The organism is Halomonas sp. AOP27-A1-41 (assembly GCF_052378605.1).
Lineage (GTDB): Bacteria > Pseudomonadota > Gammaproteobacteria > Pseudomonadales > Halomonadaceae > Vreelandella > Vreelandella citrativorans.
Genome location: NZ_JBQSXT010000009.1, coordinates 1 through 115343, shown reverse-complemented (window position 1 = coordinate 115343; position 115343 = coordinate 1). Strand labels below are relative to the sequence as shown.

The 115343-nt window shown below is 54.0% G+C and carries 96 protein-coding genes, 3 tRNA genes, 1 other RNA gene and 1 pseudogene (1 of these 101 running past the window's edge); 58 read left to right on the top strand and 43 right to left on the bottom strand.

Annotated features, from left to right (window positions below):
• The 9 genes from ACT3TC_RS08240 to ACT3TC_RS08200 all read right to left on the bottom strand — a co-directional run.
• A protein-coding gene (locus ACT3TC_RS08240; RefSeq protein ID WP_444621998.1) for a hypothetical protein crosses the window boundary here: on the bottom strand, positions 1 to 234 show its 5' portion. 105 nt of this gene lie to the left of the window's left edge; 234 of the gene's 339 nt are visible here — the first part of the coding sequence; its start codon is at positions 232 to 234; the stop codon falls past the left edge of the window.
• A gap of 1176 nt (positions 235 to 1410) precedes the next feature.
• A complete protein-coding gene (locus ACT3TC_RS08235) occupies positions 1411 to 1788 on the bottom strand; it encodes a histone-like nucleoid-structuring protein, MvaT/MvaU family (protein ID WP_444639702.1) in 378 nt (125 codons plus the stop codon).
• Between the two features lie 293 nt (positions 1789 to 2081).
• Positions 2082 to 3758, bottom strand: a complete 1677-nt coding sequence (gene rpsA / locus ACT3TC_RS08230; RefSeq protein WP_172116551.1) for a 30S ribosomal protein S1 — start codon at positions 3756 to 3758, stop codon at positions 2082 to 2084.
• Between the two features lie 195 nt (positions 3759 to 3953).
• Positions 3954 to 4643 (bottom strand): (d)CMP kinase, encoded by a 690-nt coding sequence (cmk, locus tag ACT3TC_RS08225; RefSeq protein ID WP_444639701.1) that lies wholly within the window; start codon positions 4641 to 4643, stop codon positions 3954 to 3956.
• Positions 4636 to 6915 (bottom strand): bifunctional prephenate dehydrogenase/3-phosphoshikimate 1-carboxyvinyltransferase, encoded by a 2280-nt coding sequence (locus ACT3TC_RS08220; RefSeq protein WP_444639700.1) that lies wholly within the window; start codon positions 6913 to 6915, stop codon positions 4636 to 4638. Before ACT3TC_RS08220 ends, cmk begins: the two co-directional genes overlap by 8 nt.
• A gap of 5 nt (positions 6916 to 6920) precedes the next feature.
• Positions 6921 to 8012: a prephenate dehydratase gene (gene pheA, locus ACT3TC_RS08215; RefSeq protein WP_172116548.1), complete on the bottom strand. Its 1092-nt coding sequence runs from the start codon at positions 8010 to 8012 to the stop codon at positions 6921 to 6923.
• Between the two features lie 5 nt (positions 8013 to 8017).
• On the bottom strand, positions 8018 to 9121 hold the full coding sequence (gene serC, locus ACT3TC_RS08210; protein WP_444639699.1) for a 3-phosphoserine/phosphohydroxythreonine transaminase: 1104 nt from the start codon (positions 9119 to 9121) through the stop codon (positions 8018 to 8020).
• Positions 9105 to 11810, bottom strand: coding sequence for a DNA gyrase subunit A (gene gyrA, locus ACT3TC_RS08205; RefSeq protein WP_172116546.1), 2706 nt, complete (start codon positions 11808 to 11810; stop codon positions 9105 to 9107). The genes serC and gyrA overlap by 17 nt, the downstream gene beginning before the upstream one ends.
• A gap of 145 nt (positions 11811 to 11955) precedes the next feature.
• On the bottom strand, positions 11956 to 12390 hold the full coding sequence (locus tag ACT3TC_RS08200; protein ID WP_444639698.1) for an acyl-CoA thioesterase: 435 nt from the start codon (positions 12388 to 12390) through the stop codon (positions 11956 to 11958).
• 166 nt (positions 12391 to 12556) lie between these two features.
• Between ACT3TC_RS08200 and ACT3TC_RS08195 the strand changes: the two genes are divergently transcribed.
• The 13 genes from ACT3TC_RS08195 (at position 12557) to ACT3TC_RS08135 (ending at position 24583) form a co-directional block, all read left to right on the top strand.
• Positions 12557 to 13495 (top strand): recombination-associated protein RdgC, encoded by a 939-nt coding sequence (locus tag ACT3TC_RS08195; RefSeq protein ID WP_193053490.1) that lies wholly within the window; start codon positions 12557 to 12559, stop codon positions 13493 to 13495.
• Between the two features lie 56 nt (positions 13496 to 13551).
• The gene (locus ACT3TC_RS08190; RefSeq protein ID WP_193053489.1) at positions 13552 to 14736 is read left to right on the top strand and encodes a 1-acyl-sn-glycerol-3-phosphate acyltransferase; all 1185 of its coding nucleotides are present in this window, start codon (positions 13552 to 13554) and stop codon (positions 14734 to 14736) included.
• Between the two features lie 121 nt (positions 14737 to 14857).
• Positions 14858 to 15139, top strand: a complete 282-nt coding sequence (locus tag ACT3TC_RS08185) for a hypothetical protein (RefSeq protein ID WP_087105533.1) — start codon at positions 14858 to 14860, stop codon at positions 15137 to 15139.
• Between the two features lie 128 nt (positions 15140 to 15267).
• Positions 15268 to 17304, top strand: a complete 2037-nt coding sequence (metG, locus tag ACT3TC_RS08180; protein ID WP_444639697.1) for a methionine--tRNA ligase — start codon at positions 15268 to 15270, stop codon at positions 17302 to 17304.
• Between the two features lie 105 nt (positions 17305 to 17409).
• On the top strand, positions 17410 to 17616 hold the full coding sequence (locus ACT3TC_RS08175; protein ID WP_444639696.1) for a hypothetical protein: 207 nt from the start codon (positions 17410 to 17412) through the stop codon (positions 17614 to 17616).
• On the top strand, positions 17613 to 18194 hold the full coding sequence (rsxA, locus tag ACT3TC_RS08170) for an electron transport complex subunit RsxA (RefSeq protein WP_444639695.1): 582 nt from the start codon (positions 17613 to 17615) through the stop codon (positions 18192 to 18194). Before ACT3TC_RS08175 ends, rsxA begins: the two co-directional genes overlap by 4 nt.
• 9 nt (positions 18195 to 18203) lie before the next feature.
• Positions 18204 to 18812, top strand: a complete 609-nt coding sequence (gene rsxB / locus ACT3TC_RS08165; protein WP_444639694.1) for an electron transport complex subunit RsxB — start codon at positions 18204 to 18206, stop codon at positions 18810 to 18812.
• Positions 18796 to 20469 carry an electron transport complex subunit RsxC gene (gene rsxC, locus ACT3TC_RS08160; protein WP_444639693.1) on the top strand — a complete coding sequence of 558 codons (1674 nt, stop codon included), beginning with the start codon at positions 18796 to 18798 and terminating at the stop codon, positions 20467 to 20469. The genes rsxB and rsxC overlap by 17 nt, the downstream gene beginning before the upstream one ends.
• Entirely contained in the window at positions 20466 to 21506 is a 1041-nt protein-coding gene (locus ACT3TC_RS08155) for an RnfABCDGE type electron transport complex subunit D (RefSeq protein ID WP_444639692.1), read from the top strand. The genes rsxC and ACT3TC_RS08155 overlap by 4 nt, the downstream gene beginning before the upstream one ends.
• Positions 21503 to 22138, top strand: a complete 636-nt coding sequence (gene rsxG / locus ACT3TC_RS08150) for an electron transport complex subunit RsxG (protein WP_444630583.1) — start codon at positions 21503 to 21505, stop codon at positions 22136 to 22138. Before ACT3TC_RS08155 ends, rsxG begins: the two co-directional genes overlap by 4 nt.
• Positions 22135 to 22836: an electron transport complex subunit E gene (locus ACT3TC_RS08145; RefSeq protein WP_444630584.1), complete on the top strand. Its 702-nt coding sequence runs from the start codon at positions 22135 to 22137 to the stop codon at positions 22834 to 22836. Before rsxG ends, ACT3TC_RS08145 begins: the two co-directional genes overlap by 4 nt.
• Before the next feature lie 15 nt (positions 22837 to 22851).
• The gene (gene nth / locus ACT3TC_RS08140; protein WP_192526505.1) at positions 22852 to 23490 is read left to right on the top strand and encodes an endonuclease III; all 639 of its coding nucleotides are present in this window, start codon (positions 22852 to 22854) and stop codon (positions 23488 to 23490) included.
• A gap of 22 nt (positions 23491 to 23512) precedes the next feature.
• Complete coding sequence (locus ACT3TC_RS08135) at positions 23513 to 24583, top strand: hypothetical protein (RefSeq protein WP_444639691.1); 1071 nt, start codon at positions 23513 to 23515, stop codon at positions 24581 to 24583.
• On the opposite strand, the gene ACT3TC_RS08130 is transcribed toward ACT3TC_RS08135, so the two are convergent.
• Genes ACT3TC_RS08130 through ACT3TC_RS08115 form a run of 4 tightly spaced genes read right to left on the bottom strand, consistent with a single transcriptional unit; the run spans position 24580 to position 28706 of the window.
• The gene (locus ACT3TC_RS08130; RefSeq protein ID WP_444639690.1) at positions 24580 to 25653 is read right to left on the bottom strand and encodes a tRNA-queuosine alpha-mannosyltransferase domain-containing protein; all 1074 of its coding nucleotides are present in this window, start codon (positions 25651 to 25653) and stop codon (positions 24580 to 24582) included. The genes ACT3TC_RS08135 and ACT3TC_RS08130 overlap by 4 nt on opposite strands.
• A gap of 41 nt (positions 25654 to 25694) precedes the next feature.
• Positions 25695 to 26702, bottom strand: a complete 1008-nt coding sequence (locus tag ACT3TC_RS08125; RefSeq protein ID WP_444639689.1) for an ArsA family ATPase — start codon at positions 26700 to 26702, stop codon at positions 25695 to 25697.
• Between the two features lie 31 nt (positions 26703 to 26733).
• Positions 26734 to 27012: a cory-CC-star protein gene (locus tag ACT3TC_RS08120; protein ID WP_172116530.1), complete on the bottom strand. Its 279-nt coding sequence runs from the start codon at positions 27010 to 27012 to the stop codon at positions 26734 to 26736.
• A 17-nt stretch (positions 27013 to 27029) separates the two neighbouring features.
• Entirely contained in the window at positions 27030 to 28706 is a 1677-nt protein-coding gene (locus ACT3TC_RS08115; protein ID WP_441679192.1) for a carbon starvation CstA family protein, read from the bottom strand.
• 267 nt (positions 28707 to 28973) lie between these two features.
• On the opposite strand from ACT3TC_RS08115, the gene ACT3TC_RS08110 reads away from it, so the two are divergent.
• From ACT3TC_RS08110 to ACT3TC_RS08095, 4 genes are read left to right on the top strand one after another with little or no spacing between them, the layout of a single operon-like run.
• A complete protein-coding gene (locus ACT3TC_RS08110) occupies positions 28974 to 29348 on the top strand; it encodes a response regulator transcription factor (protein WP_172116528.1) in 375 nt (124 codons plus the stop codon).
• Positions 29345 to 31402 carry an exonuclease domain-containing protein gene (locus tag ACT3TC_RS08105; RefSeq protein ID WP_444639688.1) on the top strand — a complete coding sequence of 686 codons (2058 nt, stop codon included), beginning with the start codon at positions 29345 to 29347 and terminating at the stop codon, positions 31400 to 31402. The genes ACT3TC_RS08110 and ACT3TC_RS08105 overlap by 4 nt, the downstream gene beginning before the upstream one ends.
• Positions 31399 to 31602 (top strand): hypothetical protein, encoded by a 204-nt coding sequence (locus ACT3TC_RS08100; protein ID WP_172116526.1) that lies wholly within the window; start codon positions 31399 to 31401, stop codon positions 31600 to 31602. Before ACT3TC_RS08105 ends, ACT3TC_RS08100 begins: the two co-directional genes overlap by 4 nt.
• A 2-nt stretch (positions 31603 to 31604) precedes the next feature.
• Positions 31605 to 34352 carry an ATP-binding protein gene (locus tag ACT3TC_RS08095; RefSeq protein WP_444639687.1) on the top strand — a complete coding sequence of 916 codons (2748 nt, stop codon included), beginning with the start codon at positions 31605 to 31607 and terminating at the stop codon, positions 34350 to 34352.
• Here the strand turns inward: ACT3TC_RS08095 and ACT3TC_RS08090 are convergent.
• The gene (locus tag ACT3TC_RS08090; RefSeq protein ID WP_444639686.1) at positions 34349 to 34711 is read right to left on the bottom strand and encodes an HlyU family transcriptional regulator; all 363 of its coding nucleotides are present in this window, start codon (positions 34709 to 34711) and stop codon (positions 34349 to 34351) included. The two genes, ACT3TC_RS08095 and ACT3TC_RS08090, sit on opposite strands and share 4 nt — an antisense overlap.
• Positions 34712 to 34769: 58 nt before the next feature.
• Positions 34770 to 35990, bottom strand: a complete 1221-nt coding sequence (locus tag ACT3TC_RS08085; RefSeq protein ID WP_444639685.1) for an argininosuccinate synthase — start codon at positions 35988 to 35990, stop codon at positions 34770 to 34772.
• Between the two features lie 238 nt (positions 35991 to 36228).
• Between ACT3TC_RS08085 and rnt the strand changes: the two genes are divergently transcribed.
• Together rnt and ACT3TC_RS08075 are read left to right on the top strand one after the other, a co-directional pair.
• Entirely contained in the window at positions 36229 to 36897 is a 669-nt protein-coding gene (rnt, locus tag ACT3TC_RS08080; protein ID WP_193054355.1) for a ribonuclease T, read from the top strand.
• A 128-nt stretch (positions 36898 to 37025) separates the two neighbouring features.
• On the top strand, positions 37026 to 38285 hold the full coding sequence (locus tag ACT3TC_RS08075) for a 6-phosphofructokinase (RefSeq protein ID WP_087105555.1): 1260 nt from the start codon (positions 37026 to 37028) through the stop codon (positions 38283 to 38285).
• A 102-nt stretch (positions 38286 to 38387) separates the two neighbouring features.
• On the opposite strand, the gene ACT3TC_RS08070 is transcribed toward ACT3TC_RS08075, so the two are convergent.
• The gene (locus ACT3TC_RS08070) at positions 38388 to 40106 is read right to left on the bottom strand and encodes a protein kinase domain-containing protein (protein WP_444639684.1); all 1719 of its coding nucleotides are present in this window, start codon (positions 40104 to 40106) and stop codon (positions 38388 to 38390) included.
• A gap of 294 nt (positions 40107 to 40400) precedes the next feature.
• Here ACT3TC_RS08070 and ppa point away from each other — a divergent pair, with 294 nt between their 5' ends.
• The 8 genes from ppa to purH all read left to right on the top strand — a co-directional run bounded on the left by ppa (position 40401) and on the right by purH (position 49268).
• Positions 40401 to 40931 carry an inorganic diphosphatase gene (gene ppa, locus ACT3TC_RS08065; RefSeq protein ID WP_087105558.1) on the top strand — a complete coding sequence of 177 codons (531 nt, stop codon included), beginning with the start codon at positions 40401 to 40403 and terminating at the stop codon, positions 40929 to 40931.
• A 187-nt stretch (positions 40932 to 41118) separates the two neighbouring features.
• Positions 41119 to 42999, top strand: coding sequence for a protein-disulfide reductase DsbD (gene dsbD / locus ACT3TC_RS08060; protein ID WP_444639683.1), 1881 nt, complete (start codon positions 41119 to 41121; stop codon positions 42997 to 42999).
• 334 nt (positions 43000 to 43333) lie between these two features.
• Entirely contained in the window at positions 43334 to 43801 is a 468-nt protein-coding gene (gene accB / locus ACT3TC_RS08055; RefSeq protein ID WP_172116519.1) for an acetyl-CoA carboxylase biotin carboxyl carrier protein, read from the top strand.
• 30 nt (positions 43802 to 43831) lie between these two features.
• A complete protein-coding gene (gene accC / locus ACT3TC_RS08050) occupies positions 43832 to 45172 on the top strand; it encodes an acetyl-CoA carboxylase biotin carboxylase subunit (protein ID WP_193054359.1) in 1341 nt (446 codons plus the stop codon).
• Between the two features lie 104 nt (positions 45173 to 45276).
• On the top strand, positions 45277 to 46188 hold the full coding sequence (gene prmA / locus ACT3TC_RS08045) for a 50S ribosomal protein L11 methyltransferase (protein ID WP_444639682.1): 912 nt from the start codon (positions 45277 to 45279) through the stop codon (positions 46186 to 46188).
• Positions 46189 to 46276: 88 nt separating this feature from the next.
• Positions 46277 to 47317: a tRNA dihydrouridine synthase DusB gene (dusB, locus tag ACT3TC_RS08040; RefSeq protein WP_444639681.1), complete on the top strand. Its 1041-nt coding sequence runs from the start codon at positions 46277 to 46279 to the stop codon at positions 47315 to 47317.
• Entirely contained in the window at positions 47314 to 47637 is a 324-nt protein-coding gene (fis, locus tag ACT3TC_RS08035; protein WP_087105564.1) for a DNA-binding transcriptional regulator Fis, read from the top strand. The genes dusB and fis overlap by 4 nt, the downstream gene beginning before the upstream one ends.
• Positions 47638 to 47687: 50 nt before the next feature.
• Entirely contained in the window at positions 47688 to 49268 is a 1581-nt protein-coding gene (gene purH, locus ACT3TC_RS08030; protein WP_444639680.1) for a bifunctional phosphoribosylaminoimidazolecarboxamide formyltransferase/IMP cyclohydrolase, read from the top strand.
• Positions 49269 to 49360: 92 nt separating this feature from the next.
• Here purH and ACT3TC_RS08025 read toward each other — a convergent pair whose 3' ends face one another.
• The 5 genes from ACT3TC_RS08025 to ACT3TC_RS08005 all read right to left on the bottom strand — a co-directional run bounded on the left by ACT3TC_RS08025 (position 49361) and on the right by ACT3TC_RS08005 (position 53783).
• Positions 49361 to 50818 (bottom strand): NAD-dependent succinate-semialdehyde dehydrogenase, encoded by a 1458-nt coding sequence (locus ACT3TC_RS08025; protein WP_444622019.1) that lies wholly within the window; start codon positions 50816 to 50818, stop codon positions 49361 to 49363.
• A gap of 122 nt (positions 50819 to 50940) precedes the next feature.
• Positions 50941 to 51492 carry a GTP cyclohydrolase I FolE gene (gene folE / locus ACT3TC_RS08020; protein ID WP_193054364.1) on the bottom strand — a complete coding sequence of 184 codons (552 nt, stop codon included), beginning with the start codon at positions 51490 to 51492 and terminating at the stop codon, positions 50941 to 50943.
• A gap of 237 nt (positions 51493 to 51729) precedes the next feature.
• Positions 51730 to 52704, bottom strand: a complete 975-nt coding sequence (locus tag ACT3TC_RS08015) for a serine/threonine protein kinase (protein ID WP_444639679.1) — start codon at positions 52702 to 52704, stop codon at positions 51730 to 51732.
• A gap of 200 nt (positions 52705 to 52904) precedes the next feature.
• Positions 52905 to 53534 carry a hypothetical protein gene (locus ACT3TC_RS08010; RefSeq protein ID WP_172116511.1) on the bottom strand — a complete coding sequence of 210 codons (630 nt, stop codon included), beginning with the start codon at positions 53532 to 53534 and terminating at the stop codon, positions 52905 to 52907.
• Between the two features lie 164 nt (positions 53535 to 53698).
• Positions 53699 to 53783, bottom strand: a tRNA-Leu gene (locus ACT3TC_RS08005).
• Between the two features lie 87 nt (positions 53784 to 53870).
• Between ACT3TC_RS08005 and ACT3TC_RS08000 the strand changes: the two genes are divergently transcribed.
• A complete protein-coding gene (locus ACT3TC_RS08000) occupies positions 53871 to 54575 on the top strand; it encodes a double zinc ribbon domain-containing protein (protein WP_444639678.1) in 705 nt (234 codons plus the stop codon).
• Between the two features lie 39 nt (positions 54576 to 54614).
• Here the strand turns inward: ACT3TC_RS08000 and ACT3TC_RS07995 are convergent, their stop codons facing one another.
• Positions 54615 to 55376, bottom strand: a complete 762-nt coding sequence (locus tag ACT3TC_RS07995) for an SDR family NAD(P)-dependent oxidoreductase (protein ID WP_444639677.1) — start codon at positions 55374 to 55376, stop codon at positions 54615 to 54617.
• A gap of 280 nt (positions 55377 to 55656) precedes the next feature.
• On the opposite strand from ACT3TC_RS07995, the gene ACT3TC_RS07990 reads away from it, so the two are divergent.
• From ACT3TC_RS07990 to ACT3TC_RS07975, 4 genes are all read left to right on the top strand, one after another.
• Positions 55657 to 56157: an FxsA family protein gene (locus ACT3TC_RS07990; protein ID WP_444639676.1), complete on the top strand. Its 501-nt coding sequence runs from the start codon at positions 55657 to 55659 to the stop codon at positions 56155 to 56157.
• A gap of 240 nt (positions 56158 to 56397) precedes the next feature.
• On the top strand, positions 56398 to 56691 hold the full coding sequence (locus ACT3TC_RS07985; protein ID WP_018916005.1) for a co-chaperone GroES: 294 nt from the start codon (positions 56398 to 56400) through the stop codon (positions 56689 to 56691).
• Positions 56692 to 56749: 58 nt separating this feature from the next.
• The gene (groL, locus tag ACT3TC_RS07980; RefSeq protein WP_172116507.1) at positions 56750 to 58393 is read left to right on the top strand and encodes a chaperonin GroEL; all 1644 of its coding nucleotides are present in this window, start codon (positions 56750 to 56752) and stop codon (positions 58391 to 58393) included.
• A gap of 159 nt (positions 58394 to 58552) precedes the next feature.
• Entirely contained in the window at positions 58553 to 59290 is a 738-nt protein-coding gene (locus tag ACT3TC_RS07975; RefSeq protein ID WP_444639675.1) for an RNA methyltransferase, read from the top strand.
• 82 nt (positions 59291 to 59372) lie between these two features.
• Here the strand turns inward: ACT3TC_RS07975 and ACT3TC_RS07970 are convergent, their stop codons facing one another.
• From ACT3TC_RS07970 to ACT3TC_RS07955, 4 genes are all read right to left on the bottom strand, one after another.
• Positions 59373 to 60719, bottom strand: coding sequence for a Na+/H+ antiporter family protein (locus ACT3TC_RS07970; RefSeq protein ID WP_192526485.1), 1347 nt, complete (start codon positions 60717 to 60719; stop codon positions 59373 to 59375).
• A 293-nt stretch (positions 60720 to 61012) separates the two neighbouring features.
• A complete protein-coding gene (locus ACT3TC_RS07965) occupies positions 61013 to 61930 on the bottom strand; it encodes a metal ABC transporter permease (protein WP_172116766.1) in 918 nt (305 codons plus the stop codon).
• A gap of 23 nt (positions 61931 to 61953) precedes the next feature.
• Positions 61954 to 62781, bottom strand: coding sequence for a metal ABC transporter ATP-binding protein (locus ACT3TC_RS07960; protein WP_444639674.1), 828 nt, complete (start codon positions 62779 to 62781; stop codon positions 61954 to 61956).
• A gap of 6 nt (positions 62782 to 62787) precedes the next feature.
• Positions 62788 to 63705 carry a metal ABC transporter substrate-binding protein gene (locus ACT3TC_RS07955; RefSeq protein ID WP_444639673.1) on the bottom strand — a complete coding sequence of 306 codons (918 nt, stop codon included), beginning with the start codon at positions 63703 to 63705 and terminating at the stop codon, positions 62788 to 62790.
• Positions 63706 to 63903: 198 nt separating this feature from the next.
• On the opposite strand from ACT3TC_RS07955, the gene mntR reads away from it, so the two are divergent.
• Entirely contained in the window at positions 63904 to 64353 is a 450-nt protein-coding gene (mntR, locus tag ACT3TC_RS07950; RefSeq protein ID WP_226911993.1) for a manganese-binding transcriptional regulator MntR, read from the top strand.
• A 34-nt stretch (positions 64354 to 64387) separates the two neighbouring features.
• Here the strand turns inward: mntR and ACT3TC_RS07945 are convergent, their stop codons facing one another.
• Entirely contained in the window at positions 64388 to 64819 is a 432-nt protein-coding gene (locus ACT3TC_RS07945) for a DUF488 domain-containing protein (protein ID WP_444639672.1), read from the bottom strand.
• Positions 64820 to 65053: 234 nt separating this feature from the next.
• Between ACT3TC_RS07945 and ACT3TC_RS07940 the strand changes: the two genes are divergently transcribed.
• The 3 genes from ACT3TC_RS07940 to betC all read left to right on the top strand — a co-directional run bounded on the left by ACT3TC_RS07940 (position 65054) and on the right by betC (position 68248).
• The gene (locus ACT3TC_RS07940; RefSeq protein WP_444630605.1) at positions 65054 to 65500 is read left to right on the top strand and encodes an Rrf2 family transcriptional regulator; all 447 of its coding nucleotides are present in this window, start codon (positions 65054 to 65056) and stop codon (positions 65498 to 65500) included.
• Between the two features lie 168 nt (positions 65501 to 65668).
• The gene (locus tag ACT3TC_RS07935; RefSeq protein WP_193054374.1) at positions 65669 to 66412 is read left to right on the top strand and encodes a Crp/Fnr family transcriptional regulator; all 744 of its coding nucleotides are present in this window, start codon (positions 65669 to 65671) and stop codon (positions 66410 to 66412) included.
• 321 nt (positions 66413 to 66733) lie between these two features.
• A complete protein-coding gene (gene betC / locus ACT3TC_RS07930) occupies positions 66734 to 68248 on the top strand; it encodes a choline-sulfatase (RefSeq protein ID WP_444639671.1) in 1515 nt (504 codons plus the stop codon).
• Between the two features lie 160 nt (positions 68249 to 68408).
• Here the strand turns inward: betC and ACT3TC_RS07925 are convergent, their stop codons facing one another.
• The 4 genes from ACT3TC_RS07925 to ACT3TC_RS07910 all read right to left on the bottom strand — a co-directional run bounded on the left by ACT3TC_RS07925 (position 68409) and on the right by ACT3TC_RS07910 (position 72110).
• Positions 68409 to 70058 carry a BCCT family transporter gene (locus tag ACT3TC_RS07925; RefSeq protein WP_444630607.1) on the bottom strand — a complete coding sequence of 550 codons (1650 nt, stop codon included), beginning with the start codon at positions 70056 to 70058 and terminating at the stop codon, positions 68409 to 68411.
• Positions 70059 to 70862: 804 nt separating this feature from the next.
• Positions 70863 to 70959: signal recognition particle sRNA small type (gene ffs, locus ACT3TC_RS07920), an RNA gene on the bottom strand.
• 50 nt (positions 70960 to 71009) lie between these two features.
• Positions 71010 to 71086, bottom strand: a tRNA-Met gene (locus tag ACT3TC_RS07915).
• A gap of 91 nt (positions 71087 to 71177) precedes the next feature.
• Positions 71178 to 72110, bottom strand: coding sequence for a choline ABC transporter substrate-binding protein (locus ACT3TC_RS07910; RefSeq protein WP_444639670.1), 933 nt, complete (start codon positions 72108 to 72110; stop codon positions 71178 to 71180).
• Between the two features lie 176 nt (positions 72111 to 72286).
• Here ACT3TC_RS07910 and betI point away from each other — a divergent pair, with 176 nt between their 5' ends.
• From betI to ACT3TC_RS07885, 5 genes are all read left to right on the top strand, one after another.
• Positions 72287 to 72901 carry a transcriptional regulator BetI gene (betI, locus tag ACT3TC_RS07905; RefSeq protein WP_193054377.1) on the top strand — a complete coding sequence of 205 codons (615 nt, stop codon included), beginning with the start codon at positions 72287 to 72289 and terminating at the stop codon, positions 72899 to 72901.
• 19 nt (positions 72902 to 72920) lie between these two features.
• Complete coding sequence (betB, locus tag ACT3TC_RS07900) at positions 72921 to 74390, top strand: betaine-aldehyde dehydrogenase (RefSeq protein ID WP_444639669.1); 1470 nt, start codon at positions 72921 to 72923, stop codon at positions 74388 to 74390.
• Between the two features lie 48 nt (positions 74391 to 74438).
• Complete coding sequence (gene betA / locus ACT3TC_RS07895) at positions 74439 to 76112, top strand: choline dehydrogenase (protein WP_444639668.1); 1674 nt, start codon at positions 74439 to 74441, stop codon at positions 76110 to 76112.
• Between the two features lie 297 nt (positions 76113 to 76409).
• Complete coding sequence (locus ACT3TC_RS07890) at positions 76410 to 78896, top strand: acyl-CoA dehydrogenase (protein ID WP_444639667.1); 2487 nt, start codon at positions 76410 to 76412, stop codon at positions 78894 to 78896.
• Between the two features lie 178 nt (positions 78897 to 79074).
• Complete coding sequence (locus ACT3TC_RS07885; RefSeq protein WP_444639666.1) at positions 79075 to 80715, top strand: glycerol-3-phosphate dehydrogenase/oxidase; 1641 nt, start codon at positions 79075 to 79077, stop codon at positions 80713 to 80715.
• 136 nt (positions 80716 to 80851) lie between these two features.
• On the opposite strand, the gene ACT3TC_RS07880 is transcribed toward ACT3TC_RS07885, so the two are convergent.
• The 5 genes from ACT3TC_RS07880 to ACT3TC_RS07860 form a co-directional block, all read right to left on the bottom strand.
• Complete coding sequence (locus ACT3TC_RS07880; protein ID WP_172116492.1) at positions 80852 to 81076, bottom strand: hypothetical protein; 225 nt, start codon at positions 81074 to 81076, stop codon at positions 80852 to 80854.
• A 422-nt stretch (positions 81077 to 81498) separates the two neighbouring features.
• Positions 81499 to 82986 carry a glycerol kinase GlpK gene (gene glpK, locus ACT3TC_RS07875; RefSeq protein WP_444639665.1) on the bottom strand — a complete coding sequence of 496 codons (1488 nt, stop codon included), beginning with the start codon at positions 82984 to 82986 and terminating at the stop codon, positions 81499 to 81501.
• A 109-nt stretch (positions 82987 to 83095) separates the two neighbouring features.
• On the bottom strand, positions 83096 to 83854 hold the full coding sequence (locus ACT3TC_RS07870) for a DeoR/GlpR family transcriptional regulator (protein ID WP_087105625.1): 759 nt from the start codon (positions 83852 to 83854) through the stop codon (positions 83096 to 83098).
• A gap of 140 nt (positions 83855 to 83994) precedes the next feature.
• Positions 83995 to 85839: an SLC13 family permease gene (locus tag ACT3TC_RS07865; protein WP_444639664.1), complete on the bottom strand. Its 1845-nt coding sequence runs from the start codon at positions 85837 to 85839 to the stop codon at positions 83995 to 83997.
• A gap of 311 nt (positions 85840 to 86150) precedes the next feature.
• The gene (locus ACT3TC_RS07860; protein ID WP_193054385.1) at positions 86151 to 87128 is read right to left on the bottom strand and encodes an NADPH:quinone reductase; all 978 of its coding nucleotides are present in this window, start codon (positions 87126 to 87128) and stop codon (positions 86151 to 86153) included.
• Between the two features lie 195 nt (positions 87129 to 87323).
• Between ACT3TC_RS07860 and ACT3TC_RS07855 the strand changes: the two genes are divergently transcribed.
• The gene (locus ACT3TC_RS07855; protein ID WP_193054386.1) at positions 87324 to 88088 is read left to right on the top strand and encodes a glycerophosphodiester phosphodiesterase family protein; all 765 of its coding nucleotides are present in this window, start codon (positions 87324 to 87326) and stop codon (positions 88086 to 88088) included.
• Positions 88089 to 88126: 38 nt separating this feature from the next.
• Positions 88127 to 88987: a deoxyribonuclease IV gene (gene nfo, locus ACT3TC_RS07850; RefSeq protein WP_172116487.1), complete on the top strand. Its 861-nt coding sequence runs from the start codon at positions 88127 to 88129 to the stop codon at positions 88985 to 88987.
• Here the strand turns inward: nfo and ACT3TC_RS07845 are convergent.
• Positions 88957 to 89544, bottom strand: a complete 588-nt coding sequence (locus ACT3TC_RS07845; RefSeq protein ID WP_172116486.1) for a helix-turn-helix domain-containing protein — start codon at positions 89542 to 89544, stop codon at positions 88957 to 88959. The genes nfo and ACT3TC_RS07845 overlap by 31 nt on opposite strands.
• 320 nt (positions 89545 to 89864) lie before the next feature.
• On the opposite strand from ACT3TC_RS07845, the gene ACT3TC_RS07840 reads away from it, so the two are divergent.
• Positions 89865 to 91076: a benzoate/H(+) symporter BenE family transporter gene (locus tag ACT3TC_RS07840; RefSeq protein ID WP_193054387.1), complete on the top strand. Its 1212-nt coding sequence runs from the start codon at positions 89865 to 89867 to the stop codon at positions 91074 to 91076.
• 114 nt (positions 91077 to 91190) lie between these two features.
• On the opposite strand, the gene ACT3TC_RS07835 is transcribed toward ACT3TC_RS07840, so the two are convergent.
• Positions 91191 to 91625: a hypothetical protein gene (locus ACT3TC_RS07835; RefSeq protein ID WP_087105633.1), complete on the bottom strand. Its 435-nt coding sequence runs from the start codon at positions 91623 to 91625 to the stop codon at positions 91191 to 91193.
• A gap of 237 nt (positions 91626 to 91862) precedes the next feature.
• On the opposite strand from ACT3TC_RS07835, the gene ACT3TC_RS07830 reads away from it, so the two are divergent.
• Positions 91863 to 93599 carry a proline--tRNA ligase gene (locus ACT3TC_RS07830; RefSeq protein ID WP_444639663.1) on the top strand — a complete coding sequence of 579 codons (1737 nt, stop codon included), beginning with the start codon at positions 91863 to 91865 and terminating at the stop codon, positions 93597 to 93599.
• A 468-nt stretch (positions 93600 to 94067) separates the two neighbouring features.
• On the opposite strand, the gene ACT3TC_RS07825 is transcribed toward ACT3TC_RS07830, so the two are convergent.
• Entirely contained in the window at positions 94068 to 94586 is a 519-nt protein-coding gene (locus tag ACT3TC_RS07825) for an FKBP-type peptidyl-prolyl cis-trans isomerase (protein WP_193054389.1), read from the bottom strand.
• 96 nt (positions 94587 to 94682) lie between these two features.
• Between ACT3TC_RS07825 and ACT3TC_RS07820 the strand changes: the two genes are divergently transcribed.
• Positions 94683 to 96044: an AmpG family muropeptide MFS transporter gene (locus tag ACT3TC_RS07820; RefSeq protein ID WP_193054390.1), complete on the top strand. Its 1362-nt coding sequence runs from the start codon at positions 94683 to 94685 to the stop codon at positions 96042 to 96044.
• A 41-nt stretch (positions 96045 to 96085) separates the two neighbouring features.
• Here ACT3TC_RS07820 and ACT3TC_RS07815 read toward each other — a convergent pair whose 3' ends face one another.
• On the bottom strand, positions 96086 to 97906 hold the full coding sequence (locus tag ACT3TC_RS07815) for an SEC-C domain-containing protein (RefSeq protein ID WP_193054391.1): 1821 nt from the start codon (positions 97904 to 97906) through the stop codon (positions 96086 to 96088).
• 89 nt (positions 97907 to 97995) lie between these two features.
• Positions 97996 to 99225 (bottom strand): ABC1 kinase family protein, encoded by a 1230-nt coding sequence (locus ACT3TC_RS07810; RefSeq protein WP_444639662.1) that lies wholly within the window; start codon positions 99223 to 99225, stop codon positions 97996 to 97998.
• An 84-nt stretch (positions 99226 to 99309) separates the two neighbouring features.
• Here ACT3TC_RS07810 and ACT3TC_RS07805 point away from each other — a divergent pair, with 84 nt between their 5' ends.
• The 11 genes and pseudogenes from ACT3TC_RS07805 (at position 99310) to ACT3TC_RS07755 (ending at position 113078) form a co-directional block, all read left to right on the top strand.
• Positions 99310 to 101223, top strand: coding sequence for a DNA topoisomerase III (locus tag ACT3TC_RS07805; RefSeq protein WP_444639661.1), 1914 nt, complete (start codon positions 99310 to 99312; stop codon positions 101221 to 101223).
• A 281-nt stretch (positions 101224 to 101504) separates the two neighbouring features.
• On the top strand, positions 101505 to 102125 hold the full coding sequence (locus tag ACT3TC_RS07800) for a type IV toxin-antitoxin system AbiEi family antitoxin domain-containing protein (RefSeq protein WP_226913521.1): 621 nt from the start codon (positions 101505 to 101507) through the stop codon (positions 102123 to 102125).
• A 46-nt stretch (positions 102126 to 102171) separates the two neighbouring features.
• On the top strand, positions 102172 to 103131 hold the full coding sequence (locus ACT3TC_RS07795) for a nucleotidyl transferase AbiEii/AbiGii toxin family protein (protein WP_193054153.1): 960 nt from the start codon (positions 102172 to 102174) through the stop codon (positions 103129 to 103131).
• A gap of 178 nt (positions 103132 to 103309) precedes the next feature.
• Positions 103310 to 103708: a hypothetical protein gene (locus tag ACT3TC_RS07790; RefSeq protein WP_444639660.1), complete on the top strand. Its 399-nt coding sequence runs from the start codon at positions 103310 to 103312 to the stop codon at positions 103706 to 103708.
• A 153-nt stretch (positions 103709 to 103861) separates the two neighbouring features.
• On the top strand, positions 103862 to 106924 hold the full coding sequence (fdnG, locus tag ACT3TC_RS07785) for a formate dehydrogenase-N subunit alpha (RefSeq protein ID WP_444639711.1): 3063 nt from the start codon (positions 103862 to 103864) through the stop codon (positions 106922 to 106924).
• 15 nt (positions 106925 to 106939) lie between these two features.
• A complete protein-coding gene (gene fdxH / locus ACT3TC_RS07780) occupies positions 106940 to 107857 on the top strand; it encodes a formate dehydrogenase subunit beta (RefSeq protein WP_172116476.1) in 918 nt (305 codons plus the stop codon).
• A complete protein-coding gene (locus tag ACT3TC_RS07775; RefSeq protein WP_172116475.1) occupies positions 107854 to 108561 on the top strand; it encodes a formate dehydrogenase subunit gamma in 708 nt (235 codons plus the stop codon). The genes fdxH and ACT3TC_RS07775 overlap by 4 nt, the downstream gene beginning before the upstream one ends.
• Positions 108558 to 109484: a formate dehydrogenase accessory protein FdhE gene (gene fdhE, locus ACT3TC_RS07770; protein ID WP_287076750.1), complete on the top strand. Its 927-nt coding sequence runs from the start codon at positions 108558 to 108560 to the stop codon at positions 109482 to 109484. Before ACT3TC_RS07775 ends, fdhE begins: the two co-directional genes overlap by 4 nt.
• An 85-nt stretch (positions 109485 to 109569) precedes the next feature.
• Complete coding sequence (gene selA, locus ACT3TC_RS07765; RefSeq protein ID WP_444639659.1) at positions 109570 to 111045, top strand: L-seryl-tRNA(Sec) selenium transferase; 1476 nt, start codon at positions 109570 to 109572, stop codon at positions 111043 to 111045.
• A pseudogene (gene selB, locus ACT3TC_RS07760) lies at positions 111042 to 112931 on the top strand (selenocysteine-specific translation elongation factor); the annotation flags it as partial. The gene selA and the pseudogene selB, both read left to right, overlap by 4 nt.
• A 51-nt stretch (positions 112932 to 112982) precedes the next feature.
• A tRNA-Sec gene (locus tag ACT3TC_RS07755) sits at positions 112983 to 113078 on the top strand.
• A 115-nt stretch (positions 113079 to 113193) separates the two neighbouring features.
• Here ACT3TC_RS07755 and ACT3TC_RS07750 read toward each other — a convergent pair.
• Positions 113194 to 114099, bottom strand: a complete 906-nt coding sequence (locus tag ACT3TC_RS07750; RefSeq protein WP_444639658.1) for a LysR substrate-binding domain-containing protein — start codon at positions 114097 to 114099, stop codon at positions 113194 to 113196.
• A 2-nt stretch (positions 114100 to 114101) separates the two neighbouring features.
• Between ACT3TC_RS07750 and ACT3TC_RS07745 the strand changes: the two genes are divergently transcribed.
• Positions 114102 to 114923, top strand: coding sequence for an FMN-dependent NADH-azoreductase (locus ACT3TC_RS07745; protein ID WP_444639657.1), 822 nt, complete (start codon positions 114102 to 114104; stop codon positions 114921 to 114923).
• 53 nt (positions 114924 to 114976) lie between these two features.
• Here the strand turns inward: ACT3TC_RS07745 and ACT3TC_RS07740 are convergent.
• Positions 114977 to 115343 (bottom strand): DUF1330 domain-containing protein (locus ACT3TC_RS07740; protein WP_444639656.1); only part of this gene is annotated, 367 nt, incomplete at its 5' end.

Sequence of the window (115343 nt, the reverse complement as noted above, 5' to 3'; positions counted from 1 at the left end):
CATTAACGCTTTCAAGCGCTCTCCAAACAAGCGCTCTCGCTCTTGTGAGCGTTTTACTGCGTCATCTTCTTCTAACGCTGCCAATGAGCGTACCGGTGGCCCGGTTGGAATATCGAAGTCACTCTTAGGATCTTCCAACTGGCGCAAAGCTTGCGCAAATGCATCATCCAACTCACGAAACTTACGCAGCTTGTCACGTTCATCCGACTGTTTTGGAGTTTTGTGATATTTCATTGATGTTTCATTCATACCTTACTTGAAATGGTCGAAGTACCGCCACAACAGATATTTCCACAAGAGATACCCAATGCCGCACAGCCAGCCTGAAAGTCTGCCGTGCATCTCGGTGCAGTGGAATTACCACCAAGCGATGACAACAAGGTTATCGGCCAATGCCAATAGCCTTACGAGAAAAGGTTCAACGTATCATTCACTAAAAACGTATAGGACGTAAACGACAAAGCCTATATGCCGGCTAACTCACATCCCCGGAAACGCTATTAAAGGCACAGCTATCCAATAGCGTTTTAAAGGCAAGACGAGCAGCCACAGAATCGTACACAAAAAAATCAAACAATAGTCAACACGATACGATGGGGCAAGCTATATGCACAAGCGACCCATATATGTCAGACAGCAACTCGATATTCCCGGACAGCGCCCGCCTTTCAATAGCGATATCAAATCAGGCCAAGCCTGTTTTTAATAAACCATAAAAGAGCGTAGTGTACAAACAGAATACTCTCCACCCCTTTGCTCTTACCAGCACAGAACAGCAGCGTGACCGGTCTACTGCCGAGCTGATAGAAGCAGTTGAATATGCCACTGAACTAGGCAAGGAACGACTACAGGCTACTTAGGCTCTGTCTGAAAAGTGTCTGCGCTCGACAATACGGCGTTAAAAATTGGCTCAAAATACTCATTTACACATGTAAACTCCGTTTTTTCGCCAATTTTTGCCTTGTCTTGTCTTCGCTCGTCGACTTTTCAGACAGACCCTAGCATGTTCATACAAAACCGTATTGCCAGAAAGGCGACGCGATGGGCTCAACGGGTAGCCAGTATTGGGCGTATACCCGGAAATAGCAATGGCACTCACCGCATTCTGCATCAGATAGCCCATGAAGGCACTTACAGCCTCGCCAAGCGCCATGCATGCTTAGGCGACTATCCTTCCAGCAAGCTATGTCACAGCAACGACACGGCCATATCAGTGACACGATTACCAAACACGCTAAATAATTTCAAGCTGGCAAAGAATGCAGCACTAACTTTTGCGGCGCTAAGCTAACGGGAGATATTTTTTTAATATTGAATAGCTATCGGGCCTACTGTGAGCCGCGCACCGGAAAGCTGCCTCTTGTTAAAGCAAAGCCGGCATTTCTTAAGAGAAGTGCCGGTAGTTGCTAATTAATCTTCCATGCTTTCCAGCCAGGACTCAACAGTTTCGTCACCGTATTCATCCTTCCAGCTACGCAAACCTTTATGGTTACCACCACGGGTTTCGATAATTTCGCCCGTATTGGGGTTTTTATACGTTTTTAGGCGACGCTTACGGCGACTAGTATTATTGCTGCCAGAAGCCTTGGCGCCACGTTGATCGTTTGTCGGATCCAGCAGGGCGATAACATCTGCAGGACGCTTACCAAATTCATTCATTAGCGCTTCAAGCTTAGCCTTGAATTCCAACTCGCTTTTTAAACGCTGGTCTCCTTCAAGACGCTGCAAGTCTTCTTGCAACTGCTTAAGTTGCTGCTCTTTTTGGATATATTCGTTTAGAAGTGACATGGGGAGTCCTTATACTTCAGATTTATCTTCTGGATATTGAATTGACACTCATCATATCCATTAGTTCAGAATGCGCGCTCATTATTACTTTAAAAGCACTAATTGACAATAGTCTAGTGTACTTTCATTCAATTACTAAGAGGTTTTTTAAGCGAATAGCGTAGATTTAAAAGTTTTTAAGCAGGTTGGTAAATCTAATTTAATACAACTAACTGGCTTAGAAAACAGCTTGTTAATAAGCAAAAAAGCGCCGCCCATAGGGCGACGCTTCTTAGAACCAGCGACTAAATAGCTTAGTCTTGGCCCATCTGCTGCTTGATCAGGTCACCGATAGTGGTCGGGCCACCAGCTTCGGGTTCCTGGTCACGCAGTTTCTTCAGGTTCTGACGAGTATCGTCCTGCTCTTTCGCTTTGATCGACAGATTAATCTGACGACTCTTGCGATCGACATTGATGATACGCGCTTCAACGCTGTCGCCTTCATTCAGCACATTGCGCGCGTCTTCAACACGGTCAGCACTGATTTCAGAGGCTTTGAGGATGGCAATAACATCGGTTGCCAGCTCAACGTGTGCTTCTTTTGCGTCTACTTCAACAATACGGCCAGTCACCATGCTGCCCTTATCGTTAACAGACAGGTATTCAGCAACAGGATCGGAATCCATTTGCTTGATACCTAAAGAGATGCGCTCACGCTCAGGATCGATAGACAGAATAACGGCTTCGGCTTCATCACCTTTCTTGAAGTTACGAACCGCTTCTTCGCCAGTTTCTGTCCAGGAAATGTCGGACAGATGAACCAGACCATCGATACCACCTTCAAGGCCGATGAAGATACCGAAGTCAGTGATTGACTTAATGGTACCTGAAACACGGTCGCCCTTGTTGTATTCAGCGTTGAACGTTTCCCACGGGTTAGCAGTACACTGCTTGATACCCAGAGAAATACGACGACGCTCTTCGTCGATATCCAGCACCATGACGTCAACATCGTCGCCCACTTGGACAACTTTAGACGGATGGATGTTTTTGTTGGTCCAGTCCATTTCAGAAACGTGAACCAGACCTTCAACGCCCTCTTCCAGCTCAGCAAAGCAGCCGTAATCGGTCAGGTTAGTGACCACAGCGTGTACTTTGGTGCCTTCCGGGTAACGCTGCTTAATGTTGACCCACGGATCTTCGCCCAATTGCTTCAGACCCAGTGAAACGCGGTTGCGCTCACGGTCAAACTTAAGCACTTTAACGTTGATTTCGTCGCCAACAGCAACGATTTCAGACGGGTGCTTAATACGCTTCCACGCCATATCGGTAATGTGCAGCAGGCCGTCAACACCACCCAGATCTACGAACGCGCCGTAGTCTGTCAGGTTCTTAACGATACCTTTAATCTGCTGGCCTTCTTGCAGCGTTGCCAGCAGCGCTTCGCGCTCGGCACTGTTTTCAGCTTCAAGTACAGCACGACGAGAAACAACAACGTTATTACGCTTCGGATCAAGCTTGATGACTTTAAAGTCCAGCTCTTTATTTTCCAAATGCGCAGTATCGCGAACCGGACGTACGTCGACCAAAGAACCCGGCAGGAAGGCACGGATAGAGTCGACATCGACAGTGAAGCCGCCTTTGACTTTACCGTTGATCACGCCTTTGATGATTTCGTCTTTCTCGAAGGCGGCTTCCAGAATCTTCCAAGCTTCTGCGCGCTTGGCTTTTTCACGGGACAGACGCGTTTCACCGAAGCCATCTTCTACGGCTTCTAGTGCAACGTGGACGTCGTCACCGATAGCGATGTTTAACTCGCCATTTTCATCGCGGAATTGTGCCGCCGGTATCTGGCCTTCAGATTTCAGACCAGCATTGACGGTAACCCAGTCGCCATCGATGTCGACAACTTGAGCCGCGACGATAGCGCCTGGCTCCATGTTAATGTCGTTAAGGGACTGTTCAAACAGTTCAGCAAAGCTTTCGCTCATGGTTTTCCTACGTGATCAACGTTGTTGAGGCATAAATGCCTTCTCCGTACCACCAGCGAGTACGGGCCTAATGTCACTCTGCCTTTGGAGGTGTTAACGCTGGTTAGACCTGACCGGGCTCTCTGATATGAACGATCATATGAACTGCCGCCCTGCCATGTCATGACACCTTTCCAAAAACGCCGCAAGGGAGAATCAGGTGCCGGATACGAACCCTTTTTGGGCAAGCAATTCCGCCAACCGTTCAACCACTTCCGGTATGCTCAGACGCGTGGTATCAAGCGTAATGGCATCATCTGCCGGCTTGAGAGGTGCCACGCTGCGCTGCGTGTCGCGTGCATCGCGTGCCTGAATCTCCTTCAAAAGACTCGAAAGACTAGCATTCATACCCGCTTCCTGCAACTGAAGATGGCGGCGACGCGCTCGTTCCTCAGCACTAGCAGTTAGAAATATCTTTAGCGGCGCGTCTACAAATACGACGGTGCCCATATCACGGCCATCTGCAACAAGGCCTGGCGCCTTCTGAAAATCTCTTTGCCGCTGAAGCAGAGCCGCGCGCACAGCGGGAAGCGCAGCCACCTGGGATGCCAACTCGCCAGTGTGCTCGGTCCGGATTGCCTGGCTTACTTCATCACCTTCAAGCAGCGTGCGGGGCTTACCATTTTCGATGGGAAATGCCACATCCAGCGATTCGGCTAATGCAGCAACAGCCGCTTCGTCATCAAGCGCAATACCATGCTTAACCGCCGCGGTGGCGGTTAGCCTGTATAACGCTCCGCTGTCGAGCAAATGCCAGCCTAAACGCTCGGCAACCAAACTACTGATGGTTCCCTTGCCTGCCCCACCTGGCCCGTCAATGGTCAGAACAGGGATAGGCTTAGTCATTCTCGCCCCCGACGTTAACCCCCATGCCGATTTTATTGGCAAGCTCAACGAAGGTGGGGAACGACGTAGCGACATTGGCGCAGTCATCAATAATAATGTCATCACTTGCGCGTAGTGCGGCAATGGCAAAGGCCATAGCGATACGATGGTCACCTAAACTATTAACGCGCCCACCACCGTAGCTTGCAACCTCGGCATTGGCGTTACCGATAATATCGATTCCGTCGCCAACCACGGTATGTTCAACGCCCAAAATCGCCAGCCCATCAGCCATGGCCTGAATACGGTCAGACTCTTTGACACGTAGCTCTTCTGCACCACGAAGACGCGTGGTGCCAGCAGCATTTGCCGCCGCAATAAACAGCGCAGGGAACTCGTCAATCGCCAAGGGCACTTGATCAACCGGGATATCAATACCTTTCAAGGGTGCATAGCGGATACGAATATCAGCAACCGGCTCGCCACCCACTTCCGCTTCGTTAAGTAGCTCAAGGTTGGCGCCCATTAACGTAAGAATATTAATAACACCGATGCGAGTCGGGTTGATACCGACATGCTCCAGGGTGATATCAGCACCCGGCGTTATTGCAGCCGCCACCATAAAGAACGTTGCCGATGAAATATCAGAAGGAACGTCAATGGGGCCAGCGCTCAAGGCACCGCCACCTTGCAACCAACAGGTGTCCCCTTCGCGTGACACAGAATAACCAAAACCATTAAGCATACGCTCGGTATGATCACGCGTTGGTGCCGGCTCACGCACCCGCGTCTCACCTTCAGCATAAAGCCCAGCCAACAGCAGGCATGATTTCACTTGAGCACTTGCCATAGGCATGTCGTAGAAAATACCTTTGAGCGCCGCGCCACCTTTAATTTTAAGCGGCGGTCGACCACCTTCAGCTGTCTCAATGGAGGCACCCATCAACCGCAACGGGTCCGCCACGCGTCCCATGGGGCGTTTGGTTAGCGACTCATCGCCGGTAAGCTCGCTATCAAATGCCTGCCCGGCTAAAAGCCCCGAGAACAGGCGCATCGCCGTTCCTGAGTTACCCACATAGAGCGGCCCGGCCGGAGCCTTAAGCCCCTTCATTCCCACGCCATGGATAGTGACACACCCTTGGTGAGGCCCCTCAATCGCAACGCCCATCTCACGAAACGCTTGCAGCGTCGCCAGGCTATCTTCACCTTCAAGAAACCCTTTGACCTCGGTGACGCCTTGAGCCAGCGCTCCTAGCATAATAGAGCGGTGTGACATCGATTTGTCACCCGGTACGCGCAAATGGCCTTTCGCCTGGCCGCCGGGCCGAACTCGGTAGGTTACCTTGCCTTGTGGTTGCATATTGTATTCCGCTTGGTAGCTGGTTTTATTCAATAACGTATCAAAGTAATGGCGTGCGTGGCTGGCACGATCAAAGGTCGCAATCAGGGCATCGCTATCGCCTCGCTCAATCGCGTGACGTAACTGAGCCAGGCCTTCTTCAAAATCATCTAAAGATGCCAGAACCGCCTCACGGTTAGCCGTAAAAATATCCCGCCACATGACCGGGTCGCTGCCTGCGATGCGCGTAAAGTCGCGAAAACCACCGGCGGCATAACGGAAAATCTCAAGCCGCTCATCCTGTCGGGCTAGCGTATCCACCAGAGAAAAAGCCAGTAAGTGGGGTAAATGACTAGTGCGTGCAAGGACCTGATCATGGCGCCCAACGTCCATCTCCAACACATTCGCGCCGCAGGCCTGCCACAACGCACGCACGCGCGCCAACGCATCACAATCGACCCCTGGCTCAGGCGTCAAAATAACGTTGTGATCAGCAAAAAGGCGCGGATTAGCCGCCGCCACACCGCTCTTTTCTGACCCTGCAATAGGATGACCCAACACCATATTGGCTGGCACAGCACCAAACACACGCTCGGCGCAGTCACGAATAGTGGCTTTGGTACTGCCCACATCGGTTAGCACCACATTGGCCGCCGCTTGCGAAAGCACGCCTGCCAACGATGCCATCACCGGCTCCATGGCAAGCACGGGCACCGCGAGGACGATCATGGTCGCGCCTGCCACTTGGTCAGCGAGAGTGACGCCCCCCGTATCGATTAACCCCATCTCGACACCGCGAGCGATTTCATCTTCGCTTGGATCGCAAGCCACAATCACGCCATTAAACCCTGAGGCGCGCAGCGCTGCTGCGAGTGACCCACCAATCAAGCCGAGACCAACGATCAATAGCCGCTGTTCATTACAGGAAGGTGCTTCAACGACCGATGATGCCATAGCGGTCACAGCACGCCCTGCGGATAGGAACCTAAAACGCGAAGCTCCGAGGCGCGTAACCTTACCTCTTCCAACACGGCAGCAACGCGCGGTTCGTCAGCGTGGCCCTTAAAATCGATAAAGAAAACATAGTTCCATACGCCCGTACGTGATGGGCGTGTCTCGATGCGCGTTAAATCAATATGATGCCGATGGAAAGGCTCAAGCAGGTCGTGCAGTGCACCAGGTTGGTTACGCATGGCCACGACAATGGAGGTTTTATCATCCCCTGCCATTGGCACACGCTCACTACCAATAATCAAAAACCGGGTCGAGTTATCCGGGCGGTCTTCAATTTTGTCAGCTACGCGCTCAAGCCCATACAGTTTGGCCGCCATATCACCTGCAATGGCCGCACTGTGCCATTCAGTTTTGACCAGCTTGGCAGCCTCTGCATTCGAGGAAACAGGAACCCGTTCGGCGTGTGGGTAATGTGCATCCAGCCACTTTCGGCATTGGCCAAACGACTGGGGATGCGAATAAATGCGGGAGATTTTATCGCGACGCGTCGTATCACTGATCAGCAGGTGATGGTGAATGCGTAGCACCACCTCGCCACAAATATGGATAGACGAATCCATAAACGTATCGAGGGTATGATTCACAACGCCTTCTGTTGAATTTTCAACAGGCACTACGCCATAGTTCACGGCACCCGCTTCTACTTCACGAAACACTTCATCGATAGCTGCCATGGGTAGGCTAATGGCGCTTTCGCCAAAGTGCTTTAGTGCCGCCTGCTGAGTAAACGTCCCTTCAGGCCCCAGATAAGCCACTTTGATCGGCTGCTCAAGTGCCAAGCAAGCCGACATGATTTCTCGAAACAGCCGCGCCATTTCTTCGGAATCCAGCGGCCCCTTGTTAAGCGACATAATCCGTCGCAGCACTTGCGCTTCACGCTCAGGCCGGTAAAACACCGCATCCTTATCGTGAGCCAGCTTTACATGCGCCACTTTTTGAGCACAGTCAGCGCGCTCACTGATCAGGCGTAGTATATCGCCATCAAGTTGATCGATACGTTGGCGTAGGTCGTCCAGATTGATCGACGAGTCGGACATGATTATTAGCCTCTTCGCTGTTCAAAATCAGCCATAAAAGCAACCAGCGCATCAACGGCTTCTTCGGGTACTGCGTTATACAAGCTGGCACGCATACCGCCCACGCTACGGTGCCCCTTTAGATTCAGTAGCCCCGCTTGGTCGGCCTCTTGCAAGAACGCTTTATCGAGGGCTGAATCAGCCAGCACAAACGGCACGTTCATACGCGATCGATTAGCCACTGCAATGGGGTTGCTATAGAAATCGCTGGCATCAATGGCGCCATAAAGCTTTTCCGCTTTACGCTGATTAATGGCATCCATAGCTACCAGGCCACCGACATCATCACGTAACCACTGGAATACAAGCCCTGCCAGGTACCACGCATAGGTTGGCGGCGTATTCACCATTGACCCAGCGTCTGCGAGCATTTGGTAATCAAACAGCGACGGAGTATTGGGGACCGCCCGGCCGAGCAAATCATCACGCACTACGGCAAGGGTTAGACCTGCCGGCCCAATATTTTTTTGGGCCCCAGCAAAGATAACGCCAAAGTCTGCGACATTAATGGACTTGGACAAAATATTGGAGGACATATCACAGACCAACGGCACATGCTGGCCATCTTCGCGTACAACCTGCGGCGTATAGTCAAATTCTAGCCCGCCAATCGTCTCATTGGAGGTGTAGTGCAGATAGGCCGCATCCGCACTTAGCGTCAACGCATCCTGGGAAGGTACATCCACATACCCACCCGCCTCACTGTTTCCAGCCAAGTGGCATGCATAGCCAAGTCGCTTGACTTCGCTAATCGCTTTTTTGCCCCAAATGCCCGTTTGGATAAAGTTGGCTCTACCGCCCTGGCCCAGCAGGTTCATTGGCAGCATAGCAAACTGCATGCTGGCGCCCCCCTGCAGGAACAGCACCTTATAGTTGTCGGGCACACTTAGCAGCTGACGGAAATCGGCTTCCGCCTGCTCAGCAATGGCTATAAATTCATCGCTGCGATGGCTCATCTCCATAACGGATAAGCCACGCCCTTGGTAATCTACCAGCTCGTTGCGGGCTCTTTCGAGCACCGCAACAGGCAGGGCCGCTGGCCCTGCACAAAAGTTATAGTGACGTGTCATCAGTCGCCGTATCCTGTGCGCTGTCGCCCGCGTTGTCTGGCTCACCCTCTTCATCCAGTGCTTCAAGCTCACTGTCACCAGGCTCGTCAACACGAACTGTTTTAACCAGTTTTTCTTCTTTACCCAGACGGATCAGCATAACGCCCTGGGTGTTGCGTGAGGTGGTAGACACCTCTTCCACACGCGTACGTACCATCGTCCCGCGGTCTGTAATCAGCATCATCTCATCGCTGTCATAAACCTGCATGGCCGCCACAAGGGCACCGTTACGCTCGCTGGTCTGCATGGCGATAACCCCTTGGCCACCACGCCCGCGCAGCGGGAACTCTTCCAGGCGTGTGCGCTTGCCATAACCATTTTCGCTGGCCGTTAGAATGTAGATCTGGCCTTCTGCCTGGGTGCTTTCAGCAACGGTTTCTTCTGCCTCATCAACATCCGTATCAGCCTCAGCATCAATCTGCTGGCTCTTGGGAATGATCAGACTGATAACCTCAGCACCCTCTGCCAAGCGCATGCCACGCACACCTCGAGCGGTACGGCCCATTGCGCGAACATTGCCCTCTTCAAAACGGATCGCCTTACCGTTAGAAGAGAGCATCATGGCGTGGTCAGCGCCTGACGTAATAGCAGCACCCACCAGGCGGTCGCCCTCTTCAAGGTCAATGGCAATCAGGCCAACGCTGCGCGGACGCGAGAACTGCTCCAGGCTGGTGCGCTTCACCGTACCATTGGCGGTCGCGAAGAAAATATAGTGCTCGGGGTCGTAGTCACGCACCGGCAAGATGGCGTTAACCGACTCACCCTCTTCAAGCGGCAGCATATTGACCAGCGGTTTACCGCGCGAACCACGGCTCGCTGAAGGCATCTCGTAAACTTTCAGCCAGTACACTTTACCGCGGTTGGAGAACAGCAGAACGGTGTCATGGGTCGACGCAACGAGCAGATGCTCAATCACATCCTCATCTTTCATCGATGTTGCCGACTTACCGCGCCCACCACGCCGCTGCGCCTGGTAATCCGAAAGCGGCTGAGTTTTGGCATAGCCGGAACGCGACACGGTCACCACCATGTCTTCTTCGGCGATCAAATCTTCGATTGAGAGATCCAGATGGCTTGCCTGAATCTCTGTACGCCGGTCATTACCATACTGGTCACGCACGGCATGCAGCTCTTCACGAATCACTTCCATTAGCCGGTCGGCCGAGGCAAGAATTTCGGTGAGTTCTGCAATTTTCTCAAGAATAGAGAGGTACTCATTGAGCAGCTTCTCAGTCTCAAGACCGGTCAGACGATGTAGGCGCAGCTCAAGGATAGCTTGCGCTTGAGCAGGCGATAGGCGGTATTCGGTCGCGGAAGGATTAAGGCCAAAGCTTTCATCCAGCTCTTCGGGCTTGCACGAGGTAGCACCTGCCCGCTCAAGCATGCCGGTAACCTGCCCCGGTTGCCATGTTTTCGCCAGTAGTTTCTCTTTCGCCTCGGCTGCGCTGGGCGAGGCCTTGATCATCTCGATGATGTCGTCAATGTTCGAGATAGCCACCGCCAGACCTTCAAGAAGGTGGCCACGCTCACGGGCTTTTTTAAGCTCAAACAGCGTCCGGCGCGTCACTACCTCACGGCGGTGACGAATAAACGCCTCTAACATCTCTTTTAGGTTCAACGTGCGGGGCTGGCCATTCTCCAACGCCACCATGTTGATACCAAACACATTTTGAAGCTGTGTCTGAGCAAAGAGATTATTAACGACGACTTCACCCGATTCGCCACGTTTAATCTCAATAACCACGCGCAAGCCGTCCTTGTCCGACTCGTCGCGCAGTTCGGCAATGCCTTCGATCTTTTTCTCTTTAACCAGCTCGGCGATTTTTTCAATCAAGCGCGCCTTGTTCACCTGATAAGGCAGCTCGGTAATGATGATGTGGTCACGGCCGGTTTTATCATGGTGCTCAATTGTATGGCTAGCGCGCACATGGATGCGGCCACGCCCGGTGCGATACGCATCTAAAATGCCAGCGCGGCCGTTGATAATCCCCGCCGTGGGGAAATCAGGGCCAGGAATGTACGCCATCAAGTCATCCACCGACAGCGTGTAGTCATCAATCAGCGCTAAACAGCCGTCAATCACTTCGCGCATATTATGCGGCGGAATATTGGTTGCCATGCCCACGGCAATGCCCGACGAGCCGTTAATCAGCAGGTTGGGAACTTTAGTAGGCAAAACGGCAGGGATGCGTTCGGTGCCGTCGTAGTTATCGACCCAATCGACGGTATCTTTCTCAAGATCGGCAAGAAGCTCGTGCGACAGACGCGACATGCGCACTTCGGTATAACGCATGGCAGCAGCGTTATCGCCGTCGATAGAACCGAAGTTACCCTGGCCATCGACCAGAACGTGGCGCATTGAGAAGTGCTGCGCCATACGTACGATAGTGTCGTAAACCGCACTATCACCATGCGGGTGATATTTACCGATGACATCGCCGACAACACGCGCCGATTTCTTGTACGGTTTATTCCAGTCATTCCCCAGTTCATGCATGGCGAAGAGCACACGCCTATGAACAGGTTTCAAACCGTCACGCACATCGGGTAGCGCGCGGCCGATAATGACACTCATCGCATAGTCGAGATACGACTGTTTGAGCTCGTCTTCAATATTGACGGGCAAGATTTCTCTGGCGATGTCACCCATGAAAGTCAGATCCTTTGCACTGCATTGGCACTGCGAGAGTTGAAAGCGCTAAAAGTACCGCCTTTAAAAAAAGACGATGCGCAGATACTGCTACATCATACCACTGCATCCGCACCAAGGGCAGCCAGGACACTCCCCTTGATTATTAAGGCGTAAGCTGCTCTTTGGTAAGTAGTAATGCATTCAGCCGCTCGGCAAGCTCATTTTCAATCACCGAGGCTTTATTCGCCCGCATATCGAGAAGCACAAACGTAAGATCGGCCTGTGCAACTAATACGCCATCGCTGCGATAGATGCGGTGATGACACAGCGCACGGCGTTCTCCTACCTCGACGATCCCCGTCAGAATAGTCAGGTCATCGCCCTGAACGGCGGCGGCGCGGTAGTCAATATTCAGGTTCACCACCACAAACGCCTGCCCCGCCTGATGAAGCTCGCTAATCATCGCTGGGTGCTCATCAAAAAACGCCCAGCGCCCCTCCTCCATAAACTCAAGATAGCGTGCATTATTGACATGCCCGTAGCCGTCCAAGTGGTAGCCACGTACACGCAGCTGAACGCGAGAAGGTAATACCGACATAACAACTCCTTTTAATAAACACAAGCGCAAGCCAACAGGCTCATTAGCCACTACCTCAATCAAACACAGGTTTAAAACACATACAACTTATACCTAAGCGGCAAGGTGCTGGCAGGAACGCCCCGCTTTCGACATAATGTGCCACCTTTTGGATAGGACTGGTGACATGTGGTTTAAGCACCTGCATTTATATCGCCTACATGGCGCCCCTGAGCTCGACAGTTCAACGCTTGCCGACGCATTGCAAGCACATGCGGCCAAACCGCTCGGCAATGCGGATGCTCGCCGACTAGGCTGGACAGCACCAGCAGGCCGCCTTGGCGGCGGTCAACTGCTACATGAAATCCAGGGCCACCGACTGTTATCCGTGCTACGTCAAGAACGCCTGCTACCTGCCTCTGTTGTCAAAGAGGAAGTCGACGAGCAGGTCGCTGATATAGAAGCGCGCGAAGGTCGCAAGGTGACGCGCAAAGAGAAAACCGCGCTTAAAGAGCAGGTGACGGAAGCGCTTCTGCCTCGTGCCTTTGTACGCAGCCAAAAAATTGACCTTTGGTGGGACACACGACGTCACTTGATCGGCATCAATGCCAGCTCTCGTACCCGTGCTGAAGACTTGCTAGACCTGTTACGAGAAACCTTAGGCAGCCTCAAGGCAACGCCCTTGTCATCCCAAACACTGCCTATTCGTGCGATGACAACATGGCTTGGCGACCCTGCAAACCGCCCGGCAGATTTGCAGCTGGGTGACCAGGTGGAACTTAAAGCCAAAGGCGACGATGGCGTTCTCCGCGCTCGCCAGGTTGACCTGGATAGCGATGAGATACAGCAGCTACTTGAGAGCGGACGCCAGGCAAGCAAGCTCGCCATGAGCCTTGAAGGCCGATTAAGCTTCGTTCTGCATGATGACCTGGCTCTGAAATCGTTGCGTTTTGGTGATGCCTTGATTGAAGAGGCCGACCATGCTGACGACGGCGATGACGCTCTGGCCCGGCTTGAAACCGACTTTATTTTGATGGCCCAAGCGTTATCCAATGACATTGTTCGTCTGATAGAGTGGCTGGGTGGTGAAAACAAGCAGGAACCTGCTGCCCCGTTAGGTAACTAAAGGGTTGATCGCGCTGCTATGAATTGTTCTTTATTGTTTATCATCCAACGGATCGCATGACTCATCACAACGACGCACCCAACGCACTGAACGCCGCTGACCCATGGGCGGATATACGCCCTTATACAGACAACGAAGTGGCCGATGTTCTCGCGCACCTGGCCCGCGATAGCGAGCTTCTTGATGCGCTTACTCGTTTTCGCCTTCCCCGCATGGCGCGCTGGGTTCCGCCGCTTGCCCGAAAGCTTGCAAGCCACGCGATACAGCGTGAAGTAAAAGGTGTGGCAACGGTGCGCGATTTTCAAATGCGCATCGCAAGCTACATGGATCGCATGATCCGCACCACCACCGACGCGTTTGAAGTGGCAGGCTTGGACAAGCTCGACCCAAATAGTGCTTATCTGTTTATTGGTAACCACCGGGATATTTCGCTCGACCCCGCGTTCGTTAACTACGCACTCTACCAGGCGGGCCGCGATACGGTGCGCATTGCCATTGGCGACAACCTGCTTAAAAAGCCCTATGTCACCGATCTAATGCGGCTCAATAAAAGCTTTATCGTCCCCAGAAGTGCGCGCGGAAAGCGTGCGATGCTGGCAGCGTACCAACAGCTTTCTGCTTATATTCGTTACTCAATTACCGATGACCAGCACTCCATCTGGATGGCTCAGCGTGAAGGCCGCGCCAAAAACGGCATTGACCGCACCGACCCCGCTATTATCAAGATGCTGACCATGGCCAAGCGTAATGCCGAGCGAGACATGATGTTTGGTGAAGCGGTAGCCGAACTCAAGCTGGTGCCTGTCTCGATTAGCTATGAATATGACCCTTGCGACGTGCAAAAAGCGCAGGAGCTACACGACGTGGCAACAGAAGGTAGCTATGCTAAAAGTGAATTTGAAGATATTCGCTCTATCGTTGCTGGCATTACCGGTGATAAAGGCAGAGTACAGCTGCGTTTTGGCTCCCCGGTAGGCGCCGACATGGCGACTCCCGATGAAGTAGCCGCTGAGATTGATCGTCAGGTTATCGGTGGTTACCGCCTCTTCCCAAGCCACTATTTAGCCCTGGAAGCACTCGGTGAAGCGCCGGAGTTGGTTGCCCGTAAAACCATCACTCGCCAGGACCGCGAACGCTTCCAGGCGCGAATGGCGGCGGTGCCGGAGAATCTGCGTCCTTACTGGCTGGCTCAGTATGCCAATCCGGTAAAACACAAAGCAGGCCGTTTAACGTTAACGTAGTAGGCTAAATCACTGGTCTAAACGTAGACAAGCCATACTCGCTGCACTAAAAATGCTATGGTCAATGCATGGACTGGCTTCGCTTGATAATCAGCTCAAGCGCCGCGTTAAGGAGACTCTTATGTCTGCATCAGAAATTCAAAAAACACGTATTATTAATGAACTGCGCGGTTTCATACGCAAACTGCTTCAAGATCCTGACATTCTTGGTCAGTCGCTGGTAATCGCGCGTCAGCAATTAAGCGAAGGCAGCAGCCCGGCAGTAATGGCGCGAATCGCCAATGAGATATCTGGCACTACCAGTGTCCACATTCCGGAAGATCCTGCCGAGCATTCAGAGGCTGACAAACTGTTTTTAGAGCTTTTAAAAGAGGTCGTTCAAGAAGAGCAGGCACTTTACTAACCACCCGACATCAAGACTGCACGCGCTTTAACGTCAATTTAAACGCCTGCATCGTACCTTGTTACCGGCCAGCTGCCGGCTAACTTCGCCGTTTTATTGTTATCGTCTAACCGGAATTATCATTCACCATGTCTAACTCTGCCACGCGCAATATTCTGGTGACCAGCGCGCTCCCCTACGCTAACGGAGCGATCCACCTCGGTCACTTACTTGAATATATCCAAACCGATATCTGGGTACGTTTTCAGAAAAGCCGTGGCCAGCAGTGCTACTACGTTTGCGCCGACGACGCTCATGGTACGGCCATCATGCTGCGTGCCGAGCAGGAAGGTATTACGCCTGAAGCTTTGATTGACCGCGTCTCACGCGATCACCAGGAAGACTTCGCTCGCTTCAACGTTAACTTTGACAACTACCATTCCACGCATTCGGAAGAGAACCGGCACCTCAGTGAGGTTATCTATAAGCGTCTGCGTGATAAAGGCCATATCGCCACCCGCGATATAGAGCAGATGTACGACCCGCAAAAAGGCCTGTTCCTGGCGGACCGTTTCATCAAAGGCACCTGCCCGAAATGCGGCACCGACGACCAGTACGGTGATAATTGCGAAAAGTGTGGTGCCACTTACACCCCTGCTGACTTGATCAACCCGGTATCCGCCATTTCCGGCGCAATCCCGGAAGTACGCTCTTCAACCCATTACTTCTTTAAATTGCCGGACTTTGCCGAGTTCCTGCAGCGCTGGATCAACGATGGCCACGTACAGCCACAGATTCGTAACAAGCTGATGGAGTGGTTTGAATCAGGCTTTAACGAATGGGATATCTCCCGTGATGCGCCCTATTTCGGGTTTGAAATCCCCGACGCGCCGGGCAAATACTTTTATGTATGGCTTGATGCCCCTATCGGTTACTTAGCCAGCTTCAAGAATTTGTGTGACCGTGACGGCATTGATTTCGATAGCTACTGGAATAAAGACTCCAACGCCGAGGTCTACCACTTTATTGGGAAAGACATTGTCTATTTCCACGCACTTTTCTGGCCAGCCATGCTGCATGGCGCTGATTTACGCACGCCCACCGCGGTAAATTGCCACGGCTTTCTGACCGTAGATGGTGCCAAAATGTCGAAGTCACGCGGCACCTTTATCAAGGCTTCGACCTATGCCGATTACTTGAATCCCGAGTACTTGCGCTATTACTTCGCTGCCAAACTGACGTCCAAAGTGGACGACCTGGACCTCAACCTGGATGATTTTGCCGCACGGGTTAATTCAGACCTCGTGGGCAAAGTGGTTAACATTGCCAGCCGCTGCGCCGGGTTCGTTAAAAAGTTAGGTGGCGGCACCCTTTCAGCGCACTGCGCCGAACCGCAGATGGTCGCCCGATTTATCGCCGCGGGCGATGACATTGCCGATGATTTTGAAGCACGCGAATTTAGCCGTGCCATGCGTAAAATCATGGAGCTGGCGGATGAAGCCAATACCTATATTGCCGAGAAAGAGCCTTGGGCGCTCGCTAAGCAAGATGGCCATGACCAAGAAGTGCTCGAGATTTGTTCAGTCGGCATCAACCTCTTCCGCCAACTAATGGTGTACTTGGCCCCCGTGGTACCCACCATGGCCGCTCAGGCACAAGCCTTCTTGAAGCTTGATTCACTTAACTGGGAAAGCCGTCATAATGTGCTGGTTAATCATGAGGTGGAGAAATTCAAACCTCTTATGACCCGCGTAGAGCGTGACAAAATTGACGCCATGATTGAAGCCTCCAAGGAGGATCTGGTGGAAGAGCAAAAGCTTAAAGAAGCTCCCAAAGGGCCTCTAGCAGATGACCCCATTGCCGCCGAAATTAGCTTTGACGACTTTGCCAAGGTAGACCTGCGCATTGCCCGGATCACCAAGGCACAGTATGTAGAGGGCGCGGACAAGCTGCTGCAATTAACGCTAGATTTAGGCGGTGAAACCCGCAATGTTTTCTCCGGCATTCGCAGCGCCTATGCGCCTGAGGCGCTTGAGGGACGTCTTACCGTCATGGCAGCCAACCTTGCGCCGCGTAAAATGCGTTTTGGCCTTTCCGAAGGTATGGTGCTCGCCTCTGCCAATAAAGACGGCATTTATCTGCTTTCACCTGACACTGGTGCCGAACCCGGCCAACGTGTAATGTAGCCGATCTTCAAGCACTTCCGGGGGGTAGAGACGACCAAGCTCTACCCCCTTCTTACGTGGATTGCTTAATAAACCTTTTATAAGACTCTCCGTTTAGGCCTGATTATGCATCGGCACTTCTCTCAATCACTGCGTTTTCAATTTTTAGTAGCGTTGAGTGGTGTGCTCTTGCTCGCACTATGCTCGTTAGTCATGATGAGCATCGCCGATCAAGTGCTTTATAATGCCAAAGCGGCAGGACATCATCAGGTCAAGATATTCACACTGCCTAACGCTGATTTTTCTGTTGTCAGCCACGATACGTCGCTATGAGTGAGTTATTCATCATTTTGATCAGCACCGCGCTGGTCAATAATTTTGTCTTGGTGCAGTTTTTGGGGCTCTGTCCGTTTATGGGGGTTTCCAATAAGCTGGAATCTGCCATGGGCATGTCGCTGGCAACGACGTTCGTATTAACCCTCGCCTCTGCAGCAAGCTACGTCGTTTATTACGGCTTGTTGGTGCCTTTGAATGTTACTTACCTGCGCACCATCAGCTTTATTGTGGTGATTGCCGCCGTCGTGCAATTCACCGAAATCATGGTGCGCCATTTAAGCCCGTTGCTACATCAAGTGCTGGGCATCTTTCTGCCCCTGATTACGACCAACTGTGCCGTACTGGGTGTTGCTCTGCTCTCGCTCAACCGTGAGCTTGGCTTTTTTCATACCACACTCTATGGGCTGGGGGCAGCGCTCGGCTTCTCGCTGGTGTTGGTCCTGTTTGCCGCCATGCGCGAGCGCTTGGCTGGCGCGGATGTCCCCAAGCCTTTCAAAGGGGCCGCTATTGCCATGGTCACTGCCAGCCTTATGTCGCTCGCCTTTCTTGGTTTTTCTGGTTTAACTCAAGGGTAATTTTCTACCATGAGTGATGGTTTTTCTCTCTGGGGGATTGTCAGTTCAATTGGCATCTTGACGGGGCTTGGCATCGGCTTTGGCGCCCTACTGGGGGCGGTTAGTGAACGTTTTAAGGGGGACGAGCACCCTCTTGTTGAGCAAATTGATGCGCTGCTGCCCCAATCGCAGTGCGGCCAATGCGGTTACCCAGGCTGCCGCCCTTACGCCGAAGCGATTAATGAGGGCGACGCACTCAACAAGTGCCCGCCCGGTGGCGAGGCAACCATTCATGCCTTGGCAGACCTACTCGGCCGTGAACCCGAGCCACTTGATGGCGAGGCGCTCAGCGAAGCCAACGTGGCGTATATCCGCGAGGCCGAGTGCATTGGCTGCACCAAGTGCATTCAGGCGTGCCCAGTGGATGCCATTATTGGCGCGGCCAAACAGATGCACACCGTGATTGAGGATGAGTGCACAGGCTGTGACTTATGCGTTGACCCTTGCCCGGTAGACTGTATCGACATGCTGCCCCGAAGTACGCCGCTTGGCCAGTGGCAGCCCGTTGTTTTACCCACTGGCGTCATTGCAAGCGACCGTACACCAGCAACAAGGGGGCCAGATGGCACACCCATTTGATTTCCCAGGCGGCATCTACCCACCGGAGCGAAAGGACCGTTCAACGCAATCACCGTTGCGACGTGCCCCGTTACCGTCGCAGGTCATCCTTCCGCTGTGCCAGCATAGCGGCCGCCCCGCCACCCCCTGTGTGGCCCGGGGCGATCATGTTCGCGTTGGCAGCCTGATCGCCAAGCGCGATGGTTTGATATCCGCAGATATCCACGCGACAGTGAGTGGCACGGTTAGCCGAGTAGATAGCGACGTTATTCACATAGACAGCGATGGCCAGGATACCTGGCAATATCTCCCCCCGCTCGATTGGCGAAAAACAGATGCACCTACACTGCTTACACGGCTGGATGACAGCGGTGTGGTCGGGTTAGGTGGTGCCGGTTTCCCGACCCATATCAAGGCTCGCGTGATTGAGCGCCATGCTATCGACACGCTGGTGATTAACGCCGCCGAATGCGAGCCTTACATTACGGCCGACGACCTCACATTACGGAATTATCCAGGCGACATGCTGGAAGGCGCACAGCTCATCGCTGCCTTATGCGGTGCCCAGCAGATCATCATCGGCATTGAAGATAATAAGCCCGAGGCCATTACCGCCTTGGAGCATGTCCTTCCAGACAGCCAGCCAGCCCGCGTGACGCTGGCCGTTATCCCTACTCGTTATCCAAGTGGTAGCGAGCGACAGTTAATTAAAAAGCTGTTGAACCGAACAGTACCCAGCCAAGGCCTACCGGCAGATGTTGGGGTGCTTTGCCACAACCCCGGCACGCTACTGGCAGCACTTCACGCAGTGCGTGATGGCCAACCGTTGGTTGAGCGCGTGGTGACGCTCACCGGAGAAGCGCTTAACCAACCGGGCAACTACTGGGTGCGCTTAGGAACATCCATTGAGAACCTGCTGGTTCATGCAGGCCTTGATAATGCCAAGCTTGGTCGCGTTGTTCAGGGCGGCCCGATGATGGGCAGCTCGCTTGAGTCGCTCACAGCGCCCGTGATCAAAACGACGAACTGCCTGATTGCGGCAACGCCTGACGAACTGCCGTCTGCGCCGATGGAATCCCCTTGTATCCGCTGCGGAGCGTGTGAAAGCGTATGCCCCGCCCAGCTGCTTCCTCAGCAGTTGCACTGGTACGCCCGCGCCCAGGACGACGACAAGCTAACGAGCTATCACCTTTTTGACTGCATCGAATGTGGCGCCTGTAGCTATGTTTGCCCTAGCCATATTTCGCTGGTCGATGATTACCGCGACGCCAAACGTCGCCTTCGCTACCAACAAATTGAAGCAGCCAAGGCCGAACATGCCAAGCATCGCTTCGAGTTTCGCCAGGCACGCCTGGCCCGAGAAGAGACAGAAAAACAGGCGCGCCGTCAGGCCCGGCTAGCGCACAACAAGCCCACCGACGGCAACGCCAGTAACGAGAGCACCAGCGCGCCTCCAGCCGACTTGCGCAGCCTGCGTATTGCCCAAACAGCGGCCAAGGCAGCGGTTAGAAAAGCCGAAAAAGTGCTCGCACGGGCAGCCCAGCAAGAGCCACAGCACTCCCATGAAGACCTGGAAACGCTGCTGGCGACCGCCCAGGAAAATCTTAAGGCCGCCGATTTACAGCTGGCGCAAGCGCGTGAAAGTGCTAAAGCACCGACCGAGGAGGACACCCCATGAGTATGTTTCACGCATCACAAGTAAGCGCCTCCTCTGCCAAGTCAACAACACCAGCAACGGCGTCATTAATGCGCTGGGTGGTGGTCGCCACACTGCCTGGCGTGTTGGCCATGACGTATTACTTTGGGTTGGGCGTACTCAGCAATATTGCCTTGGCGGCCATTATGGGCATGTTTCTTGAGGCGGGCATGCTGCGCCTTCGCCGCCGACCCATCGCGCCAGCCTTAACGGATACCAGCGCCCTACTTACTGGCGTACTGCTGGGTGCCTCGCTCCCTCCGGCAAGCCCTTGGTGGCTAATTGGGGTCGGCATGATCGCCGCCATGGTGATTGCCAAGCAGCTGTATGGTGGCCTGGGGCATAATCCGTTTAATCCGGCCATGGTGGGCTATGCGCTATTGCTGGTCTCATTTCCTACGTACATGACGCTGTGGGCGCCGCCTCAGCCACTCATTAGCGAGACGCTCTGGGCACAAATTCTCGGAACACTGCCTACTTCCCAACTTGATGCGCTTAGCGGTGCAACGCCATTGGATGTGTTCAAACATAAGGCCGAAGGGCTCTCTGCCGAGCAGTTCTGGTTAAGCGCACCGCTACCCGAACAAACGCTTGCAGCCTGGTACAGCATCAGTCTGGCCTGGCTTGCGGGCGGGGTGCTGCTGCTGTTTAAACGGATTATTAGTTGGCACATTCCCATCGCCCTGTTAGGTAGTCTGGTAGCGTTGGCAACACTGTTTCATCTACTTGATCCTAACCGTTTTGCATCGCCTCTTTTTCACCTGGTAACCGGTGCGGCGCTGTTTGGGGCTTTCTTTATTGCCACCGACCCAGTATCCGCGGCGACCAGCCAGCGCGGAAAATTGCTGTACGGCATGGGCATGGGGGTGCTGATCATGGTGATTCGCAACCTGGGAGGCTATCCGGATGCGGTGGCTTTTGCCGTTTTGTTGATGAACCTGTGCGTCCCATTGATTGACCTGTACACCGTGCCCCGCCCTCAAGGCCACTCAAAAGGCGCGCCAGGAGCATTACGATGACGCCCATTATCGCCATGCGGCGTGGCGCTTTAACGCTGGGTATCTTCGCGCTCGTTACGGCAGGCAGCGTCGCGGTTACCCGGGCCTTGACCTCTGAACGTATTACCCAGCATCAGCAAACCTACCAGCTCCGCCAGCTGCAAGCGGTACTGCCTCAGGCATTAGCTGATACACCGACGGATCAAGTGCTAAACAGTGCCTTCTACTTGCCCAATGCCGCCGCCCTGGGCCACCGAACGCCAGTGACAGGCTGGCAAATCAGCCGTGGGGATCACCGCGTTACTGTTCTGCCAGTGATCACGCGCCAGGGTTACAGTGGAGAAATTGATTTACTGGTAGGAATAAATGAGCAGCAGCGTATTAGCGGTGTACGCGTGACCTACCATCAGGAGACCCCAGGCCTCGGTGATAAGATTGAGCGCCAGCGCAGCGACTGGATTACCCGCTTTAACGGATTAAGCCTTGATGAACTGCCACCAAATGCCTGGGCCGTTAAAAAAGAGGGCGGCCAGTTTGATGGTTTTACCGGCGCAACCATTACACCTCGCGCCGTTATTGAGGCCGTTCATAACGCTTTAGAGTACGCCGCCAATACGCCGCTACCGGGTAACATTGAGGAGCCGATTCGATGAGCCAATGGCAAGCGCTGACCCGTGACGGGCTTTGGAGCAATAATCCGGCATTAGTACAATTGCTGGGGTTATGTCCACTGCTGGCCGTCAGCACAACCGTGGTTAACTCGCTAGGGTTAGCCATCGCCACGCTGTTTGTCATGGTAGGCACCAGCACCGCCGTATCGCTTGTGCGTCACCAAGTGCCGAATGCCGTTCGGCTACCGGCCTTTGTCATGATCATCGCGGCGTTTGTTACCTGTGCTGAACTATTGATGGCCGCCTATGCCTACCCGCTCTATCAACTGCTGGGTATTTTTATTCCGCTAATCGTCACCAACTGCGCCATTTTAGGGCGTGCCGATGCGTTTGCCTCCCGCCAACCGGTAGGACTTGCAGCGCTTGACGGCCTGATGATGGGCATTGGTTTCGGTAGCGTTTTAGTACTGCTTGGCGGGCTGCGTGAGCTATTGGGCCAAGGCACGCTATTTAGTGATATGGCGCTACTGCTTGGTCCTATCGCGGCCAATTGGCAACTCACCCTGGTAGACGACTATCAATTTCTGTTTTTCGTGCTGCCGCCTGGCGCATTTTTTGTGGCCGGGATGCTGATCGCGCTAAAAAACGTGATAGACCAGCGACGCGCCGCACGTGCCTTGCCTTCAGCGGCCACCCCACGAACAGAGCGCCGCGTCCGGGTCACCGGCATCATCAAGTAACCGTAGAGACACGCTATGAATGCCCAAAAGCGTCATGAAATTTTTGCTCGCCTTCAAGCAGCAGACCCGCACCCGACAACAGAGCTCAACTGGACGACCCCCTTTGAGCTGCTTGCGGCGGTTTTACTTTCCGCACAAGCCACCGATGTCGGCGTCAATAAAGCCACCGCACGGCTCTACCCCGTTGCCAATACGCCCCAGGCTATTATTGACTTGGGGATTGATCAGCTTAAAGCGCATATCAAGACCATCGGCCTGTATAACACCAAAGCAGAGAACTTGATGAAGACCTGCCATATTCTGGTCAACCAGCACGGCGGCGTCGTGCCCGACACGCGTAGTGCGTTAGAAGCACTGCCAGGGGTTGGGCGTAAAACCGCCAATGTAATTCTGAATACGGCGTTCGGGCAGCCAACCATTGCCGTCGATACGCATATCTTTCGTGTATCGAACCGTACCGGCATCGCCAAAGGCAAAAATGTCGTTGAAGTCGAGCAGAAGTTAATACGCCATGTGCCCAGGGAGTTTAAGCAGGATGCTCACCACTGGTTGATTCTCCACGGTCGATACACCTGCATTGCGCGCAAACCTCGTTGCGGAAGCTGTATTATAGAAGACCTGTGCGAGTACCCCGACAAAATCGAACTCGCCTAGCTTACGTTAACAGGAGACTCCTATGCCGATGCCTGCCACTTTGCTACATGACCAACCCATTGAGCAGCGTATTGACGCGTTATTTGCGCTCTCCCGTCAGCACGCTGACCACTTTGGCAGTGCAGGCGCCTGGCTTTCACGCCAACGCTACCTGGCGCAACACCCTACGTCGATTGTGGTTATGAAATGTATGGATGGGCGTATTCATATCCCACACGCCACCCGCACACCGCTCGGCATTATTACCCCATTTCGTAACCTTGGCGGGATTTTCGATTTGGGTTGGCCATATTTGGGTGAGCTACTTACCGACACCGTTATTGAAGCCACCAACGCGGGGCGAGCCACGCTTTTATTGATTACTTACCACTTTTCCGAGGGCAACCCGGCGCGAGGATGCGCCGGATTCGCTTGCGACACCCAAGCCGCCAAAGCACACGCGCATACGATTGCCCACCAGGCTGGTCAGCTATTTGGTGAAGACCATCAGCAGGTGTACCCGTTAGTGTGTGGCTTTGAAACGGATAGCGACGCTCTCATCCTTCACGGTCAGGACGACGCAGTATTGGATGTGCGCGAATGGGTTGGGCAGCCTATAGAAGCGCTCACCGCGCATCTACAGGCTATTTTCCCTGATATGCCTGCGGACATACGCCGGGATTTACTGCCTTTATTGAAAGGTAACTTGGCGCATGTCAATGATCTTCAGGGCGTTGAACGCGAACTGGATATCGAGCATCGTGAGTGGGCAATTTGTATTGGGCGTGGGTTCGACTTTTTGCACTTGCCTAATACAGCACTGATTATTGGGCCTTACGGGCCCGACCTGGCTGAACCGATTGGTACTGCCGCCACGATTATTGAAGCCAATATGCAGGCTGGCAAGATCCCCGATGATGGTTTTATGCTGCTTGCCTCAACACCGTATCAGCATAGCGGCGTGGATCGTGCCCGGGCGATGCTGAAGTCGCGTTTTTTATCCGAGTTCGCCGAGCACGTCATTCGGCGGGAGCATCCGCACCTTGCCCAAAAAATGCGCCGCCATACGGCTGTCGTTCACTGGCCAACCCGACGGCTAGATTCCCTGGACTAGCGCGGTAGCGATAAGCCTGGCTGTAATAGTGCGCGGTACGCATCGCGCCAGGCGGGCCATTCCCAGGCCTGCGTGTTTATCTCCCCAGGCCGTGAATCGGGTGTGCTAAGCCACGCATGCAAACGCTTATAAAGGCCGTCTGGCGTACCATCATAACGGTAAGCATCTGGATATAGCTCAGGAAAACACAGCCTATCGGGCACTAGCGGTAATGCTCCGCGCTGGGCAGCTTCCATAATGGCCAAGCCCTGAAACTCATGCCAGGTCGTCGAGACTACAATCCCGGCGGTCGCCAACAGCTCGCGGTATTGCGGTTCCGACTGCGGGCCCCAAGCCACATTATGCGCAGCTAGTTTCTCCTGGGCGATATCAAAAATAGGCGGTGTTTGCCGAAAACGCTGACCCAATACGGCTAACTCAAACTCAATGCCCTTCTCGCTTAGCGCTATTAACGTATTGAAAAAGTCATCCGGATTTTTGTCATACTCCCAGCGATGGTTCCACACAATACGCCGTGAAACCCGACCATCAGTATGCGTTTCGGCCAGCGGTGAAATCGGTACGGGCAGTACGCGAGCACGTGAGCGTAATGCCTCAAGCGGCTTGGCCGCGGGCAGGTTTTCGGGCATTTTCTTTAAGAATGCCCGCACGCCGGTAAAAAACGAGTCGCGGTTATAGGCGGTGTTAAAAACAACGGTATCGGCGGCAAGCGCTGCATAGAGATTCACCATTTTTGCCTCTACCTGAGGCATCTGGTCACTCGATTCCGGATAGGCAAACTGGTTTTCGTGAAAATAGACAATTTTCCTGGCCCGGCCCAAATGAGGAAAAAGCCCCAGAAGCGTCGCCAAATCCACCATCGACGTTGCCAACACGACATCATAGGATTGGCTAAGTGTGTCATGCTCTTTTAGCCACCAGCTAAGCGGGTTACCGCGAATTCGCCAGGCAAAGTGACGCGGCGGTAAACTCAACGTTTGCCACGCCACTTCGGAAAGATTAGCCATTAAACTGTCTGCCCAGTAACGGTGGCTTACCGCTTCGTACGCCGAGAGTAGTAGAACGCGCATTAAAGCCCTTGTCTTAAAACCTGGTATTAAAAAACTCGCTATTAAAAACCCTGGTGCTCCAGCTTATCAGCCAGCGATTCTAACACGTCGATCCCTTGTACATCGGTCGCTAACCACGGTAGCGTGGGTCGAGGAAGATGCTTGAACAGCGTATCAATGCGTTCGAGATAGGTGGCCTCCTGCGCGCGTCGTGCCTGCAAAAAGGCACCGTCCGCTTCTTTAGGTATCACCCGGTTAACCAGTACGCCCGCCACGTTAATATTAACCTCTTCCAAGGCGCTGACGGCTCGCTGTGTCTCAAGGATAGGCAGTCGCTCCGGCGTCATGACGAATAAAAAGCTGCACGCCTTGGCATCCTCTATACGACGCCGTGCTTGGTGAAACAGCCGCCGCCGGTTAATGAGTGTTTCCGCCACCTCGCGGGTACGCTCATCCAGACCGGAAAGCGCATCTTCTGTGGGGTTATCAAAGGGAGTGGCCACATCCTGCCCACGTGATGGAGTGAGATGCTTAAGCACACCGCTCAATTCAGCCGACTTTCGATTATGCGCCAGCAGTCCATCCGTCCAGGCCGCCATGGCTTCGGGCAGGGTTAAAAGACGCAGCGTATGCCCGGTGGGCGCCGTATCGATAATCATCAAGTCATACGGTGCATCGTCATCCAGAATCAGCCGTGCCAGCCGCTCAAGCAGGGCCGCTTCCTGAGTACCGGGGGATTGACGCGTCAGGCGCATTTGCCGCTCTAGCTCCTGCATCATTTCAGGCGCGGCGAAGCGGCGCATTTGCTGGGTAACTCTATTTAAATGCGCTTCAACCTCACTATCAGGATCAATCTCCATGGCATCCAGATTAGGCAGCAAGCGACGCGGCGTATCGCCTAACGTTTGATCAAACACATCGCCCAGGCTATGGGCGGGGTCAGTTGAAACCACCAGCACGCGCTTGTTGCGTCTGGCCGCAAGAATTGCCAAAGAGGCCGCGACGGTTGTTTTACCCACGCCACCTTTACCGCCTACCCACAGCAGGCGGCGGTTGAGAACTGATTGCATAGATTACCTGTCCATGGGCTTATTTAGGGGGCTAGCAACAGCGAAAATGGTCCAGCGGCGAATGCTCCATGCCCATTCGCGTATGCCAGTCATGAAAACGTTCAAGCAGCAGCGGCTGCAATTCCAGCGTGTAGTAGGCGGCGGGGTTGGGTACACCCATCATTTCTGAAAAAACCAGCAGCATGAACAGGTCATCTTCATCACGGCGCGCCCGCGCAATCGCCCCTCGATAGCGCGCGCTATAGACCTCTTCGGTAAAAAAGCGGGCCTGGCCCAGCCAGGCCCGCAACGTATCACGCTTGGATAACATTATGATGCCCTCTTTATTTAGTCACCTTGGGCTGCCATTTCGGCACGCGAGCGTTTAAGCGCCGCGGCACACTCCATCGCGACGAGAATGGCCGCCATCAGCACCACAATATCCATCACCAGCAGGAACATGTTGCCTTGGTCCCAGAAAGTGCGAAGCTGAATGAGTAATGCCAATATGGTCATTACCAGCAAAAAGCACAGGGGCGCCAGGGTGTACCACATGGGCCGCCGCAGACGTACCAGCATGACGGTAATAATCAGCAGCGTTAACCCGGCCAGCAACTGGTTGGTGGTGCCAAAAAGCGGCCAGATAATCAAACCGCCAGAACCATCCGCACCACCCGCCCCGAACGCCAACAACAGGCAGGTTCCCACCGCCAGACCTGTCGCAAGTGCCGGTTTTTTCATCCACGGCTGGTTATAAATATCACCCCACTCCTGGAAAATATAACGCTGCAAGCGTAAGCCAGTATCCATGGTGGTACCTGCAAAAAGCGCGGCCATGACCGTAAGCAGCGTCGCGGCAGTAGCCTCAGGCAGCCCAATACCGTTATGAATAATAAATGCGCCCCCTTCCACAAAGGCGTTAACGCCGCCCTGGCCAAAGGCGCTGTACATGGCCTGCCAATCGCCAAATGTCGCAAACCCTGCCGTCGCGGCCAAAATAGCCGCTAGTGCTAGCATCCCCTCGCCTACCGCCCCAAAGTAGCCCACGAACCGCGCATCGGTTTCTTTATTAAGCTGTTTGGACGTTGTACCTGAAGATACCAGCCCGTGGAAACCCGATATTGCCCCGCAGGCAATCGTTACAAAAAGCAGCGGAATCATCGAAGGCGTGCCGGCAGGCACATTGCTGTTAAAGGCAGGCGCAACCAGCGTTGGGTTAAGCAGCACCAGCGCTCCATAAAGAATCAGCAGGCCGATAAATAGCTGCAAACCATTGATATAGTCTCGTGGCTGCAGCAGCATCCATACGGGCAATAGCGAAGCAATGGCTGCATAGCCAAACAAAATCACAATCCAGATAGCGTTACCCGATAGCCCAGCGACTTCAGCAGGCATTTGAACAGGCACCATCGGGCCAATACCAATAAGCGCATAAAGAGCGATGACGCCTAATACCGATACCACAGCTAGACTCAGTATCCGCCGGTAGATCAGCTGGCCAATGATCAGTGCCACAAAAATCGCCCCCCAAACCGGTACCACTGCACTAGGAAAGTTCATCATTAATCCGGCAATCACCACGGCAAACACGGCATTAACCATGAGCAGCACAAGGAAAATAACGATCATAAAAATGCTGCGTGCCCGTTTGCCGACCACATCGCCCGTTAAGGCGCCTACCGACTTGGCCTTATTACGTACGCTGGCCCATATAGCGCCAAAATCGTGTACACCGGCAAAAAAGATGGTGCCGAACACCACCCATAAAAAAGCAGGTGCCCAGCCCCATATCACCGCAATGGCAGGGCCTACTATGGGTGCCGCTCCCGCTACTGAGGTAAAGTGATGCCCCCAGAGCACAAAACGGTTGGTCGGCACATAGTCGATGCCATCCTCAAACTCATGGGCAGGGGTTTTGAAATCGGGGTCTAACTGATAGATCTTTTGAGCAATAAATTTAGAATACAACACGTATCCTAACGCCATTGCCCCAAGTCCGATTAACAGCAAGATAACAGCACTCATATGCGCGGCTCCTTTGGCAAGATTGTTCTTTATTATTAAAACCAAGGCACGTATAGGTCAGGTGTTTCTATTTATATGTTGGTACGGCTTCTTGATTACGTCTATGTCTAAATCTCTTGAACACCGATTATTCACCCTAAAGTTGTAAACTGGTACCCGCACTCGCTTTCTATTCGGCCAAGGTCGTCTTGGCCTGCCTTGCATCGCTACCTACACTCGTAGTGAGTGAGATAAACGTTTTTAAATAACAACCAGTCGGTGGGCTCCATGACAAAAGTGCTAGTGGTCGATGATGAACCGAACATCGTCCTGTCGATTGAATTTTTAATGGAGCAGGCAGGGTTTGATGTCATCAGCGCGCTGGATGGCGAACAAGCCCTTGAGTGTGTGGCGGCCAACGAACCAGATGTAGTGTTACTGGATATTAGCCTTCCCGGGATTAGCGGGTTTGATGTATTGGAAGCACTACGCAGCCATACCGCTACGGCACAGCTGCCGGTGATTATGCTCACCGCCCATGGCCGTGAAGCGGAGCGTGAAAAGGGCTTTGCGCTGGGCGCTAACGCCTATATTACCAAGCCATTTTCAACACAGGCGCTGGTTGAGAAAGTGCAAACCCTGCTGGGTGAGGAAACCTCATGACGCCAAAGGCACTGCCTAAACGGCAGCGTTTGGTGGGTGCCTGGCTACTGCTTAGCGGCTTGAGCCTCTTGGGCGGGGCTTTATTTGCTGCTTGGCTGGAAAGCCAGTTGAACGTGCGTGGTGGCTATCGGCTTATCCTCTGGGCAGGTTGCTTTTCAGGCGGCATCACACTTTTCTTAGTGGGCTTGCTGCTTGAACGTCTGCTTTTTACGCCGCTACGCAGTCTACAAGCACAGCTTGCCCGACTGGCCGCCAACCCTGATACCGAAGACACCTGGCCCCCGCAAGGCTGGCTGAAGGGCCTGGCACCTGATCTACGCCGTGTGCAAGAGAGCTGGCACTCGGACCGTCATTCATTGCATAAGGCCCGTGCCGAGGGCGCCCAAAGCGCAACCCGTATCCGTAAAGCGCTTGAGGCGCTGCTACAGGTGCTGGAAACGCCGCTTCTGCTTTACGATAAGCACCGCCGTTTGATGCTGTTCAACCAAGCGGCTGAGCGCTTTTTTGTGAATACGCAAGGCCTAGGCTTGGGTAAGCGTCTGGAAGCCCTATTGCCGCTTGCAAGTTTGCAACAACTCCTTGAGCAACTGCCCGCTAATGGCACTCCGCGTGAGCTTTTGGTGCCGTGTGATCAGCGCTGGTTAAAAGTCATTATCCGTCGGGTGCCTGAAAGCCAAGGTGAAACACTGATAACCTGCAGCGATGCCACGGCGGCCTGGGCCAGTGAACGGGGTGAGCGGGCCGATCTTGCACGTATGCTCACACCTCTGCGCCAACATACGGCAAGCCTGGTAACGGCGACGGATGCACTCAGCCAACTGCGTCAATCAGCGCATGAAAGTGGCTCGCTTGCTCAGCGGCTGGAGCAAGTAGTGCGCGAAGAGAGTAGCGCCCTTGGTGAAACAGTCGCCAACGTCAGTGAACTTGTTGAAGCCATGCAGCAACAGGGTGAGCGGCTTACTTCAATATGGTCCAATGACTTTTGGCAGATGCTGGATGATTATCTGGACCCTGCCCACCGCCTGATCACCCCCATTGGGATGCCGGTCTGGTTTAAAGGCGATGCCCCTGCGTTGATGGCTCTTTTTGGATCGCTGGTTAAACACCTGAGTGATTACATCACAGGTAGTGTGTTTGAAGGCGAAGTGTCGCTTAGCCCTAAACACACCTACCTCGACCTTGTATGGAAGGGCAAACCGATACCCGAGAGCGAGCTTACCAAGTGGCTGATGCACCCCCTGAACACGCTCCCCTTGAGCCCAAGTGCGGCGGATGTATTGCGCCAGCACGCAAGCGATGCCTGGAGCACGCAAGACACCGACGGCCAGCACGCACGCTTGCGGCTACCACTTCTTGGCGTGGCGCAAAATGCGGCTCCGCGCTCTGCGCCACCTCGGCCAGAATTTCATGATTTTGGTATCGCAGACTTGCCCTCACCCGATACCACGCTCGCTAATTGCGCTCTGCGTAGCTTGGAACTGGTGATTTTTGATACCGAAACAACCGGTCTTGAGCTACGCAGAGGCGATACGGTGATCAGCCTCGGCGCCTGTCGTATTGTGAATGGGCGCTTATTAGCCAGCGATGTGTTTGATCACTACGTTAACCCACACAAGCCGATTCCTGCCGCCAGTACCGCGATTCATGGCATCACAGATAGCGACGTTAACGAAGCCCCGCGCCTGGAGCAGGTGCTACCGCACTTTCGTGATTATATTGGTGAAGCTGTCCTGCTCGCCCATAACGCTTCGTTCGATATGCTCGCGATCAGTCAGAAAGGTGTGCTATTCGACATGCCCGTACTGGATACTTTATTAATCTCCCGTGCGCTTGATGAAGGGCTCGATGGCCATGACCTGGACAGCCTGGTGAAGCGGTATGGCTTGACACTGCCACCCGGTCTTCGCCATACGGCGCTGGGCGATGCTCGCGTAACTGGCGAGCTCTGGCTTGCATTACTGCCGCGTTTGGAAGCACGCGGAATTACCACTCTTGAGCAGCTACTCGCCTTACAAGCCAGTGCGTTTGATAAAGAGGATGCCAGCGCCTCATGATGCCTTCAAATTCACGCTACCGAGAACGCTTGCTTGGGCTAGTCACCCTGGCACTGATGCTTTTCTGTCCGCCACTGCTTCTAGTGATTGATCGCCTGCCCTCGGTAGGTATCGGCTGGCTACCCCTTTATCTTTTCTGCAGTTGGGCATTCATCATTGGCCTGAGCGCATGGCTGATGGAACCTACTAAAAGGCGATAATCATGCGAACGGATGCGCTGATACTAAGTGCGGTGTTCGGCTATTTAGGCCTGCTTTTCCTGGTAGCGGCCTGGGGCGACCGCCGGGCGGTGCAAGGCCGTTCGATTATCAACTCACCAACGGTATATGCGCTTTCTATTGCCGTTTACTGTACGGCATGGACGTTCTACGGCAGTGTCGGGCGCGCGGCGCAGTTTGGCCCAAGTTTTTTACTTATCTATTTAGGGCCAACGCTTGCGATGATGCTATCGCCTTTTATCATCCGCAAAATGGTGCGCATTGCCGCACGCCAACGGCTCACCTCCATTGCTGACTTTATTAGCGCCCGCTATGGCAAAAGTGCCAGTCTTGGCGCACTGGTGGCGCTCATATCGCTGATTACCATTACGCCGTATATAGCCCTACAGCTAAAGGCCATTACGGTGAGCCATGCGGTACTCATTAGCTACCCACAAAGCGCTGAGTCGATTCTCTATAATGAGCGTTTCTGGATGGACCGCTCCTTGTGGGTTGCTTTGGTACTGGCCGTTTTTATTATTTTATTCGGCACACGCCATCTGGATGCCAGCGAGCGTCATGAAGGCATGGTAGCGGCTATTGCGCTGGAGTCTATTGTCAAACTAGTGGCTTTTCTAGCGGTGGGGATTTTTGTTGTCTTTATCCTGTTTGAGGGGCCAGGTTCGCTGTTTACTCAGGTCGCCCAAACGCCTGCTTTAAGCCAATTAATGCACCTGGAAAGCGTTCCAGGTGGAGCAACCGGCTGGGTAGGCATGTTGGTCCTTGCCTTTCTGGCGTTCCTAACCCTACCACGTCAGTTCCAGGTGCTGGTGGTTGAAAATATCGATGAGCGCCATCTTGCCAGGGCCAGTTGGCTATTCCCCCTGTATTTACTCCTGATTAACCTATTTGTGATCCCTATTGCCCTGGCCGGTTTACTGCTCGATGCGGGAGACCCAGACAGCTTTGTGCTGACCCTGCCGCTTTCTGCGGGGCTTGAAGGGCTTCCCCTGCTGGTCTTTATTGGTGGGCTTTCTGCGGCAACGGGCATGGTCATTGTTGAAACCATTGCGCTCTCCACTATGGTCAGCAACCAACTGATCATGCCGCTCTTGCTACGTTTTAAGGCGCTGCATACAGACAGTAAAGGCGGGCTTGCCCGGTGGCTTTTAAGAATACGCCGGGTCGCCATCGTACTTATCTTGCTACTCGGCTATCTCTACCACGCGCTCATCGGCGACTCCTACAGTTTAGTCACCATCGGCCTGGTATCTTTCGTCGGCGCGGCACAGTTCGCACCGGCCCTGCTAATTGGCCTTTATTGGCGTGGTGCTACCCGGCTGGGGGCAGTGTATGGCTTAATCGGTGGATTCTTCATGTGGAGCTACACCCTGCTCCTGCCTGGGTTTGCTCAGTCCGGATGGCTGGATAGCGCACTACTCACCGAAGGCCCTTGGGGTATTGGCTGGCTGACGCCCTATGCGCTTTTTGGGTTGGAAGAATGGGATATTTATACGCACTCCCTTCTCTGGAGCATGTTTGTCAACGCAGGTCTGTTAGTGAGCATTTCACTGTTTACGCGTTCCACCCCGCTTGAACAAACCCAGGCCGCCCTGTTTACCGAGGCGCTGCACCCCAACCTGCCCACCACTTCGCTTCAACGTGGCCAAACAACGCAAGGTGCTCTGCATGAGCTATTGGTGCGTTACTTAGGGCTTAAAGCGGCGCAGCAGGTTTTTTCAACACACACCCAAACCCTTAGTACATTGCAAAAAGACCAGCCTGCCGCTGATGAACTTATCATGCGCGCAGAACAGGCCTTGGCGGGCTCACTGGGTAATGCGTCAGCGCGCGTATTGATCAACTCGGTGGTTCGCGGTGAAGCACTCGACATTGAGTCATTGCTCAGCATGCTGGACATCACCACGCAAACGCTGGAGTACAACCGTCGTTTAAAACAGAAATCGGATGAGCTGACGCGAATCGGCAAGGACTTACAAAGCGCCAATGATCGACTCCGTGAACTGGACCGTTTAAAGGATGAGTTTGTAGCGATGGTGAGTCATGAGCTGCGCACCCCGCTCACCTCCATTCGCGCATTTGCAGAAATCCTGTCAGGTTCTCAGACCGTCCCCGAGGAAAAGCGACAGCACTTTTTGCACGTCATGGTGCTTGAGAGCCAGCGCCTTTCACGGCTGATCGATGAAATTCTGGATCTTGCTCGCCTGGAGAGCGGCCGTATGACGTTTGATGCAAAAACGCTGGATCTAGCAGCGCTTACCGACCATAGCCTTGAAGCGATTGCGCGACTACAAGAGCAACGTAATGTCCACCTTGAAATCACTATTTTAGAACGACCCGCCAACGTTATTGGCGACCCGGACCGGCTGGAGCAAATTATTATCAACTTGCTGGATAACGCGAGCAAATTTGCCGACCCGGCAGACCCACACGTCTTGCTGCGCTTGTATAAACAGAATCAACACGTTTATTTATGCGTCGAAGATAATGGCGCAGGCATTGAGCCAAGCGCACGTGAACATGTATTCGAGAAATTCCACCAGCTACAGCCGGGCGATACATCCACCGGTGGTCGCCCTAAAGGTAGTGGTTTAGGCTTACCCATCAGCCGGGCAATTGCTGTTCACATGGGTGGCAGGCTTTGGGTAGAGGATGCCCAAGTACTCAAGGGCGCCTGCTTTGTATTGACACTACCTGAAGCAGAGCCTAACAAAGGCACGCCTGCGCCTTAGGCACTTGGCGTTTGCTGGTTATCCGTCACTGTTGGCTCACTGCCCGCATGACGAGGGTCAGGCTTAAACATTTCATCGCCCACTTCATCAATAAAACGTTGTGCCTTGGTCACCATCATGGCGTCGCAAGCATCGCGACCAGGCAACATATCGGAACGCTCAAAGCGAAGTTCACGCGGCTCACCATTGCTATCAGCCTTACTAATCCAACCACTGACGCGGTATTGACCGCTTTGTTGATCGGGCTGAGAAACGATCGAATAGCCTTTGTATTCCACCGGTTCCGCGGCATTGGTGACCGCCTTAGTGGCCGACTTACTGCCGCCACCCAACAGTCCTGAAAAGAGCTTTTTAAACATACGGGCTCCTCGCGTTAGAAAAAAAGCGGCAGGAAAACCCTGCCGCTTTTGATCGGAATTAGCTCTGCTGACGACCTTTGCCAGCGGCGATCCGTAAACGTAATGCATTCAGCTTGATAAAGCCTTCCGCGTCTTTCTGGTCGTAAGCACCGGCGTCATCTTCAAACGTTGCGATGGACTCGTCGAACAACGACTGCTCGGACTTACGTCCTACTACGATGGCGTTACCTTTATAGAGCTTCAGGCGCACAACGCCCGAGACGTTTTTCTGCGTCTCATCGATAGCGGCTTGCAGCATGCGGCGCTCAGGACTCCACCAGTAGCCGTTGTAGATCACTTCTGCGTATTTCGGCATTAGCTGATCTTTGAGGTGGGCTTCTTCACGATCAAGCGTCAGCGATTCAATGGCACGGTGGGCACGCAGCATGATGGTGCCGCCAGGTGTTTCGTAGCAGCCACGCGACTTCATGCCCACGTAACGGTTCTCTACGATATCCAGACGGCCAATGCCGTTATCACCACCTACTTTATTGAGCTTCTCAAGTACTTCGTGCGGCTTGTGTGCTTCGCCGTCGATGGCAACGATATCGCCTTTCTCGAACGTCAACTCAACATACGTAGGCTGATCCGGGGCGGCTTCAGGCGATACGCTCCAACGCCACATATCGTCCTCAGCTTCGGCCCACGGATCTTCCAAAATGCCGCCTTCGTAGGAGATATGCAGCAGGTTGGCGTCCATGGAGTACGGTGATTTCTTCTTCTTGCTGGAGAAGTCGACCGGGATATTGTGCTCTTCGCAGTAAGCCATCAGCTTTTCACGAGACGTTAGATCCCACTCGCGCCACGGCGCAATCACTTTAACGCCAGGTTTCAGTGCGTAACCGCCCAGCTCAAAGCGCACCTGGTCGTTACCTTTACCGGTTGCACCGTGAGAGATAGCGTCGGCGCCGGTTTCATTGGCGATTTCGATCAACCGCTTGGCGATTAGTGGGCGTGCAATGGAGGTGCCCAGCAAATACTCGCCTTCATAAACGGTATTGGCACGGAACATGGGGAAGACATAGTCGCGTACAAACTCTTCGCGCAAATCTTCAATGTAAATTTCTTTAACACCCAGTGCCTGTGCCTTCGCGCGTGCCGGCTCGACTTCTTCGCCTTGACCGATGTCGGCAGTAAAGGTCACTACCTCGCAGTTGTAAGTTTCTTGCAACCACTTAACGATTACAGAGGTGTCCAGGCCGCCTGAATATGCCAGCACAACCTTTTTGACATCGGACATTCTTTGCTCCTTGTTTATAAAACCGTTTATAAAAACCACGTGTGTGAAACGACGCTCACCAGCGAATACGGCGCCTTTAAGCGCACAACGTATCAAAGTAAACGCCAAGTATAGCGTTCTCTATGGCTAGCGAATACCGTCAGCGACGCCTTATACAGAAAGCTGCTAGAATCACACCATCCAGGAGGCGGCTTACCGCCCATTTTTGACGATTACTCGCTGTACTAAGGAGAGCTGCATGAGCGAGGCAATTGCCCGCGAATTAATGGCCCAACGTTTTCGCAGTTATCTGCCGGTTGTCATTGATTTAGAAACGGGCGGCTTCAATGCCCACAGTGATGCCGTGCTTGAAATTGCAGCCGTCACGCTCACCATGGACCCGGAAGGAAACCTACTGCCTGATGCGACCTACGCTTATCACATTCAACCCTTTGAAGGGGCCAATGTTGAACAGTCAGCGCTGGACTTTACCGGTATTAATCTGGATGACCCGCTACGCCGCCAGGTAGCGCTCAGCGAAACAGAAGCGCTGGGTGAAATTTTCCGCCCTATACGCAAATCTATAAAAGCCCACGGATGTTCGCGCGCCATTTTAGTCGGCCATAATGCTGCGTTTGATCAGGGTTTTCTTAACGCTGCCGCTAATCGTTGCAACGTTAAACGCAACCCGTTCCACCCTTTCTCAAGTTTTGACACCGCGACACTGGCAGGCCTTGTTTACGGCCAGACCGTACTGGCCCGAGCCTGCCGTGCGGCCGGTATCGAATTTGACAATAAAGCAGCACACTCAGCACGCTACGATACCGAACGCACGGCGGAGTTATTCTGCGCCATGGTTAACCGTTATAAAGACCTGGGTGGATGGCGCTTGGCCCAACGAGAGCAGGACATGGACGACGGTGAATAACCCGTTGGCTGGATGCAGTGACGTGGGCTTTACGCTAAACTTCGCCACTTTACATGCACTGTTGATGAAGGCGTTCAACGCTTTCTGTGTGCTTTATTTTTTCGCTTTTCAAAAGATGAGACGTTTCAATGGCTCAGTATAATGCCTTTTACGCCCAGTCAGGCGGCGTTACCGCCGTTATTAACGCCAGCGCCTGCGGCGTTATCGAAGCATGCCGACAAGCTCCCGAACAAATTGGCAAGGTATACGCGGGCCATAACGGCATTATTGGCGCATTAACCGAAGACCTCATTGATGTTACTCAGGAAAGCGACGAAGCGATTGCCGCATTACGCTATACGCCCGGCGGTGCATTCGGTTCTTGCCGCTACAAGCTAAAAGATATCGATACCCATCGCACTCAGTACGAGCGTTTAATTGAGGTATTTAAGGCACATAACATTCGCTACTTCTTCTATAACGGTGGTGGCGACAGTGCCGACACTTGCCTGAAGATCTCTCAACTTTCAGAAAAGCTGGGCTATCCGCTAACCGCTATTCACGTGCCTAAAACCGTGGATAATGACCTGCCGATTACCGATAACAGCCCGGGCTTTGGTAGCGTTGCCAAATATATTGCCACCTCTACCCGTGAAGCCTCTCTCGATATCGCCTCCATGTGCGCAACATCGACCAAAGTCTTCGTGCTTGAAGTGATGGGGCGCCATGCCGGCTGGATTGCAGCGGCGGGCGGATTAGCCGGTGAAGGCGAAGGTGAACCGCCTCACTTGATTATTTTCCCCGAGATCGCCTTCAACCGTAAAGCCGTCATGGCGCGGGTTGAGGAAAGCGTGAAACAGAACGGCTACTGCGTCATCGTGGTATCAGAAGGCGCTCGTTATGAAGACGGCACCTTCTTGGCCGATGCAGGCAATACCGATGCCTTTGGTCATCGCCAGTTGGGTGGTGTTGCGCCTACGCTTGCCGGCATGATCAAGCAAGACCTGGGCTACAAGTATCACTGGGCCGTCGCTGACTACTTACAGCGTGCAGCTCGCCACTTGGCCTCGAAAACAGACGTTGAACAAGCCTATGCGGTTGGCCGTGAAGCCGTGACGCTCGCGCTGGCAGGCAAGAACTCGATGATGCCCGCGATTCGCCGTATTTCTCAATCACCCTATCAGTGGGATGTTATTTCCGCGCCGTTGGCCCAGATTGCCAACCAGGAAAAGTTCATGCCGCGTGATTTTATTAGCGAAAGCGGCTTTGCGATTACCCAGGCATGCCGTGATTACCTCTCACCGTTGATTCAAGGCGAAGACTTCCCGCCCTTTGAGAACGGCTTGCCCAAAGTGGCTAAGCTGAAACTTGCCAAAGTGGACCAAAAACTTCCCACATTTACGCTATAAGGCGCACCCCTTTCGGGGTTGCCAACGGCGGTAACCAAAACGGGCGATGATTATCTCATCGCCCGTTTTTTACAGCTATACATTGCTTAACGCGCTAGCACATCACCTTAATAGCCACGAAAGTACCAATAGCAGCAGCAACACTCCGGCGACGCCTTGCCAGAAATGACGACGCGGCTCCGGGCGAGTGTCCTCTTGAGCAGGCAAACGGCCTAGCGGGACACGCAGTGCATGCAGAAACTCTGAATGACGCCTAAAGCGCAGCGCACGCTGTGGGTCCAATGCACGCCGTAAGGCATCATCCAGCTCTTGGGTAATTTCCGGGTTATGAGTTCGCGAGCTGCGATAGCTAAGTTCTTCTAAATCCGTATGACTGCGCAACTTGTTCGGGGTAAGTTGGTAAGGTAGCTCTCCGGTTAACAGCCAGTAGACGGTTGAAGCGAGGGAGTACTGATCGCTGCGGCGGCCAATGCTATCTTCCAATGCATACTCAGGCGCGGTGTGTTCGTTAAAACCAATTTGGCGCAACAGCTCACCTGAATGCCGGTGACCATCCACCTCACGCATATGGCACGCGCTAAAATCGTTGAGCATCAACTTACCGTGGCTATCAATTAAAATATTATCCGGCGTAATCTGCTGATGAATAATGTCGCGGTGGTGCAGCGCCTGCACGGCCTTACCCAGCTGGTTTGCGATATCCAAGCGCTGGACAAGGCTGGCCTGAGGATGCCGCTCGGCCCACTGGCGCAACGTGTCCCCTTCAACATGCTGCATCAAGTAGTAAAGATAGCGGCGTGGTCTTGAGGGCTTTACGACCTTAGCGATAAAAGGCGAATTAACCCGCTCAACGATCCACTGCTGAAGCAGGAAATGCTCCAGATAGGCATTACGGAGCGATAGCTCAGGGCTTGGCGCCTTCATTGCCATTTCACGCTCGGTATGCACGTCTCTTACCCGATAGACACGAGACTGCGCATTACGCGACAGCACTTCTATTACTTCCAACCCATCAAGCCGCTCGCCTGGCGCAAGTTCAGGCGGAATCGGCAAATCACCGTAAATCAGCCCCGGGTCGTCCGGTGACTCTTCCGGCAACTCATCAATACGCACCAATTGAAAGCAAAATTGATCCCCTCCGTAGCCTCGCTCTTGGGCGCGCTGCTTAGCTTCACTGGCCAGGCGTTCGCAAGCCGCATCCAGGTCACTGGCATCCTGGCGAATCAAGCGTACATAGTCGGAAGGCAACAGCGTACCGCGCACGCCACGCGTGGTGAACAGAAAAATATCGCCCTGTTTAAGGCCCAGATGAGTATAGTCGATGTCCACACTGCCATCCATTCCCAGCGCCCGGGAAGGATAGTGGTAGCCGCCAATATCGGTCACATGGTCTCGCGTCAGCTGCTCAAATTCAGCGCCTCGCAAGCGAAACACCAGCGTGTCCCCCATATGAAACAGGTGCGCTTCGCACTTACGAAAGACAACCACCGACATTGAGGAAACAAAGCCACCCTCTTTTACATGCTGGCTTTGGCTGTAACACCAGCTATTGAGTGCACGTAGCACGCGTGTTGCAGACGTTTTAGTGTCCCAATGGTCTGGCGTAGAAAAGTAATCCGCTAGAAAGCCACGCACACTTAAATCACCCGCCTGTTTGGCCAGCGTATTGCGCGACACAGAGTCGCTGATAACGGCGCAGCCCCCTTTGACCTTTAATAGCGGTGCATCAGGGAAACGCACCGACATGGAGCTGCGATGCAAACGTCGGTCAGGCGCAACAAACGCTTGACCATAACTGATCAGCAACTGGGCATGCCCCACTCATCCTCCTTGGCGAACCGCTCAACAGAATTTCATGACAAAACTTCATGACAGAATTTCATGACAAAACCTCATGGTCGCTATAATACACGCAACGGCTTTACTGCGATGCCCACCAAACGTCGCGACCACTGCGATAAAAGCAAATTACCGCTACCATTAAGCGATAGCGTCGGCGCTGCGCCCATGTTGCATTGGCAATCGCCCAGCCATCTTCGTATAATTCCCGACTATTCGTGCAACGCATCAATTGCTTAGCCACTGCAACACCCAAGAACTTCTAAGGACTCAACGATGAACTTCGATAACATCCCAGCTGGAAAGGATTTGCCGAACGATATTTACGTGGCGATCGAGATTCCTGCGAACCACTCGCCTATCAAATACGAAATTGATAAGGATATGGGCGCACTCTTGGTTGATCGTTTTATGGCGACCCCAATGTTCTACCCCGCCAACTACGGCTTTATCCCCCATACGCTGGCTGATGATGGCGATGCACTCGACGCCTTAGTAGTAACACCGCACCCGGTAGCGCCTGGCAGTATTATTCGTGCGCGCCCCATCGGCATCCTGAACATGACCGATGAAGCAGGTGAAGATGCCAAGCTGGTATGCGTACCACACCCCAAACTCAGCACGCTTTATGATGACGTACAGGAAGTTACCGACCTACCCGAGCTTCTGCGTCAGCAAATCGCCCACTTCTTTGAAAACTACAAAGACCTTGAAAAAGGCAAGTGGGTAAAAGTTGAGTCCTGGGAAGGCGTTGAAGCAGCGCGTAAAGCTATTGAAAAATCAGCGGCCGCTTACCAAAAGGCGTAAGTGAACTAAACGCGCTGTTTTGTCTCTATTAAGAAGGCCGCCAATAGGCGGCCTTCTTATTACACCCACTAGCCATTTTTTTATCACTGCGCGCGGATCTTTCACAAGCGCTACCAAGCGCTCGTTCCATATTATGCGCCATGTTAATGCGGGTGCTTTTCAGCCATATCGCCGTTAAGGATGTATCGTGTTATCCGTCAAACGATTAGGTTTATTCTGGCTACTCTGCTGGCTACCATTATTCGCCCACGCACAATGGTTTTCATCCAGCAGCAACGATCAGTTTCTGCCCGTAATGGAGGCATTTCAGCCTACCGCTTGGCACGATGGCGAAACACTTTATATCGGCATTCAAAGTGCTGAAGGCTATTATCTTTACCGACATCAGTTTGACGTTAAAAGCCAAACGCCTTCTGTGGCACTGGGTAGCCCTGCTCTACCCGAAGGCACCTTTACCAATGACGAATTTATGGGCGATGTCTACACCTTTCGCGACATACTGGTGTTTGAGACACCGCTTGAACACGTTTATTCAGGCCCCATCGACATTGAGCTTACCTTTCAAGGCTGCGCCGATGCCGGGCTTTGCTACCCACCTGAACAGGTACCGCTACAGGCCGCTGAGTCACAGCCGCCTGCTCAATATGCCCAATGGTTAGCCGAAAACAGCCCCTCATCAACAGACATTGCCGCTCCTGCCCAAGCGACTACCAGCGCTGGGTCGGAAAACCCAAACACTTCTCGTCAAGCGCTGAACACACCGCAAAGTGCCGACAGCCGCTTTAGCGCCTTACTAAGCGAGGCAAGCCTGCCGCTAGCCTTGGGGCTTTTCTTTATTGCCGGGCTGGGTTTAACATTTACGCCCTGCGTTTTACCCATGATTCCCATTCTTTCCTCGATCATCGTTGGTCAGAACCCGACTAAACCGCGTGCGTTTGTTCTTTCAGCAAGCTACGTATTGGGCATGGCAACGACCTACGCCGTTGTCGGTGTCTTAATGGGGCTCTTTGGGGCAGGCCTAAACTTGCAGGCCCGCCTTCAGTCGGCGCCTGTATTAATAGCGTTTGGGTTACTTTTCACTCTGTTTGCGCTCGCCATGTTTGGCGCCTTCGAGTTACGTTTCTCGTCACGCATGACCCACCGCATCGAAGCGTGGCAAGCTCGGGCGCAACGCAGTGGCCCGGGAGGGCTCGCCCTGGCAGGCGCGCTTTCGGTACTGGTGGTATCGCCCTGCGTTACCGCACCGCTTGCCGGTGCATTGGTCTTTATTTCCTCTACCGGCGACGCTGCTATTGGGGGCGCGGTTCTTTTTGCGCTGGGTCTTGGTATGGGGTTGCCGCTGCTACTGGTCGGCACGCTGGGCGTTACCCTACTGCCGCGAACAGGCGCCTGGATGAACGGCGTTAAGACCGGCTTTGGTTTATTGCTGCTGGGTGTGGCCATTTGGATGATCGAGCGTCTTGTACCCGGGCCTGTAGGGCTCTTGCTCTGGGCAGCACTGGCGATAGGCAGCGCGCTGGCGCTGGGCGCGTTACGTCTGAACCCACCGTCAGGTTGGTCGCGTGCGCGACAAACGCTGGGATTGATGCTGCTTGCCTGGGGGGTTGCCCTCGTTTTGGGCGCAGCTCAGGGCAATAATAACCCGCTTCAACCGCTGCGCTTTTCCCATAGTGCTACAGCCACTCAAGAAACGGCGCTTGATTTTGTAACCGTGGATAGCCTGGATGAACTACGCTCAGCTCTTGCTCAGGCAGACAGTGCCCATCAACCCGCCTTTGTCCATTTCACCGCTGACTGGTGTATTTCATGCAAAGTGATGGAGCGTGAAGTTTATCCAGACCCACGTGTTATTGAGGCGTTGGAAGGCTTCACGCTAATTGCCGTCGATGTCACCGATACGACCCCTGAAAGTAGACAGCTACTTAACCAGTACCAGCTTTTTGGGCCGCCCAGCCTGCTGTTCTTTGATCAAGGTGCAGAAATACGCCCAGCGCGGATCCAAGGGGAGGTCACCGCCAACGCGCTTGCAGAGCATCTTTCATCCTTAAAACAGTGGCTATTAAGCTAAAAGCCTGAGCTTTATTTGTACCTTGGGGGCAATTGTTGAGTGCCGATAACAGCATGCTCTTCGCTAAACGGTAAAGATAGCCATCAAGGCATACCGCGTTTTATGCCTCGGCTCTGCACTGGACTAGCGCTGGACATGTTCCGCTTTTTTCGGCAAACTCCGCCTCCACATTAGTTAAATGCTCGATTTTTAAGCTGTTAGAGGGGTAACGTTCGCCATCATGCTGCGTTCTCTTCTTTTCTTAACTCGGTTTACTGCGCGCTAAATATTACGATACTTAAGCGTTATCACTAGCGTGTTAGGCAGCAACCTTCATCTATCTACGGGGCCCAATATGGATATTCGCAAAGTAAAAAAACTGATCGAACTGCTCGAAGAATCCAACATTAGCGAAATTGAAATTCAGGAGGGCGAAGAGTCAGTACGCATCAGCCGTCATCCTAACGGTGCTACCTGGCAGCCCCAGCCAATGCCCCAGTATTCCCAACCTTTTGCAGCGCCTGCACCGGCTCCCGCAGCACCTACAGCGCCCAGCGTTGACGCGGAGCCTGCCAGCGCAAGCTTCCGCGGTGAAGCCGTTAACTCTCCGATGGTGGGCACCTTCTACCGCAGCCCGGCACCGGGTGCAAAATCGTTTGTTGAAGTAGGCGACACCGTTAAGCAAGGCGACACGGTATGTATCGTTGAAGCGATGAAAATGATGAATCAGATTGAAGCTGATCGCGACGGCGTGGTTGAAGCCATCCTGGTGGAAGATGGTGAGCCGGTGGAATTTGATCAACCCATGATCGTCCTCGCTTAATCTTTCACATCAACACGGGTGGACTCTCCCATGCTGGACAAGGTACTTATCGCGAACCGCGGCGAGATAGCCCTACGTATTCTACGGGCATGTAAAGAGCTGGGCATCAAAACCGTCGCCGTACACTCCAAGGCTGACCGCGAGCTGATGCACGTACGCTTAGCGGATGAGGCAGTGTGCATTGGCCCGGCCTCTTCGGCCCAATCGTACTTGAATATTCCCGCGCTGATTAGCGCTGCCGAAGTGACCGACTCAAGCGCCATTCATCCCGGCTATGGCTTTTTGTCTGAAAATGCCAATTTTGCCGAGCAAGTTGAGCGCTCCGGCTTTACCTTTATTGGTCCGCGCGCTGAAACCATTCGCTTAATGGGCGACAAAGTGAGCGCCATTGAAGCCATGAAGAAGGCGGGCGTACCTACCGTACCTGGCTCTGATGGCCCCTTGGGCGATGATGAAGCCGCAAGCCTGGCGGCTGGCGTGCGTGTAGGCTATCCCGTTATTATCAAGGCAGCGGCTGGTGGCGGTGGTCGTGGCATGCGGGTCGTGCATTCAGAAGACCAGTTACTGTCCGCCATTAGCATTACCCAAAACGAAGCCCAGGCAGCGTTTGGCGATGGCACGGTTTACATGGAAAAATTCCTTGAGAAACCGCGCCATGTGGAAGTACAAGTTCTGGCCGATGGTCAGGGCAATGCGATCCACCTCTATGACCGCGACTGCTCTTTGCAACGCCGCCATCAAAAAGTACTTGAAGAAGCACCTGCCCCCGGCCTCGACCCGAAAGCACGTGCTGACGTACTGGAAGCGTGCCGCCAGGCCTGTATTGAAATTAACTACCGCGGCGCCGGTACGTTCGAGTTCCTGTACGAAGATGGCAAGTTCTTCTTTATCGAGATGAACACACGTGTTCAGGTTGAGCATCCGGTAACGGAAATGGTCACCGGCGTGGATATCGTCAAAGAACAGCTGCGTATTGCGTCAGGCTTGCCACTGTCGATTCGCCAGGAAGACGTTAAGCTTAACGGCCACGCGTTTGAATGTCGGATCAACGCGGAAGACTCACGCACATTCATGCCATCACCAGGCAAAGTGACGCTGTATCACGCCCCAGGCGGCTTGGGCGTGCGCATGGATTCTCACCTGTATACAGGCTATACCGTTCCGCCACACTATGACTCACTGATTGGCAAGCTGATCACCTGGGGCGAGGATCGTGAGATCGCGTTAACGCGCATGCGTAATGCGCTGGATGAGCTGCTGGTCGAAGGTATCAAAACCAATATTGACCTACAGAAAGACTTGGTGCGCGATAGCCAATTCCGCCAGGGCGGTGTCAACATTCACTATCTAGAAAAGAAACTTGCCGGCTAAACGCTCCATGTGCCAAGCAAGCATTTCATAGTGTTGCCGAGTAATACCCAACGGGGTGGCCAAGCCCACCCCGTTATCGATTATGCCTACCGCGGAGACTCCCCATGCCTTGGCTGCAACTCAAAGCCCACGTAGCGCCTGAACAGGCTGAACTTCTGGAAGAGCTACTGCTTGAAGAGGGAGCTACCGCCATTGGGCTTCAGGATGCCCATGATGACCCCGTCTTTGAGCCAGAACGCGGCACCACGCCGCTTTGGCAGGACACCATTCTGACCGGCCTGTACGATGATTTGGAGGGCGTGGAAAGCATGCTGGCCCGCATCGAAAGCGCTTGGGCGCAACAAATGCCCGATGAATCCTGCCCCACCATTGAGTATGAGCTGCTGGCCGACCGCGACTGGGAACGCGAGTGGATGGATGACTTCAAACCGCTCCAGATGGGCCAGCGCTTATGGATTGTTCCTAGCTGGCATACACCGCCTGAAGCAGGCGCGGTCAATCTAATTTTAGACCCAGGTTTAGCCTTCGGCACCGGCACTCATCCTACTACCGCACTGTGCCTTGAATGGCTTGATCAGTTAGCGGTTGATGGCACACTTGGCGACAAGAACGTGCTGGATATTGGCTGTGGCTCGGGCATTCTCGCCATTGCCGCGCTTAAGCTAGGTGCTCAGCACGCCGATGGCACGGATATTGACCCTCAGGCGCTGCAGGCTAGCCGCGATAACGCCGAACGCAATCATATTGCAGAGCAAAATCTCGCGCTCTATTATCCGGAGCAGTTAACAGGCGGCCCTTACCCGATTGTCACTGCGAATATTTTAGCCGGCCCCTTGGTGGAGTTGGCGCCAACGATTGCAGGACATGTCGCGCCGAAGGGGCTTCTTGCGCTGTCAGGTATTCTTGCCAACCAGGCCCAGGACGTGCTTAAGGCCTACGAAGCAGAAGACATAATGATGGATGAACCGGTTATTCGTGAAGGCTGGGTGAGACTAACAGGCCATCGACCCGGTTAATCTTCGAAACAGCCTTCATTCCGCTTCCGAGTAGGCGTATCATACGCCCCCCTGAACGCCTACTCGCTTATCCAGCAGCGCAAACTCCATGACATCAGCCACGCAACAATCGACATCTATCGGCCCTTACAGCTTGCCCAATCAGGTCATACTGGCGCCGATGGCAGGCGTGACCGACCGCCCTTTTCGCCAGCTTTGCCGGCGGCTGGGCGCTGGCTGGGTGGTAGGCGAAATGGTCACCTCAGACCCCAGCCTGTGGCATACCCGAAAGTCCCAACTGCGGATGGACCATACGGGTGAGCCCGACCCACGGGTCGTGCAAATTGCCGGTGGCGACGCCCAGATGCTTGCTCAGGCGGCACGCCTTAACGTCGAACTGGGCGCCCAGATTATCGATATCAATATGGGCTGCCCGGCAAAGAAGGTCTGCAACAAGGCGGCTGGCTCAGCGCTACTGCGCGATGAGGCCTTGGTAGCCGATATTTTAGATGCGGTGGTCAAGGCGGTGGATGTGCCGGTTACCTTGAAAATCCGTACCGGCTGGTGCGCCGAATCCAACAATGGTGTGAGAATTGCTCGGTTGGCAGAAGATGCAGGCATTCAGGCGCTCGCCGTTCATGGCCGACATCGCGAACAGCGCTATACTGGTTGGGCAGAGTACGACACGATCGCCGATATCAAATCGTGTCTGTCCATCCCAGTGATTGCCAATGGTGATATTACAAGTCCTGAAAAAGCAGCCGATGTCCTACGCCATACCGGCGCGAATGCGGTAATGATTGGACGTGGCGCCCAGGGTAATCCTTGGATTTTCAAGCAAATAACCCATTACCTACAGCATGGCGAGCAGTTGGCTTTGCCAAGCCTGGAGGAGCGTCGTCACGTGCTGGCCGGGCACGTAGCGGCGCTGCACGCCTTTTATGGCGACACAATGGGTGTACGCATTGCGCGCAAGCATATTGGCTGGTATCTCGAAAGTGATCTGCGCTTTTGCGATGCAAAACGCCGCGAGCTAAAACAGCAATTCAATGCGCTGGCATCACCTGAAACACAATTTGATTGGATTAACGACGCCATGGCGTTTGACGCAGACAAGCGTCTATTAGCCAAAGGAACCCATGCTGCATGAACGAACGCGATCTTCTTTCTAGCGAGTTACCCTCGCGACTAGCGGGTACGCTCGCTGACCCAGCGGCAAGCGCCCCGCCGCAGCCGTTAAGAGAGGCCGTGGAGTCTGCCATGCGCCGCTACTTCGAGCATCTCGATGGCAGTCAGGCCACCGACCTGTACGCCATGGTGATGGCCGAAGTAGAAGCGCCGCTGCTGGCCTGCGTGCTGGAGCATACCGAAGGTAACCAGACACGCGCCGCTGATGTACTGGGATTAAACCGCGGTACGCTGCGCAAGAAACTCAAGATTTACGGTCTTATCGAAGGTGACGCCCCATAACCATGGGGCGTTGTTGTTTTTATTGTTCCACTCTGCACACGAGCTTATTCATGGTTGATAGTACCGCTACTCCTGTTCGCCGCGCGCTGTTAAGCGTGTCCGATAAAACGGGTATTGTTGAGTTTGCCCGCAGCCTTACCGAGCGCGGCATTGAGCTACTGTCCACGGGCGGCACCTTCCGCTTGTTACAGGAAAACGCCATCCCGGTCACCGAAGTATCCGAACATACGGGCTTCCCTGAGATCATGGATGGCCGAGTGAAAACGCTGCATCCTAAAATTCACGGCGGTATTCTGGCGCGCCGTGGTCAAGATGACGCGGTAATGGCTGACAACGATATCACCCCGATTGATATGGTCGTGGTTAATCTCTACCCGTTTGCAGCCACCGTTGCCAAACCTGACTGCAGCCTGGAAGACGCCATCGAAAATATCGATATCGGCGGCCCTACGATGGTCCGTGCCTGCGCTAAAAACCACGCGTACACCACCATCGTAGTTAACGCCGACGACTACACGCGCGTGCTTGAAGAACTGGCCGCCAATGATGGCCAAGTGAGCACCGCTACACGTTTTGACCTTGCGGTTAAAGCGTTTGAGCACACTGCGGGCTACGACGGCGCTATTGCCGAGTACTTGGGCCGTAAAGTCAGCGAGAGCGATGCCACCTTCGCGCGTACCTTTAATCTTCAGTTGCATAAAAAGCAGGACATGCGTTACGGCGAAAATCCGCATCAGCAGGCCGCCTTTTACGTTGACCCTACGGCATCTGAACCCAGTGTTGCGACAGCTACCATGCTGCAAGGCAAACCGCTTTCGTTTAACAATGTTGCCGATACCGATGCGGCTTTTGAGTGCGTCAAGGCGTTTGATGAAACGGCGTGCGTGATTGTTAAACACGCTAACCCCTGTGGCGTTGCCATCGGCTCTACGGCGCTTGAGGCTTATGACAAAGCGTTTGCAACCGACCCTACCAGTGCTTTCGGCGGCATTATTGCCTTCAACACACCGCTTGAAGCCGATACCGCGCGCGCAATTGTTGACCGTCAGTTTGTCGAGGTCATTATTGCCCCTGGGGTAAGCGATGAGGCCGTTGCGATTATCGCTGAAAAGAAGAACGTCCGCCTGCTGGATGTCAGCGCTCATTGGCCTGGCAACCTCCAGCCCGCCTTTGATTTCAAGCGGGTTAACGGAGGTTTGCTGGTACAAGAGCGTGACCAAGGCATGGTGACTCGCGACGAGCTTACTGTGGTCAGCGAGCGTGCACCTTCAGAACAGGAACTGCGCGATTTGGCGTTCGCATGGCGCGTTGCCAAGTTCGTCAAATCCAATGCCATTGTGTATGCCAAAGCCGGCCAAACCATTGGCGTGGGCGCAGGCCAGATGAGTCGCGTGTACTCCGCTAAAATTGCGGGCATCAAAGCAGCCGACGAGAACCTTTCTGTACCTGGTTCCGTTATGGCGTCTGATGCCTTCTTCCCCTTCCGTGATGGCATTGATGCCGCCGCCGCTGCGGGTATTACCGCCGTTATTCAGCCTGGCGGTTCCATGCGCGACCAGGAAGTAATTGATGCTGCCAACGAAGCGGGCATTGCCATGGTCTTCACCGGAATGCGCCACTTCCGTCACTAAACTGTGCTTTAGCGCTAGCACCATAAAAACCTCGCAAGCACTGCTTGCGAGGTTTTTTTATGAATATAACGCTCAGAATGCCTTAACCGACACTAGCCAAGGTCAATACATAAATACTTGGTTTCCAGGTACTCCTCCAGCCCCTGATGACCACCTTCACGACCAAGTCCTGATGCCTTGACACCGCCAAACGGCGCCGACGCATTGGAAATAGCCCCGGTATTAATGCCCACCATGCCGTATTCAAGCGCGTCAGCCACGCGCCATACACGAGCAAGATCGCTGGAGTAGAAATAGGACGCCAGCCCATACTGCGTATCATTGGCCATTTCGATAGCGGTCTCTTCGTCGTCGAACGGGAACACCGCCGCTAGCGGGCCAAACGTCTCTTCCTGAGCAACCTTCATGCTGGCATCGGCAAAGCTGATTAACGTAGGCGTGAAGAAGTTACCGCCTAACGGATGCGGATGACCGCCCAGCAGCAACTCAGCACCTTTATCAATAGCGTCCTGAACGTGTTCGCTGACTTTCTTGACCCCATTTTCATCAATGAGCGGGCCAATATTGTTGCCTGGCTGAGCACCATCGCCAACATGCAGCTCACTGTTCATGGCAACCGCGAGCTTTTCGCAAAACGCGTTAATCACACTAGACTGAACTAAAAACCGATTGGTGCAAATGCACGTTTGGCCTGCATTGCGGAACTTGGCTGCCATCGCGCCTTCAACGGCGGCATCAAGGTCAGCATCTTCAAAAACGATAAACGGCGCGTTTCCACCCAGTTCAAGCGATATTTTTTGTACATGCTGCGCCGCTTTTTCCATCAGCGTCCGGCCTACTTCCGTAGAGCCAGTAAAGGTGATTTTGCGCACCTTGGGCGACTGGGTTAGCGCTTCAGCAATGTCAGCGGCGCTGCCTGGCACCACATTAAAGACGCCGCGGGGTATCCCTGCTCGCTCAGCCAATAGCGCCAGCGCCGTTGCCGAGAAAGGCGTTTGGCTAGCGGGCTTAACGATAATGGTACAACCTGCTGCTAGCGCTGCACCTGCTTTACGCGTGATCATCGCTGCGGGGAAATTCCACGGAGTAATCGCTCCTACAACGCCCACCGGCTGTTTGGTTACCACAATACGCTGGTTGGCTTTTGCTGCAGGAATGGTCTCGCCATATACACGCCGCGCCTCTTCGGCAAACCAGCGCAGAAAGCTGGCGGCGTAAGCAATTTCGCCCTCAGCCTCTTTAACCGGCTTGCCCTGCTCATAGGTCATCAGCAGTGCAAGGTCGTGCTGATGCTCAAGCATCAGATCATGCCACTTAAGCAACATGTCAGCCCGCTCTTGAGCGGTCAATGCCCGCCAGGCAGGCAAAGCGGCATCAGCCGCGTCAATGGCACGCTCGGTTTCAGCTTTACCTAATCGCGGCATATCCCCCACCGGTTTGCCTGTGGCGGGGTTAATAACGTTAATTTGTTCTCCACTTTCAGCCGCTACCCAACTGCCGTCGATATAGGCAAAGGGGCAATACAGCTGTGTCTCTTTTAGCGCTTCCATGACAGACTCCTGGCCAAAGGATGGCCCTGTGGGCTCATATTTACGCTTTCATGCTAAGACGAAACGGCGTATTTAACCAAGTGTTTGGCAAATATGGTCATCCTGGCCGTGGAGAAATTCGTTTAGTTAATAAGCGTTAGAAATTCCTGGCGCGTCGCGGGGTTGTCACGGAATCCACCCAGCATTACCGATGACGACATGCTCGAATTCTGCTTCTCAACACCGCGCATCATCATGCATAAATGGCGCGCCTCAACGACAACCGCTACTCCTTTCGCACCGGTTACCTGCTGGACGGCATCGGCAATTTCACGAGTCAGGCTTTCCTGAATCTGCATACGCCGCGCATACATATCAACGATGCGCGCAAATTTGGAAAGCCCTAATACCTTGCCATCAGGTAAGTAGGCAATATGGCACTTGCCAATAAACGGCAATAAGTGGTGCTCACACATTGAGTAAAGCTCAATGTTTTTTACTAACACCATTTCATCGGTCTTCGATTCAAACACCGCGCCGTTGATAATCTCTTCCAGCGACTGCTGATAGCCCGCGTTTAAAAACTGCATGGCTTTGGCTGCACGCTTTGGTGTATCCCGCAGCCCTTCGCGGTCCGGGTTTTCGCCAAGGGCGGTAATAATTTGGCGATAGTGCTGGGCGATATCGTCGGTCATAGTCATTCTCATTAAAGCGGTGCCCGCTCACTCGCTCGTTATTGCTTTATCAAGTAACCAGCACGCAAGCAAAACAACCTTACAAAACAATGCCCAAGCATACAGAAACCACTAAACGTACCAAAGGCGATTTATGCACTTATTTTAACGTACCTGGCCACTCGGTGGCAGCGTCGCAACGACTTTTAAGGCGCTGAACGTATAATTTTTACGACAACAGAGGGGTCAAAAGATCTATTAAGCTAACCAAACAGGACGCTCAAGCTGTAAACACTGCTGTTCTAACTGACGGATATGCTGATCCCAGTAGCCGCTATCTGCCATCCAGGGAAAAGCACGCGGAAACGCCGGATCGTCCCAGCGCGAAACCAACCAGGCGCTATGCCGAATCAAGCGATAAGCCCTTAGCGGCTCAATGAGCGACATCTGCTCATGAGGAAACGGTAGTGACTCCTCATAGCCTTCACTAATCTCACTTAGCTGCGCCCGCCAGCTATCCGGCTCATCAGTGGGCAGCAACATCCATATATCCTGTATGGCGGGCGCCATCGCACAGTCATCAAAATCGACCAGGGAAAAATGCTCATCTCGGCCCAATACGTTCCCTAAATGACAATCACCGTGGCAACGTATTAACGATGCTGGGTCCAACGCCTTGGGCGCCAACCGATGCTGCAGCTTTTGAATCACCGCGTCATACGCCCGAAGCTGAAACTTGTCGAGCCATTGGCTGCCCACAACGCGCTGCCGTGCCTCTTCTATACCGCTTTCCAGCTCCATGCGCGGGCGGTGTTGAAATACCTTGCGCTGCGATACGTTATGCAGCTGGCCTAACACTTCGCCCAGCGCAAAGAGGTGTTCAGGATTATCAAGCTCAGGCGCTTGGCCTGCACACTGGGGGAAAAGAGCAAAGCGAAACGCTGCGTAATGATGCAATGACTGCCCCGCGCTATTACGCCAGGGTGCGACAACCGACACCCCGCCCTCGCTTAATTCCTTTAAAAAATCATGCTCCTCTTGAATCGCAGCATCCGACCAGCGCTCGGGACGGTAAAACTTGATTACCCAGTGACGGGCATCATCATCACGAAACATCAATACACGGTTTTCATAACTGTTGAGCGCAAAAGGCTCGCCTGCGGGCCAAATATCAACCGATTCGGCCGCCGACATAACCGTGTCGGGCGAAAGCGCACTAAAAGGATGTGACATGGATCGCTCCTGCATAACGGGGGCGCCTATCTTATCAACTATTGCATGGAAACGTTCTGACGAACGCCCCACTATCGATGCACTGAGCCTTTGCTTTTAGTACACCTTCTTCGGGGAACGCCTGGAGGAAAAGGGCACGAAGATAACAACACATAGCTTTAAACCGTGCAGTCTGGAGAAATTTACATGACAAAAGCAGGCTAATCTGATTTATGTATTTCTATATTTTGTGCCCAACTTAAGACACGTTTACGATCGCGCCTGCTATTCATACGATGTGTATCCACGTCACAAGGGTTGAGCTGTCGAGCGGGCTCAGCCGAAATATCAAGATGAAAATGGCGTGCGGCACCAACCGGCATGTCTTCTGAGCCATAGATGGCAATCACCCGAATTTCAAGCTGAGGTTTCTGCTGTTTAATGGTGTCTTCTTTTAAATCCCAGTGCTGAAGGAGCCGCTTCAGTATCCTGTCAAATGACTGAATATGAATGTAATCACCTGAATTAAGCGGGCCCTGGTGGGTACGGAAAGCGGCTTCATGCTCTTCATCGCCCTGCTGTTGGTATTCAACAATATCGAGTTCGTAATCTCTTTCCTGGGCATGTAGCACAGCCACCAGGTGCTGAATATAGATAGCCTCATTGCTCATATTACTTATTAAGCACAAGGCCTCCAGCCCAACGCCCTTGCCCCGGTTAATAATAATTCGCGGACGTCGCTGCCGAACATAGCCGTTATAAAGAAGCTGAGCATAGAAAACCCAAACAAACAGGGTAAGGACGCTGGCAATAGCAGAAATTGCCTGGGCGTGCTCATTGAGCCATCCCATGATTGAGATCCTTCTCAACACAATAATGAAATATCAAGCTAGCGCAACCGCGAGCAAAAGTCAGGCGGGCAGGAAGGAGGGTAGCGAAAAATAGACACAAAAAAATCGGCAAGCTGATGCTGGCCGATTGATATTTAAGCAATAACTATGAGATAACAAGTAATTGGTGCGGATGGGGAGACTCGAACTCCCACACCTTACGGCACTAGAACCTAAATCTAGCGTGTCTACCAATTCCACCACATCCGCAGAAGACGAGACGTATATTATATATATGCGGTGCAAAAGTCAACGCTATCATCCAACATAATTATTCAAAAGCATTCCAGGAGCAGTATGCGTTTAAGGTCAACGTGGCAGCAAGCAGCCCATAAGGAACTTCAAAAGGCATTACCGGGCTACTGCGCCTTTTGTTTAATGCCAGCGGGTCGAGGCTTAGGCTGGTGCCAAACTTGTTTTACTGAATTACCCTGGAACGTTTCAAGTTGCGAACAATGTGCCGAGCCCCTGGATCATCCAACACAACGACGCTGTGGGCACTGCTTGCTTGATCCGCCCGTGGTCACTCACGCCCATGCTGCTTTGCTTTTTCAAGCATCGATTAAAGAGCTGCTGCACGATTTCAAATTCAAGGCATCTCCTCGTGCTGGGATGCTGCTGGTAGAGCTTATGCTGGCGAGCATACCCGACGACCCAGGCACTGCCTTGGTAGCAGTCCCCATGCATCGCAAGCGAGCACGCGAGCGAGGGTTCAATCAAGCGCGATGGTTGGCGGAGCAACTGGCAAAGCGTACAGGCCTTGTCGTGCTGGAAGCTCAATGCAATAAGCTGGTCGCTTCCCAGCGTAGCTTAAACCGACACGAACGGGCGGCTAATTTACACGGAGCCTTCTCAATCAAAGCACCACTTCCAGCACATATAACGCTGATTGATGATGTAATCACTACCGGTGCGACCATCAATGCATTAGCGAACGTTGCCCAACAAGCAGGTGCCACACGCATCGATAGCTGGGCAGTCGCCAGGACGCCGCTGGGCTAGAGGATGATGCAAAAAAGCCAAGTGATAGCTCAGGCGATACTAAAGCCGCAAGCCGCCATCGCACTCAATAATACGCGCGCTAAAATAGTCGTTATCAAATATAAACGCGACACTTTTGGCAATATCATCCGGCTCCCCCAAGTGCTTTAACGGCACGCTTGAAGAGATCCGCTCTAACATATCAGGGCGCATGGACGCCGTCATTTCGGTCGCTATAAACCCAGGTGCCACGGTGCCGGTGCGGATACCATAGCGCGCAAGCTCTTTACCCCACGTGACGGTTAATGCATGAACGCCCGCCTTGGCGGCGGCATAGTTGCTTTGCCCCGCATTGCCAGCCCGGGAAATACTCGAAATATTGACAATCACCCCTTCATGTCCGGCCTTGATTATCTGTGTTGCCGCTTCACGGCCGCATAGAAATACGCCGGTTAGATTAACATTGAGGACTTTCTGCCAACTCTCTAGCGACATGCGCTTTTCGACCTGGCCATCACGTGCTTTTACCAGCAAGGCATCTTCGGTAATACCCGCATTATTAACGCAACCACTAATGGCACCCATGCGTTTCGCAACATCATCAAACGCCGTGATGACTGACGACTCATCGGCAACATTGACGACAAACGCTTCGGCGTGAATGCCTTGTGACTTAAGGGTTGAGACCGCTTGGTCCAACGCTTCAGCACTCCGGTCAAGCAGTGCAAGCGCGGCACCTTGCCGCCCCAAACGCTCTGCAATGGCATAGCCTAATCCCCGCGCCCCGCCCGTTACTGCAATGACTTTATCGGTTAACTGCATGCGTTACTCCTTTAGAAGCGCTGTTGTTGAATAGCTGATTTTTCGATGACGAACCTTCTACCTTGAGTTCATGCTTTACTTCCAAGCCCTGCTCTTTGCTACGAAGACCTTTCACTGCCCACCATTCTGCACTGCAGCAGTGTAAGCGCACATTCAAAATTCGAGTTTATCCAGGAGCGCACCCTTGTCAGCAAAGGGCTTTCCGGCAAAGACCTTCGGGCGCTTGTTTTTTGCATATTTGACACAATAATGAGCGATTACGCCTGTTACGGAGTCCACCATGCCTATTCTTGTTTTTATTTCCTTGTTTACCTTACTCGATTTTATTTTGCTATTTTCGATTGGTAGTCAAATAGGCTTATTAACCACCCTACTGCTCGTGCTGGCAACCGGTGTTATTGGCCTTCATCTTATTCGTAAAGAGGGTGTGGCCACCTTTTCCCGCGCCCGCCAGCGCATGCAAGCCGGCGAGCTACCGTCCAGCGAGCTCCTAACCGGCGCGGCACTTATATTCGGCGGCGCTTTACTGATGGCGCCCGGCTTTCTCTCCGACCTATTGGGCATCGCTTGCTTGCTCCCCACCGCTCGGCAGCTTATGTACAACGCATTAATGTGGCTGGGTTTAAAAACCAGAGTGAATAGCGAGCAAGCAACATCTACCAAAACGCATCGTCGTGAAGGCACGGCTTACCACGAAAATAGCCACTCCAATGCTAATACCTCACATAAAGAGACTCCCCTGGAAGGGGATTTTATTAGCCGTGATGAAACCACCCGGTGACGCTAGCCTGCATTAGCAAGAAAAAATCCAACAAAAGACACTTTTTTCACTGCCACCCCCTTGAAAGGGCTACTGAAGCCCCCACTTTTGAACCAGCATACAAATTCGGTGGCGATGGTGACATTGCCACCATTAACAACGAAGGTCGCGAACCTTCATTTCTCGATGGGACATCCTCGAGAATCTTGTTTTAGCTATCTGCCCTATACGGGCCTTGACGATACTCAGGAGAACGTGAGCATGAAAATCCGTCCTTTGCACGATCGCGTCGTTGTTCGTCGCGTGGAAGAAGAACAGAAAACTGCTGGTGGCATCGTTCTGCCAGGCAATGCACAAGAAAAGCCCACGCGTGGCGAAGTTCTTGCAGTAGGCAATGGTCGCATTCTCGATAACGGCGAAGTACGTCCGCTAGACGTTAAAGTTGGCGACAGCGTCATTTTCAAAGATGGTTTCGGCGTTGAGAAGCAAAAAATCGACGGTGAAGAAGTCTTGATCATGAGCGAAGCCGACATCCTGGCGGTCGTTGAAGGCTAATCATCGCCTCGACTACTTACTTTCACCTTTTACAATTCGATTCTAGGAAGTAACGAACATGGCAGCTAAACAAGTTAAGTTTTCTGATGACGCACGCAAACGTATGGCGCATGGCATTGACGTCCTGGCCAACGCGGTAAAAGTTACTCTAGGCCCGAAAGGCCGTAACGTTGTGCTCGACAAATCCTTTGGTGCGCCGACCGTCACTAAAGACGGTGTATCAGTTGCCAAAGAGATCGAACTGAAAGACAAGTTCGAGAACATGGGCGCACAAATGGTGAAAGAAGTTGCGTCCAAAACTTCTGACGCTGCGGGCGACGGTACTACGACAGCTACCGTACTGGCTCAAGCTATTGTTGCTGAAGGCCTGAAAGGCGTAACGGCTGGCATGAACCCGATGGACCTTAAGCGCGGCATCGACCAAGCGGTTACTGCAGCGGTTAAAGAAATCCAGGCAATGTCTGTGCCTTGCACCGATACCAAGTCTATCGCTCAGGTAGGTACTATCTCTGCCAACGGCGACAAGCGCATCGGCGAAATCATCGCTGAAGCGATGGAAAAAGTCGGTAAAGAAGGCGTTATCACTGTCGATGAAGGCCGTGGCTTCGAAGACGAGCTGGAAGTCGTAGAAGGTATGCAGTTTGACCGCGGCTACCTCTCGCCCTACTTCGTTACCAACCAGGACACCATGGCGGTTGAACTTGAAGATCCTTACATCCTGCTAGTGGATAAGAAGATCTCCAACATTCGCGAACTGCTCCCGGTACTGGAAGCCGTTGCCAAGCAAGGCAAACCGCTTGCCATCATCGCTGAAGACATCGAAGGCGAAGCGCTGGCAACATTGGTTGTGAACAACATGCGCGGCATCGTTAAAGTAGCAGCGGCCAAGGCACCTGGCTTCGGCGACCGTCGTAAAGCCATGCTGCAGGATATCGCCATCCTGACTAACGGCACCGTTATCTCTGAAGAAGTTGGCCTGACACTTGAGCAAGCGACCCTGGATCACCTGGGTACCGCCAAGCGCATGACCATGTCCAAAGAGAACACCACCATCATCGATGGCGCTGGTGCAGAGAACGATATCGAAGCACGCGTTAACCAGATCCGCGCGCAAATCGAAGACACCACTTCTGATTACGACAAAGAGAAGCTGCAAGAGCGCGTTGCCAAACTGGCAGGCGGTGTTGCCGTTATCCGCGTTGGTGCTGCTACCGAAGTAGAGATGAAAGAGAAGAAAGCTCGCGTTGAAGACGCGCTGCACTCTACTCGCGCTGCCGTAGAAGAAGGTGTTGTGCCTGGCGGCGGTACTGCGCTGGTTCGCGTAATGGCCAAAGTACAAGGCTTGACTGGCGATAACGAAGATCAGAACCACGGTATCAACATGGCGCTGCGTGCTATGCAGTCTCCGCTGCGTCAGATCGTTACCAACGCCGGTGAAGAAGCCGCTGTTGTGATCAACCGCGTTAAAGACGGCGAAGGTAACTTCGGCTACAACGCTCAAACGGGTGAGTACGGCGACCTGTTCGAAATGGGTGTTCTTGACCCGGCAAAAGTAACCCGTACTGCGCTGCAGTCTGCGGGTTCCGTGGCTGGTCTGATGATCACCACCGAGTGCATGATCGCTGACGATCCGGAAGAGAAAGAAGCTGCACCGGATATGGGTGGCATGGGCGGAATGGGTGGCATGGGCGGCATGATGTAATGCACCCCTGAGCCTACCGCTCTGACGCCTAGCGTCACCAAGAACCCCGCCTTTGCGGGGTTCTTGCCGTTTAACGCCTGCGTAATGCCCACGCGTACCCGGCGTTAAAGCGTGCTACCATCAGCGCCTTTATTAGGCAGCTTTTAGGTCATCATTACCGTGCTTTCCAATATTCGCATTGTACTCGTGCAAACCTTTCATCCTGGCAACATAGGCGCCGCCGCTCGCGCCATGAAAACCATGGGACTAACCCACCTGGTACTGGTTAACCCACGAAGCTTCCCTGATGAAGAGGCCACCCGATTGGCAGCGGGCGCGACGGATGTGCTGGAAAACGCCCGCGTGGTTACCAGCCTTGAAGAAGCGGTGCAGGATTGCGTGCAAGTGATTGGCGCAAGCGCCAGATTACGCAGCCTGCCACTTCCCCACTTTGATGAGCCGGATGAAATGGCCGAACAGGTTATTTTAAACACAGCCAATGCCCCCGTCGCACTCGTTTTTGGCCGTGAGCGTTCGGGCTTAACCAATGGCGAGATTCGCTGCTGCACGCATCAAGTCAGCATACCGGCCAACCCTGAATACGGTATTTTAAATCTTTCCCAAGCCGTACAGATCCTCGCCTACGAAACCCACCGCGCTTGGCGAAAACGTGCCGGTAACGACTTCACTTACCAGCGCCCTCTTGACGCCACCCCACCCAGCCGCGAGCAGTTTGTGCATTTCCAGGACCACTTGGGCCGCTTGATGCAGCAAAGTGGTTTTCTTACCCAGCCGCATGCGCGCACCGAAGAGCAGCTTCAGGCGCTCTTTGCACGTGCCCAGCCAAGCCGAAAAGAGCTTTCTCTGTTGCGCGGGTTATTAAGCGCCTTTGAAGCTCACTTCCCGAAGCAGCCATAACAACAAGGGCAGCCATTGGCTGCCCTTGTTGTGACTGCGATTACCGTTTTGAGTGCTTAATGGTTGCTGCCCTATAACACTATTAAAGCGTCATGGCCGCCAGCCAACCAAAGGCGATTAATGGCAGGTTGTAATGCAAAAATGTCGGTACAACGCTATCCCAAATGTGGTCGTGTTGCCCGTCCACGTTTAGGCCTGAGGTTGGCCCTAACGTCGAGTCAGATGCTGGTGAACCTGCATCACCCAATGCCGCCGCCGTACCCACCAGCGCCACCGTTGCCATGGGGGAAAAGCCAAACTGTATCGCCAAGGGTACAAAGATCGCGGCAATAATCGGAATCGTCGAGAATGATGATCCAATGCCCAGGGTAATAAAAAGCCCTACCAGCAACATCACTAACGCTGCGACACCTCGGTTATCACCAAAGATATCAAAAGCCCCCGTCACTAACGTATCGATCTCACCCGTGGATTTCATCACTTCGGCAAAACCTGACGCAGAGATCATGATAAAACCGATCAGCGCCATCATCCGCATGCCGCTGGTAAACAGGTCATCAGCTTCACGCCACTTAAAAATGCCGCCTAAGGAGAGCAAGCCAATCCCGACCAGGCCACCCAAAATCATCGACCCGCTATAAAGCTGCAAGCCAAGCGCTGCCACAATGGCAACACCAGACATTACCAACCCCAAGAGGTGAGGCTCAGCCGGTGTAGAATCCTGCTGATAAGGAGCCGCCGCCAACTCTTTATCCGCATATTCGCGATTACCGCGGTAGCTAAAGAACAGCGCCACTAATAAGCCAATGGCCATACCCCCAACAGGAATGGCCATCGCCATCGGCACCATGCCACGCGTAATCTCCAAGCCAAATGGCGTACCGGCGCTGTTTAAGTTAGCCAACAAAATATCGTTCAAGAAAATTGCGCCGAACCCAACGGGCAATAACATGTAAGGCGCGGTTAGGCCGAACGTTAATGCACAGGCTACCGCTCGACGATCCAACTTCAGACGATTCATAAGGGTAAGCAGTGGAGGAATCAGCACCGGAATAAACGCGATATGCACCGGAATCACGTTTTGCGATGCAATAGCCACTAACAATATAGCGGTGAGCAGCAGCGTTTTCACACGAGCCTGACGCGCGGCCGTTGCCTCCTTGCCCAGCATGGCAATCAATCGGTTCGCCAGCATATCGGGCAAGCCAGAACGCGAGATGGCAACCGCAAACGCACCGAGCGTTGCATAGGCCAGCGCTACTTGCGCTCCCCCGCCAACGCCGTTGTTGAAGGCCTCTAACGTTTGGTCAAGCGTAAGCCCACCCACCAGGCCACCCACCAGCGCACCTACAACCAATGCAAAAACAACTGAGACACGCACAAGAGACAGCACTACCATGACAAGCACGGCAAGAATAACTGCATTCATGAAGATTTCCAGACCGATGACAAGGTGATTAGGACGTGTACGAAAAACAAGCGAATGCCGGATGGCACACTCAAGAGCCACCATTTCGTACACAGCCTAATATCGAAGGGTGCAAATTTTAGCAGATAGCGCGCTTACAAAAAGCATCCATCAGTTATTTCTCTGCTGTTGCTAATGTTTTGGCATATAGAGGCATCTCTGTACGTTTGCTAGCCCCGCTAATGGCGTCACTGGCCGTACTGCTTTTTAGCCAACTCATGGCGGACTCGGGTGCTCTGTTCGTAAACGAGCCGTTATCCCATCTTCCAATGACGCCACTGGCGCGGCACGATACCCTGCTTGGGCGAAAAGAGCAGCGCTAAAACAAAGAAAGCGAAAGCCACTAGTACGATTGAGCCACCCGATGCCACGTTAAATACTACCGAAAGCCAAAGCCCAATAACCGCAGACAATATGCCAATAGATACTGAAATCAACAGCATTATCGTGAAGCGGTCTGTCAGCAGATGTGCTGTCGCACCTGGCGTGATTAACATGGCAACGACCAATATGATGCCGACAGTCTCAAGGCTTGCAACAATCGTCAGCGTCAGCAAAAGAATGAGGCCATAGTGAATAATCTGCGTATTAAAGCCCAATGCTTGTGCCTGCTGAGGGTCGAAGGCATAGAGCAACAAGGGCCGATAAGCGAGCCATACCGTTAAAATGGCAATGATGCTGGCAACAAAGGTCAGCATTAATGCTGAGTGTTTAACACCCAGTACATTGCCAAACAGAATGTGCATCAGATGGGTACTGGAAGCCAATTTACTGATAATGACCACACCAAGGGCGAAGGAGGCGGTAAACATCAGTCCCATCGCGGCATCTGCTTTAATTCGTGTGTTCCTTTCAATCGCCCCGATGCCTACCGAGGTCAGCGCCCCGGTAATAAACGCCCCTACAAAGAAGGGCCAGCCAAGCAAATACGCAATGGCTACCCCCGGCAGCACAGCGTGAGAAATCGCATCCCCCAGCAGCGACCAGCGCTTTAGCACGACATAACAGGAAAGCATCCCACAAATAGCGCCTACCAGCACCGAGGTGAGTAGCGCTCTTTGCATAAATGCATACTGAAAGGCGTCAGAAACGCTGTCAGGTAGCAGGTTAACTACCACCATTAACGCTGCGATTAAGCCGTTTACCAGTGCATCGCTAAACGTTTCAATCATTAATATGCTGTCAACCACGTAACTTACCCCTGCCCAGAACTATTGGAAGCCACTGGCATCGTTTGGCGATCATTGACCGTTTGCTCAATTGAACTCACTGCAAGTTCGGCCAGTTTTGTTTCGCTTAGCATCTCTTCAGGCGTACCGGTACCCCGCACAAAGCGATTAATCAGCACGACGTGATCCACATAGCGGCGAGCACCGGGCATATCATGTGTGACCATAATCACGGTTCTACCCGCTTCACGCTCGCGACGAAGTACTGACAAGATGAGCTTCTCGCTGGGCGGGTCAACGCCAGCCAGTGGCTCATCTAACAACAAAATGCTGGCCTGCTGCGCTAGCGCGCGTGCTAGCAACACACGTTTTTTTTGACCACCGGAAAGAGCGCCAATAGGTCGGTCAGCCAGGTCGAGCATATTGACTGCCACCAAAGCATCATGCACCGCTTCGCTATGTCGAGCGTGATGCCAGCGCGCAGGCAATAAGCGGCGCCATAACGCATCGCTGCGCATGTGTCCGTAGCGCCCACCCATGACGGTGTCCCATACCGAGACAGGGAAATCCCACTCAATCGCCTCGCGCTGAGCCATATACGCGATACGCCCCGCCCGACGATGCTTTGCTATGGGCTCGTCAAAGGCTTTTACGCTGCCTTGCAGCGGCTTCATGCTGCCGGTCAACACATGAAAAAGTGTCGATTTTCCCGCACCGTTAGGTCCGACAATGGCCGTCCATTTCCCAGCGGGAAATGTGAGGTGTATATCTTCCAGCACGGTTTGGCGCTGATAAGCAGCGTACAGCCCGGTTATTTCAATGGCGGCCATCGTGCTCGGTAAACTGGTTGTCATGGTGCACTACTCAACGGCTAAATACTGGCGCAGCATATCGGCGTTATGCCTCAACATGGCAAAATAGTCTCCCGCCTCGCCCTCTGGCTCGCTTAACGAGTCCACGTATAAAGGACCCGCGGTGGGAATTCCCGTATCTCTGGAAAGGCTACTAACGTAACGATCCGATGTTGTGCTTTCCCAAAAAAGCGCTGCAGGCTGGCGTGCGTTAATCAAGTCAATGATGCGCATTAACTGCTGCGGCGAGCCTTCCGTTTCGGCGTTATTCCCCCAGATACCGTCATGTTCAAAGCCATAAGTATCAGAGAAATACAAAAATGCTGCTTCGCTTGAGAGCAAAACACGACGCTCTTCCGGAATATCGCTTAGCGTCTGTTGAAGCTCCAAGTGAAGGTCTTGAAGTTCTGTCACGACGTTATCGGCACGCGCCTGAATATCCTCTGCCTGCTCTGGCAGAAGGTCTTCCAACTCATTCGCTATCACGTGAACATAGGCCATTGCCGCACGCGGGTCTGTCCACAAATGTGGGTCGACATCGCCCTGCATATCGCCAATCATAATATGTTGAGTGGGGTGTTCAGACGCTTCGGCAACGGCGACCAAGGGCACATCGCCTTGGGTAGTCGCTTCCACCTGGTGCATCCACTGCTCTAGCTGATAGCCGTTATAAAAAACAATATCGGCTTCTTCCAGAGCGGCAAAATTATTGGGTGTTAATTCCCACTCGTGCACCTCTGCATTAACAGGGCTCAGCACTGATACGTTGGCGTCGTCTCCTGCCACGCGGGCCACCAAATCGCCCAATACCGTAAACGTCGCCACAACATTAATCGGCGGCGATAGCGTCTGGGCACTGGCCGTCGTAACGCTGCCCGCCGTCGCAAGCAACAAACTTATTATCAAGCATGTTTTTCGTTGGCTCATGGACGTCCCCCGTTGTAAATTTGGTTTGCGCTAATTACAACTTTAGCTCAACAAAAAAGCATTGTGCAAATAGTTTAGCCTTGGCTAACAATTATTCTACAATATGCGCTACCATGATCCATTAGAGTTTTCCATTCACCTCGATATAGTCTGCCAATGAGTGATAACGATCAGCCGCTTCCCCATAACGCCAAATGTATGAGTAAAAGTTACTGCAATGACGCATTGCCGCCCATTGAAGAGCACACACGGCAATATGAAACCGTGCGCAATGCGCATGAAACCGAGCTAATCGAAGATTACGTTGAGCTGATCGGCGACCTGATTCGCCATCGGGGAGAAGCGCGCGCCGCCGACATCGCCAGCCGCATGGGGGTGAGTCAAGCGACCGTATCCAAGATGATCCGCCGCTTAAATGAGCTGGGACTGGTCACCAGTAAGCCTTACCGCTCCCTGTTTCTAACAGCGGAAGGCCAAAAAATGGCAGAAACATCCCGGGCACGGCACGATATAGTGCTACATTTTTTACGCGCGCTGGGCGTTAATGATCATACCGCACGCATTGATGCTGAAGGCATGGAGCATCATGTCAGCAATGAAACTCTGGCGATTATGCAGCACTTTATTGACGAACAAACAACGCGTTAATCACGACCGACAGCCTAGTGATTAACATCCCTCGCTACTCACTATCCTGAGAAGTGCTATTTAAGTAACACGGTGAGGACGTTAACTCTTGGTCTGCTCGGTCTTCTATATCCAGCGCGTCCAGCACCGCTTCACGCAGAATGGGCAAATGTGAATGGTCCAACTGACGTGAAGCCGTTAATAACGTCAGCTTACCTTGCCTGGCATAACGCATCAGCGGTAGTAACGCTTCATCCGACTCCTTTAATTCCAAACGGTAGCGGGTCTGAAAGGAAGCCTCACTAATTTTGTCCTGGTGGTAGTCACGCCTTAGAGATGATGAAGGCGCGGCATCGCGATACCATTCCGTTAGCGCCAGCGAAGCACGCTCTTTTCCACGTGGCCATAAACGGTCAACCAGGACGCGTGCTCCCTCGTCGTCTTCAAACGCTGAATAGACGCGCTTAAGCACTATTTCGTAGTTCATATGACCTCCCTGATCCGTTTTTTAACAACACCCCATTCACCCCACCCATGCTATACAGGCTACCAGGCAATTACTCTGCCCCATGTTAACGACATTAACGATGAGCAAAAATGATTAATAGCGCTCATTTTCTATCATAAACACCTTCCTTTTATTATCACGGCCCCTAGCCGAATATTCCCCATCCTTTTTAAACCCCGTACAATGCGGTGTTTGGTCCACACTTGGCAAACCATGCACCTAACCCGCTTCACGGATTACTCTATTCGCGTTTTGATTTACCTGGCAGCCAAGGGAGAAGAGCGCGCAACAATCACGGAAATTGCCGAGACATTCTCGATCTCGCGCAATCACTTGATGAAAATTGTCCAGGAACTACATCAAAAAGAGTACCTCAAAGCCATCCGTGGCAAGCATGGCGGGCTTTGGCTAAACCGGGCGCCCGAACACATTCGGTTAGGGGCGTTGGTGAGAGATACCGAGCAGGAAATGGCGCTCGTCGAGTGCTTTCGAGACGATAGCGCCTGCGTCATTACCCCCGCATGCCGCTTAAAGCCTATCCTTAACGATGCACTAGACGCCTTTTTGGGCGTTCTGGATCAATATACACTGGCCGATTTGCTGCAGGGCCAACACACCAGCCTAGCGTCACTGATGAAAATACCTGCCAAAGAACTTTAATTTTTTTTAAAGTCTCCTTCCAAATAAATAAAATCCAATACGATAAATCGCGTAACCTGGCTATTTCACCTCACGTGGAGCATGCTTGAGACTGGCATTACCAAACCACATAGTGCGCAGAAAATGTTGCATCAGGCTTCATTATTTCTGCAAACCTCGGAGCCAAACATGACCACAGCGCCCTTCTCGCCCAATCACATCATGATCCGCAAATTAGAAAATATTTTCGCGCTTACCAGTGAAGAGAAGCAGGCACTGATGGGGTTACCGATTCACACAAAAGAAATCAAGAGCAATCAAGACATTGTTAAAGTGGGCGATCAGCCAAACCAGTGCTGCTTGATGGTTGAGGGCTTTACCTGCGTCAACAAAGTATCCATTGAAGGCAAGCGCCAGATCATGGCCCTGCATGTTCCTGGCGACATCCCCGACCTGCAAAGCCTTCACTTGAGAGTAATAGATATTAATATTGCCTCTATCAGCCCCTGCAAGCTCGGCTTCATTCAGCATAAAGATCTGCATCAACTCTGTGAGCGCTATCCCAGGCTTGTCGCTGCCTTTTGGCGCGAGACACTTGTCTACGCCTCTATTTTCCGTGAATGGCTGTTAAATATTGGACAACGCGAGGCTTACTCCCGCATCGCGCATATTATCTGCGAACTCATGGTGCGCCTAAAGACAGTCGGCTTGACTGAGGGGAACACGTTCTATATGCCAACGACCCAAGCAGAAATAGCAGATGCGACAGGGATGACGCCCGTCCACGTAAACCGCGTTTTTCAGGCACTACGCGCAGATGGCTTGATCATCACCGAAAGAAGCCGGATGACCATACCGGACTGGGACAAGCTGCAGCAAGCTGGCGAGTTCGACCCACTCTACCTTCACCTTAAAAACGATGGAAACACATAGCGCTCAGCCTCCAACCGGCAGGTAGGCCGTATGATTATCACACAGCAGTAGCATTAATATAGGGCACAGTAGAACCAAGTTGATGGCGCCTCAAACGTTAATATCCACCGCAAGACCGAGTGTTAATCCGCATGCTTAATTAATGGCGGTAACAGACACTATCCACTAAATCGTTGTTTATACCTAAGGCCAATGTGAGTTTGGGCTTAGGGGGCAAATAAATCATTGGTTTACTACTTCCTGGCACGTCATTGTAAGGGATTGAAGTCGCGCCTATTGGCAGCTTCGAATATCAACAATACTCGCCAGGGAGATTTCTATATGGCTAGACCTAATGTACTGGTGTTAATGGCCGACCAACTCAACGGTACACTGTTCAAGGATGGCCCCGCCGATTTCTTGCATGCGCCTAACCTCAAGAAACTGGCCAAACGCTCGGTCAATTTCAACAATGCCTATACACCTAGCTATCTTTGCGCACCGGGGCGGGCCGCCTTCATGTCGAGCCAGTTGCCGAGCCGCACCGGGGTATATGACAACGCAGCGGAATTTCCTTCAAGCGTGCCGACATGGGCGCATCATTTGCGTCGCGCAGGTTATTCCACCTGCTTGTCAGGAAAGATGCACTTCGTCGGCCCAGATCAGCTCCACGGTTTCGAGAAACGCTTAACCACCGATGTCTACCCGGCTGATTTCGGCTGGACACCTGACTACACCAAGCCCGGGGAACGTATCGACTGGTGGTACCACAACCTGGGGTCGGTGACAGGCGCTGGCGTTGCTGAAATTTCCAATCAGATGGAATACGACGACGAAGTCGCGTTTCACGCCGAGCAGCGGCTATATGACCTGTCGCGCGGTCACGACGAGCGGCCTTGGGCGCTGTGCGTCAGTTTCACTCACCCGCACGACCCCTATGTAGCACGTCGCCAATACTGGGATTTATATAACGACTGCGAGTATCTTGAGCCCCAGCAAGGGCCCATACCCTTCGATGAGCTGGATCCGCACTCCCAGCGAATTTTCGAAGCCAACGATTACACCAAGTTCAATATCCAGCCCCAGGACGTGCGCAACGCTCGCCAGGGCTATTTCGCCAACATCTCCTATGTCGACGATAAGATCGGCGGCATTCTAGACGTGCTCGAACGCACCCGCATGCTCGACAACACGATTATCGTGGTCTGTGCTGATCACGGCGATATGCTTGGCGAAAAGGGCCTGTGGTTCAAGATGAGTCCCTATGAAGGCTCGTCGCGGGTACCGCTGATGCTGTCTGCACCGGGGATCGAACCGCGCAACGTTGAGGATCCGGTATCGATCATCGATATCAATACCACCATTGCCGACCTGGTCGGCATCGACCTTTCCTCGATCGCGCCCTATACCGATGGCCAGTCGCTGCTCCCCTTGACCAGAGGCGAGAAGCGCGACGCGCCGGTGTACATGGAATACGCCGCCGAGGCCAGTTATTCGCCAATTGTGACCATCCGCGAGGGCAAGTGGAAATTCAACTATTGCGAGATTGACCCACCGCAGCTATTCGACTTGGAGGCCGACCCGCTGGAGCAGTACAATCTGGCGGTGCATCCCGACTACGCCGAGGTGGTAGCCGACTATCAGGCCAAGGTACACAAGCAGTGGGACATGAAAGCCTTCGATGCCGACGTGCGCGCCTCCCAGGCACAGCGTCTGATCGTCTACGAAGCCCTGCGTAATGGCCACTACTATCCGTGGGACTATCAGCCGCTGCAGGACGCTTGCGAGCGTTACATGCGTAACCACATGGATCTGAACGAAGTCGAAGAAGCCCAGCGCTACCCTCGCGGCGAGTAAGCTCATGGCGACTCACCTCATCTGAGCTGAATCGGGTTTTCGGGGGGATTACACAAGCAACGCGGACGCCCGTACCTGTTGGGGTACAGGCGTTTTTGTTTCGTGCGGGACAGTAAAACTTCTCTTTGGCGGACATCGCGTCCGGCAAAGGGACTTCACGTCACTTTCCGTTGCGCATGCGGCGCAGCTCGCCGTTCAGCGCTCGGATGATGCAGTAGCACATCAGCAGCATCAAGATGGAAAATGGGATAGCCGTCGCCGTGACACCCGCTTGAAGCGCCGACAACCCACCACCGATCAGTAACACGATGGCAATCAACCCCTCTACCGTCGCCCAGAACATACGCTGAGGCCGAGGCGCTTCGATCTTGCCGCCGGCGGTGATGGTATCGATCACCAGAGAGCCGGAATCCGATGACGTCACGAAGAAGGTGAGCGCCAGAATGATCCCCAGGCTCGACATCAAACCCGTCAGCGGTAGCTCATTGAGCATGCCGAATAGGGCTAGTTCGGGACGGTAGCTATCGATCACGTACTCCTTGACCAGACTCGCGGCGGGATTGGTATAAAGCTGATCCAGTGCAATGCTGCCGAATACCCCCATCCAGATAAAGATAAAAAGGCTTGGCACGATCAGCACGCAGAGCAGAAATTCACGCACCGTACGACCCTTGGACACGCGCGCGACAAACATTCCGACAAAAGGCGCCCAGCTGACCCACCACGCCCAGTAAAACACCGACCAGTCTTGACGATAAGCGTCATCTTCACGGCCAAAGGGCGCCGAGAGCGGAATGAGTTCCGTCACATAATGGGTGATTCCCGTCCACATGCCGCTGATCGCCATCAGGGTCGGGCCAGCGAACAGCACAAAGAAGAAGAACATCACGGCCGCGATCATGTTGATCTCGGAGAGTCGCTTTACGCCCCCCTCCAGGCCACGCCACACCGATACCAGCGCCACCGCAGTGACAAGCGCAATGATGATGACCTGTGTCGTGGTATTGATGGCCATACCGAACACAAAATTCAGTCCCGCGTTGGCCTGCTGCGCGCCCAGGCCCAGTGCCGTGGCCAAGCCGAACAGGGTGGAAAACACCGCCAGGATATCGATCCAGTGCCCCCACCAGCCCCATACGCGATCCCCCAGGATAGGAAAGAAGATCGAGCGAATAGAAAACGGCAGTTTCTTGTTATAGCTGAAGATCGCGAGGGCAAGCGCCATCACCGCGTATACGGCCCAGCCGTGCAGTCCCCAGTGCAGAAACGTCCCCGCCAGCCCCATGGCCGAGGCTTCGTCAACCGCGGCCATATTTAGCGCACCGTCGGCACCAAAGGGCGAAGGAGTGCCTAAGGGCGAAGACACATTTGCATGATAAACCGGTTCCAGCACGCTGAAGAACAGCAAGGCGATCCCGATACCCGCCGTGAACAACAAAGCGAACCACGACAGGTAGCTGTGTTCCGGCCGAGCATCCGGGCCGCCTAGCCTCACTTTGCCATGGGGAAGCACGATCAGCGCCAGACAGAAGACAATGAAAAAATCCACCAGAATCATGAAGTACCAGTCCAGCGTGCGCGTCGAGAAGCCAACGATAGATTGGAACAGCTCCCCTGCCTGCGCCGGGAACATCAGGGTCAACACAATGAAAATCAACGAGGCGAGTGCGGACAGGACAAAGACGCGGTTATGAATGTCAAAACCGATGGGCCCCATACTTCCCTGGATGTTGTCCTGCCCTACAACATAATCCGTCTGCATGTCGCTGTCGTCGTACGTCGACGAGGCCCGTTTATTTAATAAGCCCATACGCTGTATCTCCTTATTGTAGTGATTGATTTATCATTGTTCTCGCTTGGGCACTGAAGACTGGCTGCAAAGCGAAATGGCTTGCTGCTCGAAGCGTTGTTATGTAGAAAAACGTCATGCAGGAAAACCCTGGCAATGCCTCTCATGAAGTAATGCACCCAGGCAGCTAGCCTCTGCCGGCGCTCCCGGGGGATTCCCCTCACTCTTATGCTCTAGCACCCCTCTCACCGAGACAACGGCTACGAATAGTCAGTTGACCTGAGTGGCGCGCCAGGAGGCTGGCTTATCTCTAACTGGGGTGCTTTCATGCAGAAACCTCTCAGGCAGGGGCTGCCAATGCTAAAACAATTCATCTAGTCGTCGTGAGTCCATGCACAATGACGTGCTTGTCGCTAACAGACCAATGATTTATTCGCTACCTGAGCCCAAGCACACATTGGCCTTAGGCATCACCGCTACTGAGTTCTTCAAAGCCTTGGATGGATATAAGAAAATGCATGCCATCGCATAAGATAAAGGCGCTACTCGCTTAGTTGCTTAATCGCCATGTTCCCAGTAGTCATAGCACGCGTGCTGATCACAACCCGTCAAGGAAGACTCAACAATGCGAGTACAGCTTGTTTTAAAACTAGCAAATTTGTAGAGGTTTTTTACACGAGGGTGACGGAGCTTGCGCTAAACATGACAACACCCCATTTCGTAGGATTACTACAAAAACAGGTTATGTCACGATAAGCCGCAAATTATGTCATTTTGGCTGGAATTTATGTCACAACAGGCTGGAAACGACAGAAATGGAGGCGGCCCCAAAAGCCACATCCCGGCACACGCAGCCACCACTACCGTTGCTCCCTTCCGGGCCTGGCGGGGTTTGCAGTTTAGCGTTGCGGGAGGACCTAAGGGGCCACCATAGCAATACACTTGGATATCCGTGTACTGCGGCGCTGATTTTGGTGGCTACGCCCTGATTTGAACAGGGGACCCCATCATTATGAGTGATGTGCTCTAACCAGCTGAGCTACGTAGCCTTTCCGACATCAGCGGGTGCAGATTATGCCTATTCTCGAAACAAAAGGCAAGCCGAAAACAGGCCTACCTTTCAATGAGACAATGACAAATTTACAGAGCGGCCTGAACTGCTGGCAGTGCAGGCTCACCATCCCGGGTTGTCACACCCTCAAGCCACGCGGCTAATAAATCGTCGTGCTCTTTTAAATAACGATTGGCGGCAACGCGAGGGCCGACACCCTCATTCATAATGGCGCCCATTAACTGGTTTTCCATTTCCAGCGTAAACGTCATATTACCAAGTAACGTACCCACGTTCGGGCACGCTTCGACAAACCCGGCGCGCGTATTGGTGTGCACCGTGGCGCCACCCAAATCAGGCCCAAAGTAATCATCCGCATCGGATAAGTAGGCCATATCAAAGTTGGTATTCATGGGATGCGGCTCCCACCCCAGAAAGACCATCCACTCTTCATTGGGGGCGCGTGTTGTCAATTCTGAAAGCATGCCAGCTTCACTGGAATCCACCACCTGCCAATCGCCCAGGTCGTAGGCATTATCATCAATCATTTGCTGGATAAGCTCATTGCCATCGTTACCCGCCTCGATGCCATGCACGCGATGGTTAAATCGATCAGCGTGAGCCGCTAAATCATTCACAGAGGTAACACCTGCATCGTACACGTATTGCGGTACAGCCAGCGTGTATTTGGCACCTTCCAAATTGACAATTAACCGCTCAACATCGCCACTCTCAATATACGGGTCGCTGATGGACGCCATAGAGGGCATCCAGTTGCCTAGAAAAACATCAAAATCATTGTTACGCATGCCCGCATAGGCAATCGGCACTGACACCGTATCGACGGTTGGCGTATAGCCTAGCGCCTCCAGCACTTCGCTGGCCAACGCCGTCGTCGCGGTAATATCGGTCCAGCCCACCTCGGCAAAACGCACACGCGAACACTCATCGGCTTGGGCCATCATGGGCATAGCAGCCCCCAACACCAATGCGCTTAATCCCACCACCTGGACACGTTTCATTACAACTCCCCTTCTATTTTACGTAAATGGGCATGTTTATTCCTTTAACGCCAAGCGCAGCAACATGCACCAGCGTTTATTGATTGAACGTTCAATAAACAACTACTAAGATATACAGATAATCATGACTAACCGTATGTTTCAAGTTAGGCATTCAACGTCATCAGGAGACAGCTGTGCCAAAGCTGGGAATGGAACCGATACGCCGCCAGCAGTTAATCAACGCCACCATGGCGGCCATTGACGAAGTGGGGTTGGCAGAAGCAACCATTATGCGGATTGCCCGTCACGCGGGCGTCTCTGCAGGCATCATCAGTCACTACTTTGGCGGGAAAGATGGCCTTCTTGAAGCCACTATGCGCCAGATCTTGACTGACCTTAGTGACGCTATTTCTGCGCGACGCAGGGCGTTGAACGATGACTCACCTAAAGCGCACATCAGCGCGATTATCGAAGGCAACTTCGATCGCACTCAAGTGACCGGCCCAGCGGCTAAAACATGGCTTGCCTTTTGGGCCAGCAGCATGCACAAGCCGATGCTTCAGCGCCTGCAAAATGTGAACGATAGACGCCTTTACGCCAATTTATGTTGTCAGTTTCGACGCGTGCTCCCCCACGTTGAGGCACGCAATGCGGCCCGTGGGTTGGCCGCCATGATTGATGGTTTATGGCTACGCGGTGCATTAACACCCGAAGGGCTTGATGCCGACAAAGCCCGCCATCTAGCGCTCCACTATCTTGATCAACTCTTGGCCCATCACAAATATCAACACTCAGCACCCGCTCATTAAGGTTATAAAGGAGATCAACATGTCCGCTCAAGATGTACAGCCTCTCTATATTGATGGTCGCCCGGTCGCTGCCACGTCAGGTACTACTTTTACCGTTACTAACCCATTTGATGGCAGCCTGCTTGCGACACTTGGCCAAGCAAGCCAACAGGACGTTGACGCAGCCGTTGAAGCGGCCCAGCGTGGCCAGCGCGAATGGGCTGCCATGACCGGCATGGAGCGCGCCCGTATTATGCAGCGCGCGGTTGCGTTGCTGCGTGAGCGCAATGACGAGCTGGCAGCGCTCGAGACCCGCAACACCGGTAAGCCGATTAGCGAAACAGCAAGTGTCGACATCGTGACGGGCGCTGATGCGATTGAGTACTTCGCAGGGCTGGCCCCCGCTATTCAAGGTAGCCAAATTCCACTGCGCGAAAGCTCCTTTGTGTATACCCGCCGCGAGCCGCTGGGCGTCATTGGCGCCATCGGCGCGTGGAACTACCCCCTTCAAATCGCCTGCTGGAAAGCCGCGCCAGCGCTGGCGGCAGGTAATGCCGTTGTCTTTAAACCCAGTGAAGTGACACCGCTGAGCGCAATTAAACTGGCTGAGATATTTACCGAAGCTGGCCTGCCAGACGGTGTTTTCAACGTGGTGCAAGGCGATGGCGACGTAGGCGCGATGCTGACGGCACACCCGAGCATTGCCAAAGTGTCGTTTACCGGTGAAGCAGGTACCGGCAAAAAAGTGATGGCCGCAGCCGCTAGCTCATCGCTTAAAGACGTCACGATGGAACTGGGTGGAAAATCACCGCTGATCATCTTTGCCGATGCGGACCTGGACCGCGCCGCCGATGCGGCCATGATGGCCAATTTCTACTCCAGTGGCCAAGTTTGCACCAACGGTACGCGGGTGTTTATCGAACGCAGTGTGAAAGACGCATTTGAAGCCAAGCTGGTGGAGCGTGTTAAGCGCATCAAAGCAGGCGACCCTATGGACCCTGGCGTTAATTTTGGTCCTCTGGTCAGTTTTGAGCACCAGGCAAAGGTGCTTTCCTATATTGCCTTGGGTAAACAGCAAGGCGCCCGCCTGCTGGTGGGGGGTGATGAGTGGAAAAGCGGCGACTGGGCCAACGGCGCTTGGGCAGCACCTACCGTATTTACCGATTGCACAGATGATATGCGCATTGTGCAGGAAGAAATTTTCGGCCCGGTGATGTCGGTGCTGGCCTTTGATGATGAAGCTGACGTCATTCGTCGCGCCAACGACACCCGGTATGGCTTGGCAGCCGGCGTATTTAGCGAAAGCTTAAACCGCGCACATCGCGTTATTCATCAGTTGGAAGCGGGTATTTGCTGGATGAATACGTGGGGTGAATCGCCTTCTGAAATGCCGGTTGGCGGTTATAAAGAGTCGGGTATTGGCCGTGAAAATGGTATCGATACGCTTAACCACTATACCCAAACCAAGTCGGTACAAATCGAGATGGGCCCCTTTGAGTCGGTGTTTTAAAGCGAAACAGCAAACACGCCAGCTATTCTACTCTCTCAAGGTGTAACTATGCCGCAACCGCATGAATTTGATTACATTATTATCGGCGCGGGCTCAGCGGGAAGCGTGCTGGCTATGCGTTTAACGGAAGACAGCGACGTCCGCGTTCTCTTGTTAGAGGCCGGCGGGCCGGATTACCGGCTTGATTTCCGTACCCAAATGCCAGCAGCCCTCGCCTTTCCACTTCAGGGAAAGCGTTACAACTGGGCATTTGAAACGGACCCGGAACCGCATATGGATGGCCGCCGCATGGAGTGCGGGCGCGGGAAAGGGTTGGGCGGTTCTTCGTTGATTAATGGCATGTGCTATATCCGCGGCAATGCACTGGATTACGATAACTGGGCTCAACAGCCAGGCTTGGAAGATTGGGATTACTTAAGCTGCCTACCCTACTTTAAAAAGTCAGAAACCCGCGACACCGGGGCCAATGACTACCACGGTGGTAGCGGCCCGGTCAGCATCACTACTCCCAAAAACGGTAACAACCCGCTGTATCGCATCTTTATTGAAGCAGGCAAACAGGCAGGCTACCCGGAAACAGATGATGTTAACGGCTATCAGCAAGAAGGCTTTGGCCCCATGGACCGGTTCGTTACGCCCAAGGGGCGACGCGCCTCTACCGCCCGGGGTTACTTGGACACCGCCAAACAGCGCACCAACCTGACCATAGAAACCCACGCCGTTACCGACATCATTGAGTTTGACGGCAAGCGCGCTGTGGGTGTGCGCTACGAGCGCAAAGGGCAACAGCAGACCGCCCGCGCCAAGCGGGAAGTGCTGCTGTGTGGTGGTGCTATTGCGTCACCTCAAATTTTGCAGCGCTCGGGCATCGGCCATCCTGAAGTGCTCGAGCCGCTAGGCATCAAGACCGTTCATGCCCTGCCGGGTGTCGGCGAAAACCTGCAAGACCACTTAGAGATGTACATTCAGTACGCATGTAAAGAACCCATCTCGCTCTACCCCGCTCTAAAATGGTACAACCAGCCCATGATAGGCGCTGAGTGGCTACTCAAGGGTACGGGTATTGGCGCCAGCAACCAGTTTGAAGCGTGTGCGTTTATTCGCAGCCGTGATGAGGAAGAGTGGCCCAACCTGCAGTATCACTTTTTACCCATCGCGATTAGCTATAATGGCAAAAGCGCGGTTCAAGCGCATGGCTTTCAAGCGCACGTGGGCTCGATGCGCTCCAAAAGCCGAGGCCGCATTCGGCTAGCCTCAAAAGACCCGCACGCGGCACCCAGTATTTTGTTCAACTACATGTCGCATGAAAAAGATTGGGAAGAGTTCCGTGATGCCATTCGCTTAACGCGCAACATTATCGAACAACCCGCATTCGATAAGTACCGAGGCCGTGAAATTTCCCTAGGGCCTGATGTACAAAGCGATGAAGCGCTGGATCAGTTTATTAAGGCAAACGCGGAAACGGCGTATCACCCCTGTGGCAGTTGCCGTATGGGAGACGATACGCTGGCCGTGACAGATGGCCAGGGTCGCGTTCATGGCGTAGAAGGTTTAAGGGTGGTTGACGCCTCACTGTTCCCTCTAATTCCTACCGGCAACCTGAATGCACCAACCATCATGCTGGCCGAAAAGATTGCCGACCACATTCGTGGACACGAACCGCTGCCTCGCGCGCAAGTTACCTATTTTGTAGCTAACGGCGCGCCTGCCCAACATGGGTGAATGGCGTTTTCACACGTGAATCCCCGTTCATCCAAGCGCCACGGCTAACTGCCGTGGCTTTTTTTTACTAAGCTACTATTAATAAGCAGGATAAAAAGACGTAACGACTTGCGCGGGATAGCGTACGTCTGCCAATATTCAAACATCTGTTCGAATGCCTATGGCTTGCGTTCTAATCATCACTTCAAGCGTTACACACGACGGCAAGGCTGCATTGATGGATCAGACATCAACGTTCTGAGCCAAGCGCATGCAGACCAGAACTGGACAGTGCCTAATAATACATGGAGACGTTCTATGCTCACCCTACTACTGATTATCCTGGCCGTGGTTGGCCTGCTGATTATTATGCGCCGCGAAGCAGGCGCCCCAGCAGCCCTGACACTGTTGGGTATATTAGGGCTTGTTGGCCTACTCTTTGACGCCGCCGTTATAGGCGTATTGCTGCTAATCGCTGCTCTGGTCGTTGCTGTGACGGGCCTTGAAGCAGTGCGCAAACAGTGGCTGACACCGCGGATTTTTAAAATTTTCAAAAAGGTCGCGCCAAAGGTCTCCGCCACCGAGCGCACGGCGCTAGAAGCCGGTAGCGTTTCCTGGGACGGGGAGCTTTTCTCCGGTAAGCCACAGTGGAATAAGCTGCTAGCTTACAAGGATGAAGGCCTGCGCGAAGATGAACAGGCTTTTCTTGATAACCAGTGCGCTAAAGCGGCTGGCATGTGTAACGCATGGGACATTGCTCAAGAGCGTGCCGACCTGCCCCAGCAGTTATGGGACTACCTGAAAAAAGAAGGCTTCTTTGGGATGATTATTCCCAAGGAGTACGGTGGCCTGGGTTTCTCAGCAAAAGCCCAATCCATGGCACTGCAAAAACTCTCCGCTAACGAAACGTTAATGGTGACCGTTGGGGTGCCCAACTCCCTCGGCCCGGGCGAGCTGCTGCTTAAATACGGTACTGAGGAACAGAAAGACCACTACCTGCCCCGTTTGGCCGATGGCCGCGAAATCCCCTGCTTCGGCCTAACAGGCCCGCGGGCGGGCTCTGACGCAACGTCATTGCCTGATACTGGCGTAGTGTGTAAAGAGATTATTAATGGAAAAGAGACGCTGGGCCTGCGCCTGACGTTTGAAAAACGCTGGATCACGCTGGCTCCCATTGCCACGGTTGTAGGTTTAGCCTTCCGTTTATTCGACCCTGAAAAGCTGCTGGGCGACGAAGAAGACCGAGGCATTACCTTAGCGCTCATTCCTCGCGATACGAAAGGCATGGACATTGGCCGCCGCCATCACCCCATCGGCAGCCCGTTCATGAACGGCCCGATTAAAGGCGTGGATGTCTTTGTCCCGCTGGATACCATCATCGGCGGGCAGGAGATGATTGGCCAAGGCTGGCGCATGCTGGTTGAGTGCCTATCGATTGGTCGTTGTATCACGCTGCCCTCCGGCGCGACCGGCACCGCCCGCTACGCACTGGGCTGGAGCGGTGGCTTTACGCGTGTTCGTCGTCAGTTCAACGTGCCTGTCGCCGAAATGGAAGGCGTTCAAGAACCGCTGGCACGTATGGCAGCGATGGCTTATATCTCCCAGGCAACCGTTTATCAAACGGCTAACCTGATTGATCATGGTGAGAAACCGGCGGTTCCTTCAGCGATTTTGAAGAGCCAACTGACCGAGTTTCAACGTGATTTGTTAAGCGATGCGATGGATGTGCATGGCGGTAAAGCGGTCACATTGGGCCCACGTAACTACTTAGGTATTGGCTATAGCGCCAACCCGGTAGCGATTACCGTTGAAGGCGCCAACATCATGACGCGCAACCTGATGATCTTTGGTCAAGGGGCGATCCGCTGTCACCCCTACGTGCTGGAAGAGCTGGCCGCCAAGGATGCCAACGACATCAACGCGTTTGATAAAGCCTTCTTCAGCCATGCGGGCCTGATTTTTGGTAACGCCGCACGTGCGTTCACCATGGGGCTAGGGTTTGGCAAAGAACGCGTGCCGTTTGACGGGCCAGCCGCGGCTTATGCGCAAGATATTGCCCGCCTCTCGGCAGGCTTTGGGCTATGTGCGGATGCCGCCATGGCAAGCCTGGGTTCCGCGCTGAAAAAACGCGAAATGCTCTCTGCCCGTTTGGGTGATGTGCTCTCTAACCTGTATCTCGCATCCATGGTGCTCAAACAGTGGCAAGCAGGTGACAAAGTGGAAGGCGAAGACGCCCTGCTTCACTACAGCTGCCGTTTCCTGCTGCATCGTGCAGAACAAGCCTTTGTGGAGATTTTCGACAACTTGCCTAATCGGGCACTCGGCCGTGTGCTTAACGCCGTGGTAATGCCAACCGGCCGCCGTTGGGATAAACCCCATGACGATTTGGCACGCGACATTGCTAAACGGGTTTCCACCCACACTGCGTTGCGTACCAAACTGCTTTCCAACACCTGGGATACCGACGACGGCGAACAACCCAACCCATTGGCGCGCTACAACGCACTGTTGGTTGATTATGACCGTGCTGAAGCCATTTATCGCACGGTTAACAAAGCCTACGCCAAAGGTGAGCTGCCTCAAACGGCCCTTCACCCTGAAGCTCGGGTTGAGGTAGCGTTTGAGAAAGGCCTGCTTAGTGAAGAAGAAACGATCTTTATGCGCGAATTCGAAAAGAACGTGCTGGAGATGCTAACGGTCGATGACTTTGCCTACGATGCGTTTGCAAAGAATAAAAGCACGCTCATTAACCATAATGCTACGCAGGCAGCGCCAATTAATCCTGAGGAAGCCCACGTCGAATAACACATCCTGGCAACAGGATTGCCATAAGCCGGCTCCACGATGGAGCCGGTTTTTTTATAGGCGCTCAATGTTCGTTTTCAAACTTGAAAGATCGCAAACGATCACATATTCTTCATAAATGAAAATAACTGTGTTTTGCTTTGGTTATCAAACCTAATTTCCCATTAATGAGGCTATCATGACCCTGCGTGAACAAAACGTTAGTCAATTGACAAGTGCCACCTTTGACGCGCTGGTAATTGGTGGCGGTATTAATGGCGCAGCCAGCGCGGCGGCACTGGCAGGCAAAGGTGCCAAAGTCGCCTTGATTGATCGTGGCGACTTTGCAGGCAGCACCAGCATGCACTCCTCCAACCTGGTGTGGGGGGGCATCAAGTATATGGAAAGCAATGACTTTGGCCTGGTGCGTAAACTCTGTAAAAGCCGCAATCATCTGATCAAGAGTTACCCTTCCACGGTTGAGGAAATACGCTTTCTCACCACGATTACCAAAGGGTTTCGCCACTCCCCTCGCTATCTGTGGGCAGGCACCTGGCTTTACTGGTTAATGGGTAATGGTTTTACCAAAACGCCCCGCCTGCTTTCGCCAAAAAATATCAAGCAAGAAGAGTCGATCATTAATGTCGATACATCGGTGGGCGGCTTTGAGTATTCGGATGCCTACCTGCACGACAATGATGCTCGGTTTGTGTTTAATTTTATCCGCCACGCGCTCGATTTCGGTGCGACAGCCGCCAACTATGTGGAGTCGCTGGGTGCTGAGCGCAAAGATGGTGTCTGGGTAACGAAAGCCCGCAACACCATGGATGGCAGCACGTTTGAGATACGAGCCAAGGTATTGATTAACGCGGCTGGCCCGTGGGTAGATCATCACAACAAGCTGACCAACCAGCAGACATCGCACCAGCACCTTTACTCAAAGGGCATCCACTTAATCGTGCCGCAGTTAACAGAGTCAAAGCGTGTACTGGCGTTTTTTGCTGATGATGGGCGGCTTTTCTTTGTTATCCCCATGGGCAACCGTACCTGTATCGGCACTACCGATACGCACATGGACCACCCTGATGCGGTAGTGACCGATGAAGACGTAAGCTTCGTGCTGGAGAACATTAACAAGCGCTTAACGCTTGAGAAGCCCCTGACACCTGACGATATTATTTCAACACGCTGTGGCGTACGCCCCTTGGCCGTCGAGGCCAACCAAGGCAGTGACCGTGACTTCCTGCAGCTTTCACGCAAGCACATTATTGATACACATGACGATACGGCACATATCAGTATCTTTGGTGGCAAGCTCACCGACTGCTTAAACGTCGGCGATGAAATTGCGGATGCGGTAACCCAGCTAGGCGTGACGTTAACCAACCCCAGGTTCCAGTGGTACGGCGAACCTGCTGATTCTGTTAAACAGCAATTTATGGCTCAGGCCGAGCGTATCGGCCTTGATGCGATGACGCCCAGCACCTCTTCAGAGCTACTTACAAAACGCCTGTGGCGCCGCTACGCGGATAAAGCGTTTGCGATGCTTGAAAAAATCGAAGCAGACCATGACCAGGCCGCCTTGCTTATTGAAGGTACCGAATATATTCGCGTTGAGCTTGAACACGCCCGCGATTATGAAATGATCACTGAACTGGAAGATTTCCTGCGCCGCCGGGCCAAAATATCGCTTGTGGTGCGTCATGAGCAGCTACGCCACTCTGAAGGGCTTAAAGAGGCTTGCTGGATGCTTTTCGGTGACCAGGCCGATGAACGATTTAATGCCTACTTCGAAAATAATTCTGGCGAGGCAATTCAACAAGCAATGGCAGACGCCTAGTGCTTGCTAAAAGCACATAACCAAACGGACATAATCAAACGGACATAACCCAATTATCGTGCTAAAAAAGCTCCCTTAAAATTTTTAAGGGAGCTTTGTGTACATCCACCACCAAGGCTTCTAAGCGTTTAACGCCTTACTCCTCGTTGGCAACCTGTAGCTGCGAGTCGCCTGCCAACACTTCATCCCAGGCTTCATCCAGCGTACAGCCAGACCGACTATCGAGCGTATCGATCACTTCCACGGCACATTGAAGCGATCTCGGGCTATCTTTAAGCGCAAGTACCAGTTTAGCCAGGTCCTGCTTGCTAAATGTACTGGCAATCTGGTTAGCTTGTTGGCTTAGTTCAATACAGTTCATATTCAGTACCTCATGGTATGGTCATCCGTTACCGGTCTCACAAAGGGCTTTCGTTGGCAAAGCCAGCCGCCCTATACGTATGGTGGCATTGCTACTCATGCCAGGTCGGATAAGCACCTGGTTCGGTGACTGCGAACGGTCAAACAAACAGATAAAATCTTCGCTCTTTAGCGCCTGCTGTATGCACGCACAAAGGTTATATGGCAAGGTATAGTGCGATGTGTCGGGGTAACGAGGCATCACTCCATCCCATGCCCTGACTATGGTTCATGAACGATCAGCCAACAATGCATCATTGGACGCACGCCCCGTTGTAGCTTGACTACATTGGCCGCCACCCAGGGTTAAACGTGTTAAAAGCTTACAACAAGAAGAGAATCAAGAAGTGCACGCAGCCACCTTACGATGGCTACGTGATGGCCTTATTCGCCGGAACGTACGCGCGACACGGCATCCAGCCAGCCTTGGTACAGCTGCTCGCGAGACGCATCCTCCATGGTCGGCATAAAGCTCTTTTCACAGTCCCAGAGCTGTTCAATTTCTTCCAAAGAGTCATACCAGCCTAAGCGTAAGCCTGCCAGGTACGCTGCTCCCAGTGCAGTAGTTTCTAAAATAGTGGGACGATCCACCTCAACATCCAGCATGTCGGACAAAAACTGCATCAGCCAGCTGTTTTTAACCATGCCGCCATCCACACGCAGTTTGCTTGGTGTGGCGTCCATATCGTCGTTCATGCAGTGCTGTAAATCGCGAGTTTGATAACAGACTGCCTGCAAGCCTGCCGCAACGATTTCTGCAATACCGGTATCCCGTGTCAGGCCAAAGATTGCTCCCCGCGCTTTAGGGTCCCAGTGCGGCGCCCCAAGCCCCGTAAAGGCAGGTACCAAATAGACGCTATGGCCCAGTCGGGTCTCCTTGGCAAGCGCCTCAGTTTCAGCCGCATCCGCAAACAGGTTCAAGCCATCCCGCAGCCACTGTACGGTTGCACCTGCGACAAAAATACTGCCTTCCAGCGCATAGGTAGGCTTACCGTTAAGCCGATAGCCGATGGTGGTCAGCAAGCGATTACGCGAAAGCGCGGGCGTGTCACCGGTGTTTACAATCATAAAGCAGCCGGTGCCGTAGGTGCTTTTACCCATACCTGGCGTAAAGCATGCCTGCCCTACTAGCGCTGCCTGCTGATCGCCCGCCACACCAGCAATCGGTAGCTCAGCCCCTAACCACTCTGCCTCCATCATGCCAAAATCATCGCTGGAGTCTTTCACACTGGGCAGCAGGTTGGCAGGTATGTTGAACAGCGCCAGCAAATCCTCATCCCATTGCTGGGTGTGTATGTTAAAGAGCGCCGTGCGTGAGGCATTGGTGGCATCGGTGACATGCTGCTTACCGTTTGTCAGCTGCCAAATCAGAAAGCTATCTACGGTGCCAAATGCCAGCTCGCCACGCTCAGCACGTTCACGGGCACCCTCCACGTTCTCAAGCAACCATGCCAGTTTCGTCGCCGAAAAATAGGGATCAATTAACAGGCCGGTTTTTGCTTGAACGCTATCAGTATGCCCAGCTTCACGCAGCGTTTGGCAGGTATCAGACGTTCGCCGATCCTGCCATACGATCGCGTTATAAAGTGGCTTACCTGTTGCGCGGTCCCACAGCAGCGTGGTTTCGCGCTGATTGGTAATACCCACACCCGCCACTTGACCTGCAGAAATACTGGCCTTCACCAGCACTTCTTTACAGGTCGCAACTACTGATTCCCAAATATCTTCAGGATCATGCTCAATCCAGCCATCACGGGGAAAGTGCTGGGTAAACTCTTGCTGGGCAACGGCCGCAATTTCCCCTTGTCGGTTAAACAAGATGGCACGGGAGCTGGTGGTACCTTGATCAATAGAAAGTAGATAACGGGACATTAGATGTTCGCTTTGAGGTGAATATTTTCGCTTTATTATGAATAAGGCTACGCTAAGCCTTATTGATGCTCAAGTACGAAAATACCTCTACAAAGCAGCCTTGGCCCGTTTAGGCGATATAGAGCGCCACATCATATTGGGTTAGCAACTGCTGGATAGACTCGGGAGGCTTACGGTCAGTGAACAACGCATCCAGCTGGGAAAGATTCCCCTGGCGTACCACAGGGTTGCGATGGAACTTAGAGTAATCCGCGGCTAGATACACGCGTCGCGAATTAGCAATGATCGCTTGGGCCACACGTACTTCCTGGTAATCGAACTCCAGCAAAGAGCCATCTTCATCAATACCGCTAATACCAATAATGCCGTAGTCGACCTTAAACTGATTAATAAAGTCGATGGTGGCTTCACCGATGATGCCGCCATCCCGAGAGCGCACCTGGCCACCCGCAATGATGACGTTAAAGTCTTCTTTATGCTGCAAAATAGCGGCAACGTTCAGGTTGTTGGTGATCACTTCCAACCCTTGATGCTCCAGCAATGCCTGGGCAATGATTTCATTGCTGGTACCAATATTGATAAACAGCGATGAGTGATTAGGAATATGCTGCGCCAGACAATGAGCAATACGCTCTTTCTCTTCAAGATGGAGTGTTTTACGTGTGCTGTAGGCCGTATTAACGGTGCTTGACTCAATTCCCACGCCACCATGCACCCGCCTCACTCGGCCCTCATTCGCCAACGTATTGAGATCGCGCCGAATCGTTTGAGGCGTTACTGCGAAATGATCAGTCAGTTGCTCAATGCTCATATAACCGTGCTGACGAACCAGCTCGACAATCGCATCCTGACGGTATTGTTGATTCATAGGCTTAGCCTGTTCACTTTTATTTATCGCCAAGCGTAATAGGGTAACAAAATCTGATAGCCCTGATCCACACGACGAAGCTCAACAAAGCTCGGTGGCCCACGGCGGGGCCACCGAGCACTATCTTTTGCTGTCGTTACTTACAGCGGCCATACCCACAAAATAACCGGCAGGGCAACCACCAGCACAACGATCGAAAGCGGCAAACCTAGCTTCCAATAATCACCAAACCGATAGCCGCCTGGCCCCAGCACCAGTGTATTGGACTGATGGCCGATGGGGGTTAAAAACGCGCATGAAGCACTCACCGCGACCACCATTAAAAACGGATCAAGAGAGACATTAAAGCCTTGGGCTAAACTGGCGGAAATCGGTGCCATTAACAATGCGGCGGCGGCATTATTGACCACATTTGAAAGTAGCATGGTGAGCACGAAAAGGCCGATTAAGGAAATAAAGATGGGCCACTGCGCGCCAAACTCTAGCAAGATGTTCGCTACGATTGTGGCTCCACCGCTTGTTTCCAAGGCTTCCCCTACGGGTATCATGGCGGCTAACAGTACAATGACAGGGCCATCAATGGCCTGGTAGCCATCCCGCAGTGGCAATACCCCAATTAATAGCGAAATAAGCGCGGCACAGCCCATTGCGACCGCTGCGGGCAGAAGGTCCAGCAACATCGCGACAATGGCCAGCGCAAAAATCCCAATTGAGATAACCAACTTACGCGGCTGGCCTAACTGCAGCTCCCGATTAGCCAACGGCAAACAGCCTAAGGTAGAAAGGCTATCGCTAATTTCGTTCTCGCTGCCCTGAAGCAGTAGTACATCGCCGGTTTGAAAACGAATATCTCGCAAGCGCTGTTTCAAACGACTACCGTCACGAGCAACCGCTACCAGATGTAGACCAAACTGTTGATTTAATCGCAGCTGTCGGACACTGCGATTATTCATCATCGAATCATTACGCACGACCGCTTCGATCAGTTGCAGCCCTTCGGTATCCACCGGCTGCCGGCCCTCATTGCTGTCTGCTTCGCCCTCATCCTCTTTTGAGGCATCTTCATCCTTCTCCTCAGGCTCCGCAACCGCACTCAACCCTACTTTATCTTCAAGCAGCTTTAGATCATCCGGGCCCGCCTCAAGCAGTAAAATATCACCCTCTTGCAAGATCCCATGAAAGGAGTAGCCCGCCCGACGATTATCGTCGCGCACTACGGCCAATACAGGAATGGTTTCCTCAAGTTCATCGCGTAACTGCGGTAGCGTTAAGCCGTTGGCTTTAGAGTCCTTGGTGACGTTAAGCTCTACCAGATAATTGGCGGTATCAAACATCTCTTCAGTTGATGACTTCGCATTGCGTTTAGGTGTTAAGCGCCAGCCAATTAACACGATAAACACAAGGCCTACAACAGCTACCGCAACCCCGACAGGGGAAAAGCTGAACATGCCAAAATTTTCTCCGGTTACACTGCCACGGTAGCTGGAGATAATAATATTGGGCGGTGTGCCAATCAGGGTGGTTAAGCCCCCCAGCAACGAACCAAACGCGAGCGGCATTAAAAGCAGGGAAGGAGACGTGTTATGTTCGCGGGCAAGCCGCATGGCAACGGGTAGCAATAGCGCTAACGCCCCCACATTATTCATAATGCCGGACAACACCACCACGGTTCCTACTAGCGCTAAAAGCTGGAGTATCAGCCGGTCACCCACCTTGAGCACTTGGTTGGAGATAATATCCACTACGCCAGAACGCTCAAAGCCACGGCTTAACACCAGCACGGCAGCCACCGTAATGACGGCGGGATGACCAAACCCGGCAAACGCTGAATCAGCCGGAACAAGCCCTAGCATCACCGATGCAAAAAGCGCCGTTAATGCCACTAAATCATAGCGAAAACGCCCCCATACGAACGCTACCAACGTTAATCCCAGCACGATAAATATCAGTGTGCTGGGTGCCAAGCCGATTGCTTCCATCGCCATGCGAATCATCTCCTGTAACGCTACCCGGCCTGCTTACCCCTTCCGGCTTGCCTTTGTAAACCACAACCCATGTAAAGAATGAGAAGAACCTTCACACATTAGACGGTATCTATACAGCCGTATAGCGTGTGCAAACGTTAGAGAATAGCCGACCGGCTGGAACTGCTGATAAAGCCGCATGGGGACGACACATTGGCTGCGCTTCCCAGAACGGTAATCTGAAAAAGGTACAAATAAGCAGTAAAGAGGAGCTAGTCTGAAAACTAGAATCAACAAAAGCCGCGTTTGCGGCTTTTGTTGCTCGCTACCGATCAGGGCAGCAGTACGGTTGAACCGGTTGTTTTACGGTTCTGGAGTGCATCCTGGGCTTTACCCGCATCGGCCAGCGGGTAGCGGTTGGCAACATCAATTTTGATTTTGCCACTCTCGATCATGCTAAAGAAATCTTTGCACATCATTTCCAGGCGCTCGCGCGTGTCGGCATAACCGTTCAAGCTGGGGCGGGTAACAAATAACGACCCTTTCTGATTCAAAATTCCAATATTAACGCCATCAACCGGGCCGGAGGCATTACCGAAGCTGACCATTAACGCGCGAGGCTTCAGGCAGTTTAACGACATATCCCACGTGTCCTTGCCCACCGAATCATAAACCACATCACACATTTCGCCGTTAGTAAGCTCGCGGACGCGTTCAACAACGTCTTCTTCGGTGTAATTAATGGTCGCCCATGCGCCATTTGCCAGCGCCAAGTCGGCTTTCTCTTTAGAGCTAACCGTACCAATCAACTTCACACCTAACGCCTTGGCCCACTGGCAGGCAATCGAGCCTACACCACCCGCTGCGGCATGGAACAAGATGGTCTCGCCACCTTTGAGTTCATGCGTTTGACGTAACAGATACTGCACGGTTAAGCCTTTCAGCATGCTCGCCGCTGCGGTTTCAAAATCGATGAAGTCAGGCAGTTTGACGACTTTTTCAGCCGGCAGCGTATGATGCGCCGCATACGCGCCTAACGGGCCTTGCGCATAGGCAACGCGGTCCCCAACACTTAGATGAGTCACCCCTTCGCCAACCGCATCAACAATACCCGCGCCTTCAGTACCCAAGCCCGCAGGCAGCGACGGTGCTGGGTAAAGACCGGTACGAAAATAAATATCAATAAAGTTGAGGCCAACGGCTTTATTGGCGACCCGCACTTCACCTGACTTGGGCGCTGCCGGAGTAACCGTCGCTACTTCAAGTACCTCAGAACCGCCGGTACGGGCAAACTCGATACGCTGAGACATATAAACTCCTTGTACTTTATTTTGACAAACAGACATTTTGTAAACGAGCTAATGGCTATCCAAACGCTTTAGGCGTCAGAAATCAAGCCGTTAGTTCTAAGCGAGCGGCATTCACTGCGATTGACCTGACACGCTGATGTCACTTGCGCATGCTAGACTGATTTTACTCAATCTGTGACGCCTTATGGATGTGCGATGACCCACCCTGCTATTACCCTCCCTACCCTAATTGCTCACCGCGGCTATTCCGCCGCCGCCCCTGAAAACACGCTAGCCGCCGTACGAGCCGCGTATGAGGCAGGTGCCCGCTGGGTTGAGCTGGATGTTCAATTACTGGGCGACGGCACCCCCGTGATTTGGCATGACGCAGAAGTGGACCGTTGCTCTGATGGTCGGGGGAACCTCAACACGCTCACTTGGCCACAGGCCAACGTTCTGGATGTCGGCAGTTGGTTTGGCGATGCCTTTGCGGGTGAAAAAATGGCCAGCCTGGAGGCCATGCTGGCGCTGCTCAATGAGCTGGAGATGGGCGTCAATATGGAAATAAAAGTCAATAAAGGCCGCAACCCAATCGAATTGGTTAATCGCGTACTACCAGACATGCGCGATGCCCTATCGCCAGAGCGCCTGATTGTGTCTTCGTTTGATGTAGATGCACTTAAACATTGCCGCACATTGGCGCCAAAAGAAGAGCTGGCGCTGGGAGTCTTGTTTGGCAACACGCCCAGGGAGTGGCGCGCCCTCTGCGAGTCGGTTGATGCGTTCAGCATTCACCCCCACTGGCCACGCTTAAAGCGCGACCAGGCCGATGCCATGCACCAAGCGGGCTATCAACTGTTGTGTTACACCGCGAATGACCCAAGCGCTTTTAATAACCGATGGGAATGGGGCATTGCTAGCGTGATTACCGACGAACCTGCTATTTTTAAACGTTTTTTGGATAACCAGCGTTCAAAATAGAGTCATCAAGGGGATGTCATGGAATACAAGGGGGGTTCATGAAATACATAGGTGCACACGTTAGCGCAGCGGGCGGAGCTGACCAGGCCGTGCAACGTGCGGTGGAAATAGGCGCTAATGCCTTTGCTCTATTCACTAAAAACCAGCGCCAGTGGAAAGGCAAGCCGTTAACCGATAAGGCAATTGAGGCTTTTAAAGCCGCTTGTCGCCAGCATGGCTTTGGCCCAGAGCAAATTCTTCCCCACGATAGCTACCTGATTAACCTGGGGCACCCGGAAGCCGAGGGGCTTGAGAAATCCCGTGCGGCTTTTTTGGATGAAATGCAGCGCTGCGAACAACTAGGCCTGACGCTACTTAACTTTCACCCTGGCAGCCATCTAAACAAAATCAGCGAGGCGGATTGCTTAAAACGTATTGCGGAATCGGTTAACGAAGCGCTGGTGCATACCCAAGGCGTGACGGCCGTTATCGAGAACACCGCTGGGCAAGGCACTAACCTTGGCTGGCACTTCGAGCACTTGGCGGAAATCATTCGCCATGTCGATGACAAGTCACGCGTTGGCGTATGTATCGATACCTGCCATGCGTTTGCGGCGGGGTATGACTTACGAACCGCCGAAGCGACACAGGCAACCTTAAATGAGCTTGGCAGCATCGTAGGCTTTGAGTATCTGCGCGGCATGCATTTAAACGATGCCAAAAGTGCGTTTGCCAGCCGGGTTGACCGCCACCACAGCTTGGGAAAAGGCAATATTGGCCTGCCTGCCTTTACCACCATCATGCAGGATGCCCGCATTGATGGAATCCCCATGATTTTAGAAACCGTAGAGCCTGACATCTGGCCTGAAGAAATCAGCTGGCTGCGCACTCAAGCAGAAGAGGCCGCCCCCGGCAAATAGTGAATCACATCATGAAAGCGTAAGCGCGTGGCCGTGGCATTGCGCATTGCGTGGGGGCGGTCAGCAAAAAAGCGCAGCCCCTCGCCTACCTTTAGCGTTTGCCAACGGTCATCAATGCGCAGCTCCATCTCCCCTTCAACCACCACAATATGTTCTACCACGCCCTCGGCATGCGGCGCTGACTCGCTGATCGCGCCGGGCGCCAGCTCAATCATGAACATTTCAAAGCCCAACAATGGATCATAAGGGAAAATCAGCCGTGCCTGCATGCCTGCACTGTCATCTCCCCATACCGACTCTCCGCTATCCCGGCGTAGCTCACCCTGAACCGGTTTTTGGCTGTCGAATAGGGTAGAAAACGACACTCGAAAGCCACTGGCGATTTTCCACAGCGTTGATACGGTCGGGCTCGACTCACCACGCTCGATTTGCCCTAGCATGGCTTTGCTTACGCCTGTTTCAGCCGCTGTGCGGTCCAGGCTCCAGCCCTGTTTATTACGTAGCTGCTTAACCGTGTTGGCTATATGTTCAGCAATGGTGTGAACTTCACTCGCCATAGGTCTCCCCTTTAACGCCATAAAAGAAGTTTACTGGCTCACTCGTCAAAGCGACACACGCATTTAATCGGCACCGCGATGAGTGTCTGTCCGTGCTTATAATTACTTTCACTTCGCCAGCCCTTCGGGCCGGCATGTTCTGTTGCTTTTTTTAGCCACGTATCGCCGCCCAAGCTCTTGAACAAGAGTTCCTTAAACGGCGCATATCTCTTTAGGGTAAGGCCTTCTTAATGGCGTTGTGCGCTATAGCGCACGGTGGTAGCCTACACAACTGTGCGCTATAACGCACATTTAATAATAAGCGTTAGCGAGGAGATACCATGGAGGCGCCATCCAGCGAAGAGCATGCCACCTCGCCACGGCCACACTACTCGGCCTGGCGGGACGTTAGCCTATCAACGGTGACGGCTGGGTTTGTTGCCGTCGTCATTGGCTATACCAGTTCAGCGGCGATTATTTTTCAAGCCGCAGAGGCTAGCGGCGCATCTGCAGCGCAAATCAGTTCCTGGCTCTGGGCGCTGGGAATTGGCATGGGCGTTACCTCCTTCGGGCTTTCGCTGCGCTACCGCATGCCGATGCTAACCGCCTGGTCGACGCCAGGCGCCGCCTTTCTGGCCACTAGTTTGTCGGGTATTCCGCTTGATGAAGCCATTGGCGCTTTTCTATTCTCAGCGCTGCTTATTACGCTATGCGGCGTAACGGGGCTGTTTGATCGCTTAATGCGCTATATACCAGGTGCGATAGCAGCCGCCATGTTGGCTGGCATTCTGCTGCGCTTTGGGCTGGGGCTGTTTAACGTTATCGAGACACAGTGGCTAATCCCACTCGTTATGCTGGCCGCCTGGATAGCAGGCCGTCGCTTATGGCCCACCCTTGCGGTACCCGGCGTGCTCGTCACCGGGCTGGGGCTTGCATTTGTGCAAGGGCAAATCAATTTAAACGATATTCCATTGACTCCGGCCATGCCCGTTTTTACTGCGCCGGCATTCTCCTTAACGACCCTGATTGGCGTGGGCATTCCACTTTTTATCATTACCATGGCGACCCAAAATCTACCGGGCGTGGCGGTTTTACGCGCAGCAGGCTATCAACCTGACAGCTCACCGCTTATCAGTTGGACAGGCGGCGCAAGCCTGCTGCTTGCGCCATTTGGTGGCTTTGCGCTCAATATGGCGGCGATCAGTGCCGCTGTCTGCATAGGCCCTGATGCCCACGCTGATCCACGGCGCCGCTACACGGCTGGCATGGCCGCTGGCATTTTTTATACCATTATGGGGATTTTTGGCGCGACGGTGACCGGCGTGTTTAACGCCCTACCCAGCGCACTGGTGATTGCCCTGGCGGGTATCGCGCTGCTTGGCACACTGGCAGGCGGGCTAGCCAGTGCCTTTGCCGATAGCCGACATCGTGATGCCGCCATCGTCACTTTCTTGTTGACCGGTTCAGGCATTACGCTACTGGGTATTGCTGGGCCATTTTGGGGGTTAATCGCGGGTTTAATCACCTTAAAGCTGACGGCGCCCAACCAATAACTAATCATTAATAACCAACAACCAATAAAAAACGAGATCCCCAAGCAGGCTTACAGTACAGCCCTAGGATCTCGTTTTTTTCAATGAAGGTTTGTTGATGTAGGGCTTTAAACGTTACATCGTCGCCAGGCGCTCTTCATCCATCACACCCGACATCCGCACCATTGCCAGCGCTTCTTCAAGGTTGCTCATTTCTTCAATCATTACCAGCTCACTTTCCAGGCTAACCGGCTGGCCCGCCTTGTCGGACAACAACTTTTCAAGTGACGCCAGGTTCAAGTCACGATCAAGGTGTAGAACATCGACAGAAGCGCTGTTATTACTGGGCAGGTAGATCGTGCCATTTGAAAAGTCGACCGCGTAGGCAATAACACCGGGGACAATGAAAAACAGAAGCCCCACACCATTGGCAATGGCCACTACCGGGTCAATTTGGCCGCTTAATTGGCCTTTCCGCTCTGGATGAAACAGGGTACCGCAACCAGTCAATGCAATAATGGAGGCGCCCACAACGGCTCCCGATAACCAACGGCGTACAGTTTGCTTCATCAAGATTCTCTCAAAAATTTAAAACAGCGCGCAGGCAAAAAGGTAGCTTTAAAAGATAGCTTTACAGAAAAACTGCCCGCGAGCACATGTGAAAACGCGTTCATATTAACACAAACAGCCCCCTGGATGACGGGCATGCTGATGGCAGTATTTTGCCGCGCTAACCGCTAAGCCGTACAATAGCCTCATTCAACGCTAAACCAGCGGCTTTTATACTATCAAGGAATGCTATCTCCCATGCGCGCCAGCCAATTATTAATCGCTACGTTAAAAGAAACCCCGGCCGACGCCGAAGTCATTAGCCATCAGTTGATGTTGCGTGCCGGGATGATTCGCCGCCTGACCTCTGGCCTGTACACCTGGCTCCCTCTGGGTCTGCGTACACTGCGTAAAGTAGAAGCGATTGTTCGCGAAGAAATGAACCGTGCCGGTGGTCAGGAAGTACTGATGCCCGCCGTTCAGCCGGCAGAACTATGGCAGGAGTCTGGTCGCTGGGAGCAGTACGGCCCTGAATTACTACGCGTAAAAGACCGCCATGATCGTGACTACTGCGTAGGCCCGACCCATGAAGAAGTCATTACGGACCTGGTGCGCAAAGAGATAGCAAGCTATAAGCAGCTGCCGATTAACTTCTACCAGATCCAAACCAAATTCCGTGATGAGATCCGCCCACGCTTTGGAGTGATGCGCTCGCGCGAGTTCATCATGAAAGATGCCTACTCTTTCCATTTGGATGAAGCGTCGCTGCAAGAGACGTACCAGACCATGTACGACGCCTACACGCGAATTTTTACCCGTTTGGGGCTGGACTTCCGCCCGGTGATTGCGGATAACGGCTCTATCGGCGGCACCGGCTCTCACGAATTCCATGTACTGGCAAGCTCCGGCGAAGACGATATCGTGTTCTCGAATGCGTCTGACTACGCCGCCAACATGGAAAAAGCCGAAGCCTTACCGGCACCGTTAGGTAGCGATGTACAGCGCGCAGCGCCCAGTGAAGAAATGCGCGTTGTAGAGACGCCCAACGCCAAAACCATCGCAGCACTGGTTGAACAGTTTAAGCTGCCTATCGAAAAAACCGTAAAAACATTGATGGTTCATGCTGCTGAAGGCGGATTGATTACGCTGTTGGTGCGCGGCGACCACGAGCTTAATGAAGTCAAGGCAGAAAACCTTCCTCAGGTAGCGACGCCGCTCACCATGGCAAACGAAGAAGAAATTCGTGCTGCTGTAGGTGCGGGGCCTGGCTCACTAGGTCCTATCGGCCTTAAAATGCCGGTCATCATTGACCGCAGCGTTGCCTTGATGAGTGACTTTGGCGCGGGCGCGAATATTGATGGCAAGCACTATTTTGGCATTAACTGGGAGCGCGACGTTGCCCTGCCCCAGGTCGCCGATTTACGTAAAGTGGTTGAAGGCGACCCGTCACCGGATGGTGAAGGCACGCTGTCGATCAAGCGCGGTATTGAAGTCGGCCACGTGTTCCAGCTGGGTCAAAAATACTCTGAAGCCATGAATGCGAGCGTGCTGGGCGACAACGGCAAAACCAGCCATCCATGGATGGGCTGCTACGGCATTGGCATTACTCGTGTGGTGGCGGCAGCGATTGAACAAAACCACGACGAGTCCGGTATTATTTGGCCTAACGCGATTGCACCTTTCCAGGTCGCGCTGGTGCCCATGAATGCGCATAAATCCCAGCGCGTTCGCGAAGAATCAGAGCGTCTTTACCAAGCGTTAACAGCCGCAGGTCTGGATGTACTGCTTGATGACCGTGATACACGCCCAGGCGTTAAGTTTGCTGATTTGGAACTGATGGGCGTTCCTCATCGTTTGGTAATTGGCGACCGTAGCCTGGACAACGGCGAGCTTGAATACAAGGGCCGCCGTGACAGTGAAGCGACCATGATTCCAGCAGATGACATTGTCGATTTCCTGCTCGAAAAAGCCAGCGTACACCCCACGGCTCAGTAAAGCAGTATCTCGTCCCGCCGCCGTGTCTCAACACGGCGGTGATCCTCTCGACTTCAACCGCACAGGCTTAGCAACGCTTGTACGTACTCATCGCTATGTCGCAGACAAAAAAAACCGGCCCAGTGGGCCGGTAAAAAGGAAGCTTACTTCTTAAAGTAAACCCCCTCCCCTGACGCAAGGCTTAGCAGGCGTTTGCTTGCGTGGCATGCTGCATCAACAACGGGCGTCGCCACGCGCCTACTAACCAAGAAAATGAGTGACAATACTCGCATTTTGGTCACTGGCACACCGCTTGGGACTCTCCCGTCTAAAGCGGCTTCTGTGCACTAACTGGTCATCATCTTATCGAGCCGCAGTATATCAGTCTCTGACCTGGGTCAAATTTTAAGAAGGTGCCACGAACCTTTTTGAGCCATTTTAATACAGCCCTTAAACACCCACGCTGAGACGCGCTTAACGCAGCTCAACTTAAAGCACTTTACGATCCTCTACCTTGGCATGCTCAGTTCCCGGTGGAAGCGGATGCCCTTTTGCCAGTTCCGCCCGCGTTGCTTCACGCTGCTCCAGAATGTTTACCTGGTAGCTCAGCGTACGCCCTGCCAACGGATGATTGGTATCTACGGTAACTCGGTCTCCTGCCACGCTCACTACCGTTACAATTTGCGGCCCGGCCTCACCTTCGGTTTGAAAGCGGCTGCCCGGCGTTAAGTCAGCGTTACCAAACGAGCCACGGCCGACTTCCTGTACCAGGCCTTCATTGCGCAGGCCATAGGCCTCTTCAGGTAAAAGCATCACTGTTACTTCATCACCGGCCTTTAGGCCAGCTAATGCGCGCTCAAGCCCAGGCACGATATTGTCGTGGCCATGCAGATACTCAAGGGGCTTATTGCGGGCGCGTGAATCATCCAATACCTGCTCACTGTTATCGCTTAAAACATCGCTAAGCACATAGTGCAACGTAACGACCTGATGTGCCGTGATCGACATGGAAAACTCCTCTCCGGTAAGCTATCAACATTGTCATAAACATTGATGCAGTTTATCACTTGGCTCAAGCCAACGTCTTTTCTGGAGTTGAACGATATGCCCACCCCTTTACCCCGGCGTAGCTGGCTAGCCGCGCTGGCGATTTACTTTCGGGCACCTGTTATTACCATGCTGTTTCTGGGGTTTTCCGCGGGCTTACCGTTCTTACTGGTTTTTTCTACGCTGTCGGCCTGGCTACGTAGCGACGGGATTGACGTCGCCGCTATCGGCTTTTTCGCGTGGATAGGAATGCTCTACTCGATCAAGTTTTTCTGGGCGCCCGTGGTAGACAGGCTCGCCCTGCCGGTCCTCACGCGCATGTTCGGGCAGCGACGGGGCTGGATGCTGCTGGCCCAAGCGATGATTGCAGCGGGGCTTGTGGGTCTTGCAGGCGTTAATCCCCAAGGCAATCTTGGCGTGGTAGCCGCGTTTGCGCTGCTGGTGGCGTTTGGCTCAGCTACCCAGGATATTGCGATTGATGCCTACCGCATTGAGTCCGCCGATGACGACGTCCAGGCCGCCATGGCGTCTACCTACATTATCGGCTACCGGGGTGGCCTGCTGGCCGCAGGCGCCGGGGCGCTCTATGTAGCGTCAGCCATTTCCTGGGACGTGGCCTACTTAACCATGGCGGCGCTCGTCGGTGTGGGTGTCCTCACCGTGCTGATTCGCCCTGAGCCCAAGCGGGCGTCGCTCTCGGTGCAGTTAATTCATGAACCTAAAGTACGTGCGTTTATTCGCGCTAGCCGTGGCCAACCTAAAGTGCTACGCCGCATGGGCGCCTGGTTTATCGGCGCCATCGTATGCCCCTTTACCGATTTCTTTCGTCGTTATGGGGTAAAAGCGCTGGGCATTCTGGTATTCATTGCAGTGTTTAGAATAAGCGATCTTGCCATGGCGTCGATGGCTAATCCGCTCTATATCGACCTTGGCTTTTCACTGGCAACGATTGCCAATGTGACCAATATCTTCGGTATTGCCATGAGTATTGGCGGCGGTCTTCTGGGCGGGTTACTGGTCGCACGTTACGGTATTGGGCCGGTGCTGATACTGGGGGCCGTTGCCGCCACCTTCACCAATTTGCTGTTCTCGGTACTTGCATTGATCGGCAATCAGGTCCCCATGCTGGTGGTCACCATCATCGGCGATAACCTGGCCAATGGATTGGCAAGCGCCGTGTTTATTGCGTTTCTCTCCACGCTCACGTCGCGTGCATATACGGCAACGCAGTACGCGTTGTTTTCATCATTGATGACGCTACCGGGGAAGTTTTTAAGCGGCTTTGGCGGGCTAGTGGTTAGCGCCCAAGGGTATGTCACGTTCTTTATCGTTGCTACGTTGCTGGGGTTACCCGCCATTCTGCTGGCTATCTGGATTAGCCGCGACAAGCAGCTGGTGCCCACCCCACAGCCGCGTTGAGCGGCTGTGGGAAGAGTAAGCTTTCGTACATAAGAAGAGGGTTAGCGGTGGCTATCCAGCCACTCAAGCGCACCTGGCGTGGTACGCCACTGATCACGCATCAGCGTACGGTACTGCCACGCCTCAGCACGTGAACCTGGCTCCACCTGGCCATCGGCATAGGGGGTCGCTGGGCGCGGTTTTTCCGCACAGATCATCTCAAGCGCATGACGATTATGCGCGGTGACGTCGCCAAGCGCCCGTTCGGCCGCCTCATGCTCGTTTAAGCGGTAAAGCGCCAACGTGCGCCCCATGAGTAACCCCAGCACCAGTGAGCCATCATCGTCTTCCGACTCCTCAGTGAGTGCCAGCGCTTCCTGGTTGCGGTCATCGCGCAGTAGCTGGTCAAGCACCAACTCTTTAAGGCCCAGGCTATCCTCTTGGTCGATGGCTAACAACTCTTCAGCCAGCTCCCGTGAATGCTGGCGTGCGCCGCGCTCCATGCCGACCACTAGCGCCAACCCTGTACGCAGCAGCATGGCATTGTCAGCATCATCCCAGCACAGGCTGCCGTTGCCTGCGGCTCGGGCTTGTTCCAGCCAGCGTGAAAGACGCACCGCCAGTGGTTCCAGCAGGGTTGGCGCCATCCACGGAAGGCTTCCAAAACGGCTGGTAAGCGCGAGAGTGACATCCTGAACGACCTGAGGCGCATCCAGCCACTCAGGGTGTGCGCAGAGCGCTGACATCCACTCCTCTGCATTGCCCCACGGGTCATCGCGAAAGCCCAAGGCCACCTCTTCATCGACCATTACCTGGAACTGCTCATGCCAAGCGGCGAACAAGGTCGCTTCACGGGCGGTGGTCACATACTGCAAATGGCCGCTTTCCGGGTCGCTGCTAATATCAAGTTTGGGCGCTGTAGGAAGGACAGCAAGCAGTGTTTGCAGGGATACCAGCGGCGTGGCCAGATCCTCTTCCGCGCTTAACAGCTGATCCGCAAGCGTTGCCCCAGGGTTATCAGCAAGTGCCGCAAGAAAATCCAACTGCTCTTCGTCAAGATCCCCTTGGCGCACCAGACGCCGATACCAGAAATTAGCCCGCGCCTTGGCTTCTTCTTCATGGCCTTCATGAAGCAGCAACATCGCCTCAATATACGCAAGTGTGGGCGAATCAGGCAGGGCCTGCTGGGCTTTGACAAAGGCTGCCCGAGCGCTGTCCAAATCATCATTATCCAAATGCATTAAACAGAGCCGTTCAAGGGCAACACCGCGTAAAAACAGCGGCCCGCGCTCCATCACTTCATCCAGAAGGTCTGCCCGTTTGCGGGTAAAGCCACGCTCCTGATAGATATCCAGCAGGATTTCAAAGGCGGGCTCGGCTTGCTCTGGCAACCTCGACCAGTCACTACCATCAAACAGTGACTCCAGAATCTGCATCGCCCGGCCCGTTTGGCCGCTTTCGGCGGCAATAAGCCCCGCTTCCAGCAGTGCTTGGGGCGGCGCTTGGCGGCTCTCCAACGCAGACTTCAGCGTAGCGCCCTTCCATTCACGCAGCGACAACATCCACATCATCTGCTCTGGAATGTCGGTGGGGAAATCAACGCGATAACAGCACTGCTTATACTTGCGCCCAGAGTCACACCAGCAAGCCTCATTACGTCCTGGCGTCGCCAGCGGTTCACTGGCAAAATCCAGCCTGGCCAACGGCGCTTGTGACCATAAAATAGGGGCCAGCGCCTGGGCGGTGGCGACATCACCGTTAAATGACTTGGCGCCTTCATCGCGCACCCAAGTCATAAAGTCGGGATAGTGTTCTTGCTGCCTGATTGCCGAGAGTGCCCCGGAGGCAAATCCCAGCAGCTGATCGACCCATACCGCTAGCATTGCCGTCTCCACTGTGTTTAAAAGCGCAATAGCTTACCATGAAGGTGGGCATGGCCGCAGCGGTGAACTGCTTATAGGTGGCTTGGGCGCTAAAGCAACGGCGCAGTCCGTGCGTGCATATCCAGCCGCGCTTTTAAACGCACCAGATTCCAGTAGTGGCCATTCAATGCTCGCGAGAGAAGCAGCGTATCCGCGGGAGGCTGCAAGCGGTCCATCGCCGCCCACACTTTGGGCGACAGCTCACGCAGGCGGCGGTGTACGCGCACATCGCTGAAATCCTGCTCCCCCGGTTCAAACAGTGGAGAAATACTTTCAGCAGCCTCGCGGTAGAGCGCCAGCGGTGCGCCTTGACCTTGACGGCCACCCAAGTTGACGAGTGCGTCATCCATGGCCATGGGGTCGTGATCAAGCGTGGCGCTGAGCAATTGCATCATCGCCTCAATTCGCGCTTCGGGCACCGCAATCACAGCACCAAAATCGTAAATAATCAGCCGACCTTGCTCATCTGCCGCGAAATTGCCGGCATGCGGGTCGGCATGCAGCTCGCCGTGGGTAAACAGCTCCTGGGTAATCCAGTCGGCAAGCGTAGTGGCCACCTTCTGGCGCACTGTATCATCGGCGCTTTCCAGCTCACGTAGCGGCGTACCGGGCACGTAAGACATGGCCAGAACATGTTGGCCCGAAAGCTCAAACAGCGGCCTGGGTATGATGATTCGCGAATCACTCTGGTAGCGCTCTCGGTACCGCGCCAGGGCGTTTGCTTCTGCCTGATAATCCAGCTCATCGCGAAGCCCCGCCGCCAGCTCTTCAAACAGCGCATCCAGGCGCGCCTGAGGCACCTTGAACCAACGGCCCAGCCCGATAATGCGCCGCACCTGTTTTAAATCACTTTCCAGTACATCCGCCAAACCGGGGTACTGCACTTTCAGCACCACCGTTTTGCCCTCAAGGGTGACTGCCTTGTGCACCTGGCCCATGGAAGCGCTGGCAAAAGGCCGCTCTTCAATTTCGGTAAAATACTCATGGATATCGCCGTACTGAAGCACCAAGGCTTCATGGATACGCGGCCAAGGCATCGGCTCTGCCTGGCGCTGCAAGCGCGCCAGCTCATCGGCTAAATCGGGCGGCAACAGGTCGTCCCACTGCGACATCATTTGAGCAAGCTTCATTGCCGGGCCTTTAAGCTCGGAAAGCCCTTCGAACAGCGCCTCACCTAACGCACGCCAATCCGCCTGGCCGCCCAAGCGCGTTTTAAGCAGCGCACCACCCGTGCGTGCGCCCAGGCCCACTAACCTGCGTGTTCTACCGCGTTCGCGCATATCAATCCCCACTGCCCTGCCCTATAAGTCACCGCTACTGTTACCATAGGCGCATTTCGAACAGACGTTAAGGCCACGCTTCGCATGCGCTTGATTATTGCCGAAAAACCCAGCCTTGCCCGGGCCATTGCTGAAGCGCTGCCGGGAAGCTCCAAACGCCAGGAAGGCGCTATTGTGTGCGGTGATACCACCGTAACCTGGTGTTTGGGCCACCTGCTTGAGCAGTCCCCACCCGAGGCTTACGACCCCGCCGATAAACAGTGGCGGCTGGACCGTTTGCCCATTGTGCCTGGCACCTGGAAGCTGGCACCGCGTTATAAAGCGCGTGGGCAGCTAGCGGTGATTCGCAAGTTAATCAAGCAGGCCACTGATGTTGTTCATGCTGGCGACCCGGACCGAGAAGGCCAGCTACTGGTGCAGGAAGTGATCGAGCACCTGAAGTACCGCGGCCCGGTTCAACGCCTGTTAATCAGCGATTTGAACCGCCCAGCGGTCAGTCGCGCCCTCGCCAAACTGCGCTCCAATCAGGAGTTCCAGCCGCTTTTTCAGGCAGCGCAAGCGCGTTCACGCGCTGACTGGCTGTATGGCATCAACTTGACCCGTGCCTGGACGCTCACCGGCCGCCAAGCGGGCCACGATGGTGTACTTTCCGTTGGCCGTGTGCAAACACCGGTACTCGGGCTGATTGTGCGCCGAGATAACGCCATTCGAGATTTCAGGCCGCATCCGTTCTACCCGCTCTGGGTGGACTTACAGGTTGAAAAAGGCCAACTACGCGCTTGGTGGGCACCCAAGGAACACCAGCCGCTGGATGATCAAGGCCGCTTGATTGATCGCACACCCGCTGATGCACTGGCCGCCCAATTGCCGGGTGCAACCGGCCAGCTCACCAGGCTCGACCAGCAGGAAAAACGTCAGGCGCCGCCGCTGCCCTACTCGCTTTCCGCACTTCAGGTAGATGCCGCCCGACGCTTTGGGCTTTCCGCACAAATGGTGCTGGATATTTGCCAGCGCCTTTACGAGCAGCACAAGCTGATCACCTACCCGCGCTCCGACTGTCGCTATCTGCCCGAAGAGCACTTGGCCCTTGCCCAGCGCAGTTTAACCGGCGCCTGCCAAAATGATGACACGCTCAGGCAATGGCTGAATGGTGCCGATTTCTCGCTGCGCTCAAAGGCGTGGAACGACAAGCAGGTGGGTGCCCACCACGCCTTGGCGCCTACCGGAAAGCCTGCTGATTTCAGCCAGCTCTCGGCCACTGAAGGCCACGTGTTTCGGTTGGTGGTGCGCAACGTCATGGCCCAGTTCTATCGCCCTTTGCGCACCTTTGAAGTGAAAGCCGAGTTCACGCTGTTAAACGAGGCGTTCCGTGCCCGCGGCCAAAGTATTCTCGACCCTGGCTGGAAACCGCTTTTCACCACGAAAGAAGAATCACCGCCGCTGCCACCGCTTGCCCAAAATGAACACTGCAAAGCACTGGGTGCAGGCATAGAGGAAAAGGAAACCCGCCCACCCGAGCCGTTTACCGATGCCAGCCTAATCAAGGCGATGATGAACATCGGCCGCTACGTGGATGACCCGAACGTTCGCAAGACCTTACGGGACACCGATGGCCTGGGTACCGAAGCCACCCGCGCCGGTATCATCGAAACCCTGGTACAGCGCGGCTACCTGGTGCGCCAACAAAAAGCCCTACGTGCCACCAAACTGGGGAGCGCGTTAATCGCCGCTCTACCCAGCGCCGTCAGCACGCCGGAACGCACCGCCCTTTGGGAGCAGCGCCTGCGGGCCATTTCTGAACAACAGGATGATGCGGGCGCTTTTCAGCAGGCCCTGCTGGAAGACCTTCGCGCCCTGCTTCATCAAAGCGATGCGGAAAAGCTCAGGCTGAGTTTGCAAACGGCTCAGGGTGCAGCGGGTAGCCCGGCAAAGCCAAGGAAAAGCACTAAAACCAAACGCGCCAGCTATGTGAAACGCAAACCTGCCAAGCAACGCTGACTGGGGTTTCAACTTTGGCGACGCCAGCAAGTTAATGAAACACGGCCCCCAACACCTATAAGACACCTTGTTACACTAAAGCCTGTCATGCCCTTTTTTTTATTAGAGCTAGGCCCCGATTTCATTATCGCCTGAACAGAAAGTTCACGTACGCCATGGATGCTACGCATTGTAAGAAACTGCTTGCGCTCGACCAGTCCAACACCCCCGACGAAGCTGCCGCTTGAATCTTCAAGCGCGATCAGACAAAGTGTCACCACATATAAACAAGTGGTGACACTTTGTCTGAATCCTGCTCCGCCCGATCTTTTCGGACTCAACTTCAAACCCTGTTCCGCCAGCAAGGCGGTAAGCTTCGCCTGAGTGAGGCCCTGACACTGGGTATCAGCCGGTACCAGTTCTATCGCCTTCGTGATGAAGGGCTGATTGAGCCGGTCAGCCGTGGCCTCTATCGACTGGCGGACCTTCCCCCGATTGATAATCCAGATTTGGTGGCCACCGCCACCCGTTTTCCCCATGCCGTGCTCTGCTTGATTTCGGCGCTAGACTGGCACGGCATTACCACCCAGATTCCTCACCAAGTGCATCTAGCGGTGGAACGGGATGCCCGTCTGCCGGTTCTGGATTATCCGCCGGTGGCCGGTTATCGGTTCTCAGGGCAGGCCTTCAGCACAGGCATCGAGCAGGTAGAAGTAGATGACATCACGCTACAGGTCTACAACCCGGAGAAAACCCTGGCGGACTGCTTTAAGTTCCGTAACCGTATCGGCATGGATGTGGTGCTGGAGGCGCTTGAGCTCTACCGCAACCGTAAAACATTCCGGCCTGGGAAACTGATGGAATACGCCAGCATCTGCCGCGTTGCGAAGGTGATGGCGCCCTATGTAGAGGCCAGGCTTTGAGCGGAATCACTCAGTCAACGAACCAACAAGATGACAGGAGACTACGGTGGCCAAAAACATCGCCGCGTCTGTGCGCCAGAAGTTGCTGAATAAATCCCGAGAAGAAAAACGCCCCTTCCAAGAGTTACTACAGTACTTCGCTATGGAGCGGTTTCTTTACCGGCTTAGCCAATCGACTCATAACCGCAGTTTTACGCTAAAGGGTGCCCTACTGCTTTGGGTTATGCAGGGGCCGGACATTCGGCCGACGCGTGATATCGATATGCTGGGTCAAACAAGCAATCGCCCAGATGCCATTCTGGCCCAAGTGAGCGATGTGTTGGCTACGGGCGTAATGGATGATGGATTATCGTTTGACTTAAATACGCTAAAAGCCGAAACCATTACCGAAGACGCCGACTATCAAGGGATTAGGGTGACGTTTACCGGATTTCTCGATAATGCCAAAATCCCCATGCAATTGGATATTGGTTTTGGCGACATTATTTTTCCGCTGCCTTCTTGGCAGACATTTCCCGGCCTACTAGGCTTCCCTACCGACAGAATTCTTTGTTATACACCGGAATCATCCATTGCTGAGAAGTTTCAGGCGATGGTCCATCTGGGTGAATTGAACAGCCGCATGAAAGACTTTTACGATATTTGGATACTTTCGCGGCAGCACTCTTTCACGCTTTCGAACCTGGATGGCGCTATAACAAGAACCTTTGCTAACCGACATACGGCACTCCCTGAAACTAACCCTTTTTCTACCGCTTTCGTGGACAGCAAGCAGCCACAATGGCAGGCGTTCCATAAGCGCCTTGGCCAAGACCATGTGCCGGAGGCGTTTTCGGAGGTTGTCGTAGCGGTGTTGGAATTTCTTGGCCCCGTCATAGAGAAAACACCCGCTAATCCCGTGCACAAAATCTGGCACCCACCCGGTCCATGGAGTCCGCAGCCCAGCCAAGCGTACGAGCAAGCCAAAAAAGAGCTCTACAAAGAGAAAAAGTACCAGAGGGAGTAAGAAGTAGAATAACCATGACGGGATGCACACCTCTTAACCCATATTCTTGCGCCAAGCGGCGCGACTGTCTATACAGAAGGTAGATACGGCATCGCTGCCCTTAAATAGTAACCAGTGTGGATCGCTCAGCGGCAGAGGCCTTGACCCATTCGACTTAGCTCATTCGAGGAGTTCAAGCATGATTCGACGCACGCTCCCCCTCCTTGTTGCCTTGCTAAGCACTGGCGCCATGATCACGCTTCAGGCCTCCGAACCAGCAGCGCCTCAGAATGAAAGCGGCGTACTTCCCAACGCCATGCCCGAGAAGCCGAATATAGATACCGGCACGGCGGGTACCACCAGCGGCATTACCGGGGCGAATATGGATCAGGAGGATGAGACCACCGGTGGTGGTCAATCCCGGGGCGATGCCATGTTCCAGACGCCGGACTCTCAGCCCGATGCTGGGTCCACCTACGAAACCGAGACACCTGAGCGCGAGGAAGCACTTTTGCCGGATGAACCGCTGGGTGCCGACGACAGCGGGCGCCGGGAAGACGGTGAATCTCAGGGCAGCACGTCCGATTCGCCCGAATAAGCCGTTAACAGTAAGCCCTAGTGGCAACCTTCTCACTGAACAAACGACACCGCGACGCACCGCCAAACAAGAACAGACGCACTATGCTTAACGGATATGTCATCTCAGGAAGTGACGACATTTAGAACAAAACGACAGGAGGCCGTGATGACTCTGAAGGTTACGCGAAGACAGTTTTTTAAACTCGGGGCCGTCGGCATGGCTACCTCCAGTATGGCCATGATGGGCTTTGCACCTGAGCCCGCGCTCGCCTCAATTCGCCAGTTCAAGCTTACCGGCGCCAAGATAACCCGCAGCAACTGCACCTATTGCTCGGTGGGCTGCGGCGTACTGCTCTATAGCCGCGGCGATGGAGCGATCAACAGCATTGATAGCATCTACCATGTCGAGGGCGACCCGGATCACCCGGTCAGTCGCGGCTCGCTGTGTCCCAAGGGCGCGGGGCTGCTCGACTACATCCAGAGCGAATCGCGCCTTAAGTATCCTCAGGTACGCGAACCCGGCACCGATGAGTGGAAACGCATCAGCTGGGACGACGCGCTGACACGTATCGCCCGTCACATGAAGGATGATCGCGACGCCAACTTTGTCGCCGAGGACGATGCAGGCAATACCGTCAACCACTGGACCACGACCGGGATGCTAGCGGCGTCCGCCTCGACCAACGAGACGGCCTACCTGACACAGAAGATAGTCCGCAGCCTTGGCATGGTGGTACTCGACAACCAGGCGCGCGTCTGACACGGACCGACGGTGGCAGGTCTTGCCCCAACATTCGGTCGCGGTGCCATGACCAACCACTGGGTCGACATCCGCAACGCTGATCTTATTCTCGTCATGGGTGGCAATGCCGCCGAGGCGCACCCCGTTGGTTTTCGCTGGGTGATGGAAGCCAAGGAGCACAACGATGCCCGTTTAGTGGTGGTCGATCCCCGCTTTAACCGCACGGCAGCGGTGGCGGACTACTACGCGGAAATTCGTACCGGCACCGATATCGCTTTTCTGGGCGGTCTAATCAGCTACTTGATCGAAACCGATCAGATCCATCATGAGTATGTGCGCGCCTACACCGACGCGAGCCTCATCGTGCGCGAGGATTTCGGCTTCGAGGATGGCCTGTTCACCGGCTACGACGCCGAGAATGGCGACTACGACAAAGAGACTTGGCGGTACGAGTACGACGACGAAGGCTATGCCCTGCGTGACGATACGCTCCAACACCCCCGCTGCGTATTCCAATTGATGCGTGCGCATTTCAGTCGCTATACCCCTGATGTGGTCTCTTCAGTGTGCGGTACGCCTCGTGACAAGCTTCTGCACGTCTGGGACATGGTCGCCGCGACCGTCGTGGACGACAAGACCATGACGATCCTCTACGCACTGGGGTGGACGCAGCACTCGATCGGTTCGCAGATCATTCGCACTGCGGCGATGCTTCAGTTGTTGCTTGGCAACATGGGCATGCGCGGGGGTGGCGTCAACGCTCTGCGTGGGCACTCCAACATCCAGGGGCTGACCGACCTCGGGCTGCTCTCGGACTTACTACCTGGATACATGTCGCTGCCCGAGGCCGATGAGCAGGATTACAACGCCTATATCCTTGATCGCTCCCGCCCGGACCTCCTGCCTGGTGAAGTGTCCTACTGGCGCTATTACGAGCGTTTTCATGTCAGCCTGATGAAAGCCTGGTTCGGCGATGCGGCCACCGAAACAAACAACTGGTGCTATGACTGGCTGCCCAAGCTCAGCGAGACCCTGTATGACGTGCTGCATACCTTCGAGCGGATGAGCCATGGCGACATCACCGGCTATATTTGCCAAGGGTTCAATCCGCTGGCCGCCTTTCCGCATAAAGCCAAGACTAGTGCAGCGCTTTCCCGCTTGAAGTACTTGGTGGTCATCGATCCGCTGAGAACCGAAACCGCCGAGTTCTGGAAGAACCATGGCGAATTCAACGACGTGAACACCGCCGAGATCGATACTGAAGTGTTCCGCTTGCCGACCACCGCATTTGCCGAGGAAGACGGTTCCATCGTCAACAGCTCACGCTGGCTGCAATGGTTCTGGGCAGCGGCACCGCCCCCGGGCGAAGCGATTCCCGATACCGCTATTCTGGCGGGCATCTTCTTGCGGATGCAGCAGATGTATCGTGACGAAGGCGGCGCCTTTTCAGATGCGCTGCTCAATCTAAGCTGGCCCTATCGTTACCCGGCAGAACCCAGCGCCAACGAAATAGCCCGGGAGTACAACGGTTGGGCACTCGAGGACGTGGTTGATGAGCAGCGCAATATTGTCTGTCGGGCGGGCGAGCAGATCGAGGATTTCGGCATGCTGCGTGCTGACGGCAGCACGGCGAGCGGTTGCTGGATATTTGCTGGCTGCTGGACCGATGAAGGCAACCAAATGACCCGCCGCGACAACTCCGACCCCTACGGCGTCGGCCAGACACTGGGCTGGGCCTGGTCGTGGCCGGCCAACCGGCGAATCCTTTACAACCGGGCAAGCGCACGCCCCGACGGCACGCCGTGGGCTGAGCGCAAGGCGGTCGTCTGGTGGAACGGCAATCGCTGGGTGGGTAATGACGTTCCCGACTTCCCGGTGGAATCCGCACCGACAGAAGCTCAGGGCCCCTTCATCATGAACCAGACGGGGCGAGGGCAGTTCTTTGCCCGTGACCGTATGGTCGAAGGGCCTTTCCCGGAACACTACGAACCGTTTGAAACGCCCATCGCCAACAACCCGATGCACCCCAACAACCCACTGGCCAAGAACAATCCAGGCGCGCGGGTGTTCGAGCAGGATCGGGCCAACTTCGGCACCTTCGAGGAGTTTCCGCATGCGGCGACCACCTATCGTCTCACTGAACATTTCCACTACTGGACGATGCATAACCGCTTGAACGCCATCGCCCAGCCGGAAAAATTCGTGGAGATTGGCGAAATTCTGGCCAACGAACTGGGCATTGTTAAAGGTGACCGAGTCCGCGTCAGCTCCAAGCGCGGCCATATCGAAGCGGTGGCGGTGGTGACCAAGCGTATTCGTCCATTGCAGGTAGCGGGGCACACGGTGCACCAGATAGGCATCCCGATTCACTGGGGTTATCTGGGCGAAACCAAGCAGGCTCACCTGACTAATACGCTGACGCCATCTGTAGGTGACGCCAATACCCAGACGCCGGAGTTCAAGTCGTTTCTGGTACGGGTCGAAAAGCTATAACGCAAGGAGGAGAGCATGCGTGGGGAACAAATCAACTCGCAGAATATCATCGCCCGCTCAGCGACCTCAGTACCCTCGCCTCAAAGGCGAAGCGGCAGCGTTGAAACTGTCACTAAGCTGATTGATGTATCCCGCTGCATCGGTTGCAAGGCATGCCAGGTGGCATGCTCAGAGTGGAACGACTTGCGTGACGAGGTGGGTGAATGTGTGGGTGAATACGACAACCCGACTGACCTTACGCCCGACTCTTGGCAGGTAATGCGCTTCAACGAGCACGAGAACGAGCAAGGCAACCTGGAGTGGCTGATCCGTAAGGACAACTGCATGCACTGCGCCGAACCGGGCTGTCTTGAGGCGTGCCCGGCACCTGGCGCTATCGTCCAATACGCCAACGGCATCGTTGACTTCAACTCCGAGCACTGCATCGGTTGCGGCTACTGTGTCACTGGCTGCCCTTTTGATGTTCCACGGATTTCGAAAAAGGATTCCAAGGCCTATAAATGCACACTGTGTTCTGATCGTGTCTCTCATGGCCTGGAGCCAGCCTGTGTAAAATCGTGCCCTACCGGTTCGATCATGTTCGGCACCAAGGAGGACATGCTCGATCTCGCTGAGACGCGCACCGATTTTCTCAAAGGACGTGGCTTTGAAAATGCCGGTATCTATGATCCTCAAGGGGTGGGTGGTACCCATGTGATCTACGTGCTGCAACATGCCGACAAACCGGAGATCTACAGCGGCTTGCCCAAGGACCCGCGCATCAGTCCTCTGGTCGAGGGTTGGAAAGGTATACCCAAGCCGCTGGCCTCAGCAGCTATCGGGCTTGCCGCATTTGCCGGGTTCTTCCACTACCTCACCGCAGGCCCCAAGGAAACACCGGAAGAGGTGGAAGAAGGAGTGGAGGACGAGGAGCCTGAGGAGAAACAGCCATGAATGAGCCGAAACCGCATGCCAAATCCGATCCAGGCATCCTGCGATATGATGCGTTTTCACGCATCAATCACTGGCTCGTCGCGATCAGCTTCGTGATGCTGGTGCTCAGTGGGCTGCCCTTTTTTCACCCCTTCTTCTGGTCGTTAACCGGTCTGTTCGGCGGCCCGATCATGACGCGCATCCTGCACCCGTATATTGGGCTGTGTATGACGCTATTTTTCGTGATCATGGTGATCCGCTTCTTCAAGGTGAGCCTGATCAAGCGCCATGACATTCAGTGGCTCAAGCAGATCAAGGACGTGCTGAGTAATCATGACGAGCGTCTGCCGCCGGTAGGTAAGAACAATGCCGGGCAGAAGCTCGTTTACTGGATCATGGTGCTCTGCGTGCCATTGTTGCTGGTAACCGGTCTACTCATCTGGCAACCCTACTTTGCCGATGCCGTCCCCATCACACTACGTCGGTTGGCCGCCGTTGGGCATGCTTATGTGGCTTTCCTCGCGATCATTACCTTGATCATCCACATTTACTCGGGTATCTGGGTGAAGGGGTCGTTCACCGCCATGATTCGTGGCCGGGTCAGCAAGCCTTGGGCGAAACATCATCATGATTTATGGTACGAGGAGGAAATGGACAAAGAGCGCAAGGAGCGCGAGATGACCAAGCAGCCGCACACGACCATGACAAGAGAGGAGCCCAAGTGAATCACGCATATGGCAATGCCCCGATGGGCGTTATTGATCCCCCCTCCGTGGTGCTGCCCGAGCAGGAGCACTTTGCCCAGCGCGCACAGCGCCTGCATGACCTCTCCGAGCGTATCGAACCGCTGCGTGATTTCCTGGCCTTTATGGCACAGCTCTCCCAAGCACAGCAGCGGGCACTTGAGCACAATACCCCAGCGTGGCTGCCCGAGCCGGACGCCTTTGCGCTGGCCTTGGAGCACGGCATGCCGCCGCTGGGTACCCAAGCGCTTTGCCGCGACATCGATTTTCATAGTGAACTCGCAGCACTTCTCGATGGCCTCGATTTGCATGTCGGTGAGGCGCAGCGGCCGTTGCTCGACACCCTGCGTAAGCTGCCCAGGGAGGAAATCGACCGCCTTGCCCAGGAAGTGCTGGAAGCGCGCCCCGGCCCTGAAGCAAGCCGTGGGCTGATGCCCTTGATAGCAGCAGCATTGCAAGTAGCCTGGCTGCGCTTGGCGCGCACCCTGCCCCAACCGCCAAAGCGCCCCTCCGCCGAGGCCCGTTCGATCTGCCCCTGTTGCGGCTCATTGCCGGTGGCAAGCATCATTCAGATCGATTCTAAACGCAGCGGGGTGCGTTACCTGCAATGTGGGCTATGCGCGACACAATGGTATCTGGAGCGCTCCAAGTGCAGCGTCTGCGATCAGAGCGGTAAGCTTGACTACCTGAGCCTTGAGGACGAGAGCGGCGAGCGCCTGCTCCCCACTCAGGCCGAGACCTGTGGCGACTGTCACTCCTATCTCAAAATCATGCCACGTGAGCTCGATGCACATGCTGACCCCCTCGCTGATGACCTTGCGAGCCTAGCGCTGGATCTTCTGCTTGCCGAGGAAAAGCAGTATTTTCGTAGCGGCTTCAACCCGCTGCTCATCGTTGGCGAATAAGGGCATCCCCGAGCGACCATGGACGACCCGCGCTCAGCCATGCTATACCTTGGGATTTGAATCCCGGCATGGATTGAAAACAACAATGGACGTTCGACGCAGCCTGCCCGCCGTAGACACTCTGCTGACCCACCCCACTCTGCAGCAAGCCCAGCAGCGCCATGGTGGGCACCTGGTCAGGCAGGCCATTCGCCTAACCCTTGAGAGCGAGCGCTCGCGCCTTGCGGGTAGTTCCGAGGCTGCCGAGCATCAACTTGCCGCCCTCTCTGTCGATACACTCACTGCCCGAGTACTTGAGCGCCTGGAACAGCTGGTACGGCCTAACAGCCGCAGCGTATTCAATTTGACCGGTACGGTGATTCATACCAACCTCGGCCGCTCGCCACTTGCCGAACCCGCCATTGAGGCCATGGCCGAAGCCGCCCGCCATCCCATGGCACTTGAGTACGACTTGGAGAGCGGCGGCCGTGGCGACCGCGACCGCCTGGTGGAACCCTTGCTTTGCGAGCTGACCGGCGCCGAAGCAGCCACCGTGGTCAACAATAACGCTGGCGCTGTACTACTGGCCCTGAGCGCTCTGGCCGATGGCCGCGAGGCGGTCGTTTCACGCGGCGAGTTGATTGAGATAGGCGGTGCCTTTCGCATGCCCGACATCATGGCCGCGGCGGGCTGTCGGCTGCATGAGGTAGGCGCTACTAACCGCACCCATGCCAAGGATTTCCAGGCCGCCATGGGCGAGAGCACCGGGTTGATCGTCAAGGCACACACCTCCAACTACGCCATCACCGGTTTTACCAAGAGCGTGCCCGAGCGCGAACTGGCGAGCATTGCACACGCGCAGGGAGTCCCCTTCATGGTTGACCTGGGCAGCGGCGCACTAGCCGACTTCTCCGCGCTTGGACTGCCCCATGAAGAGCAACCTCGCGAGGCAATCGCCGCCGGAGCCGATGTCGTCACCTTTAGCGGCGACAAGCTACTGGGCGGCCCGCAGGCAGGCATCATTGTTGGCCGCCGTGACCTTATCGATACGATCAAGCGCCATCCATTAAAACGTGCCCTGCGCCTAGACAAGCTGACCCTGGCCGCCCTGGAAGCCACCCTGCGTCTTTATCGTGACAGTGACGCGCCCCAGCGAGACATTCCCACGTTGGCAATGTTGACGCGTACTGACGTCGAGATTGCGGCGACCGGCGAGCGTTTACTCTCCTCCGCCCAGGCTTTGCTCGACGACATCGATGTTACCCTGGCCCCCTGCGTGAGTCAGCTTGGCAGCGGCTCGCTCCCCGTCGACCGGTTGCCAAGCTACGCGCTGGTCTGGCGCCCACTAAACGGTGACCGCCGCGCCAGGGAACGGTGCCTCAAACGCATCGAGACAGCGTTTCGACAACTCCCCCGTCCGGTCATCGGCCGCCTTAACGAAGGCGCCCTCTATCTCGATCTGCGCTGCCTATACCGTCCTGAAGACGTCGACGCCTTCGCGTCACAACTCTCGATATTGAAGCAGCGCTACGAGAACCACCATGCCCTGCAGCAGGACGTGCACAAAGAGGGCCCGTCATGATCATCGGCACGGCTGGCCATGTCGATCATGGTAAGACCGCTTTGATCCAGCAACTGACCGGTATCGATACCGACCGCCTCAAAGAGGAAAAAGCCCGTGGGCTGACCATCGAAGCTGGTTTCGCTTATCCCGAAGTCGCGTCAGGCGTCGAGCTCGGCTTTGTCGACGTGCCCGGGCATCATCGGTTCCTGCATAACATGCTCGCGGGCAGTGCTGGCATCGACACGGCCCTGCTGGTGGTGGCCGCCGACGATGGAGTAATGCCCCAGACAATCGAACATGTCCAAATTCTCGACCTGCTCGGCGTCGACCGCGGCGTGGTAGCACTGACCAAGATCGACCGAGTCGACGAACTACGGCGACAGGAAGTCAGACAAGAGATCATCCAACTGCTGGCAGGTACCCAGCTCGCCAAGGCGCCGCTGTATGACGTCTCGAGCCATAGCGGTGAAGGCGTAGCGGCACTGCGTGACACGCTATGGTCCCAGGCGGCCGAACAGCATGCGCTCTCTGCTTATGGGCATTTCCGCCTTAGCGTGGACCGCGTCTTTGCGCTGCCGGGAGCCGGCCTGGTAGTGACCGGCACCGCACTCAGCGGCTACATTGCCAAAGGTGACATGGTGCGCCTGGTACCCGACGGCCATAAGGCCAGAGTACGCCAGCTGCGGCGCCAGCACCGCGAGAGCGATCAGGCACACCAGGGTGACCGGGTAGCGCTCAACCTTTCAGGCACTGGGGTGGAACGAGATCGCATCCGTCGCGGCGACTGGGTGGTCGCCGATGCACTGGAAACGCCGCCCATCAAACGCCTCGACGTCCAGCTAAGGTTGCTCGACTCTACCCCACCGCTCAAGCACTGGACGCCAGTCCATATACACCTGGGGGCCGCCCATCTCATGGGGCGGGTCTCGCTTCTCGAAGGGCAACGACTCGAACCAGGCAAAAGCATGCTGGGGCAACTGGTCTGTGATAGCCCGGTACACGCCTGCCTGGGGGATCGTTTCGTCATCCGTGATCATGGTGGGCATATTACTCTCGGCGGCGGAATCGCACTGGACGGCGAACCACCCCGCCGTGGTCAGCGCGCTCCCGCTCGCCTGGCCTGGTTGGCGGCACTGGCGGAATGCGCAAACACCAAGCCCCCTTATGATCTTCATGAACCGCTGAGTGCTGCGCTTGATCTCCATCCCGAAGGCTTGGATCTTTCTGGCATGGCGCGTAATCTTAATATCAGCGTTCAGGGTCTAGCGCCGCTGGTCGAGGCATCCGCAGGTCAAGTCCTCACTGCCGAAGGCGAAGTTAGTGCTTTCTCCCGGGAAGCCATCGAATCGCTTAGAGAGCGGATTATCCAAGTAGTCGCCAGTAATCACCAGAACGAACCCGCCATGCTGGGGACCGAGCGCGAGCGACTAAATCGCCAGGCCGCCCCTCGGTTACCGGCTCCCCTCTTCCGCGGCCTGCTGAAACAACTGATCGAGGCGGGCCAGCTTGATAGCAATGGGCCCTTCATTTCTCTGCCTGGCCATCGCGCAGCACTTAATGAACATGACGAGGCGCTCTGGCAACGGCTCGAACCTCTTCTCGCGGAAGCCCCCTTCCAGCCACCCCGGGTTCGCGACCTGGCAGCAAGCGGTGGGCTTGATGAACAGCGTGTTCGCCAGGTGCTAACAGCCTGCGCTCGCCTCGGCAGGCTCTACCAGGTACGCAAGGACCACTTCTACCTCGCCTCAGCGACACATGAACTGGCCAATATCGCGCGTAAGCTGATGGACGAGCACGGCACTATTCGCGTCGCAGAATTCCGCAACCGCATCGGTACCGGACGCAAATTGGCCATTCATATTCTCGAATTCTTTGATAGGATAGGTTTTACACGCCGGGTGCAAGATGAACGCTACATTCGCCGTACTGCCCTGTGGAACCAGGCAACCGCTCAAGGAAGAGGATCGACCCCCGGTGGGGCGGCCAGACTTCAAATCTGGCAGGGGCTGCCAGCAGTCTTTGGTGGGTTCGACTCCCACGCTCTTCCGCCACTCTTTTTGACGCTTCCCCCAGCCTCGCTATTTGAGCCAAATCAGACTCCGCCATGAAACTCACAGACGGCGAAGCATCAGGTCACGCAAGATAACGGTATAAAATACGATACTATCAAGCCGAAGGCGTTGATAGCCTGCCAGGCACTGCCATCACCCAGTCGCGAAGCGCCAACATCGTTGGATCGTTGCGGCGGTTTTCCGGGTAGGCCAAAAAGAAGGCTCGGTCTTCAAGTTCAGGGCCAAAAGGGTGTACCAGGCGCCCTTCGGCCAGCTCATCTTCAATCAGTTGACGGCTCATCAGCATGACACCCTGCCCTCCCACAGCCGCTGAAATAGCGTGGCTTTCGTCAGAAAAAGCCAGCCCGGCGCCGACATTCAACCCTGGAATCTGGGCGGTTTTCTGGTAACCCGGCCAATCCATGGGCGATATAATTACTCCCTGGGGTCGAAAGTGAATCAACGGATACTTCGATAGATCCTCCCCTGCATGCTGAACAAGCTGTGGGCTACACGCCGGAATCAACGTGGTATCAAACAGCTTCTCGGCTACTAACCCTGGCCAGCGTCCATCGCCATGCCGAATGGCAAGGTCGGCGGTTACCCCATCTAACGCAACGGGCTCGTGGGACGCATGGATTCGCAGGTCAATGTTTGGGTGAGATTCGCGCAGTATGCAAACCCAGGGCAACAACCAACGCACGGCCACCACCGGTGTGGTTGTCAGCGTAATGCCCCTGCGCTCGGGCATGGTACTCAAGCGCTCAATGGTGTTGCTGATATTGTCGAATGAAGATTCCAGCACCTGCTGCAGCTCGCGGCCTTGCGGCGTCAATTCCAGTTGCCTGGGCCTGCGTACAAACAGCGCAATGCCCAGAGCCTCTTCAAGCCCGCGAACCTGATGGCTAATGGCGGTGGCGGTAACTGAAAGTTCCAGCGCCGCCTGTTTAGCACTTTCATGGCGAGCAGCCGCTTCAAAAGCGCGAAGTGCCGAAAGCGAGGGTAATCGTCGAGAATTCATGAATGAGTTTTACTCATCTATACCTGCAAGAAAAGATCGTTTGTTACGGCTCACAAGCCAAGTCTAAGCTACGTCTGTTGTTAATCATAGATGAGTTCATCTCAGAACAGGAGACTATCATGCCACATATCCTACATATAGACGCCAGCGCCCGCCCGGGTATTGCAGGAACAGACAATCATGGCTCTCACAGCCGTCACCTTACCGATCAGTTTGCCAAACAATGGCAATTACGCCGCCCGCAAGACATGATCACCTATCGAGATATAGGCCAACACCCGCCATCCTTTCTTAACCACGACTGGATCGCGTCGGCTTTCACGCCTGGAGAACAGCGGGCACCCTGGATGAGGGATGCATTAGCAGAAAGCGACCAGCTGGTTGATGAATTAATCGCCGCAGATGTCGTAGTGATCGGCACGCCGTTCTATAACTTCGGCATGCCTGCCGCCCTAAAAGCATGGGTCGATCAGGTAGTGCGCCCTGGTCGAACGGTGGATATCGATGAGAGTAACCCGACTGATCCTTACGTTCCAAAGCTTGCTGACCGGCCAAGGCATGCGGTTGTTCTTACCGCCAGAGGCGGGATAGGCTTTGATATCGGTGGAAAGATGGCGCACATCAACCACCTGGAGCCCAATTTAGCCACTGCACTGAAGTTTATTGGCATCACTCAAATTCACTATATCGCCATTGAAGGACAGGAAGTGGGCGGGGAGGTATTGGCGAAGTCAGTTGCTGACGCAATAAGTAAAGTCGAACGGCTCGTTGATGAGTTGCAGGTGATGACATGGCGAGACACACAAATATCTGAACCGGCTTAAAAGCAGGAAGCAGCTTCTTACTATCAAGGTCGGCGCGTTAGGTGCGGGTATCGCTAACCCAGGATATCCGCACCTTTATGCCCCTCTGGCACGCCCTGAACCAACAGCACATCGCCCTCGGTATGCCGGGTACGAAATGGGCGAATCGCCTTATAAGCATCAGAGTCATACCACCCTTGAGCTTGTTCCATAGTAGGAAACTCAATGACGACCATATCGCCAGCCCACGAGCCCTCAAGTGGCGTGTATGGCCCCCCATGCACGAGGTATTTACCTGAAAAAGGAGCGAGCGTTGCGTCGATACGCTCTAAATATTGTTTAACCTCAGGATCGAATCGAGTTTCTCGAATGAGAGCAACAGCGTAGGCAGGCATCATCCCCCCCTTGATTAGACGAAATAATTTTCTAAACAACGAAAGC

What these genes read in the sequence shown, in the direction of transcription:
- ACT3TC_RS07840 (WP_193054387.1), top strand. Translation starts at nt 89,865, where the DNA reads ATGGAGGCGCCATCCAGCGAAGAGCATGCCACCTCGCCACGGCCACAC.
- purH (WP_444639680.1), top strand. Translation starts at nt 47,688, where the DNA reads ATGGTTGATAGTACCGCTACTCCTGTTCGCCGCGCGCTGTTAAGCGTG.
- gyrA (WP_172116546.1), bottom strand. Translation starts at nt 11,810, where the DNA reads ATGGGTGACATCGCCAGAGAAATCTTGCCCGTCAATATTGAAGACGAG.
- ACT3TC_RS08085 (WP_444639685.1), bottom strand. Translation starts at nt 35,990, where the DNA reads ATGTCCGATGTCAAAAAGGTTGTGCTGGCATATTCAGGCGGCCTGGAC.
- ACT3TC_RS07775 (WP_172116475.1), top strand. Translation starts at nt 107,854, where the DNA reads ATGAATGAGCCGAAACCGCATGCCAAATCCGATCCAGGCATCCTGCGA.
- selA (WP_444639659.1), top strand. Translation starts at nt 109,570, where the DNA reads ATGGACGTTCGACGCAGCCTGCCCGCCGTAGACACTCTGCTGACCCAC.
- ACT3TC_RS08075 (WP_087105555.1), top strand. Translation starts at nt 37,026, where the DNA reads ATGGCTCAGTATAATGCCTTTTACGCCCAGTCAGGCGGCGTTACCGCC.
- ACT3TC_RS08155 (WP_444639692.1), top strand. Translation starts at nt 20,466, where the DNA reads ATGAGTATGTTTCACGCATCACAAGTAAGCGCCTCCTCTGCCAAGTCA.
- ACT3TC_RS08135 (WP_444639691.1), top strand. Translation starts at nt 23,513, where the DNA reads ATGCCGATGCCTGCCACTTTGCTACATGACCAACCCATTGAGCAGCGT.
- ACT3TC_RS08110 (WP_172116528.1), top strand. Translation starts at nt 28,974, where the DNA reads ATGACAAAAGTGCTAGTGGTCGATGATGAACCGAACATCGTCCTGTCG.
- ACT3TC_RS08130 (WP_444639690.1), bottom strand. Translation starts at nt 25,653, where the DNA reads ATGCGCGTTCTACTACTCTCGGCGTACGAAGCGGTAAGCCACCGTTAC.
- ACT3TC_RS08190 (WP_193053489.1), top strand. Translation starts at nt 13,552, where the DNA reads ATGACTCATCACAACGACGCACCCAACGCACTGAACGCCGCTGACCCA.
- mntR (WP_226911993.1), top strand. Translation starts at nt 63,904, where the DNA reads ATGAGTAAAAGTTACTGCAATGACGCATTGCCGCCCATTGAAGAGCAC.
- ACT3TC_RS07815 (WP_193054391.1), bottom strand. Translation starts at nt 97,906, where the DNA reads ATGCTAGCGGTATGGGTCGATCAGCTGCTGGGATTTGCCTCCGGGGCA.
- pheA (WP_172116548.1), bottom strand. Translation starts at nt 8,012, where the DNA reads ATGTCCGACTCGTCGATCAATCTGGACGACCTACGCCAACGTATCGAT.
- ACT3TC_RS07825 (WP_193054389.1), bottom strand. Translation starts at nt 94,586, where the DNA reads ATGTCGATCACGGCACATCAGGTCGTTACGTTGCACTATGTGCTTAGC.
- ACT3TC_RS08235 (WP_444639702.1), bottom strand. Translation starts at nt 1,788, where the DNA reads ATGTCACTTCTAAACGAATATATCCAAAAAGAGCAGCAACTTAAGCAG.
- ACT3TC_RS07945 (WP_444639672.1), bottom strand. Translation starts at nt 64,819, where the DNA reads ATGAACTACGAAATAGTGCTTAAGCGCGTCTATTCAGCGTTTGAAGAC.
- ACT3TC_RS07925 (WP_444630607.1), bottom strand. Translation starts at nt 70,058, where the DNA reads ATGGGCTTATTAAATAAACGGGCCTCGTCGACGTACGACGACAGCGAC.
- ACT3TC_RS07810 (WP_444639662.1), bottom strand. Translation starts at nt 99,225, where the DNA reads ATGCGCGAACGCGGTAGAACACGCAGGTTAGTGGGCCTGGGCGCACGC.
- ACT3TC_RS08195 (WP_193053490.1), top strand. Translation starts at nt 12,557, where the DNA reads ATGTGGTTTAAGCACCTGCATTTATATCGCCTACATGGCGCCCCTGAG.
- ACT3TC_RS07750 (WP_444639658.1), bottom strand. Translation starts at nt 114,099, where the DNA reads ATGAATTCTCGACGATTACCCTCGCTTTCGGCACTTCGCGCTTTTGAA.
- glpK (WP_444639665.1), bottom strand. Translation starts at nt 82,986, where the DNA reads ATGTCCCGTTATCTACTTTCTATTGATCAAGGTACCACCAGCTCCCGT.
- ACT3TC_RS07845 (WP_172116486.1), bottom strand. Translation starts at nt 89,544, where the DNA reads ATGGCGAGTGAAGTTCACACCATTGCTGAACATATAGCCAACACGGTT.
- ACT3TC_RS08125 (WP_444639689.1), bottom strand. Translation starts at nt 26,702, where the DNA reads ATGCAATCAGTTCTCAACCGCCGCCTGCTGTGGGTAGGCGGTAAAGGT.
- dusB (WP_444639681.1), top strand. Translation starts at nt 46,277, where the DNA reads ATGACATCAGCCACGCAACAATCGACATCTATCGGCCCTTACAGCTTG.
- ACT3TC_RS08025 (WP_444622019.1), bottom strand. Translation starts at nt 50,818, where the DNA reads ATGGAAGCGCTAAAAGAGACACAGCTGTATTGCCCCTTTGCCTATATC.
- ACT3TC_RS07805 (WP_444639661.1), top strand. Translation starts at nt 99,310, where the DNA reads ATGCGCTTGATTATTGCCGAAAAACCCAGCCTTGCCCGGGCCATTGCT.
- ACT3TC_RS07835 (WP_087105633.1), bottom strand. Translation starts at nt 91,625, where the DNA reads ATGAAGCAAACTGTACGCCGTTGGTTATCGGGAGCCGTTGTGGGCGCC.
- ACT3TC_RS07910 (WP_444639670.1), bottom strand. Translation starts at nt 72,110, where the DNA reads ATGAAACGTGTCCAGGTGGTGGGATTAAGCGCATTGGTGTTGGGGGCT.
- rnt (WP_193054355.1), top strand. Translation starts at nt 36,229, where the DNA reads ATGAGCGAGGCAATTGCCCGCGAATTAATGGCCCAACGTTTTCGCAGT.
- ACT3TC_RS07885 (WP_444639666.1), top strand. Translation starts at nt 79,075, where the DNA reads ATGACCCTGCGTGAACAAAACGTTAGTCAATTGACAAGTGCCACCTTT.
- ACT3TC_RS07890 (WP_444639667.1), top strand. Translation starts at nt 76,410, where the DNA reads ATGCTCACCCTACTACTGATTATCCTGGCCGTGGTTGGCCTGCTGATT.
- nth (WP_192526505.1), top strand. Translation starts at nt 22,852, where the DNA reads ATGAATGCCCAAAAGCGTCATGAAATTTTTGCTCGCCTTCAAGCAGCA.
- rsxB (WP_444639694.1), top strand. Translation starts at nt 18,204, where the DNA reads ATGAGTGATGGTTTTTCTCTCTGGGGGATTGTCAGTTCAATTGGCATC.
- ppa (WP_087105558.1), top strand. Translation starts at nt 40,401, where the DNA reads ATGAACTTCGATAACATCCCAGCTGGAAAGGATTTGCCGAACGATATT.
- ACT3TC_RS08200 (WP_444639698.1), bottom strand. Translation starts at nt 12,390, where the DNA reads ATGTCGGTATTACCTTCTCGCGTTCAGCTGCGTGTACGTGGCTACCAC.
- ACT3TC_RS08105 (WP_444639688.1), top strand. Translation starts at nt 29,345, where the DNA reads ATGACGCCAAAGGCACTGCCTAAACGGCAGCGTTTGGTGGGTGCCTGG.
- cmk (WP_444639701.1), bottom strand. Translation starts at nt 4,643, where the DNA reads ATGACTAAGCCTATCCCTGTTCTGACCATTGACGGGCCAGGTGGGGCA.
- accC (WP_193054359.1), top strand. Translation starts at nt 43,832, where the DNA reads ATGCTGGACAAGGTACTTATCGCGAACCGCGGCGAGATAGCCCTACGT.
- rsxG (WP_444630583.1), top strand. Translation starts at nt 21,503, where the DNA reads ATGACGCCCATTATCGCCATGCGGCGTGGCGCTTTAACGCTGGGTATC.
- ACT3TC_RS07860 (WP_193054385.1), bottom strand. Translation starts at nt 87,128, where the DNA reads ATGTCTCAGCGTATCGAGTTTGCCCGTACCGGCGGTTCTGAGGTACTT.
- rpsA (WP_172116551.1), bottom strand. Translation starts at nt 3,758, where the DNA reads ATGAGCGAAAGCTTTGCTGAACTGTTTGAACAGTCCCTTAACGACATT.
- ACT3TC_RS07995 (WP_444639677.1), bottom strand. Translation starts at nt 55,376, where the DNA reads ATGCAGTTAACCGATAAAGTCATTGCAGTAACGGGCGGGGCGCGGGGA.
- ACT3TC_RS07960 (WP_444639674.1), bottom strand. Translation starts at nt 62,781, where the DNA reads ATGACAACCAGTTTACCGAGCACGATGGCCGCCATTGAAATAACCGGG.
- ACT3TC_RS07745 (WP_444639657.1), top strand. Translation starts at nt 114,102, where the DNA reads ATGAGTTTTACTCATCTATACCTGCAAGAAAAGATCGTTTGTTACGGC.
- metG (WP_444639697.1), top strand. Translation starts at nt 15,268, where the DNA reads ATGTCTAACTCTGCCACGCGCAATATTCTGGTGACCAGCGCGCTCCCC.
- ACT3TC_RS08115 (WP_441679192.1), bottom strand. Translation starts at nt 28,706, where the DNA reads ATGAGTGCTGTTATCTTGCTGTTAATCGGACTTGGGGCAATGGCGTTA.
- ACT3TC_RS07865 (WP_444639664.1), bottom strand. Translation starts at nt 85,839, where the DNA reads ATGGCGATGGAAGCAATCGGCTTGGCACCCAGCACACTGATATTTATC.
- ACT3TC_RS08095 (WP_444639687.1), top strand. Translation starts at nt 31,605, where the DNA reads ATGCGAACGGATGCGCTGATACTAAGTGCGGTGTTCGGCTATTTAGGC.
- ACT3TC_RS08175 (WP_444639696.1), top strand. Translation starts at nt 17,410, where the DNA reads ATGCATCGGCACTTCTCTCAATCACTGCGTTTTCAATTTTTAGTAGCG.
- ACT3TC_RS07990 (WP_444639676.1), top strand. Translation starts at nt 55,657, where the DNA reads ATGCCTATTCTTGTTTTTATTTCCTTGTTTACCTTACTCGATTTTATT.
- ACT3TC_RS07820 (WP_193054390.1), top strand. Translation starts at nt 94,683, where the DNA reads ATGCCCACCCCTTTACCCCGGCGTAGCTGGCTAGCCGCGCTGGCGATT.
- ACT3TC_RS08220 (WP_444639700.1), bottom strand. Translation starts at nt 6,915, where the DNA reads ATGGCATCATCGGTCGTTGAAGCACCTTCCTGTAATGAACAGCGGCTA.
- ACT3TC_RS08000 (WP_444639678.1), top strand. Translation starts at nt 53,871, where the DNA reads ATGCGTTTAAGGTCAACGTGGCAGCAAGCAGCCCATAAGGAACTTCAA.
- accB (WP_172116519.1), top strand. Translation starts at nt 43,334, where the DNA reads ATGGATATTCGCAAAGTAAAAAAACTGATCGAACTGCTCGAAGAATCC.
- ACT3TC_RS07880 (WP_172116492.1), bottom strand. Translation starts at nt 81,076, where the DNA reads ATGAACTGTATTGAACTAAGCCAACAAGCTAACCAGATTGCCAGTACA.
- nfo (WP_172116487.1), top strand. Translation starts at nt 88,127, where the DNA reads ATGAAATACATAGGTGCACACGTTAGCGCAGCGGGCGGAGCTGACCAG.
- rsxC (WP_444639693.1), top strand. Translation starts at nt 18,796, where the DNA reads ATGGCACACCCATTTGATTTCCCAGGCGGCATCTACCCACCGGAGCGA.
- prmA (WP_444639682.1), top strand. Translation starts at nt 45,277, where the DNA reads ATGCCTTGGCTGCAACTCAAAGCCCACGTAGCGCCTGAACAGGCTGAA.
- rsxA (WP_444639695.1), top strand. Translation starts at nt 17,613, where the DNA reads ATGAGTGAGTTATTCATCATTTTGATCAGCACCGCGCTGGTCAATAAT.
- ACT3TC_RS07790 (WP_444639660.1), top strand. Translation starts at nt 103,310, where the DNA reads ATGATTCGACGCACGCTCCCCCTCCTTGTTGCCTTGCTAAGCACTGGC.
- serC (WP_444639699.1), bottom strand. Translation starts at nt 9,121, where the DNA reads ATGACACGTCACTATAACTTTTGTGCAGGGCCAGCGGCCCTGCCTGTT.
- betB (WP_444639669.1), top strand. Translation starts at nt 72,921, where the DNA reads ATGTCCGCTCAAGATGTACAGCCTCTCTATATTGATGGTCGCCCGGTC.
- betA (WP_444639668.1), top strand. Translation starts at nt 74,439, where the DNA reads ATGCCGCAACCGCATGAATTTGATTACATTATTATCGGCGCGGGCTCA.
- ACT3TC_RS07970 (WP_192526485.1), bottom strand. Translation starts at nt 60,719, where the DNA reads ATGAATGCAGTTATTCTTGCCGTGCTTGTCATGGTAGTGCTGTCTCTT.
- ACT3TC_RS07965 (WP_172116766.1), bottom strand. Translation starts at nt 61,930, where the DNA reads ATGATTGAAACGTTTAGCGATGCACTGGTAAACGGCTTAATCGCAGCG.
- ACT3TC_RS08185 (WP_087105533.1), top strand. Translation starts at nt 14,858, where the DNA reads ATGTCTGCATCAGAAATTCAAAAAACACGTATTATTAATGAACTGCGC.
- ACT3TC_RS08145 (WP_444630584.1), top strand. Translation starts at nt 22,135, where the DNA reads ATGAGCCAATGGCAAGCGCTGACCCGTGACGGGCTTTGGAGCAATAAT.
- ACT3TC_RS08090 (WP_444639686.1), bottom strand. Translation starts at nt 34,711, where the DNA reads ATGTTTAAAAAGCTCTTTTCAGGACTGTTGGGTGGCGGCAGTAAGTCG.
- ACT3TC_RS08015 (WP_444639679.1), bottom strand. Translation starts at nt 52,704, where the DNA reads ATGTCACATCCTTTTAGTGCGCTTTCGCCCGACACGGTTATGTCGGCG.
- ACT3TC_RS07830 (WP_444639663.1), top strand. Translation starts at nt 91,863, where the DNA reads ATGCGCGCCAGCCAATTATTAATCGCTACGTTAAAAGAAACCCCGGCC.
- ACT3TC_RS08100 (WP_172116526.1), top strand. Translation starts at nt 31,399, where the DNA reads ATGATGCCTTCAAATTCACGCTACCGAGAACGCTTGCTTGGGCTAGTC.
- ACT3TC_RS08120 (WP_172116530.1), bottom strand. Translation starts at nt 27,012, where the DNA reads ATGTTATCCAAGCGTGATACGTTGCGGGCCTGGCTGGGCCAGGCCCGC.
- fis (WP_087105564.1), top strand. Translation starts at nt 47,314, where the DNA reads ATGAACGAACGCGATCTTCTTTCTAGCGAGTTACCCTCGCGACTAGCG.
- ACT3TC_RS07955 (WP_444639673.1), bottom strand. Translation starts at nt 63,705, where the DNA reads ATGAGCCAACGAAAAACATGCTTGATAATAAGTTTGTTGCTTGCGACG.
- ACT3TC_RS07935 (WP_193054374.1), top strand. Translation starts at nt 65,669, where the DNA reads ATGACCACAGCGCCCTTCTCGCCCAATCACATCATGATCCGCAAATTA.
- ACT3TC_RS07855 (WP_193054386.1), top strand. Translation starts at nt 87,324, where the DNA reads ATGACCCACCCTGCTATTACCCTCCCTACCCTAATTGCTCACCGCGGC.
- ACT3TC_RS08010 (WP_172116511.1), bottom strand. Translation starts at nt 53,534, where the DNA reads ATGGGATGGCTCAATGAGCACGCCCAGGCAATTTCTGCTATTGCCAGC.
- ACT3TC_RS07940 (WP_444630605.1), top strand. Translation starts at nt 65,054, where the DNA reads ATGCACCTAACCCGCTTCACGGATTACTCTATTCGCGTTTTGATTTAC.
- folE (WP_193054364.1), bottom strand. Translation starts at nt 51,492, where the DNA reads ATGACCGACGATATCGCCCAGCACTATCGCCAAATTATTACCGCCCTT.
- ACT3TC_RS07870 (WP_087105625.1), bottom strand. Translation starts at nt 83,854, where the DNA reads ATGAATCAACAATACCGTCAGGATGCGATTGTCGAGCTGGTTCGTCAG.
- fdxH (WP_172116476.1), top strand. Translation starts at nt 106,940, where the DNA reads ATGCGTGGGGAACAAATCAACTCGCAGAATATCATCGCCCGCTCAGCG.
- betC (WP_444639671.1), top strand. Translation starts at nt 66,734, where the DNA reads ATGGCTAGACCTAATGTACTGGTGTTAATGGCCGACCAACTCAACGGT.
- ACT3TC_RS07985 (WP_018916005.1), top strand. Translation starts at nt 56,398, where the DNA reads ATGAAAATCCGTCCTTTGCACGATCGCGTCGTTGTTCGTCGCGTGGAA.
- groL (WP_172116507.1), top strand. Translation starts at nt 56,750, where the DNA reads ATGGCAGCTAAACAAGTTAAGTTTTCTGATGACGCACGCAAACGTATG.